At 42.2% G+C, this 115,343-nt stretch carries 99 protein-coding genes, 1 tRNA gene, 1 riboswitch and 1 other annotated feature; of the genes, 86 read left to right on the top strand and 14 right to left on the bottom strand.

Annotated features, from left to right (window positions below; genetic code table 11):
- The first annotated feature begins 361 nt into the window (after nucleotides 1-361).
- Genes polA through DFR58_RS11930 form a run of 4 tightly spaced genes read left to right on the top strand, consistent with a single transcriptional unit; the run spans nucleotide 362 to nucleotide 4,634 of the window.
- Nucleotides 362-3,085, top strand: a complete 2,724-nt coding sequence (polA, locus tag DFR58_RS11915) for a DNA polymerase I (RefSeq protein ID WP_479722741.1) — start codon at nucleotides 362-364, stop codon at nucleotides 3,083-3,085.
- On the top strand, nucleotides 3,072-3,701 hold the full coding sequence (gene coaE / locus DFR58_RS11920) for a dephospho-CoA kinase (protein WP_242987578.1): 630 nt from the start codon (nucleotides 3,072-3,074) through the stop codon (nucleotides 3,699-3,701). Before polA ends, coaE begins: the two co-directional genes overlap by 14 nt.
- An 11-nt stretch (nucleotides 3,702-3,712) precedes the next feature.
- Nucleotides 3,713-4,291 (top strand): lytic transglycosylase domain-containing protein, encoded by a 579-nt coding sequence (locus DFR58_RS11925; protein ID WP_242987580.1) that lies wholly within the window; start codon nucleotides 3,713-3,715, stop codon nucleotides 4,289-4,291.
- Between the two features lies 1 nt (nucleotide 4,292).
- Entirely contained in the window at nucleotides 4,293-4,634 is a 342-nt protein-coding gene (locus DFR58_RS11930; protein ID WP_114298081.1) for a hypothetical protein, read from the top strand.
- Between the two features lie 226 nt (nucleotides 4,635-4,860).
- Here the strand turns inward: DFR58_RS11930 and aroF are convergent, their stop codons facing one another.
- Nucleotides 4,861-5,874, bottom strand: a complete 1,014-nt coding sequence (aroF, locus tag DFR58_RS11935; protein WP_114298082.1) for a 3-deoxy-7-phosphoheptulonate synthase — start codon at nucleotides 5,872-5,874, stop codon at nucleotides 4,861-4,863.
- A gap of 68 nt (nucleotides 5,875-5,942) precedes the next feature.
- Nucleotides 5,943-6,207 (bottom strand) — a binding site (T-box leader).
- 169 nt (nucleotides 6,208-6,376) lie between these two features.
- On the opposite strand from aroF, the gene DFR58_RS22505 reads away from it, so the two are divergent.
- Both DFR58_RS22505 and DFR58_RS11940 read left to right on the top strand, forming a co-directional pair.
- Entirely contained in the window at nucleotides 6,377-6,508 is a 132-nt protein-coding gene (locus tag DFR58_RS22505; protein ID WP_278278810.1) for a hypothetical protein, read from the top strand.
- 6 nt (nucleotides 6,509-6,514) lie between these two features.
- Nucleotides 6,515-8,092, top strand: coding sequence for a recombinase family protein (locus DFR58_RS11940; protein ID WP_114298083.1), 1,578 nt, complete (start codon nucleotides 6,515-6,517; stop codon nucleotides 8,090-8,092).
- Between the two features lie 15 nt (nucleotides 8,093-8,107).
- Here DFR58_RS11940 and DFR58_RS11945 read toward each other — a convergent pair whose 3' ends face one another.
- Nucleotides 8,108-8,305, bottom strand: a complete 198-nt coding sequence (locus DFR58_RS11945) for a hypothetical protein (protein ID WP_114298084.1) — start codon at nucleotides 8,303-8,305, stop codon at nucleotides 8,108-8,110.
- A gap of 277 nt (nucleotides 8,306-8,582) precedes the next feature.
- On the opposite strand from DFR58_RS11945, the gene DFR58_RS11950 reads away from it, so the two are divergent.
- Nucleotides 8,583-9,776, top strand: coding sequence for a hypothetical protein (locus DFR58_RS11950; protein WP_114298085.1), 1,194 nt, complete (start codon nucleotides 8,583-8,585; stop codon nucleotides 9,774-9,776).
- Between the two features lie 447 nt (nucleotides 9,777-10,223).
- Nucleotides 10,224-11,231 (top strand): HD-GYP domain-containing protein, encoded by a 1,008-nt coding sequence (locus tag DFR58_RS11955; RefSeq protein WP_114298086.1) that lies wholly within the window; start codon nucleotides 10,224-10,226, stop codon nucleotides 11,229-11,231.
- Nucleotides 11,232-11,346: 115 nt separating this feature from the next.
- Here DFR58_RS11955 and DFR58_RS11960 read toward each other — a convergent pair whose 3' ends face one another.
- Entirely contained in the window at nucleotides 11,347-12,558 is a 1,212-nt protein-coding gene (locus tag DFR58_RS11960; RefSeq protein WP_114298205.1) for a cofactor-independent phosphoglycerate mutase, read from the bottom strand.
- A 242-nt stretch (nucleotides 12,559-12,800) separates the two neighbouring features.
- On the opposite strand from DFR58_RS11960, the gene DFR58_RS11965 reads away from it, so the two are divergent.
- From DFR58_RS11965 to DFR58_RS12015, 11 genes are all read left to right on the top strand, one after another.
- The gene (locus tag DFR58_RS11965; RefSeq protein WP_114298087.1) at nucleotides 12,801-13,253 is read left to right on the top strand and encodes a Fur family transcriptional regulator; all 453 of its coding nucleotides are present in this window, start codon (nucleotides 12,801-12,803) and stop codon (nucleotides 13,251-13,253) included.
- A 125-nt stretch (nucleotides 13,254-13,378) separates the two neighbouring features.
- Nucleotides 13,379-14,236: an amidohydrolase family protein gene (locus DFR58_RS11970; RefSeq protein ID WP_114298088.1), complete on the top strand. Its 858-nt coding sequence runs from the start codon at nucleotides 13,379-13,381 to the stop codon at nucleotides 14,234-14,236.
- Between the two features lie 401 nt (nucleotides 14,237-14,637).
- The gene (locus DFR58_RS11975; protein ID WP_114298089.1) at nucleotides 14,638-15,564 is read left to right on the top strand and encodes an L-lactate dehydrogenase; all 927 of its coding nucleotides are present in this window, start codon (nucleotides 14,638-14,640) and stop codon (nucleotides 15,562-15,564) included.
- A 205-nt stretch (nucleotides 15,565-15,769) separates the two neighbouring features.
- Nucleotides 15,770-16,567 carry a tRNA threonylcarbamoyladenosine dehydratase gene (locus DFR58_RS11980; RefSeq protein ID WP_114298090.1) on the top strand — a complete coding sequence of 266 codons (798 nt, stop codon included), beginning with the start codon at nucleotides 15,770-15,772 and terminating at the stop codon, nucleotides 16,565-16,567.
- Between the two features lie 12 nt (nucleotides 16,568-16,579).
- Nucleotides 16,580-17,248, top strand: a complete 669-nt coding sequence (locus DFR58_RS11985) for a CpaE/TadZ family protein (RefSeq protein ID WP_114298091.1) — start codon at nucleotides 16,580-16,582, stop codon at nucleotides 17,246-17,248.
- A 151-nt stretch (nucleotides 17,249-17,399) separates the two neighbouring features.
- Nucleotides 17,400-17,831: a PIN domain-containing protein gene (locus tag DFR58_RS11990; RefSeq protein ID WP_242987581.1), complete on the top strand. Its 432-nt coding sequence runs from the start codon at nucleotides 17,400-17,402 to the stop codon at nucleotides 17,829-17,831.
- A complete protein-coding gene (locus DFR58_RS11995) occupies nucleotides 17,824-18,030 on the top strand; it encodes a hypothetical protein (RefSeq protein WP_114298093.1) in 207 nt (68 codons plus the stop codon). The genes DFR58_RS11990 and DFR58_RS11995 overlap by 8 nt, the downstream gene beginning before the upstream one ends.
- 209 nt (nucleotides 18,031-18,239) lie before the next feature.
- On the top strand, nucleotides 18,240-18,446 hold the full coding sequence (locus tag DFR58_RS12000; protein ID WP_114298094.1) for a 4Fe-4S dicluster domain-containing protein: 207 nt from the start codon (nucleotides 18,240-18,242) through the stop codon (nucleotides 18,444-18,446).
- A gap of 47 nt (nucleotides 18,447-18,493) precedes the next feature.
- Nucleotides 18,494-19,558 (top strand): 3-methyl-2-oxobutanoate dehydrogenase subunit VorB, encoded by a 1,065-nt coding sequence (locus DFR58_RS12005; RefSeq protein WP_114298095.1) that lies wholly within the window; start codon nucleotides 18,494-18,496, stop codon nucleotides 19,556-19,558.
- Between the two features lie 27 nt (nucleotides 19,559-19,585).
- Nucleotides 19,586-20,332, top strand: a complete 747-nt coding sequence (locus DFR58_RS12010) for a thiamine pyrophosphate-dependent enzyme (protein WP_114298096.1) — start codon at nucleotides 19,586-19,588, stop codon at nucleotides 20,330-20,332.
- A 1-nt stretch (nucleotide 20,333) separates the two neighbouring features.
- On the top strand, nucleotides 20,334-20,870 hold the full coding sequence (locus DFR58_RS12015; protein WP_114298097.1) for a 2-oxoacid:acceptor oxidoreductase family protein: 537 nt from the start codon (nucleotides 20,334-20,336) through the stop codon (nucleotides 20,868-20,870).
- Between the two features lie 83 nt (nucleotides 20,871-20,953).
- Here the strand turns inward: DFR58_RS12015 and DFR58_RS12020 are convergent, their stop codons facing one another.
- Nucleotides 20,954-23,047 (bottom strand): glutamine synthetase III family protein, encoded by a 2,094-nt coding sequence (locus DFR58_RS12020; protein WP_114298098.1) that lies wholly within the window; start codon nucleotides 23,045-23,047, stop codon nucleotides 20,954-20,956.
- 281 nt (nucleotides 23,048-23,328) lie between these two features.
- The gene (locus DFR58_RS12025) at nucleotides 23,329-23,652 is read right to left on the bottom strand and encodes a YmaF family protein (protein ID WP_114298099.1); all 324 of its coding nucleotides are present in this window, start codon (nucleotides 23,650-23,652) and stop codon (nucleotides 23,329-23,331) included.
- 363 nt (nucleotides 23,653-24,015) lie between these two features.
- Here DFR58_RS12025 and DFR58_RS12030 point away from each other — a divergent pair, with 363 nt between their 5' ends.
- From DFR58_RS12030 to DFR58_RS12045, 4 genes are all read left to right on the top strand, one after another.
- Nucleotides 24,016-24,441 carry a MarR family winged helix-turn-helix transcriptional regulator gene (locus DFR58_RS12030; RefSeq protein ID WP_114298100.1) on the top strand — a complete coding sequence of 142 codons (426 nt, stop codon included), beginning with the start codon at nucleotides 24,016-24,018 and terminating at the stop codon, nucleotides 24,439-24,441.
- A 31-nt stretch (nucleotides 24,442-24,472) separates the two neighbouring features.
- On the top strand, nucleotides 24,473-25,705 hold the full coding sequence (locus DFR58_RS12035; RefSeq protein ID WP_114298101.1) for an efflux RND transporter periplasmic adaptor subunit: 1,233 nt from the start codon (nucleotides 24,473-24,475) through the stop codon (nucleotides 25,703-25,705).
- A 17-nt stretch (nucleotides 25,706-25,722) separates the two neighbouring features.
- Nucleotides 25,723-28,836 carry an efflux RND transporter permease subunit gene (locus DFR58_RS12040; RefSeq protein WP_114298102.1) on the top strand — a complete coding sequence of 1,038 codons (3,114 nt, stop codon included), beginning with the start codon at nucleotides 25,723-25,725 and terminating at the stop codon, nucleotides 28,834-28,836.
- A 162-nt stretch (nucleotides 28,837-28,998) separates the two neighbouring features.
- Complete coding sequence (locus DFR58_RS12045; RefSeq protein WP_114298103.1) at nucleotides 28,999-29,802, top strand: DUF4097 family beta strand repeat-containing protein; 804 nt, start codon at nucleotides 28,999-29,001, stop codon at nucleotides 29,800-29,802.
- Between the two features lie 16 nt (nucleotides 29,803-29,818).
- Here DFR58_RS12045 and DFR58_RS12050 read toward each other — a convergent pair whose 3' ends face one another.
- Nucleotides 29,819-31,078, bottom strand: coding sequence for an HD domain-containing phosphohydrolase (locus DFR58_RS12050; RefSeq protein WP_114298104.1), 1,260 nt, complete (start codon nucleotides 31,076-31,078; stop codon nucleotides 29,819-29,821).
- Nucleotides 31,079-31,218: 140 nt separating this feature from the next.
- Here DFR58_RS12050 and DFR58_RS12055 point away from each other — a divergent pair, with 140 nt between their 5' ends.
- Complete coding sequence (locus tag DFR58_RS12055; RefSeq protein WP_114298105.1) at nucleotides 31,219-31,623, top strand: hypothetical protein; 405 nt, start codon at nucleotides 31,219-31,221, stop codon at nucleotides 31,621-31,623.
- Between the two features lie 17 nt (nucleotides 31,624-31,640).
- Here the strand turns inward: DFR58_RS12055 and DFR58_RS12060 are convergent, their stop codons facing one another.
- Together DFR58_RS12060 and DFR58_RS12065 are read right to left on the bottom strand one after the other, a co-directional pair.
- Entirely contained in the window at nucleotides 31,641-31,967 is a 327-nt protein-coding gene (locus tag DFR58_RS12060; RefSeq protein ID WP_114298106.1) for a type II toxin-antitoxin system RelE/ParE family toxin, read from the bottom strand.
- Nucleotides 31,957-32,244, bottom strand: coding sequence for a type II toxin-antitoxin system Phd/YefM family antitoxin (locus tag DFR58_RS12065; RefSeq protein ID WP_114298107.1), 288 nt, complete (start codon nucleotides 32,242-32,244; stop codon nucleotides 31,957-31,959). Before DFR58_RS12065 ends, DFR58_RS12060 begins: the two co-directional genes overlap by 11 nt.
- Nucleotides 32,245-32,497: 253 nt before the next feature.
- Here DFR58_RS12065 and DFR58_RS12070 point away from each other — a divergent pair, with 253 nt between their 5' ends.
- From DFR58_RS12070 to DFR58_RS12090, 5 genes are read left to right on the top strand one after another with little or no spacing between them, the layout of a single operon-like run.
- Nucleotides 32,498-32,707 (top strand): helix-turn-helix domain-containing protein, encoded by a 210-nt coding sequence (locus tag DFR58_RS12070; RefSeq protein WP_114298108.1) that lies wholly within the window; start codon nucleotides 32,498-32,500, stop codon nucleotides 32,705-32,707.
- Between the two features lie 22 nt (nucleotides 32,708-32,729).
- Nucleotides 32,730-35,570, top strand: a complete 2,841-nt coding sequence (locus DFR58_RS12075) for an SNF2-related protein (protein WP_114298109.1) — start codon at nucleotides 32,730-32,732, stop codon at nucleotides 35,568-35,570.
- Between the two features lie 17 nt (nucleotides 35,571-35,587).
- Nucleotides 35,588-36,445 (top strand): DNA damage-inducible protein D, encoded by an 858-nt coding sequence (dinD, locus tag DFR58_RS12080; RefSeq protein ID WP_114298110.1) that lies wholly within the window; start codon nucleotides 35,588-35,590, stop codon nucleotides 36,443-36,445.
- Nucleotides 36,446-36,459: 14 nt separating this feature from the next.
- Nucleotides 36,460-38,055 (top strand): site-specific DNA-methyltransferase, encoded by a 1,596-nt coding sequence (locus DFR58_RS12085; RefSeq protein WP_207659224.1) that lies wholly within the window; start codon nucleotides 36,460-36,462, stop codon nucleotides 38,053-38,055.
- Nucleotides 38,042-40,807 carry a DEAD/DEAH box helicase gene (locus DFR58_RS12090; protein ID WP_170138140.1) on the top strand — a complete coding sequence of 922 codons (2,766 nt, stop codon included), beginning with the start codon at nucleotides 38,042-38,044 and terminating at the stop codon, nucleotides 40,805-40,807. Before DFR58_RS12085 ends, DFR58_RS12090 begins: the two co-directional genes overlap by 14 nt.
- 119 nt (nucleotides 40,808-40,926) lie before the next feature.
- Here DFR58_RS12090 and DFR58_RS12095 read toward each other — a convergent pair whose 3' ends face one another.
- The gene (locus DFR58_RS12095; protein ID WP_114298206.1) at nucleotides 40,927-42,027 is read right to left on the bottom strand and encodes a DUF3810 domain-containing protein; all 1,101 of its coding nucleotides are present in this window, start codon (nucleotides 42,025-42,027) and stop codon (nucleotides 40,927-40,929) included.
- A 163-nt stretch (nucleotides 42,028-42,190) separates the two neighbouring features.
- Between DFR58_RS12095 and DFR58_RS12100 the strand changes: the two genes are divergently transcribed.
- Nucleotides 42,191-42,562 (top strand): RDD family protein, encoded by a 372-nt coding sequence (locus DFR58_RS12100; protein ID WP_114298113.1) that lies wholly within the window; start codon nucleotides 42,191-42,193, stop codon nucleotides 42,560-42,562.
- A gap of 98 nt (nucleotides 42,563-42,660) precedes the next feature.
- Here DFR58_RS12100 and DFR58_RS12105 read toward each other — a convergent pair whose 3' ends face one another.
- Nucleotides 42,661-42,831, bottom strand: a complete 171-nt coding sequence (locus tag DFR58_RS12105) for a small, acid-soluble spore protein, alpha/beta type (RefSeq protein WP_114298114.1) — start codon at nucleotides 42,829-42,831, stop codon at nucleotides 42,661-42,663.
- Between the two features lie 472 nt (nucleotides 42,832-43,303).
- Here DFR58_RS12105 and DFR58_RS12110 point away from each other — a divergent pair, with 472 nt between their 5' ends.
- The 14 genes from DFR58_RS12110 to DFR58_RS12170 all read left to right on the top strand — a co-directional run bounded on the left by DFR58_RS12110 (nucleotide 43,304) and on the right by DFR58_RS12170 (nucleotide 66,301).
- Entirely contained in the window at nucleotides 43,304-49,282 is a 5,979-nt protein-coding gene (locus tag DFR58_RS12110) for an Ig-like domain-containing protein (protein WP_114298115.1), read from the top strand.
- Nucleotides 49,283-49,828: 546 nt separating this feature from the next.
- Complete coding sequence (locus tag DFR58_RS12115; RefSeq protein ID WP_114298116.1) at nucleotides 49,829-54,253, top strand: collagen binding domain-containing protein; 4,425 nt, start codon at nucleotides 49,829-49,831, stop codon at nucleotides 54,251-54,253.
- Nucleotides 54,254-54,338: 85 nt separating this feature from the next.
- Complete coding sequence (locus DFR58_RS12120; RefSeq protein ID WP_114298117.1) at nucleotides 54,339-55,082, top strand: class D sortase; 744 nt, start codon at nucleotides 54,339-54,341, stop codon at nucleotides 55,080-55,082.
- A gap of 79 nt (nucleotides 55,083-55,161) precedes the next feature.
- Nucleotides 55,162-55,247, top strand: a riboswitch (cyclic di-GMP riboswitch).
- 14 nt (nucleotides 55,248-55,261) lie between these two features.
- The gene (locus DFR58_RS12125) at nucleotides 55,262-56,059 is read left to right on the top strand and encodes a transglutaminase-like domain-containing protein (protein ID WP_242987584.1); all 798 of its coding nucleotides are present in this window, start codon (nucleotides 55,262-55,264) and stop codon (nucleotides 56,057-56,059) included.
- Between the two features lie 495 nt (nucleotides 56,060-56,554).
- Complete coding sequence (locus DFR58_RS12130; RefSeq protein ID WP_114298118.1) at nucleotides 56,555-56,692, top strand: CLI_3235 family bacteriocin precursor; 138 nt, start codon at nucleotides 56,555-56,557, stop codon at nucleotides 56,690-56,692.
- Nucleotides 56,693-56,830: 138 nt separating this feature from the next.
- Nucleotides 56,831-58,261 carry a Cys-rich peptide radical SAM maturase CcpM gene (gene ccpM / locus DFR58_RS12135; protein ID WP_114298119.1) on the top strand — a complete coding sequence of 477 codons (1,431 nt, stop codon included), beginning with the start codon at nucleotides 56,831-56,833 and terminating at the stop codon, nucleotides 58,259-58,261.
- Nucleotides 58,262-58,297: 36 nt separating this feature from the next.
- Nucleotides 58,298-59,419, top strand: a complete 1,122-nt coding sequence (locus DFR58_RS12140) for a TIGR04066 family peptide maturation system protein (protein WP_170138141.1) — start codon at nucleotides 58,298-58,300, stop codon at nucleotides 59,417-59,419.
- Between the two features lie 17 nt (nucleotides 59,420-59,436).
- Complete coding sequence (locus tag DFR58_RS12145; protein WP_114298121.1) at nucleotides 59,437-59,721, top strand: peptide maturation system acyl carrier-related protein; 285 nt, start codon at nucleotides 59,437-59,439, stop codon at nucleotides 59,719-59,721.
- Nucleotides 59,718-61,484, top strand: coding sequence for an ABC transporter ATP-binding protein (locus tag DFR58_RS12150; RefSeq protein ID WP_114298122.1), 1,767 nt, complete (start codon nucleotides 59,718-59,720; stop codon nucleotides 61,482-61,484). Before DFR58_RS12145 ends, DFR58_RS12150 begins: the two co-directional genes overlap by 4 nt.
- Before the next feature lie 123 nt (nucleotides 61,485-61,607).
- Complete coding sequence (locus DFR58_RS12155) at nucleotides 61,608-61,802, top strand: CLI_3235 family bacteriocin precursor (RefSeq protein WP_114298123.1); 195 nt, start codon at nucleotides 61,608-61,610, stop codon at nucleotides 61,800-61,802.
- 133 nt (nucleotides 61,803-61,935) lie between these two features.
- Nucleotides 61,936-63,411, top strand: coding sequence for a Cys-rich peptide radical SAM maturase CcpM (gene ccpM / locus DFR58_RS12160; protein ID WP_114298124.1), 1,476 nt, complete (start codon nucleotides 61,936-61,938; stop codon nucleotides 63,409-63,411).
- Complete coding sequence (locus DFR58_RS12165) at nucleotides 63,404-64,531, top strand: TIGR04066 family peptide maturation system protein (RefSeq protein WP_114298125.1); 1,128 nt, start codon at nucleotides 63,404-63,406, stop codon at nucleotides 64,529-64,531. Before ccpM (DFR58_RS12160) ends, DFR58_RS12165 begins: the two co-directional genes overlap by 8 nt.
- Before the next feature lie 16 nt (nucleotides 64,532-64,547).
- Nucleotides 64,548-64,682, top strand: a complete 135-nt coding sequence (locus DFR58_RS22510) for a hypothetical protein (RefSeq protein ID WP_278278811.1) — start codon at nucleotides 64,548-64,550, stop codon at nucleotides 64,680-64,682.
- Complete coding sequence (locus DFR58_RS12170; protein WP_114298126.1) at nucleotides 64,679-66,301, top strand: S8 family peptidase; 1,623 nt, start codon at nucleotides 64,679-64,681, stop codon at nucleotides 66,299-66,301. The genes DFR58_RS22510 and DFR58_RS12170 overlap by 4 nt, the downstream gene beginning before the upstream one ends.
- Nucleotides 66,302-66,628: 327 nt before the next feature.
- Here DFR58_RS12170 and DFR58_RS12175 read toward each other — a convergent pair.
- A tRNA-Lys gene (locus tag DFR58_RS12175) sits at nucleotides 66,629-66,704 on the bottom strand.
- Between the two features lie 201 nt (nucleotides 66,705-66,905).
- Here DFR58_RS12175 and DFR58_RS12180 point away from each other — a divergent pair.
- The 3 genes from DFR58_RS12180 (at nucleotide 66,906) to DFR58_RS12190 (ending at nucleotide 69,758) form a co-directional block, all read left to right on the top strand.
- On the top strand, nucleotides 66,906-67,808 hold the full coding sequence (locus tag DFR58_RS12180) for a DUF368 domain-containing protein (RefSeq protein ID WP_114298127.1): 903 nt from the start codon (nucleotides 66,906-66,908) through the stop codon (nucleotides 67,806-67,808).
- Nucleotides 67,809-67,942: 134 nt separating this feature from the next.
- Entirely contained in the window at nucleotides 67,943-69,115 is a 1,173-nt protein-coding gene (locus tag DFR58_RS12185) for a sensor histidine kinase (protein ID WP_114298128.1), read from the top strand.
- Nucleotides 69,108-69,758, top strand: coding sequence for a response regulator (locus DFR58_RS12190; protein WP_114298129.1), 651 nt, complete (start codon nucleotides 69,108-69,110; stop codon nucleotides 69,756-69,758). The genes DFR58_RS12185 and DFR58_RS12190 overlap by 8 nt, the downstream gene beginning before the upstream one ends.
- A 180-nt stretch (nucleotides 69,759-69,938) precedes the next feature.
- Here the strand turns inward: DFR58_RS12190 and DFR58_RS12195 are convergent, their stop codons facing one another.
- The 3 genes from DFR58_RS12195 to DFR58_RS12205 form a co-directional block, all read right to left on the bottom strand.
- Entirely contained in the window at nucleotides 69,939-71,801 is a 1,863-nt protein-coding gene (locus tag DFR58_RS12195; protein ID WP_114298130.1) for an LTA synthase family protein, read from the bottom strand.
- A 152-nt stretch (nucleotides 71,802-71,953) separates the two neighbouring features.
- Complete coding sequence (locus tag DFR58_RS12200; RefSeq protein ID WP_114298131.1) at nucleotides 71,954-72,700, bottom strand: type 1 glutamine amidotransferase; 747 nt, start codon at nucleotides 72,698-72,700, stop codon at nucleotides 71,954-71,956.
- 26 nt (nucleotides 72,701-72,726) lie between these two features.
- Entirely contained in the window at nucleotides 72,727-74,130 is a 1,404-nt protein-coding gene (locus DFR58_RS12205; RefSeq protein WP_114298132.1) for a MurT ligase domain-containing protein, read from the bottom strand.
- 483 nt (nucleotides 74,131-74,613) lie between these two features.
- On the opposite strand from DFR58_RS12205, the gene DFR58_RS12210 reads away from it, so the two are divergent.
- The 39 genes from DFR58_RS12210 (at nucleotide 74,614) to DFR58_RS12405 (ending at nucleotide 115,308) form a co-directional block, all read left to right on the top strand.
- Nucleotides 74,614-75,939, top strand: a complete 1,326-nt coding sequence (locus DFR58_RS12210) for a hypothetical protein (protein WP_147273173.1) — start codon at nucleotides 74,614-74,616, stop codon at nucleotides 75,937-75,939.
- A gap of 8 nt (nucleotides 75,940-75,947) precedes the next feature.
- Nucleotides 75,948-76,655: a hypothetical protein gene (locus DFR58_RS12215; protein ID WP_114298134.1), complete on the top strand. Its 708-nt coding sequence runs from the start codon at nucleotides 75,948-75,950 to the stop codon at nucleotides 76,653-76,655.
- Nucleotides 76,656-76,670: 15 nt separating this feature from the next.
- Nucleotides 76,671-77,990, top strand: a complete 1,320-nt coding sequence (locus DFR58_RS12220) for a type IV secretory system conjugative DNA transfer family protein (protein WP_114298135.1) — start codon at nucleotides 76,671-76,673, stop codon at nucleotides 77,988-77,990.
- 188 nt (nucleotides 77,991-78,178) lie between these two features.
- Nucleotides 78,179-79,513, top strand: a complete 1,335-nt coding sequence (locus DFR58_RS12225) for a hypothetical protein (RefSeq protein WP_114298136.1) — start codon at nucleotides 78,179-78,181, stop codon at nucleotides 79,511-79,513.
- A gap of 122 nt (nucleotides 79,514-79,635) precedes the next feature.
- Nucleotides 79,636-80,373: a vWA domain-containing protein gene (locus DFR58_RS12230; protein ID WP_114298137.1), complete on the top strand. Its 738-nt coding sequence runs from the start codon at nucleotides 79,636-79,638 to the stop codon at nucleotides 80,371-80,373.
- A gap of 272 nt (nucleotides 80,374-80,645) precedes the next feature.
- Complete coding sequence (locus DFR58_RS12235; protein ID WP_114298138.1) at nucleotides 80,646-81,503, top strand: PP2C family serine/threonine-protein phosphatase; 858 nt, start codon at nucleotides 80,646-80,648, stop codon at nucleotides 81,501-81,503.
- Nucleotides 81,497-82,855 carry a serine/threonine protein kinase gene (locus tag DFR58_RS12240; protein WP_114298139.1) on the top strand — a complete coding sequence of 453 codons (1,359 nt, stop codon included), beginning with the start codon at nucleotides 81,497-81,499 and terminating at the stop codon, nucleotides 82,853-82,855. Before DFR58_RS12235 ends, DFR58_RS12240 begins: the two co-directional genes overlap by 7 nt.
- A gap of 44 nt (nucleotides 82,856-82,899) precedes the next feature.
- Complete coding sequence (locus tag DFR58_RS12245; protein WP_114298140.1) at nucleotides 82,900-83,748, top strand: hypothetical protein; 849 nt, start codon at nucleotides 82,900-82,902, stop codon at nucleotides 83,746-83,748.
- A gap of 27 nt (nucleotides 83,749-83,775) precedes the next feature.
- The gene (murA, locus tag DFR58_RS12250; RefSeq protein ID WP_242987590.1) at nucleotides 83,776-84,747 is read left to right on the top strand and encodes a UDP-N-acetylglucosamine 1-carboxyvinyltransferase; all 972 of its coding nucleotides are present in this window, start codon (nucleotides 83,776-83,778) and stop codon (nucleotides 84,745-84,747) included.
- 2 nt (nucleotides 84,748-84,749) lie between these two features.
- On the top strand, nucleotides 84,750-85,601 hold the full coding sequence (locus DFR58_RS12255) for a cell division protein FtsQ/DivIB (protein WP_170138143.1): 852 nt from the start codon (nucleotides 84,750-84,752) through the stop codon (nucleotides 85,599-85,601).
- Nucleotides 85,602-85,644: 43 nt separating this feature from the next.
- Nucleotides 85,645-86,001 (top strand): small basic family protein, encoded by a 357-nt coding sequence (locus DFR58_RS12260; RefSeq protein ID WP_114298142.1) that lies wholly within the window; start codon nucleotides 85,645-85,647, stop codon nucleotides 85,999-86,001.
- A 57-nt stretch (nucleotides 86,002-86,058) separates the two neighbouring features.
- On the top strand, nucleotides 86,059-87,294 hold the full coding sequence (gene ftsA / locus DFR58_RS12265; protein ID WP_114298143.1) for a cell division protein FtsA: 1,236 nt from the start codon (nucleotides 86,059-86,061) through the stop codon (nucleotides 87,292-87,294).
- A gap of 175 nt (nucleotides 87,295-87,469) precedes the next feature.
- The gene (gene ftsZ / locus DFR58_RS12270; RefSeq protein ID WP_114298144.1) at nucleotides 87,470-88,564 is read left to right on the top strand and encodes a cell division protein FtsZ; all 1,095 of its coding nucleotides are present in this window, start codon (nucleotides 87,470-87,472) and stop codon (nucleotides 88,562-88,564) included.
- A gap of 317 nt (nucleotides 88,565-88,881) precedes the next feature.
- Nucleotides 88,882-89,787: a sigma-E processing peptidase SpoIIGA gene (gene spoIIGA, locus DFR58_RS12275; RefSeq protein ID WP_242987592.1), complete on the top strand. Its 906-nt coding sequence runs from the start codon at nucleotides 88,882-88,884 to the stop codon at nucleotides 89,785-89,787.
- Nucleotides 89,788-89,846: 59 nt separating this feature from the next.
- On the top strand, nucleotides 89,847-90,578 hold the full coding sequence (sigE, locus tag DFR58_RS12280; RefSeq protein ID WP_114298146.1) for an RNA polymerase sporulation sigma factor SigE: 732 nt from the start codon (nucleotides 89,847-89,849) through the stop codon (nucleotides 90,576-90,578).
- Nucleotides 90,579-90,772: 194 nt separating this feature from the next.
- On the top strand, nucleotides 90,773-91,546 hold the full coding sequence (gene sigG / locus DFR58_RS12285; protein WP_114298147.1) for an RNA polymerase sporulation sigma factor SigG: 774 nt from the start codon (nucleotides 90,773-90,775) through the stop codon (nucleotides 91,544-91,546).
- Between the two features lie 153 nt (nucleotides 91,547-91,699).
- Nucleotides 91,700-91,963 carry a YlmC/YmxH family sporulation protein gene (locus DFR58_RS12290; RefSeq protein ID WP_114298148.1) on the top strand — a complete coding sequence of 88 codons (264 nt, stop codon included), beginning with the start codon at nucleotides 91,700-91,702 and terminating at the stop codon, nucleotides 91,961-91,963.
- Between the two features lie 115 nt (nucleotides 91,964-92,078).
- Nucleotides 92,079-92,534: a transcriptional regulator NrdR gene (gene nrdR, locus DFR58_RS12295; RefSeq protein WP_114298149.1), complete on the top strand. Its 456-nt coding sequence runs from the start codon at nucleotides 92,079-92,081 to the stop codon at nucleotides 92,532-92,534.
- Between the two features lie 94 nt (nucleotides 92,535-92,628).
- Nucleotides 92,629-94,503 carry a motility associated factor glycosyltransferase family protein gene (locus DFR58_RS12300; RefSeq protein ID WP_114298150.1) on the top strand — a complete coding sequence of 625 codons (1,875 nt, stop codon included), beginning with the start codon at nucleotides 92,629-92,631 and terminating at the stop codon, nucleotides 94,501-94,503.
- Nucleotides 94,504-95,127: 624 nt separating this feature from the next.
- A complete protein-coding gene (locus DFR58_RS12305; protein WP_114298151.1) occupies nucleotides 95,128-95,316 on the top strand; it encodes a type II toxin-antitoxin system HicA family toxin in 189 nt (62 codons plus the stop codon).
- Between the two features lie 5 nt (nucleotides 95,317-95,321).
- Complete coding sequence (locus DFR58_RS12310; protein ID WP_242987595.1) at nucleotides 95,322-95,786, top strand: type II toxin-antitoxin system HicB family antitoxin; 465 nt, start codon at nucleotides 95,322-95,324, stop codon at nucleotides 95,784-95,786.
- A 120-nt stretch (nucleotides 95,787-95,906) separates the two neighbouring features.
- Nucleotides 95,907-97,442, top strand: coding sequence for a YifB family Mg chelatase-like AAA ATPase (locus DFR58_RS12315; protein WP_114298152.1), 1,536 nt, complete (start codon nucleotides 95,907-95,909; stop codon nucleotides 97,440-97,442).
- 37 nt (nucleotides 97,443-97,479) lie between these two features.
- Complete coding sequence (gene dprA, locus DFR58_RS12320) at nucleotides 97,480-98,592, top strand: DNA-processing protein DprA (protein WP_114298153.1); 1,113 nt, start codon at nucleotides 97,480-97,482, stop codon at nucleotides 98,590-98,592.
- Nucleotides 98,593-99,016: 424 nt separating this feature from the next.
- Entirely contained in the window at nucleotides 99,017-101,110 is a 2,094-nt protein-coding gene (topA, locus tag DFR58_RS12330; protein WP_114298155.1) for a type I DNA topoisomerase, read from the top strand.
- 17 nt (nucleotides 101,111-101,127) lie between these two features.
- Nucleotides 101,128-102,441 carry a methylenetetrahydrofolate--tRNA-(uracil(54)-C(5))-methyltransferase (FADH(2)-oxidizing) TrmFO gene (gene trmFO, locus DFR58_RS12335; RefSeq protein WP_114298156.1) on the top strand — a complete coding sequence of 438 codons (1,314 nt, stop codon included), beginning with the start codon at nucleotides 101,128-101,130 and terminating at the stop codon, nucleotides 102,439-102,441.
- A gap of 396 nt (nucleotides 102,442-102,837) precedes the next feature.
- Nucleotides 102,838-103,227, top strand: a complete 390-nt coding sequence (flgB, locus tag DFR58_RS12340) for a flagellar basal body rod protein FlgB (protein WP_114298157.1) — start codon at nucleotides 102,838-102,840, stop codon at nucleotides 103,225-103,227.
- Between the two features lie 3 nt (nucleotides 103,228-103,230).
- Nucleotides 103,231-103,674 carry a flagellar basal body rod protein FlgC gene (gene flgC / locus DFR58_RS12345; RefSeq protein WP_114298158.1) on the top strand — a complete coding sequence of 148 codons (444 nt, stop codon included), beginning with the start codon at nucleotides 103,231-103,233 and terminating at the stop codon, nucleotides 103,672-103,674.
- Between the two features lie 49 nt (nucleotides 103,675-103,723).
- Nucleotides 103,724-104,029, top strand: coding sequence for a flagellar hook-basal body complex protein FliE (gene fliE / locus DFR58_RS12350; RefSeq protein WP_114298159.1), 306 nt, complete (start codon nucleotides 103,724-103,726; stop codon nucleotides 104,027-104,029).
- 83 nt (nucleotides 104,030-104,112) lie between these two features.
- Nucleotides 104,113-105,699: a flagellar basal-body MS-ring/collar protein FliF gene (fliF, locus tag DFR58_RS12355; protein ID WP_114298160.1), complete on the top strand. Its 1,587-nt coding sequence runs from the start codon at nucleotides 104,113-104,115 to the stop codon at nucleotides 105,697-105,699.
- Nucleotides 105,700-105,742: 43 nt separating this feature from the next.
- Nucleotides 105,743-106,765: a flagellar motor switch protein FliG gene (gene fliG, locus DFR58_RS12360; protein ID WP_114298161.1), complete on the top strand. Its 1,023-nt coding sequence runs from the start codon at nucleotides 105,743-105,745 to the stop codon at nucleotides 106,763-106,765.
- Nucleotides 106,758-107,510: a FliH/SctL family protein gene (locus tag DFR58_RS12365; protein ID WP_114298162.1), complete on the top strand. Its 753-nt coding sequence runs from the start codon at nucleotides 106,758-106,760 to the stop codon at nucleotides 107,508-107,510. The genes fliG and DFR58_RS12365 overlap by 8 nt, the downstream gene beginning before the upstream one ends.
- On the top strand, nucleotides 107,503-108,819 hold the full coding sequence (fliI, locus tag DFR58_RS12370) for a flagellar protein export ATPase FliI (RefSeq protein ID WP_114298163.1): 1,317 nt from the start codon (nucleotides 107,503-107,505) through the stop codon (nucleotides 108,817-108,819). Before DFR58_RS12365 ends, fliI begins: the two co-directional genes overlap by 8 nt.
- Entirely contained in the window at nucleotides 108,812-109,282 is a 471-nt protein-coding gene (gene fliJ, locus DFR58_RS12375) for a flagellar export protein FliJ (protein ID WP_114298164.1), read from the top strand. Before fliI ends, fliJ begins: the two co-directional genes overlap by 8 nt.
- Nucleotides 109,266-110,090, top strand: coding sequence for a MotE family protein (locus DFR58_RS12380; RefSeq protein WP_114298165.1), 825 nt, complete (start codon nucleotides 109,266-109,268; stop codon nucleotides 110,088-110,090). Before fliJ ends, DFR58_RS12380 begins: the two co-directional genes overlap by 17 nt.
- 38 nt (nucleotides 110,091-110,128) lie before the next feature.
- A complete protein-coding gene (locus DFR58_RS12385; protein WP_114298166.1) occupies nucleotides 110,129-111,730 on the top strand; it encodes a flagellar hook-length control protein FliK in 1,602 nt (533 codons plus the stop codon).
- 44 nt (nucleotides 111,731-111,774) lie between these two features.
- Nucleotides 111,775-113,010 carry a flagellar hook capping FlgD N-terminal domain-containing protein gene (locus DFR58_RS12390; protein ID WP_114298167.1) on the top strand — a complete coding sequence of 412 codons (1,236 nt, stop codon included), beginning with the start codon at nucleotides 111,775-111,777 and terminating at the stop codon, nucleotides 113,008-113,010.
- A gap of 23 nt (nucleotides 113,011-113,033) precedes the next feature.
- The gene (locus DFR58_RS12395; RefSeq protein ID WP_114298168.1) at nucleotides 113,034-113,423 is read left to right on the top strand and encodes a TIGR02530 family flagellar biosynthesis protein; all 390 of its coding nucleotides are present in this window, start codon (nucleotides 113,034-113,036) and stop codon (nucleotides 113,421-113,423) included.
- Between the two features lie 190 nt (nucleotides 113,424-113,613).
- Nucleotides 113,614-114,924, top strand: a complete 1,311-nt coding sequence (locus DFR58_RS12400) for a flagellar hook protein FlgE (RefSeq protein ID WP_114298169.1) — start codon at nucleotides 113,614-113,616, stop codon at nucleotides 114,922-114,924.
- A 198-nt stretch (nucleotides 114,925-115,122) separates the two neighbouring features.
- Nucleotides 115,123-115,308: a flagellar FlbD family protein gene (locus DFR58_RS12405; RefSeq protein WP_114298170.1), complete on the top strand. Its 186-nt coding sequence runs from the start codon at nucleotides 115,123-115,125 to the stop codon at nucleotides 115,306-115,308.
- Nucleotides 115,309-115,343: the final 35 nt, after the last annotated feature.

A 115,343-nucleotide genomic window follows, 5' to 3' on the forward strand; every position in this document is an offset into this window, starting at 1 on the left:
TTATACACTAAAAATATTATTTTTTCAAGTGTTTTTGGAATAAAAAAAGCGCGTATTTGCGCCGATTTCCTGAGTTTTGTATGCTGGTTTCTCCTGAAAAATTATGGTGTTAAAGTCTAAAGACGGGCCTTGTAACTTCATTATCGTGATTTATATAATGTATCTCCTTTTTTTATTGGATATTCATGTCTATAAAGAAATACATGATTATAATGTATTTTTTTAATATGTTTTAAAAAATATGTATAACAAATAATTTATGCATCCAATATTTAAACAACCGTTTACGGTTGGTTTTTTTTTGTGTAAAATAAGGTTTAAGGCAAAGAATATTATATATAGAAAAAAATGCAGAGGTATGATGATGAACAATGAGAAGCTAATGATAATCGATGGGAACAGCATTATAAACAGAGCATTTTACGGGCTTCAGGGCAAGCAGCTTCTGTCCACCTCCGACGGGCTGTATACAAATGCTGTTTATGGGTTCATAAACATTTTATACAAGTACCTTGAGGAGGAAAATCCCGAATATTTATGCGTGGCATTTGATTTGAAGGCCCCCACCTTCAGGCATAAGGAGTTTGAAGGCTATAAGGCCAACAGGAAGGGAATGCCTCCCGAGCTGGCTATGCAAATGCCTGTGCTCAAGGATGTGCTCGATGCGATGAATATTGTAAGGCTGGAGATGGAAGGGTATGAGGCGGATGACATAATAGGCTCTGTTTCTGTATGTGCCGAGAGCGTGGGGATGCAGGTTGTAATTGTGACGGGGGACAGGGATTCGTTCCAGCTTGTGACCGATGCCACGCGCGTGAAGATGCCCACCACCAGAGCAGGAAAAACAGAGACGGATGAGTACGACAAAGCCAGAATACTTGAGAAATACGGGGTATCCCCGTCAGAGTTTATAGATGTTAAGGGGCTTATGGGGGACCCGTCCGATAACATACCCGGTGTTCCGGGAATAGGGGAGAAAACTGCTTTAGATCTCATACGAAGCTTCGGAAGCATTGAAAATATATATGAAAATATTGAAAAGGTGACTAAAAAGGGTATCAGAGAAAAGCTTGAAAAAAACAGGGATATGGCTGCTTTAAGCAAAAGGCTGGCTGCAATAGACTGTGCCATGCCTGAGATATGCAAGGTGGTTGATTTAAGGAGAAGAGACTTTGACAGAGAGAGGCTTTATGACTTGTTTAAAAGGCTGGAATTCAAAAAGCTCATAGAAAAGTTCGGTCTGGGCGAACAGCAGAGTGAGGCACTGCCTGTGGTTCAAAAAGAAATAGCTGTTATAGACGATCTTGACGGGTTAAAGCTCCTCAAAAATAAAATTATATCCTCGGATCACTGCGCTGTTGTATACCTGCTTGACAAGGAGGATGGCTTTAAAAAGAGCCTTGCGGGAGCGGCCTTTTGCTGGGCTGAGAATGAGAGTGCGTATGTAAGCTTAAAAAGCGGATATCAATTGACAGACGTGAAATATATTGAAGAGAGCGCCTTTCTGGATGAATTCAGGGATGTGCTTGAAGACCCGGGTATTAAGAAATACGGACATGAAATGAAGGACTTCATTTTGTACCTCAAAAGAAAAGGCATCCAGCTTAAGGGATTGGATTTTGATACCATGATAGCTGCATATGTAATTAATCCTTCAAAGGAAACGTACAGGATTTCAGAGCTGGCGCAGCAATACCTTGCAGTCAATATCGGGTCAATAGAGGAGCTTTCAGGCAAGGGAAAAGCCTTTGTATCCTTTTTCAATATGGAGCTGGGGAAAATATCCTCTGCGGCGGGGTTGTATGCGGAGGCTTTGTTTAAGCTTATAAAGCCTGTCGGAGAGGTGTTGGAGCAGAATGGGCAAAGGGAGCTTTACTATGATATAGAGCTTCCGCTCATTGAGGTTCTGGCAGATATGGAATACCGGGGCTTTAAAATAAACCCCGGCTATCTTAAGGAGTTTTCGGCGGAGCTTGAGGAAAAAATAAGCGCGCTGACGAAGGGCATATATGATATGGCCTCCGAGGAGTTTAATATAAATTCTCCAAAGCAGCTTGGAGTAATACTTTTTGAAAAACTGGGGCTTCCGGTAATCAAAAAGACAAAGACGGGCTATTCCACCGATGCCGAGGTGTTGGAGCAGTTGTCGGACAGGCATGAGATTATATCACTCATACTTGAGTACCGGCAGCTGGTAAAGCTTAAATCCACTTATGTGGAGGGGCTTCTGAATGTAATAAACCCAGAGACCGGAAAAATACACTCCAGCTTTAATCAGACGGTAACGGTAACGGGAAGGATCAGCAGCACTGAGCCCAATCTCCAGAATATACCGGTGAAGCTTGAAATGGGGAGAAAAATAAGAAAGGTTTTTGTGCCAAGCGACGAAAGCTTTGTGCTTTGCGATGCCGACTATTCTCAGATAGAGTTGAGGGTTCTGGCGCATATAACCGGCGATGAAAATATGATTTTGGCATTTGAGAACAATGAGGATATTCATGCAACCACTGCCTCACAGGTATTCGGAGTGGCTAAGGAGGAGGTTACCTCCTTAATGCGCGGCAGAGCCAAGGCCGTTAACTTTGGTATAGTTTATGGTATAGGAGACTTCAGTCTTTCAAAGGATCTGGGAATAACCAGAAAGGAGGCCAGAAGGTATATAGACGGATATCTGGAGAAGTACCCCGGAGTGAGGCAATATATGCATGATATAGTACAGCAGGGAAAGGAAGGCGGCTTTGTTGCCACACTGTTCGGCAGGAGGAGGTATTTGCCCGAGCTTAAGTCAAGTAATTTCAATATGAGGTCATTCGGAGAGCGTATAGCCATGAACACACCCATACAGGGCAGTGCGGCGGATATCATAAAGATAGCCATGGTAAAGGTGTACAATGAGCTTAAAAGCCGGGGCCTCAAATCAAGGCTTGTTTTGCAGGTGCATGATGAGCTGATTATTGAAGCGGACAGGAGTGAAATTGAGGAAGTGGAGGGCATTCTCAAGGAAAGCATGGAGGGGGCCGCAAGCCTGAAGGTGCCTCTTAGCGTAGAGGTAAAGACGGGGAGCACATGGTATGAAACAAAATAGCATTGCATATATGAATGATAAAAGAGGAATTTTAAGGATAATAGGTATAACGGGGGGTATAGGAAGCGGTAAAAGCAGCGTATCCGCCATACTTTCGAGCCTTGGTGCGAGAGTTGTTGACGCCGATCTGCTTGCAAGAGAGGCTGTCGGAAAGGGCAAGGGCACGCTTACGGAAATAGTTCAGGCATTCGGAACGGGAATACTGGACAGTGAAGGCGGGCTGGATAGGAAAAAGCTCGCGCAACTTGTGTTTGGAGATAAGGAAAGACTGAGTGATTTGAACCGCATAGTCCACAAGGCAGTTACCGAAAACATTATCGAAATAGTTACCGAGGCTGTAAATGGGGGTGAGGGAGGAATTCTGGTTTTAGATGTCCCTATCCCGGTTGAGCATGGGTTTATTGATGTGGCCGATGAGATATGGGCGGTAGTGGCAGACATGGACGCGAGGATAAAAAGAGTAATGGCAAGAAGCGGGATGTCATATCATGAAGTAATGGACAGAATAAACTCACAGATGAGCGATGAGGAATATATGAAAATAGCCGATAAGACGGTATACAATAACGGAAGCATTGAGGATTTGACACAAAAGGTTTTAAAACTATTGGATTAAAGGTGATATTTTTGAAAAAAAGTTGCTATATAAGTTTTAAATCAATAGCTTTTATCGCGGTTGTATTGGTAGCTGTAGCGTTTATTATAAATAATTCATCGGTGGTTTTGAAGCAGTTTTATCCGATAAAGTATAAGGAGCAGGTTTACAGGTATTCGGAGAAAAGCAATGTGGACCCGCACCTTATTTTTGCCATTATTAAAGCTGAGAGCGGGTTTGACCCGGACGCCGTATCCAGAAAGGGAGCCAGAGGCCTTATGCAGATTACCATAGAGACAGGCTGCTGGGCTGCGGATAAGCTCAAAATGAGCGAATTTAACGAAGACGACCTGTATGACCCCGATATAAATATACAAATAGGGTGCTGGTATGTTGCATGGCTTATGAAGCAGTTTAACAATGACACTGATCTGGTCATTGCAGCCTATAACGGAGGCAACGGCAATGTGAGCAAGTGGCTTAAAAACAAGGAGTTCAGCAAATCGGGGCAGACTCTTGAAAAGATTCCGTTTAAGGAGACCGACAGGTTTTTAAAAAAGGTAAAGAATAACTACTCAAACTACAAAAAACTTTATGAGAGGGGATCGTAAAATGGACGAAAGCATTGTATACGAAAGGGACCTTTTGTATCCTACCGATGGCGCGTTTGATCCGGGAAGTATTCATGTGGAGCTGCATAGTCCCAGAAAGAAGGGGATACCTGTGGTAATAGAGGGCAAGACCCCTCATTCACCTTTAAAGTATATCAAATGCATAATACAGATACTCCAGAGCGACATATTTGACAGAATAAATGTAAATGTCAAAACCGACACAACGATATACATAAGGATTAACAGCTTTATAAGGGATGAATGGCCCGACGGGACGCTTATTGAGGCGGCGTATTCGGGTGACGAAATACAATTCAACGTCACTGACAGCGTTAAATAAGTTATAAAACCAATAATGCATAGCAAAATAAAGCGGAACGCCAGACTGTGTGAAAACTATTTTGAGTGAAATTTCAAGCTATAATTCTTGCAAAAATGTAGCGGAGGAATCTTGGGGACGGATTCGTCCGCTTCCGCAGCGTAGCGAAGGACCGAAGGGAAAGCGGAGGAACCGTACCCCATGATGCCGCAGCGGTGGCGGGCTGCAGCTTTTCTCGCTCATTACATTATAAGCTGCGCCCTACGGCGCGGGCAACAGGCTCAAGCTCTTTCATAAGCTGGGCAAATTTTGAAGGGCGGAGGGACTGAGGGCCGTCGCACAGTGCGGCAGCCGGGTCGGAATGCACCTCTATAATCAGCCCGTCTGCTCCTGTGGCTACCGCACCCTTTGAAAGAGCAGGGACATATTTCCATGTTCCGGTGGCATGGCTTGGGTCTACTATTATGGGAAGGTGCGAGCTTTCCTTCACTACAGGTATTGCACTTAAGTCTATTGTATTTCTCGTGGCTGTCTCATATGTTCTTATTCCCCTTTCACATAATATTATGTTGGGGTTTCCGGCCGCCATTATATATTCCGATGCCATAAGCCATTCCTCTATGGTTGCGGACAGGCCTCTTTTCAGAAGCACAGGCTTTTTTGTCATACCCACCTCATGAAGAAGACGGAAGTTTTGCATATTCCTTGCGCCAATCTGTATTATGTCCACATATGATGCCACAAGCTCGACATCGCGGGTGTCTACCACCTCGGTCACAATTTTCATACCTGTCGCTTCCCGTCCCGCCGCCATTATTTTAAGTCCGTCCTCCTCAAGCCCCTGAAAGGCATAGGGAGATGTGCGGGGCTTAAACGCTCCTCCGCGAAGAATTTTGGCCCCTGCCTCCTTTACCTTTAACGCTGTCTCAATAAAAATCTCTTCATTCTCGATCGCACATGGCCCCGCGATGACAACTACCTCATCGCCTCCTATCTTGATATCTCCCACCTCTACTATGGTGGGAACATGCCGGAGTTCACGCCCCGCAAGCTTATAGGGCTTCATTATGGGCACAAGGCTCTCTACTCCCGGCATTGTCGATATGGAGTGAGTGTTTAAAAGGCGCTTATCTCCGATGGCTCCTATAACAGTTTTAACCTCGCCGAATATAGGATGAGTGCTGAACCCAAGCTCGCACAGCTTGTGCTCCACCTTGTCTATTTCCTCTTTTGTAGCAGAAGCTTTCATGACAATAATCATTAAAATAATCCCCCTTAATGTTTAATTTACGGACAAAATAAAAACTCTCCGCCCAAAACATGCTATTGTTTTGGGACGAAGAGTATAATCCACGCGGTACCACCCATATTGGCTTAAATAAATAAGCCCTCTTAAAAGTATGTACGGGAAAAATAAAATTCCGATACACCCCCTCTTTTAACGGCGAGGACTCCGGTTTAGCCTACTAAAAGCTTTCAGCCAACAGCTCTAAGGAGAACTTCAATTATCTTACCCCTGCCAGACTTTCACTGCCACCGGCTCGCTTTAAAGAATATTATGTGATAATTTACTTTTCCTTTTCATTGCATTTGGAAATTTAGTTTTTTTAATGATAACACGTGCAAAAATATATGTCAATATACTAAGTAAAAAATTTACGACACTTTACAATTATATAACTTAAATGGACATATTTTAAAGATGGGAGAAGGGGCATATATATTATACCGGGAAAATATTTGTTTTAGTAAGGGGGACAGCCATGCGCGGAAGACAGAAGAGCGGAGGAGATGTATTGATAATTAAAAAATATTCCGGCAGAATACGCAAGGATAGGCTGCTGTATAAGCTGATAAGGCTTCTTGCGGCAAACATAGATCCGGGAGGGGAATAGAAGGCTATGGACAATACATGCAATGGGATTAATAGAATAGGGGTGTATGTAAGGGAGAGCAGGGATGACAATGAGGAAAACTTTGAGACTATAGAGACTCAAAGGGATCTTCTCATGGATTATGTGAAAAAAAACGGCATGGGAATGCTGGTTAAGGTATACATAGATGACAATGTATCGGGCTCGGGCTTTGAAAGAAGGGGCATTGAACAGCTTAAGCAGGATGTGGCGGAACGAAATATTGATATGGTAATCATCAAAGACCTCTCAAGATTGGGTAGAAATAATGCCAAAACCCTTCTGTTTCTGGACTATCTGGAGGAAAACGGGGTGAGGGTGGTTACCTTTGACGGAAAGTATGACAGCTTGAGGGATAATGAGACTGTGGGGATTGAAACCTGGTACAACGAGAGGTATATAAGGGACATTTCCAGAAAGATACGCTCAAGCTTGAAGTTCAAAATACAGAAGGGTGAATATATCGGTCATGCGCCGTATGGCTATACCAAAAGCGGAGAAGAAAAAAACAGGCTTTGCGTGGACCGGGAGGCTGCTGGGGCAGTCAGGGACATATTTGCAATGTATTCACAAGGGTACGGCTATGCATATATTGCAAAGCAGCTTAGCGGTAAGGGAATACCTACACCGGCGTCGGGAGGGGGAAGGCGCTGCGGAACGGGCAAATGGAGCGCGGTTGCCGTCAAACGGATAATATGCAATCCCGTATATAAAGGAGTCACCGTGCAGGGAACCACAGAAAGGCTGAGCTTTAAGAGCAAAAAGACCAGAAGGCTTCCCCCTGAAAAATGGGTTGTAACTCCCGGAACCCATGAGGCAATAATAGACGCGGAAAAATTTGATGAGGTGCAGTCGGTAAGGAGCCTTAAAAACGCTTGCAGAGGATCTCATAAGGGAACTATTCACCTTTTGAGAGGAATGATATACTGCGGAAAATGCGGAAGCCCCATGCTTGCCAGAAAAAGAAAGGACAGGGGAATGGGATATATATGCAGCCGCTATGCAAAAGAGGGTAAAAGCTCGTGTACAAGCCATTATATAAATGAAGGTAAAATTTCTCGCATGCTGTGTGAGGAGCTGATAAATATGCTGACCTGTGCTACCGCAAAAGACTCTGCCTGCAAAATGCTTGAGGAGCTTCTTGGTGGAGGAATGGAGGAGATAGGCTCAGAGTTGTACAGAATGGAGGAGGCTCTGTCCACCAAAGGCCGACAGCAGGATTTATTGTATATGGATAAGCTGGAGGGGAAAATATCCGAGCAGTTGTTTTTGAGAATTAATTCAAATATTGAAAATAGAATTGCTTATTTGCAAAGCGAAATAAATACACTAAGGAATAAAAGCCAAAGAACCTTTGACTGCTTTGAGGCCATGAATAAAATAATACGGTCTGTGCGCGAAAACGGCATAAATAACGAGATAGTAAAGGCTATGGTAGAGAGAATTGACGTTTATGACATTGAGGATAAACTCCCGAGAGGCTCTGGCCCGGAACTTGAGCAGTTTCCACCATGCCTCCATAAAAGAGTTGTAGTCATTGAGCTTAAAGCCGAAGCAGGCTTTTAATAAAAGCTGTACTTTTTATTCCTCGATAAGATCGAGAGTAAAGCCGCAGTCCTCACATGTGTATACCACTGTCAGTCCGTGAAATTTGTTGTTGCTTATTTCCGCGTGAATCAGCCCCCCGCAGGAGCATTTTTTAGGATGATGGGAAAGGTAGTTAGCATAGCCTGTCTGATCTGAGTTTTCTGCACAAAGGTTAATGGTCATATCCGTCATGGTACATACCTCCTTCTGCAATATGGGTTGTGTATTAATTTTAATACATAACCCATAAAAATACAATAGGTTTACAATAAAAATTTGAAAACCGCGGGCGTTTCATTGATAAATTTCACTTGGTAAACATAATAAGGTTTATGTTTGACGCTGCGCCATTATAAGTAGTATAATAAAAATAATAAAAATCTTCCTAAGAAGTATATTTATTTAAAAAAATATGTATAATTAAGGAAGTGAATCAAAACATTACAAATAATATGGTTGGAGGATTACTATGAGGAAGTTTAGCAGAATCTTTGCAGTTTTAGCAGTAGCAGTATTTACATTATCCATGCTTGTAGGATGTTCGTCGGATGAAATTACAGTATTCGATGCTTTAAACAAAATGTCGGACATAAAGTCAATGGAAACAGATTCGGTAATTACCTTTAAGATGGATGTATCAGGCATCTCTGAGGAGGAAAAGGCTTTAAATGGAGGAATAGTTACTGCTTTGAATGGCTCAAAGCTGGATATAAGCCAAAAAATAATCCGAAATGATAAAAAAACCGTAGCAAAGCAGCAGGCTGGCATGAAAATGGATTTTATGGGTATGCAGATGAATATGGGCGTATGGGCTGATGTCAACCTTGCCGGTGACAAGCCTAAAATAAACCAGATAATAAGCATACCTCCCATATTGACAATGTCCATGCCGGAGCAGTTCAGAGGAAAGCAATACATGGTGATGGATTTTGAAAACATGCTCAGTGAGACTGATATGCCTTCGGATTACCTGAAGAAGTTAATGAATTTGGGCAGGGAGTTTGAGCCAAAGCTCACAATGATATTGAAAAATTACATATTGAATGTTAAGGATGCTCCCAAGCTTATAACTGCAAAGGGCAAGGGGGCAATAAACGATAAGGAAGTAAGCGTATATCAGCTTAAGCTCGACGATGCGGCGTTTAAGACGTTGCTTGGAACAACTGTAAATGACCTTTCCCAGAGAAAGGATGTTATGAGCTTTATAAATGAGCTTGCACATGCCGCTATAGAAACGGCAGCCTATGAGGATCTTGATGTTGACACCGCAAAGGCTGAGTTCGACGAATCCTTCGAGATGGTTCAAGATCAAATTCCCGTATTCCTTGAAGAATTCAACAGAGTGATGGAGGTCTTTAAGGACGTAAAAATAATAGGCGATAAGGGCGTTGTTGTTGATTATTTTATAGACAATAACGGGTATATAATAAAACAAAATTTAAGCATTAATATTGTAGTTGATGCCGCCGCGATTGAGAAGGCTATGAATGAGGTAACGGGAAATGATGCGGAGTCCTATGCTCAAGGCGTTTATAATCTGGAAATCGATGTTAAAAGCGACACCAAAAACATTAACAAGCCAGTAAATATAGAATTTCCCAAGGTTAATGCCGAGAACTCCTTTAATTACAGCGAGTTTATGAATAGCACAGCTGAATTTTAGCCTTTAGAAGCACAGAAATAAAAAAATGCCGGGTGCGGCAAAGCACCCGAGCATTTTTTTTTAACATTTGAAGCATATTGCACTTTTGCTTTGGAGCATATATAATTTTATATGTATTTTTAGGAAAGGTTAAAAAACACCGCTAGAAAAATAAAACTTGGCTGATGTTCATTTTTTAAGTTTTAACTGTAAAGAGAATGGTTTAAACGCTCTGATAATGCCGGACTTCATTGGCCGGCATTGCCAGAGCACCGTGCCTTGTTTATTAAACAAGCCTTATTGCAGAGAGCTTTTATAAACAACATGGTTTAGACAGCTCTTAATTAAAAATATTTCCGTTTTAAAGCATTTTTATACCTCTTTGGAAATGTTTTTATAGTTGAAAGCTAAAAATTAAAAACGAATTAATAAAAAGATCTTAATTCATACAGACCAAGGGGGCAATTTATGAGGCTTGTAGGGGCAAAATCCTTGACCGCAGGCGACGTGCTGGCAATGCCTGTTCTTACTTCAAGCGGAAAGACCATCTTAAATTCCGCAGTGGTGCTTACCGACGCATATATTGATAAGCTGAGGCAATTTAAGATATATAAGGTTTACATAGATGATGGAAGGTTTGATGATGTAGAATTAATGGAGAACCTTGATGCAAGAACAAAAAATAATGCAATGCAGGTAATAGAGGATACATATGAGCGTGTTCAGAAGTCAAAGGAAATAGACGAATATCTTATAAAGGACATTGCAAAAGAAATTATTGAGTATGTACGGGGGTGCAAGGACAAAGGAATAAGCCTTCTTGCCGCCGATGTGGTCGATAATTACATAACCCGGCATTCTCTTAATGTGGCGATTTTCACAGCATATCTGGGGAGCAGGATAAATTATAATTACAATATGCTTTGCGATTTGGTTACAGGCGCCTTGATTCATGATATGGGGAGAGAGAACATAAGTGAAGAAAGCCCCGAGCATGTCCAAAAGGGGTTTGACGCCATGAGGAGGTGCAGGGGCTTAAGCCTTCATTCAGCTATTGTTTGCTATGAGCACCACGAAAATTTCAACGGCACGGGATATCCGCGAAAGCTCAAGGGATCATCCATATCGGAGTTCAGCAGAATTATCAGAGTTGCCGATGTGTACGACAATGTACTGCATGGCTACCACAACAACAATGTTTCTGTAATGCCTCATCAGGCCTTTGAGTATGTGCTGGCGCTTTCGGATAAGATACTTGATCCTGAATTTGTACAGTTGTTTCGGGATACCATCGTGTTTTTCCCTAATGGATGCACCGTATTACTCAGCAATGGGCTTAAGGGGGTTGTAATAAGACAGAATCTCGGAAGCCCGCAAAGGCCGGTAGTGAGAATTTACAATGATTCAAGTGTAATAGGCGAGGTTGACCTTTTTAAAAGCCTTACCTTGTTTATAAAGGAAGTAATAGTGGTTTAGCGGCCTTGGCGGTGCATAACGCTCCACAAGCGCATTTAAAGAGAAAGTGCTATAACAAATACAAGCCGGACGTAGGCCCCCGCAGCCTGTGTCCGGCTTGCACTTGTTAAGCAATTTATCCCTTTATGAGCTTATCCATCAGAGTGTGGCCCTCTTCAATGAATATTCCGCTTTTTTTAGCCTCAAACTCGTCATAGCCCTCTATTATGGCAGACGGCTTTTTTAGGCTCTTTTGATAAAGAATAAACGGAACAGGCTCGGGAGTATGGGTTCTGAGAGACAACGGTGTAGGGTGGTCGGGCAGCACAAGTATTCTATAGTCATCGTACTTTTCCATCCCGTCCATCAAAGGCTTTACTACCTGCTCGTCAATCAATTCTATTGCCTTGACCTTGTTTTCTATTTCATACCTGTGCCCGCATTCATCGGGAGCCTCTATATGCACATATACGAAATCCCGGCCCGATTCCAGTTCCTTTAAGGCCGCATGTGCTTTGCCGGCAAAATTGGTATGTATATTTCCTGTCGCGCCCTCCACATCCACAGACTCAAGACCCGCGCACAGTCCTATGCCCTTTATCAGATCCACAGCGGAAATTACCGAGCCCTTAATGCCGTATTTTTCATGAAACTCAGGAATGGCTGGCTTTTTACCCTCACCCCACAGCCATATTGAGTTGGCTGGCCGAAGGCCCCTTTTAATTCTGTCTCTGTTTACGGCATGATCCTTTAAAAACGCGCTGCTTTCAACCATCATGTCGAGAAGAAGCCTTCCGTATTCTCCTTCTGGAAGGTAGCGGGTTATTTTTCTTTCAAGTATATCATGAGGAGGAGTAAGATTCAGGCCCTCGGGGCCGTTTGTCCAGATCATGCAGTGACGGTAGCTGATTCCCGGATAAAAGACAATGTCCTTTGTTTTAAGGTGATGATTAACAGCTTCAATTAATTGTGCCGATTCCTCGGTTGATATTTCATCTGAGCTGTAGTCAATCATTACCTTGTCAGAGTAGCTTGGTTCATCTGACAGTGTAACCAGATTGCACCTGAAAGCAACGTCACTTTCAGAAAGCTCAATTTGCATGCTTATGGCCTCCAAAGGGGAACGGCCTGTATAATATAATTTGGGGTTATATCCCATAACCGACAGGTTTGCGGCATCGCTTCCCGGAGGGATGCCATCGGGGATTGTCTTTACCATGCCCGTTTCGCCATGCTTTGCAAGAAAATCGATATTGGGCTTTTTTGCACACTGAAGAGGAGTTTTATTATTTAACTGAGGCATTGGGTAATCTGCCATTCCATCTCCCAGAACAACTACATATTTCATAAGCCTGCCCTTCTTTTCGTTTATATTTGGATAACACATATGTTTATTTCACCACCAAATATTATAGCAAAATTCGTAAGCTGTGCAAACATTAAAAATAATCATTGTTCCCATTTGTGCTATTTGGCAGACCCATAAGGATTTCTTAAAATAAATTGCAAATATGTACAGCGGGAGTTATAATATGCTTAACTATATAGAAACAATATCGCTGTGGGAAAGAATTTTTGGGAGTGATTTAAATGGCTGATAGAATGGAAGATTTCAGGAATCAACTTAAGGAAAAGGGTTATAAGCTCACAATGCAAAGGCAGGCTGTTCTGAATTCAATAATTGAACATGAGGGAGAGCACTTAAGCACTGAGGAAATATATGAGCTGGTTAAAAAAAATCATCCTGAGATAGGACTTGCCACAGTATATAGAACCTTGCTGCTGTTAGACAGAATGGAGCTTGTTTATAAGCTTGATTTAGATGACGGGTGCAGCAGGTATGAGCTCAATAAGGATAATGAGGACCACAGGCATCATCACCTTATATGCACCGAGTGCGGTTCGGTAGAGGAGGTGCAGGAGGATTTGCTTGAGTCCCTTGAGGAGCAGATTCTTCAAAAGAACGGCTTTATAATAAAGGATCACAGGGTGAAATTCTATGGGTGCTGCAAAAAGTGTATCGAGCTTCTGAGGAAGCCGTAATAGAAGCTAAAACAGCGTTTTGAAAAAAATTAAAGATTGGCTTGCACACATTGATATATAGTAGTATATTAATGTGTGCAAGGATTTTAGATTGCCTTAAGGCTGGTTTGTGGGGTAGACATAATATGATAAGCGGATATAAAATTGTAGATGGACATGTTCACACATATGCGACAGACAAGATTGCACACAGGATTATTCAGGCATTTAATGAAATTTACGACATTAAATTTGAAAATCCCGGTACGGGAAGTATAGAGGATGTTCGGAGTAACATGAATAAGGAGGGTATAGACTATACGGTAATGGCCAATTTTGCCCCTCCTAAGATTCTTCATAAAAATAATCTCTGGAGCCTTGAAGCATCAAAAAATAATAAGGGCTTGGTGCCTTTAGTAAGCTTTCATCCCGAAATGGAGGGAGCTTTAACGGAGCTTTTGGAAGACTATATTGAGAGAGGCGCAAGGGGTATAAAATTTCACCCTATGGCTCAGGGCTTTGAGCCGGGGCATAAGGGCATAGAGAGTATATATGATTTTTGCAATGAGACAGGCTTTCCAATAGTATTTCACTGCGGAAGGGTATCTAATGCCAGATTGAATGAATATTCGGATCTTGATATGATTTTGCCTCTTATAGAGAAATATAAGGAAATTCCTTTTGTCTTAACCCATATGGCTGATGGGGACAGGCAGGCTGTTGTGAGCTTGTCACGCAGCTACGATAATGTTTTTTTTGACACATCTATTGTAATAACGGGCTATCCTTCAATTATGGATGTTAATGAGCCAAGCTGGCTGGATGACCAAACTGTTATTGAAACGGTAAATGAAATAGGAGCACATAGAATGCTTTTTGGCTCCGATTATCCATGGGGAAGCCCGGGGCATGACATTAAAAGGTTTTTAAAAATGAATCTGAGCAGGCAGCAAAAGGAATTGATTTTGGGACTGAATTCCATAAAGCTTTTTAAGATTGAATGAATATCTTATATAAAGGCTTACGCTGTTTAACGTGCACAAAAAAAAAGTTTTTTTTTGTGCATACCTATATTGAAAATGAATAAAAAAAGTAATATACTAAAAAATAGTTCGGTTAAATCCTTGTCAGTTCTTCACAATGAGGTGGGGCTTGATTTACAGAAGCATCTTATTGTATCAGGGAGTTCATGCTTAATCCATAGGGAATGTCCTTAGGTGCGGCTTTTAATTGGAGGAGTTCTGTTAATAATATCTTCAGTAATTTAGAGGTATAATAATTTTATGGTTAATTGGGTGTTTGTATGACAAAAATTTAACAAAATACGCTATTACTATTAATCTTGGTTAATCTTAAAGGGAATTAACATATAACTAATTAATTTAGACAAAAGGGAGAGAAAGATATGGAATCGGCTAAATCAAAAGGAAAAGTTGTTATAATAGGCGCAGGATTTGTAGGAGCTACGGCAGCATTTTCGCTTACTATGAGTGGTATGGCATCTGAACTGGTGCTTGTTGATGTGTTTAAAGAAAAAGCAATGGGAGAGGCAATGGATTTAAATCACGGACTGTGCTTTATGGGGCAGATGTCAATATCCGATGGACATTACAGCTCGGTAAAGGATGCCGACATTATAATAATTACCGCAGGTGCGGCACGTAAGCCCGGCGAGACAAGGCTTGACCTTGCAAAGAAGAATGTTGGCATTATCAAGGACATGGTTCCTAAAATAATGGAGCATTACAATGGAGGGGTAATCCTTGTTGTCTCAAACCCTGTGGACATATTGACGTATATGGTTCAGAAATTATCAGGGCTTCCTGTGGGCAAGGTTATAGGCTCGGGGACTGTTTTAGACAGCGCCAGATTCCGCTATCAGATAAGCAAACATGCGGGAGTAGACGTAAAGAATGTTCACGGGTATATAGTGGGAGAGCATGGAGACAGCGAAGTTCCGGCATGGAGTGTAACCCACATAGCAGGAAAGAGAATGCAGGATGACACCTCACTGGATAAAGAGCTTATATTTCAGGAGGTTAGGGATGCGGGTGCCAACATAATCAAGTATAAGGGTGCTACTTATTACGGCATCGGTGTTTCCATTACAAGGATATGCGAAGCCATTCTTAAGGATCAGAATTCAATACTTACGGTAGGAAGTGTAATAGACGGGCACTACGGCATTAATGATGTGGCTTTGAGCGTACCCTCGATTGTAAATAAGGAAGGACTCGTAAGCCTGTATGACGTTAATTTCAGCGAGGAAGATCTGGTGGCGCTTAGAAAGTCGGCAGATAAAATAAAAGAGGTGCTCGAACAGGTTAAATAATTAACACTTTAATACTGCTTTAAAAAGCATTTAAAAAATAAACCCATGCTCTGCAAAACCCGATGTTTCCGGCTTAAGATATCTTTGCCCGGGAAAGAACGGCATTTGTACAGACCAAGGTTTATTTTTTTATATAATTGTAGTATATTAATACTTGAGACTTTTTGTAACAGCGATATATTATTATAAATACGGAGTGGAATTTATGCTGCATGAGTTTTCAAGAACAGAGATGATAATAGGGGCGGAGGCCTTAGACAGGCTTAGAAGAAGTAAAATTGCGGTATTTGGAATCGGAGGGGTGGGAAGCTTTGCAGTGGAAGGTCTGGCACGCTCGGGGATAGAAAAATTTGTGCTTATTGATGACGATTGCATATGTCTTACAAATATAAACAGGCAGCTTCATGCCACCAGAAAGACAGTAGGCAGGCCCAAGGTGGAAGTGATGAGGGAAAGAATAATTGACATCAACCCCAGAGCTGAGGTAATAACGCATCAGAAATTTTATCTTCCTGACACCGAGGACGAGCTTATACAGGAGGACCTTGACTATATTGTTGATGCGATAGATACCGTCACCGGCAAAATAGGTCTTGTTTTGGCGGCAAAGCAGCGGGACATTCCCATTATAAGCTGCCTTGGTACAGGCAACAAGCTTGACCCGACAAGGCTCGAAGTTTCGGATGTTTTTAAGACATCCGTATGCCCTCTTGCAAGGGTTATGAGAAAGGAGCTCAGGCAAAGGGCGGTATCCTCCTTAAAGGTTGTGTATTCAAAGGAGGAGCCCATAAAGCCTGTAGAAACAGAGACTTCAAGCTGCAGCAGCAAATGCATATGTCCTCCCGGCACCGCGAGAAAGTGCACTGTTCGGCACCAGATTCCCGGAAGCATTTCTTTTGTTCCTTCGGTTGCGGGGATGATTATAGCGGGTGAGGTAATTAAGGATATTATGAGGGGCGGCAATTCTATGCAGTATTCAAGTGATGCCGCCGGGAAGGGCTAAGGGATCAGTGTTATGTTCAACAAACGTATCGGAATATTTACAGGACATTTTGGAAGCGGTAAGACTGAGGTGGCTGTGAACTATGCTTTAAAGCTCGCGGAAAAGGGCTGTAAAACGGCTATAGTGGATTTTGATATAGTAAACCCGTATTTCAGAACTGCAGATGCAAGGGAGCGCCTTGAAAGCAGGGGAATATATGTGCTTGCACCGATGTATGCAAACACAAATGTCGATGTACCGGCACTGCCTGCCGAAATAAGCGCCATATTTGAAAAAAAGGAATACAGGGTTGTATTTGATGTGGGGGGAGATGACTTAGGAGCGAGAGTGCTTTCCAGATACAGGAATGAAATTGGGGAAGACGACTATGAAATGTTTTTTGTTATTAATATAAAAAGGCCCATGACAGACACAGTCCGCAAAATCTGCGATATGGCGGAAGAAATACAGTATTCTTCAAGGCTTAAAATCACCAGCCTTGTAAACAATACCAACCTGCTTGGAAAAACCACCTTTGAGCACATTGAGGAGGGGCATAGGATGATATCCGAGGTTTCGGAAAAAATGAATATACCTATAGGCTTTACAAGCTTGATAGGAAAAAGCGGGGAGGAATTGGAGATCCGGGCAGGAGCGGAGATACTGAGGATGGAAAAGCTTATAAAGCTGCCATGGGATTGAATACCAGCAAGAAGCATTAGAGCATTCATAAAAGTTATGTAATGTTAACTTTCCGTAGTAAGACCGGCTACTAAACGGATAAACAGATTGATATTTAACCGGGACTACCATATAATATTAAATATAGGGTGATGTGTTAATGAAGATTTATATGGACGTTTGCTGTTTCAACAGGCCATTCGACGACCAAACTCAGGATAAGATACGAATTGAGAGCGATGCCGTACTCGCTATTTTGTCAAAATGTATATCAGGAGAATGGCATTTGCTATCAAGTGAAGTGCTTGATATTGAAATTGAAAACACTCAAGACGAATGGAAAAAGAGTAAGGTCTATGAGCTTTATAACCTGGCAGAAGAAAAAATAATGTTAAATGATAAAATAATAAAGCGGGCATATGAAATTCAAAGCTTTGGTATTAAATCATTTGATAGCTTACATGTGGCTTCGGCTGAATATTCAAAAGCAGACATATTTCTGACCACTGATAAAAACTTGCTGCGTATGGCAGGACGGTTAAAATTGGATATCATAATAGTAAATCCATTGAATTGGTTTATGGAGGTGGATGAAAATGAGTAGTATGGCAAGAGATTTAGGTACTATACGCAAGATGGGCATTAAGGCTCTAACAGAAAAGCTTGGTCCTGTGGGTATGGTTGAATTTATACGGCAATTTGACTCTGGTTACGGCGATTATACCAAAGAACGCCATGAATGGCTTGATAACATAGACATTAAGACAATCGTAAAACAAGCTGAGGCGAAAAGGGACAGATAATACCTGACTTGCAAATAGAAAAAAAGAGTTTTATAATAAATTAGTGCCCTGTAATAAAAATTTATTCCCAGCATGCAGGGCATTAGTTGTGTGTTTAATAAGCTTTTACCTGTGTTTTATAGACTTAACACGCGGTAGCTTTGCGGTTTTACGGTTAAAGCCGGGAATTTTTAAGGACAACGATTAAAGACTATAAAGTGAGGGATATTATGGCAAGGGTAATATTTAATGAAGAGATGTGCAAGGGCTGCAAGCTCTGTACAACGGTATGTCCTAAAGGCATTGTTGTTATGAAAAACGACAAGCTCAACCTTAAGGGCTTTCATCCCGCCGGGGTCGAGGACATGGAAAAGTGCATAGGATGTGCATTTTGTGCGACTATTTGCCCTGATTGTGTAATTGAGGTTGAAAAGTAAAATAGTTTGGATTGATTCTTGCGTGAGCATTGTAAGGGGGATATATGATGGGAGAAAAATTATTAATGAAGGGGAACGAGGTAATTGCGGAGGCTGCTTTAAGGGCCGGCTGCAGGCACTATTTCGGATACCCTATAACGCCTCAGACTGAAATAGCACACTATATGGCAAAAAGGATGCCTCAGGTCAATGGCACTTTTGTTCAGGCTGAGAGTGAGGTTGCGGCCATAAATATGGTTTATGGAGCGGCGAGTGCAGGGGTGAGGGTATTGACATCTTCATCAAGCCCCGGTATAAGCTTAAAGCAGGAGGGGCTTTCATACATGGCAGGCGCGGAGCTTCCTGCTGTGGTAGTAAATATAGTGAGGTGCGGCCCGGGGCTTGGAGGAATACTTCCGGCACAGTGTGATTATTTTCAGACTGTGAAGGGAGGAGGACATGGAGACTACAAGATATATACTCTGGCTCCGTGCAGCGTACAGGAGCTTTATGAACTGACGGTAGATGCCTTCAACATTTCCGACAGATATAGAATTGTCACAATGATAATGGGTGACGGTATCTTGGGACAGATGATGGAAGCTGTTGAGTTCAGGGACGAGCATGAGGAAAAGGTCATTCCCTATGATAAAGACTGGGCCACAACAGGCACACAGATGAAGAGAGATAAAAATGTCGTTACTTCAATATATATAAATCCTGAGGTTTTGGAAAAGCATAATCAGAAGCTTCAGGCCAAATATGCAACGATAGCACAGGAGGAGACAAGAGTTGAGGTCTTTAACTGTGAGGAGGCTGATATTATAGTGACTGCCTTCGGCACCGTTGCAAGAATTGTTAAAAATGTTATAAAGCTGGCTGAAAAGGAGGGCATTAAGGTTGGGCTTATAAGGCCTATTACACTGTGGCCCTTTCCTGACGCTGCTTTCCGGCAGTATAGTGAGACTGCTAAAGCTTTCCTTTCTGTGGAGATGAATGCCGGGCAGATGGTGGAGGATGTAAGATTGGCTGTTAACGGTAAAAGGCCGGTTTACTTTTATGGCAGAATGGGAGGCATGGTGCCTGCTCAAAGTGAGATATTGAACAAAATAAAAGAGATACTTGCAAAGTGAGGATGTCTTTACGGAAGGGGAATTGAAATGGCTGTAGCTTTTAAAAAACCACACGCATTGGCGGATGCTTCAATGCACTATTGCCCGGGGTGTACGCATGGAATAGTACACAGGCTTATAGCCGAGGCCATAGATGAGCTTGGGATAGAGGGTAAGACGATAGGAATTTCTCCTGTCGGATGCACCTATAATAATTATGAATATTTTAATTGCGACATGGTCCAGGCGGCTCACGGGAGGGCTCCTGCCGTGGGTACGGGGGTTAAAAGGGCAAATCCCGATAATGTAGTTTTTACTTATCAGGGAGACGGAGATCTTGCTGCCATTGGTACTGCCGAGATAATACATGCTGCGGCAAGGGGAGAAAATATCACTACCATATTTGTAAACAACGCAATATATGGCATGACAGGAGGCCAGATGGCTCCTACCACCCTGCTTGATCAGGTCACAACCACCTCGCCTTATGGAAGAAAGCCCGATATAAACGGCTTCCCCATAAATGTCTGTAACATGATATCAACCCTTGAGGGAGCTGTTTTTATTGAAAGGGTTTCAATGCATGACATAAAGAATATAATGAATGCTAAAAAGGCTATTAAAAGAGCCTTTGAGGTTCAAATGGCAAAGAAGGGCTTCTCTATTGTAGAGGTTCTGTCCTCCTGCCCTACAAACTGGGGGATGTCCCCTGTAGAGGCTTTAAAGTGGATAAATGATAAAATGGTTCCTATATATCCGCTTGGAAATTTTAAGGGTAAGGATTTGGAGGTGTGACATGGGTATTCAACAGGATATTATCATAGCCGGATTCGGCGGACAGGGAATTCTGTCGGCGGGAAGGCTTTTGGCATACGCAGGGATGCTTGAGAACAAGAATGTATCATGGCTGCCGTCCTACGGCCCTGAGATGAGGGGCGGAACCGCAAACTGCAATGTCATCATTTCGGAGGAGCCGGTGGGCTCGCCCATTTTAAACAGCGCAACAACACTGGTGGTTATGAACGGACCTTCTCTGGACAAGTTTGAAGGAGTGGTGGAAAAGGGGGGCATTATAATTATAGACAGCTCCCTTGTTGACAGAAAGGTAAAAAGAAGTGATGTGGAGGCTTGTGAAATTCCTGCCACAATGATGGCATCGGATATGGGAAACCTCACATATGCAAATATAATTATGCTCGGCAAGCTTATTGCCAAAACGGCAATAATAGACAAGTCCAATTTTGAGAAGGCTCTTATCAAGGTTTTACCTCCTAAAAAGCATTATATGATTCCTGAAGAAATGAAAGCCTTAGAGCTGGGAATGAGCTATTAATAACAAAAAGAAACGGCGTTGATTCTACTAGAGAATCAGCGCCATTTCTTTTTGTTTTAAATATAATGTAAAATTAAAAATTCTTATACCTTAAACAGCATTTCACCATAAGTAGGCAATGGCCATATGTCTGCATCAACGATAGCTTCAAGCTTATCGGCCGCAGCCCTCAGCTCGCCCATTTTCTTGAACACATCAAAGGTGTAGAAATAAGCCTGGCTGTATGTGTCACCGTGAAGGTTTGAAGCCTTTTCAACCGAATCCTCAAGTATACCTATTTCCTTCTTTAAGGAAGAAGCAAGCGAGGAAGCCTCTGTAAGCAGCTCTGACTGTGCGCTTATGTCCGCTGCAATTCCGGTGGACTTAATGAAATTAATTGAGCCGGCAAGCTCTGAAGTAAACTTAATTGCTGCGGGAAGAATCTCACGCTTTGCCATTTCAAGAGTAGTAAGAGCCTCTATATTAATTGTCTTTATATAATGCTCAAGGGAAATTTCATACCTTGACTGCATTTCAACTCTGCTAAGTACGGAATGCTTCTCCATTACAGCAAGGTTTTTCTCACTAATCAATGCCTTTATTGACTCAACAGTAGTGCGGATGTTGGGAAGTCCCCTCTTTTCAGCTTCCTCAACCCATTCGTCGGAATAACCGTTGCCGTTGAATATAACCCTCTTATGGTCTTTAACAATTTCGGTAAGTATCGACTGAACTTCAGAATCAAAGTCACTTGCCTTTTCAAGCCTGCTGGCTATAATGCTGAGCACTTCGGCAACAATAGTATTGAGAGTAAAGTTAGCCGCTGCAATTGATGCTGATGAACCTACCATTCTGAACTCAAACTTATTTCCTGTAAACGCGAAAGGCGAAGTTCTGTTTCTGTCTGTAGAATCCTTAGGAAGAGCGGGAAGGGTGCTGACTCCTATTTTTAATTCTCCTCCCTGCTTGCTGCTGGTGGCACCGCCGTTTTCAATCTGCTCAAGTATGTCGGAAAGCTGTTCTCCCAAAAATATTGATATAATAGCCGGAGGCGCTTCGTTTGCACCAAGACGGTGATCGTTGCCGGGGTTTGCGGCAGCAACCCTGAGAAGGTCGGCATACTCGTCTACAGCCTTTACAACAGCGCACAGGAATACAAGGAACTGGGCATTGTCATGGGGAGTAGAACCGGGCTCCAATAAATTTTGACCTTCGTTGGTACCCATTGACCAGTTATTGTGCTTGCCGGAACCGTTTACGCCGGCAAAAGGCTTTTCATGGAGCAGGCATACAAGGCCGTGCCTTAAAGCAACCTTCTTCATTAACTCCATTGTAAGCTGGTTGTGGTCTGTGGCAATATTGGTAGTGGTGAATATCGGAGCCAGCTCATGCTGAGCGGGGGCAACCTCGTTATGCTTTGTTTTAGCCGATATGCCTAATTTCCACAGCTCTTCGTCAAGCTCCTTCATGAAGCAGGAAATTCTCTCCTTTATATTGCCGAAGTAATGATCCTCAAGCTCCTGACCCTTAGGAGGCTTTGCACCGAAAAGCGTTCTGCCTGTGTAAATAAGATCCTTGCGCTTGTCATACATTGACTTGTCAATTAAAAAATACTCCTGCTCGGGGCCAACAGTAGTGATAACATTTTTTGCGGAGGTGTTTCCGAATAATTTTAAAATACGCATTGCCTGCGACGATAAAGCTTCCATTGACTTTAAAAGAGGGGTTTTCTTATCCAGTGCCTCTCCTGTATAGGAACAAAAGGCTGTCGGGATGCAGAGCGTACCGTCCTTTATGAAAGCGGGAGAGGTGCAGTCCCAAGCGGTATAGCCTCTTGCTTCAAAGGTTGCTCTCAATCCGCCTGAAGGGAAGGATGAAGCGTCGGGCTCACCCTTTATGAGCTCCTTGCCGGAAAACTCCAAAATAACCTTACCGTCTGATGTCGGGCTTATAAAGGAGTCATGTTTTTCAGCGGTGATGCCTGTCATGGGCTGGAACCAGTGAGTGAAATGAGTGCAGCCCTTTTCTATAGCCCAATCCTTCATTGCGTTTGAAACTACCTCTGCAACTGCGGGATCAAGAGCAAGACCTTCATTGATAGTCTTCTTCAAAGCTTTATATGTTGACTTGGGAAGACGCTCTTTCATTACCGCGTCGTTAAAAACATTTGAACCGAAAAATTCACTTAAATTGCTCATTTTTATATCCCCTTTCTAAAATGAAAATAATTATTAATTAATTTATATTGCGGAAAAATAAAAAAAGCGCATCAAAATAAATTTGAAACGCCTTTGTCCGTCTAAAATTAAATAAGTTTAAAACGCCATTGTTTAAACATTTTTATTTTTCTCAATATATATACTAACGTTTTTTTATTAAAAATGCAAGTTTTAATTTTAAAAAATTCATAAAATTTATGCTTTTATGGATTTTATTATCTGCTTTAAATTAAAGAAGGAAAGCAGGCGGATAATATAATTTAAGTCATATATATCTCCTGTGGGCTGCCTCCACGCATACAGTCGGTGTCTTCATTTGTGCAGCCGCTGTAGCTGTGCCGGTGCATACAGCCTTGCTCAACAAACCCTTCTATTTTATGCACATGCCCGTTTTCTGTCTTTATAGGCAGCCCTGTAATTGCACAATAGTAATGAGTGTGGGAAGCATATGAACAAGTTCCTCTTAAATAGTGAAAATGTACTGCATTAAAGCCCAGCATACTTTCGGTGTAGCCGCACATTCTGTGCTTATGGCCGTTTTCGGTATTAGTCTCAAGCTTGTACATGTGCAAATGATAATGCATTTTAAAGCTCCTTTCCGTATACACTAAAAGAAATTTCATTTTTATTTTCTGAAAAATAAAATTTTTCAGACTAATGGGAAAAACCTCCGTATATACTGTGGGATGAAAATTTTGTCCGGCAAATATGTAAAGTCCGTATTGAGGTTATAAGTATAAATTGTGCAAAATAATATGTTTTATTAGAAAAATTTTTTTCATTTATGGAAAAATTAATATATAAGGTATTTGTTAATTATATTTAACACTTTATTGACGCTCACAAGCTAAAATGCTATTATTAAATAGTTCAAAACCATAACTATTCAATAACTGAACAGTTATAGTTTTGAAGTTTTATAAAAGCTTTAATATGGGGGCTTGGGAATGAATAGAGAAATTTTGGTTGAAAATTTAATAGAATTTCTTCCTATACTTTATAAGAAATTTTTTAAAGGGCTGGATGTGTGTGAAATTACAAAGCAGCAGTTCGAGCTACTGTATTGTGTAGGCCAGTGGGATGAAAAGCCTATGACATATTATTGCTCCAAAATGCTGGTGTCAAAGTCGAACCTTAGTATAATTGCCGACAGGCTTATAGAGGAAGGATTTTTGGAAAGAAATACTTTGCCCGAGGACCGGAGGGTAATACTTCTAAGACTTAGCGAAAAGGGAAGGGGGTTTTTATGTGATCAAACAAACAAGTTCAAGAAGGAAATAATTAATAAGCTTGAAAAATTTGATGAAAATGATATAAAAAGGCTGAATGAAATTATGCAGGAGGCAAGGGAAATAGTTACTAAATTGGATTAATTACTAAAACAAAACAGGGAGGTAAATATTCATGAAATTAAAGAAGGCCATTATATTAACGCTGGGAATATCGCTTCTTTTAAGCGGATGCAGCTCCGGCACGTCGGATGAGAATGCCGAGGAGGTAAAGCCTGTTGCTATAAGCGTATCAAAGGTGTTAAGAACGGATATACAGAGCATAAAGACGGTAATAGGAAAGGTGAAGCCTTCACAGGATATTAGTGTGGTTGCAAAGACACCGGGAAAGGTCAGCAAAATTTATGTGGAAGTGGGACAGGAGGTAAAAAAGGGAGATCCGCTGCTTACAATTGAGGATAAGGATATAAAGCTTCAGGTGGAACAGGCCAAGGCAGCCTTGAATGCAGCCAGTGCAAACCTTGACAGGACATCGGGGGGGTCTATGGAGCTTCAGCTTGCCCAGCTCAAATCTACTCTTGAGACTACCAGAATGGCAATGGATAATGCAAAAACCGCTTACGAAAATGTTCAGAAGCTATATGAAAATGGGGCTGCCTCCAAAAGGGAGCTTGATTCTGCCGAGACGGGATACAAGACTGCATTGGAGCAGTACAATACTGCAAAGAGTGCGGCTGAGCTCACAGAGGCTAAGATAAACAGCGAGAGCATAGAGACAGTCAAGGCTCAGGTAAAGCAGGCCGAGGTGGCATATGAAATAGCCAAAACCCAACTGGAAAATATAACGCTTACCGCGCCTATGGACGGAGTTATATCAAAAAGGATGGTTGACGCAGGGGAATTTGTATCGAACGCCGCTCCCGCCTTTACCCTTGTAAATGTATCGGATGCCGTTGTGGAAATAAATGTTACGGAAAACATGATAAACAAGATAAATGTAGGGGATAAATACAAGGTTGTGTTCAAGTCTCTGGACAACCAGGAGTATACGGGAGAGGTTATAAGCGTAAGCCCTGATGCAGACCCTGCGTCTAACACCTTCCTTATAAGATTGGCGATATCCGGCGAAGAAGGAAAAATAAAGGGAGGAATGCTTGCTACCGTAAGCCTTGTTGAAGAGTCAAAGAAGAATGTTATGGCTGTTGCTATAGATTGTGTTGTGGAGGATGGAGGTAAAAAGGCCATTTACCTTGTCGACGGGGAGCTTGCAGTAAAAAAGGATGTCGTTACAGGGCTTTCCGATGAAGAGCTTTTGGAGGTATCAGGGGATTTTAAGGAAGGCGATACAGTTATATTTAAAGGACAGGATTTTGTAAAAGACGGTACAAAGGTTACTGTTATTAATTGACGAATGGAGGTGATAGGGTGAATATTTCAGAGCTTTCTATAAAACGCCCGGTAACAATTATAATGTGTATGCTCATTGTAGTTGTTTTCGGAGCGGTATCCTTTATGAGAATTCCAATGGATTTGATGCCAAGCATGGATTTGCCCATGGCTATTGTTTCTACTACTTATTCAGGGGTAGGCCCTGAGGAGGTGGAAAATTTTGTTACAAAAAATGTTGAAAGCGCTATGGCTACCGTTAACAATATGAAAAGCATTCGGTCTCAGACATCTGAGGGAACATCTATTGTTATGGTTGAGTTTACTGACGGAACCGACATGAATTTTGCTACGCTGCAGATGAGGGAAAAGCTTGACCTGATAAAGAACTATCTGCCTGACGGCGTAGAAAATCCTATGGTGCTTAAGCTTGATCCAAACATGCTTCCTGTGGCGCAAGTGGGAGTATCCTCTGAAAAGGGAGACGCCGTCGAGCTTAAAGAATTTGTGGAGGATACCATAAAGGCAAGGATTGAAAGGCTTGAAGGGGTTGCGTCGGTACAGGTATCAGGAGGAGCGGAGAGAGAGATCAAGGTTGAAGTGGATCCGGCAAGGATGGCGGGCTATGGGGTGCCCTTCAGCCAGGTTATAAACATACTTCAGATGGAAAATATAAACCAGCCGGGAGGAAGTGTTGAATACGGGAGTAAGGAGCTTATTGTAAAAAGCAAGGGAGAGTTCAGCTCCGTAGAGGATATAAAAAATATACCTATAACCATGCCCGGAGGCAGGGTTATATATATAAGAGACCTTGCAAATGTGCAGGACTCTGTTAAGACCCAATCTACATACACAAGAATGAACGGCAAGGACAGCGTAGGAATATCGGTGCAGAAGCAAACAACTGCAAATACCGTTAAGGTTGTAAATCTGGTAAAACAGGAGATAAATAAGATTAAAAGTGAAAACCCCGGCATAAATATAAGCATTGTTTTCGATCAGGGAATGTATATTGAAAAGTCAATTGGAAGCGTTGCGTCAAATGCGCTTGTAGGGGCTGTTCTGGCAATTATTATACTGTTTATTTTTTTAAAGAATTTCAGAACCACTCTTATTATAGCTATAGCAATTCCCGTATCTATAATTTCAACCTTTATCCTTATGTTTTTATCCAATACCTCCCTTAACATTATTTCAATGGGAGGGCTTGCGCTTGGCGTGGGTATGATGGTTGACAGCTCTATAGTGGTGCTTGAAAACATTTTCAGGCACAGGCAAAGCGGTGAAACGGTAATTAACGCGGCAATAAAGGGCGCAAAGGAGGTGGGCGGGGCTATTATTGCTTCCACTCTTACCACGGTAGTTGTTTTTGTGCCCATTATATTCACAGAGGGAATGGCGGCAGAAATATTTAAAGAGATGGCGCTTACCGTTACGTTTTCTCTTCTGGCGTCTCTTGTAGTGGCGCTGACGGTTGTACCCATGTTAAGCTCTAAAATGCTTAAAATATCGAGCAACGATAAAGAGAAGAAGAGTATTTTAAATAAGATTTTTGACGGATGGGGAAGGCTGTTTGACAGGGTGGATGAGGTTTACAGGAAAATCCTCAAAACCGTTTTAAGGAGAAGAGCTGTAACGGCTTTAGTGGTTATTACTGTTTTTATTCTGAGCATTGCGGCTGTACCGCTGATAGGCATTGAGTTTATACCGGAAACCGATCAGGGGCAGTTTATTGTAAACATAAGCCTTGCGGAAGGCACCAATATTGAAAACACCAATGAGATAGCAAACAGGGTGGAGGAAATAATAGCCTCTGTTCCCGAGGTGGAAAAAATATTTGTATCTGTCGGCGGAAGCAGTGAGATGGGCATTTCCACATCCTCAGAGAGCAATATCGCTTCTATTGATACAACCTTGGTAGCGCTGAATCAGAGAAAAAGAAGCACTGCCAATATTGTTGAGGAGGTCAGAGAGCAGGTTAAAAACATACCCGGTGCAAATATTGAGGTGAGCAATATCAGTATGAGCATGGGAGGTATGGGAGGCAGCCCTATATCAATAGAAATATCGGGTTATGATCTGGACCAGCTTAAGGCAATATCTTGGGAAGTGGAGGAAAAGGTTAAAGGTGTTGAGGGTACAAGGGAAATACAATCCAGTGTATCAAAGGGCAGGCCGGAAGCACATATTTATGTGGACAGAGACAAGGCTTCACAATACGGAATAAATACCATGATGGTGGCATCCGCAGTGAGAAGCGCGTTAGAGGGCCAGGTTGCAACCAGATACAGGGTTGGCGGGGATGAAATAGATGTAAGGATACAGTTCCCGCAGAATGAGGCGAAGACCTTTGAGCAGCTTAAAAGCATTAATATTTCAGCTCCCAACGGAGCAAATCTGGCTCTTTCGGATGTAGTAAAAATTGAGCTTAAGGAAGGCCCGGTGAGCATAACCAGAAATAATCAGACAAGACTTGTTACCGTTACCTCCAATCTCTACGGAAGGGATGTGGGGAGCGCCACCAGCGAATTGATGGAGGCGGTTGGTGAAATTCCTCTTCCCGAAGGATATTCGCTGACTTTTGCGGGGCAAAACAAGCAAATTGAGGATTCCTTTACGAGCTTAGGTCTTGCACTGCTGCTTTCAATCGTTCTCATATATATGGTAATGGCGGCACAGTTTGAATCCTTATTGCAGCCCTTTATAATAATGTTTTCAGTGCCCATTGCATTTTCGGGAGCCGCCATAGGCCTTCTGCTTACGGGAAGAACATTTAATGTAGCGGCCTTCATCGGCATAATTATGCTGTCGGGTATTGTTGTAAACAATGCCATAATACTGATTGACTATATAAACCAGCTAAGGCGCGGAGGCCTTGGGAAGGATGAGGCGATAATAAAGGGAGGGCCAACCAGATTGAGGCCAATAATGATGACCACCCTTACAACCGTTTTGGGAATGATACCCCTTGCAATAGGTATAGGAGAGGGCTCTGAAATTCAGTCTCCTCTGGCGACGGTTATTGTATTCGGGCTTTCATTATCGACTCTGGTTACTCTTCTCATTGTTCCAGTTGTGTATTCTCTGCTTGACGACCTGCACAACAGGATAAGAGGAAGGAAGAGAAAAGGGGAAAGGCCTTCGATAGCCTGACCTCTCCCACAAGTGTCATTACATTATTTGATTTCTCTTGCAAAAAGCGGCCAAGTGCCGCTTTTTGGCATGTCTGGGGAAATAGTTGCGGAAAGGCCTGCCTAAATGCTATTATTTACCAATAGAAACATCCTCGGAAATTGTGTTGTGGGAGGAGATTGGATGGGAGTAAGGGCATTTGCAGCCATATTTTTAGCAGTAAGCCTTCTTCTGACAGGCTATTCCGGCTCAAAGCCGCAGACATATGCTAAAAAGCAGGCTTCTTCTTACAAGGAAGAGCTTATTGAGCTGACGGGAGTGCCGGAGCTGCATATTGAAATTGACTCGGGTCATTTAGAGGCTTATTCATGGGAGAAAAAGGCTGTTAAGCTTGAGATTACGAGAAGGCTTACATGTGATGAGGGTGATACTGCAAACGGGGACGCGTTTAAAAACTTTTACTCACAAGTAGAATGTGACGGTAACAATATATTTTTTAAAAGCAGTTGTGGCAGAAGGGGCAGGGGTACAGACGATGCAGAAATTAGCCTGCGGGCTTTTATACCCAGAAAGGTTTCAAAAATAAGCTGCAAAATTCAAAGAGGAAGCATTAAGTTTTTTGACGATTTAAAGTGTGATTTTACCGCTGAGCTGGGCGGTGTCAGCACAGAGATAAAATATTTTGAGGGGAATATGAATCTGGAAGCGGACTCAGGAAGCCTCAGGATCGAGAATGGAAGAATAAGAGGAGATTTAAGCGTAAGCGTAGACACGGGAAATATATATATAAAAGCCCGCATTGACGAAGGCGGTAGCAGCACCTTAAGTACCAAGGCGGGAAATATAGATGTCCGGCTTCCATCAGATTCAAAGGTGAGCTTTGAGAATGTGGGAACAGTTGAAGTAAATGAGTTTACTGTAAGCAGCTATGACACTAAGGTTAAGCTGGACAGCGGCATTGGCCGGATTTTTGCAACAAAGTATTAAAGGGCCGCCTTTTTTATCATTCATCCTTTAAAAAGGCATTGTATTCCACAAGTGCCTCTGCCTGAGACTGCAAGCGTACATAATTTACCGTGTCAAAATTATTTATAAGACTGTTGACAATATCAGCGTCTATTTGATTCTTTTTAGCCATGGAGTTCAAAACGCTGAGGGCTTGCTCTATTTCCATTCCTTTTCTGTAAGGCCGATCCTCTGTTATTGCGGTAAAAATATCGGCAACCCCTAAAATTCTTGACCCTATTGAGAGATCTTCTTCCTTCAGCCTAAAGGGGTAGCCCTCTCCGTTGAGATGCTCATGGTGAAATGAGCTCCATGTGTTTATAACCTCAAAGCCCTTCACCTTTTCAAGTATATGGTATAAATAATAGGTATGGCTTTTCATAATATTTATTTCAGCTTTAGTCAGCTTGCCGGGCTTTTCCAGTATTTCAGACGGGATTGCCAGCTTTCCAAGGTCATGCATGTACCCTGCTGCCTTAAAAAGCCGGCAGCTTTCATCGGGAATTTTGAATATTTTTCCTAACAATTCGGCTACTGCGGCAACTCCGCTTGAATGAGTGGAGGTGAATTTGCTTCTGAAGTCTATAATCCGCTTATAAATAACAGCAATGTCCATAAACTCATCAGAGTGCATCGACAGGTATCCCAAATCAAAATTTCTGAAAATTGTGTCGGGATTGAGTATGGTGTCCAGCCAGAAGGCTTCTTTTGAGGATACCGACAAAAATGCCTCAACGATCTGGGGACTGAATACAGCTCCGCTATGCTTTTTTATAATACTCTGAATGTCATCGGTCTGGTTGATAATGTTGGAATTTGTATCAATCAAGCAATCCACTCTGTCTGCAAGATGTATTATATGGCTGCCTATATGTATTTTCCCCATGTCACAGAATTCACATGCCCCATAATTCCATTTAAGGTGATGATGCCTTATAATGCGGGCTGCCTGCTTAAAGAGGGGAAAATCCTTTAAAAGCCGGTAGCCCATCTCAGCGTGTCTGGTTGCGTGCTGATCCTCAAACCTTAAGGTTTCAATCCTTTCATTTAGAGATAAGGCCCCTGAATCATGCAGGAGAGAAGCAATAATTATATCATTTTGAATATCCTTGGGAAGCCCCATTTCTCCGGCAATTTTTAATGAAATATATGTAACCCGCTTATGGTGCCCGGTAAGAATGGGACTTACCAGATCAATAAGGCTGGAAATAGAAATTATTATGTCCATCAGCGCGATTTTTGAATTTTGAATTTGCATAAAAAGTCTCCTTGCGGTAATTGTATTTTAAAAATATTCATTCATAGCGTACATTATAACATATCGGTTTATAAATAATATAAATTTAGCTTTAAGGGAATATTAAAAATATAAAGTTGGTTTAAGGAGAGGCTTAATTTATGAGACGGGTTTTTATTGGAATGGCTGTGATAAGCTTACTGCTGTCGGGATGCGGCTTACAGAGACAAACGAAGACACCTGGTGAGGAAGATTTTATAAAGCTCCAGCATGAGCAGGGAGCTTATGGGCGCGGACTGAACGTTATAAGCTCTATTAAAGATGTAAAAGCAGGTGAAAGGTCACAAATCACAGTACAGGGGGATGCTGGGGGAGTATATGAAATTATATCCACTTACAGGGTGGGAGAAAAATCATACACCGTGCGCAGCACTAAAATGGCGGACAGAGAGGGCAGGGTTTCATGGGACTGGATTGTAAGCCCCGATACATTGCCCGGCATATATCCCATAACTATTTCAGGGAATGGAGCCGAAATCCTCAGCTCTTACTCTGTTAAGGAATAAAAAGTTTCGATTTACAGCTACTTGTTTAAGCTGCTGCTGTCGTCGTTTTGCCGACAATCCTGTATATCATCCACAAACACTTGATTTTCAATAATTTGATAAACGATCCGATATCTTTTGCTTGACAATATATAGCGGTATTTGCCGACTGTAAGATATGGGCGATTATATGCGGGATAACGGAACGGATCGGTTTGGAGATTGCGGATGTTTTCAAGCAATTCATCCAAAAGCCTGTTTGCTGCATTAACGCTGACACGCGCTAAAAATTCAAAATGCTCATACATTCTGTCGTTTGCATCGGATGCAATAATCACCTGATATACCTTTTCGCTACTCTCCATGCTCTGCTCCTCTGGCGATTGCTTCCCTCATGTTTTTTTCGAACTCATCAACAGTATATCCTCCCGTTCCAAGCAAGCGGGAACGTTCTGTCGCAAGCAAATGCTCGGCTGCCAGCAAATTCTCCTCGCGCCGGTTGAAGGTTTCCATATCCATGATAACGGTATCGCCGACGCCATTTCTTGTTAAAAATACAGGTGTTTTCGTTTTGCGGCAAATATCAGCTATACTGTTGTAATTTTTCCGAAGCTCACTTGATGACTTAATTATTGTACTCAATTTTCTCACTCCCGATAGTCAAATTTATATCAATATTATACCCTTATGAGACTAAAATAGCAATGGCAGAATTGCTGATAATTGCTGATTCTCAGAGTTAACGGGATTCAAACTGGCTTTCGAAAAAGTAAAGTGAAATTAATACATCGATTAAGTAATTCCTACGTTCCCTTGTATACTTCTTGTTTTCTCGTGTTTTCATGTTATAATAGAGTTGTTTATTTGTGCTATTTAACCTGGCGAGGTGGACAAAATGGCGATAAGTTACAAAAAGCTCTGGAAACTCCTTATAGATAAGGATATGAAAAAGAAAGCTCTGCAAAAGCTTGCAGGTATCAGCTCTGCTTCAATAACGAAGCTCGGCAAAAATGAAAATGTAAATACTGAAATACTTGCGAAAATATGCAAGGCCTCGAATTGTGACATAGCCGATATTATGGAAATGAATGGTGAAGTAAAATGATAAATTGGAGATGGGGATATTTATGGATTCTTATACACCACATCAAATAAGATTCTTTGCAGAGCAGTTACTGTTAAAACGCCCGCAGTCAAGTATTGACGGGCTTGCTTCGACCATGTCCGGCGTTAAGGTTGACTTAAATCCCCATCAGGTAGATGCCGCATTGTTTGCTTTGAAATCCCCGCTTTCCAATGGCGCGCTTCTCGCAGATGAAGTCGGCCTTGGCAAAACCATTGAGGCAGGTCTTGTCCTTGCCCAGTGCTGGTCAGAGCGCAAACGGCGCATCCTGCTTATTGTTCCCGCCGCACTCCGAACTCAATGGCGGACAGAGCTTGACGAAAAGTTTTATATAAAATCAAGAATACTTGAGTCCACAAACTACAATAAAGCCAAAAAAGACGGAGAATATAACCCATTTGATATAAAAGATGAAGTCGTAATCTGTTCATACAATTTTGCATCGCTAAAAGAAATTGACGTCAAATCTATCGCTTGGGACTTGGTTATTATTGACGAGGCGCATCGACTCCGTAACGTTTACAAATCCAGCAATGTGACCGGAACGAGGCTGCGCCGTGCCCTATCCGGCAAGCGCAAATTATTACTGACGGCAACACCGCTCCAAAACAACCTTATGGAGCTTTTCGGTTTGGTAAGTATAATTGATGAGCATGTGTTCGGGGATGCCCGGACATATAGGGATATGTATGTCTCGGTAAATAATGAAGAAATGCGTAATCATGCATTGAAGCAACGATTGAAGCAGTTTTGCAAACGCACCCTGCGCAAACAGGTTACCGAATATGTTAATTACACAAACCGTATAGCCGTTTTACAGGAGTATACACCGACGGCAGACGAGGAAACTCTCTATAATTACGTTTCAGATTATCTGCGTTCAGATAGACTCTATGCCCTTCCCCAAGGGCAGAGAACGCTGATTACACTGGTGTTGCGCAAGTTGCTTGCATCATCATCCTTTGCGATCTCTGATACCTTAAATTCGCTGATAGAACGGCTTGAAGGGAAGCTAAAAGGCATTGAGAAAGAACTTTGTCTTGATGATTATGACACATACGAAGAATTGCTTGAAGAACAGGAAGATGCTGATGGTTCGGCATCGGATGATTTACTAAAAGATCGTGAAGGCATAAAAGCAGAATTAGATGAGCTTCGAAAATATTTCGACCTGTCAAGAAGCATTACATACAACGCCAAAGGGCAAAACTTACTCTCTGCACTGAAGCAAGGCTTCGAGAAAACCGAAAGCCTCGGCGGTAAACGCAAGGCAGTAATATTCACAGAATCCCGCAGAACCCAAGAGTACCTGTTGAATCTGCTTTCTGATAATGGGTACAGCGGTGAGATTGTTTTCCTCAATGGTTCAAATAACGATAAAATATCTAAAAAAATATATGCAGAATGGAAAGAACAGCATAAAAATGATGGAGCTATCTCCGGTTCTCGCCAGGCTGATATGAAAGCTGCCGTTGTTGAGGAGTTCAGAGACAGAGCCAGCGTCCTCATCGGTACAGAAGCAGCTGCCGAAGGTATTAACCTACAGTTTTGTAGTTTGATAGTGAATTATGACCTCCCTTGGAATCCACAACGAATAGAGCAACGCATTGGCCGCTGCCATCGGTACGGTCAGAAAAACGATGTTGTGGTTGTGAATTTCCTTAACCGTAAAAATGCAGCTGATGTTCGTGTATATGAACTGCTCGACCTGAAATTCCGCCTTTTCAGCGGCTTGTTCGGCTCCTCCGATGAAGTGCTTGGTTCAATCGAGGCAGGTGTCGATTTTGAAAAACGCATAGCATCAATTTATCAAAACTGTAAAAAGCAAGAACAGATACAAGCAGAGTTCGACCGCCTGCAAGAAGAACTCTCCGAACGTATCAACGAAAAAATGTCTGCTGCCCGGCAGTCAATCCTCGAAAACTTTGACGAAGAAGTAGCAGCCCGACTCAAAGGGTGTCAGGAAGATACTCTGATGGGTCTTGATAAATTCAGCCGCTGGCTGTGCAATTTCTTCATCATGCAGGGCGCTGAACGTGTAGAACCGCTAGACCAGTGGCGATTTGCTTATACAGACGATGGCGTTCGTATTACATATAACGTGCAGTGGAAAGACGCAGAACGTAAGGGTGATATATTTCTGCGCAAAGACGATCCGTTACTGCAAAAATGGCTGAATCATGCGCTTTCTGTCCCAGTGCCGGCTGTGAAGCTCCACTTTGACCACACAAATTCGCCGGATCATAAAATCAGCTTTCTGGAGAGTCACCCGAATTTAAAGGGAATATTCTCGCTGGACAAGCTGATATATACAGGCTTTGAAAATGAAGAACACCTTATATATTCTGTTATCACAGAAGATGATACCGAGATTGACGAAGATATGGTCAATCGCTTTATGGAATTGCCTGCCTCAATAATTGGCAAATGCGACCCTGAAACTGAGGAGTTGGTTAAAAAACGCAGTGCAGGAATTGCAGAACAACAAGCGAAAATCGAAGAGGAAAACAAAAAATACTTTCTGGAAGAATGTGCCAAGCTAGACGCCTATAGTGAAGATTTAAAAGAAGGTTTACAACGTGAGCTCAAGGAAATAGGCAAGGAAATTACGGAGAAAAAACGGATTTTCAAGAGCAGTACCGACCGACCGCTTGCAGAAATGCTGGATATGAAAGCCGAAGTGAATAAGCTTGAAGAACGGCGCAAAAAAATGCGGCGAGAACTCTATGAGCGCGAGGACGAGATTGACGCCGCGAATGAGCGTTTGCAGGATGAAATTCGCTCCAAGCTGTCTGGAACATCAAGAACAGAACACATTATGATGCTCTCTTTTGAGATTGTTTGAGGTATGGAGGGATAAAAATGTCGAACCTGAATGCCGAGGAATATAAAACTTTTGAAAGCATCAAGCATGATCGGGAAAACGGAACTGAGTTTTGGCATGCTCGTGAGCTTGCCGAAGTTTTGGAATATGTTCAGTGGAGAAATTTTCAAAAGGTAATTGACCGAGCAATTCTTGCCTGTAAAAACAGCGGATTTGAGGTCAACGACCATTTTGCTGAGGTCAGCAAAATGGTCGAGATAGGGAGTTTAACACAAAGAAAAGTAAAAGATTATGAGCTCACACGCTATGCGTGTTACTTAATTGTTCAAAATGGTGATCCGCGAAAGGAAATTATTGCGCTGGGTCAGACCTATTTTGCCATACAGACCCGCCGACAGGAAGTCCAGGACGCTTTTAATCAGCTCGATGAAAATAATAAGCGCCTGGTTGCACGCGGTAATATCAAGCAGTGGAATCAGCTTCTTGCGGAAGCTGCACATAATGCAGGAGTTATTACCGATGAAGAATTCGCCATTTTTCAGAATGCCGGATATATGGGGCTTTATGGCGGAATGACCGTTTCAGATATTCATGTGAAAAAAGGCTTGAAGAAAAAGGAAAAAATTCTTGATTACATGGGCAGCACCGAGCTGATTGCCAACCTGTTCAGGATTTCTCAGACAGAAGAGAAGCTAAAACGGGATGAGGTTACAACTGCTGCCGTTGCAAACAACACTCATTATGAGGTTGCTGAAAAGATTCGCAAAGCTATTATTGAAATGGGCGCCACTCTACCGGAGGACTTGCCTGTGCCGGATAAAAGTATTCAGACAATTGAGCGGGAAGAAATTCGCAGGCTCAGGAATTCAAAGAAAAAGTTGATGTTAGACGAATAAGGGGGATACATATCATGCAAAAACTTGAACTCACATGGATTGGTAAGGGCAGCGAACCTGCCGAGGAGCCGCGCATATTGTTGCATGACGCTTCGAAAGATTACGGTGATCCTGCCGCAGAGAATATGCTTATACATGGAGATAACCTGCTGGCATTGAAGGCTCTCGAACAGGAATTTGCCGGACAGGTGAAATGTATTTACATAGATCCTCCGTATAATACTGGGTCTGCGTTTGAACATTATGATGATAATCTTGAGCATTCAACGTGGCTGTCACTGATGAAGCCACGCATTAGCATATTGAAAAATTTACTGAGTGACAATGGAAGTATTTGGATCACGTTGGATGATACCGAAGTGCATTATCTAAAAGTGATGGCGGATGAAGTCTTTGGGCGGCGTAATTTTCTTGCCAATATCATCTGGGAAAAGTCAGATAGCCCTCGCATGGATGCAAAAATATTCTCTAGCAGACACGATCATATTCTTGTCTACGCAAAAAATGTGGACAGTGTATTGATAAACCGGCTTGTCAGCGAGGAAATCCCAGCTCACTATAATAAAACAGATGCCAGCGGACGACGTTACTATTTGAAGCCGTTGCGTTCAATGGGGAAAAATGATGCTCGCGAGGCCCGACCCAATCTGTATTATGGCATAACTACGCCCGATGGCAGTACAGTGTTCCCTATTAGGACAAATGGTTCAGATGGCAATTGGCGTTGGAGCAAAGACAAGGTGATCAACAGTCCCGACATGATAGAATGGATTGATGGCAAAAAAGGCTGGATGCCATACTATAAAATCTATGCCGATTCCTTATCCGGCACTCCGCCCGAAACCGTATGGCATCACAATGAAGTCGGTAGTAACAGGACATCAAAAATTGAAATCAAGCAGTTGTTTGGGGGAGATAAATCTTTTGACACGCCAAAACCAGAGCGGCTAATCCAACATGTTCTGCAAATTGCCACCAACCTTGATGACCTCGTCCTTGATAGCTTCCTCGGTTCTGGCACCACAGCTGCGGTTGCGCACAAAATAGGTAGACGCTATATTGGTATTGAGCTTGGCGATCACTGCTACACTCACTGTTTACCCCGCCTCAAAGCAGTGGTTGATGGCGAACAGGGTGGCATCTCCAAAACGGCGGAATGGAAAGGCGGCGGGGGCTTTAAGTTCTATGAGCTTGCTCCCACTCTAATTGTTAAGGACAAGTATGGCAACCCAGTCATCGATACCAATAAATATAATCCAGAGATGCTGGCGGCAGCAGTAGCAAAATTGAATGGATTTATCTATTCCCCTGATCCGGAGGTGTTCTGGAAGCAGGGCAAAAATGTTGAGAATAGCTTTATTTACATTACTACACAATATTTGACCGCAAAAGAACTCGACGACATTGCCCGCGACCTGCCCGATTATGAAAAGCTGCTTATATGCGCCCCGGCATTTGATACAGGGCTTGGGAAGCGCTATGACAATATAGATGTGAGGAAAATACCGCAATCGGTTCTGAACAAATGTGAATTCGGTAAGGACAATTATAACTTAAATATTGTCAACCCGCCGGAGATTGATGAGGAGGAATGGGATGATGCTGAATAGTAACGCTAAATTTATCAATAACCGCCTTGCCCTTCGCCCGCCTCAGAGGGATAGTTTAGAACGCTTTCAGCAGATTGTGGATATCCTATCACTCTCCAAAACGCCAGACTTGATTGAAGAACTACAAAAGATCCGCGAAGCGTTTCCGACGTTAACAAGCTTCGAACGGGACTTCCCGTCTGTTTGCTTCGCCATTGCCACCGGTATCGGTAAAACAAGGCTCATGGGAGCACTTATTGCTTATCTGCACTACCAAAAAGGCATAAAAAACTTTTTCGTGATGGCCCCTAATCTAACGATTTATAAAAAATTGAAGGCTGACCTGGGCGATCCCGCTTGTGAAAAATATGTGTTTCGAGGGCTGGACAGGTTTGTAAATCCGCCACGTATAATAGACGGAGACAATTACGAGGAATTCCGTTACTCACAAAAGATTGGTTACAGTAATATTATTATCAATATTTTTAATATATCTAAGTTGAATTCCGAAAGTAAGACGTCTAATGGTAAGCCTGCCCGTATCAAACGGCTCAATGAAGTATTAGGCGAGTCATATTTTCAATACTTGCAGTCCCTTCCGGATTTATGTATCTTTATGGACGAGAGTCACCATTACCATGCTGATCGTAGCTTTGACGTTATTAACGAATTGCGCCCTATATTGGGCGTGGAACTCACTGCGACGCCCCAGATTCAAAACGGCACACGCAAAATAGACTTTAAGAATGTGGTGTATGAATATTCGCTTGCCCATGCGCTGAATGACGGACTGTATGTCAAAGTGCCGGTGGTGGTAACCCGCAAGGATTTCAGGCCGGAGGAATATTCGCCGGAACAGCTTGACCATGAGAAATTAAACGATGGTATCCGCATCCATGAAGAAACCAAGAGCAAGTTGGATGTGTATGCCCGCACCTTCCGTAAGCCGTTGGTTAAGCCTTTTGTACTTGTTGTTGCCAAAGATACTGAACATTCCCGTCAGATTAGAGAATATCTGACCTCGACGGACTTCTTCCACGGATATTATAAGGACAAGGTTCTGGAAATTAACTCTGCCCAGCGTGGAGCGGAAAAAGATGAGAATATTGAGCTCCTTCTCTCTTTAGAACATCCTGTTAACCGCATCGAAATAGTTATTCATGTAAATATGCTTAAAGAAGGCTGGGACGTTACCAATCTCTATACAATTATCCCTTTGCGAGCATCTGCTTCAGAAACTCTTACTGAGCAAACCATTGGGCGAGGACTGCGTCTTCCATATGGACAACGAACAAGAGAAGATGAAGTGGACCGCCTGTCGATTGTAAGTCACGACCGATATGAAGCGATAGTCAAGCTTGCCAATGATCCAAATTCGCTTGTAAGAAGGGTTTACTATATCGACCCCGCTGATCCTCAAAATGATGAACAGCGGGAAACAGTAGAATTGACGTCCGTATACGATGAACTGACGAATGCGGAAAGTTTTACGGAGCAGCTCGTCCTTACCCTGAATGAAACTGCGTCTGAACATGTTGTCAGTAAGCCTACGGAGCAAGCGATGCAAGTGGCTCAATTTATCGCACGACTTGCGTCAAGGACAGTCATGGAACTCGGCAAGCAGGTCAAAACTTTTGATGCAACCACGGATGAGGAAACAAAGAAACTTGTACATACCAGCATCGTAGCTGAAACCATCCGTCAATTCCCCACGCTTGAATTGAAAAAAGAGGACTTGACTGCAGTTGTTGAAAAAGCGATTGAAACCTGCACCCAGGCACTGACCGAAAATATTATCCCCATTCCTCAAGCGGTGGTACAGCCTTTTACTGAGGTTAAGCATGGATTTTATGATTTTCAATTGGACACCAGCAATATGAAATGGCATCCTTCGGAGGATACTCTTATTGGGACGGAGTTACAGGAAGGCGGCGAAACTTTCGAGTTTAATGCAGATTTTGCGCTGTTTCCCAAAACCGATACTGTCGAAAATGAAATCGTGAGGCATATTATCGTCCACGATAACGTTGATTACAGCACTTCCTTCGAGCTTATTTATTCTCTTATAGCCGATGCCAGAAAGCACTTTTTGTCGTACTTAACTTCGGAGGAAACAGAGAAAGTCATGCGGGACCGCCAGCGTAGCTTGGCACAGATTATTTATGCTCAGATGAACGAACATTTCTACAAAGAGGAAACCGGGTATAGAGCTTCAAACATGCGCCCATTTACTCGGATCGAAACTGGATTCGGCGGAAAATTCAAATCGGATGACCTCTACGACTTGCGTGCAACCATGCCCGATTCAGAGGTGAAATCCAAGATATTTAAAGGATTTACTAAAGCATGCCATACCCTATATAAATTTGATAACAACACAGAGCGTAAATTCGCTATTGTGCTGGAAAACGATACAGGTGTTCTCAAGTGGATGAGGCCTTCGGCAAAGCAATTCAATATTTATTACGGACAAGGTGGAGTAAGTCGTTATGAGCCAGACTTTATTGTTGAAACGGCTGATACCATTTACATGGCCGAAACGAAAGCTGCTAATGAAGTGCAGAATGCGCTACAAAACAAGAATGGTGATGTTTGGGTGAAGTCAATCGCCGCGCAGGAATATTGTCGCGCAGTTACGGAATGGAATGCAAAAAATGGCGGAAAGCCTTGGGAATATGCGCTTATATCGCATGATGAAGTGCGGCTGCAATCCAGCTTCACTTACCTTGCCAAAAATAGAGTAGCGTCGGAACAATTAACTTTAGAGGTGTAATAATGCCGAACCGAAGGGATTCTTGGAATCAGAACTTCTCCCGCTGAGGTAAGATATGCGCTATTAGAAAGGAGCGACGAGGAAAGCTTCATATGGGAATGCGCCTAAAGCCACGCGTTTTATTTCAGCCCGTCCCTTCTGTATTGTGCAATGAGGAGGTCTACCATTCTGCCGTAGCTTTTAACCCCGTCCTTTTGCAGATTGGCCTTAAGGTATGTATCGTTGATTGAGTCTGCCGCCTCCTGTACAGGCCCCTCAAATTGCCTCCAATATTCATTTAAATAGCGCAAATCTCTTATAACCCCTTCGGAATAAAGCTCATAGAGACGGTTGAAGCTTTCTCTGTCATTTCTGAACAAGGCGTTCATTGAATTTATGGCGGCCAGAAGCGTTCCTGAATATTTGAAATCGGCATAGGGATTCATGGTGCAGGCCACATACGAAATATAATTTGCCTCATCCTCCCTTGCATAGCCGCGCTGGTGAGCCATTTCGTGACATGCGGTGCTTAAAATAAACGGGTGGGGGATATCGGTATTGACATTGGCTTCGGCAGTAAACGGGAAGTATACGCCTGTCAGTCCAGAATAGGACATGAGCGTTGAAAGCAAAATTCCTTTGGGAGGGCCATAGCTCCCGCCAAGCTGGGGATAAAGCACCGAGGCGTTGTCAAACCCTTTATGGGCGCGTCTGAATGCTTCCGCATACCCTTCAGGCAGATACATTACTCCCCGTGAGTTTTCGCTGACCTCATCCCGGAATGAGTTTGCCTTGACAATTAATGCCTCGCACACCTGTGCAAGCTCCGAAACTTCCGAGGGCCTGATATCAAGTCCGGCAGCCTCAGAAAATGGAAGCCTGTTGTAATTTAAGCCCCATGTGACAACAAACAGAAAATATGCTACCGACACGGCACTGAAAAGGTTCAGAAAAAAACGCATTATAATTTTTCTCCTATTTTCCTTTTGCCGTAGGGAATTAGAGACGGTATAAGCAATATACCCTATAAATATTGCTGCCAGAAGAATTAATATTAATTCTGCCACCGATACGGGTATTGCTCCTGTGACAATGCTTACGGCACTTATAAAGAATTTTGCCACGCCATTTGAATAAAAGTGTTCTACTAAACCGGGTATAAGTGATAAGGAATAAAACAATATTGCTCCCACAGGCAAAAGGAGAGCGATTACTATTCTTTTTGCATTTTTTCTAAGCATATCAATACCAGCCTTTTTATATTTAAGTATAAAACATATATATATTTCATAGTAATATTTCAGCAGCATTTTGTACAGGTCAAAAATTCTTTTGACAGTATATTATATATGCCACTATAATTATTATGTATTAAAGCAATTAATATATAGGGGGGATTTAATAATGTACTCAGGTTTTTGGAGGAGGTTTGTCGCCAGCTTGATTGATGCCCTTGTTGTAGGTGTAGCGGGATCTATATTGAGGGCAGCAGCGGGTGATACAGCAGGAGGGCTTTTAACAACTCTTGCGGGATGGCTCTATTTTTCAGTAATGGAAAGCTCTGAGAAGCAGGCTACTCTTGGCAAAATGGCATTGGGAATCAGGGTTGTTGATGTCGACGGAAACAGGGTATCCTTTGCAAGGGCAACGGGAAGGTATTTTTCAAAAATTATTTCAGCCATGATTTTACTGATAGGCTATATTATGGCGGCTTTTACTGCCAAAAAGCAGGCACTGCATGATATGATTGCAGGGACTCTTGTAGTGAAAGACTGAATTTAGGCAGTTAATTTTAATATTTTATAAAAACATGTGCCTGACAAGATATAAACCCTCTTATCAGGCACATGTTTTATTTTTTTCACAAAAGGTACCTAAGAATTGCTCTTAACATAAGCATCAAAAACCTTTTGAGTTATTCTTCCGCCGATTTTGCCTGCATCCGATGCTCTTAAATCTCCATTATAGCCCTGCTTAAGGTTAACACCCACTTCCTTGGCTATACCGTGCTTCATACTTTCAAAAACCTCTTTGCTTCTTGACATTATATCACCTCGCTTTATTTGTTGTTTTGAAGTGCTAATAATAATTTGGGCAATTTACTAAAGTTTATGCAGAATCAGGCCATGCAAATAATGGGAAGCCTGAACAAGATTAAAGGATTAAAGGATAGACAGGATTGAAAGATAGGCAGGATTAATAACAAAAGCACTCATCCTGTAAATCTTTTAATCCCGTAATCATGTTCAGACAGCTTGAAAATGCTTTAAAGTTTGCCGTAATTTTAATTTTGAGATTTTTAATTTATAGGTATAATCATCTTAAATTTCTTTAAAATTCCATATGGATAGTGTATAATAATGTAAATATATAGCGAAATGCCCCATAAATAAAATATTGAAGAACTTAAGAAATTTGTGCAGGATTTGCTGGAGAGAAGGTGGGAATCCATTTAGTAATGTCAGTGGCCTAAGGATTTATAAAAATACTAATTTTTCATGGAAAGGACATAAAAGTATGACTTTTTTAAAAAAAGGGGACAAAAAGGGACACCATAAATTATGGACGGCAATTTCCATATTCACACTGTTAACATTTTTCTTATCATCTGTTTTTTCGTTTAACACTGCTTTTGCACAGCAGTATTCAGAGCCGGAGGCTTTAAGCCCACATTCTCAGCAAAGCTACAAAATTATAGTAAAGCTTAATAATGAGACTGCGGCAGAGGCTGAAGCGCAGATCAGCCAGAAGAGCATGGCTCTGCAAAGAAGTAATTCTAAAAACACAGGTGATATTTTCAGCAGGTACAAGATAAAAAGCATGGAGCCTGTGTATAAGGGACTGGTAGGCTGGAAGAAAAAAACCGGAAAAACCGAAGCCCAATATTATAATAAAATCCAAAGGGATTTTACAAAAAGGTTTGCGCGGAGCAGAGACAATGCAAAGGCTGAGGGCGTTGAGCTGTCCAATACATATGTTGTTGAAGCGGATGTCGGCAGCCGTCAGGAATATGAAGAACTTCTGGAGCTTCTGAAAAAAGACCCCCGGTTTGAATATGCCGAAGAGAATATTGTAATGTCTATTGACATGACACCGAATGATCCGTATTTCTTAAGCAGAAGGTCATGGGGCCAGCCGTTTGACGATCTTTACGGAGTAAAGCTTGTTTCATGCCCTGAAGCGTGGGATACGGCGATGGGGGAGGGTGTAACGGTGGCTGTTGTCGATACGGGAATTGACAACACTCATCCCGATATTCTGGATAATATATGGACAAATACCGGGGAGATTCCCAACAATGGAATTGACGACGATAATAACGGATATATTGACGATATCTGGGGATGGAACTTTGTAAACGGCAGTAACAATCCGGAAGACGACCAGGGGCATGGAACTCACGTGTCGGGTACAATTGCCGCAAGCGGGAATAACGGAGTTGGTATCATAGGAGTGGCGCCGGGTGCAAGGGTCATGGCGGTAAAGAGCTTAAACAGTCAAGGGCTTGGAGATGCGCTGGATCTTGCCAGGGGCATTGTATATGCCGCTGAAAACGGAGCGGATATAATAAATTGCAGCTTTGGAGGTAGTGGCTATTCGCAGATACTTGAGGAGGCTGTCATTAAGGCAGTCGAGCTTGGCGCTGTTGTGGTCGTATCGGCAGGGAACAAAAACGATAACGCCGGTGAGTATTATCCTGCGGGCATAAAGGAGGCTATAACAGTTGCCGCTGTTGATAATATGGATCAAAGGGCGTATTTTTCCAATTGGGGAAGCTGCATAGACGTAGCGGCTCCGGGGGTGGACATACTGTCCTTGCGTGCTGCGCGAGCTGCACCGGGAGCTTCAATAGGCTCCGTGGTGGGGGATAAGTATGTAACACACAGCGGAACGAGTATGGCCGCGCCCCATGTAGCGGGCATAGCTGCGCTGATTCTGTCCAATAACAGGGAAATGTCGAATGCTCAGATTTCCTCGGCATTAAAAAGCTCTGCCGATGATATCATGTCCGAAGGCTTTGATTACTATTCAGGCTATGGGCGCGTGAATGCAGGAAAGGCGTTGCAGATAAACAGCTCTATTCAGGCGGAGATAGAAAGCCCCTCTCATGGAAGCTCTGTGAAAAGCAGCATAGAGGTAACGGGCAGCGCAAAGGGAAGCGGCTTCTCCGGCTACACGTTAGAGTGCGGAAAGATAATTGAATATGGGCAGGATCCTGCTTATTGGAGTATCATAGGGCAGGGAGATACCGAGGTGGACGGGGGGAAGCTTGGAGATCTCGATTTGTCAGGGCTTGCGGACGGCAGGTATGTGATAAGGCTGAGCGTTAGAGACAACAGCATTCCTCAAAAGAGGTTTGTCAACAGGGTAGAGATTGAGGTGGATCAGATAGGCTTTACCGCGCCTGAGGCCACTCCCGACCCAAGCTATGCCTCCGGGATTAGGCCGGGAAGGGTAATAGACATTCAGGGCTTTGCTGCCGGACAGACGTTCAGCAGCTACAGCATTGAATGGGGAGAGGGCTTAAATCCGACAGAATGGAATACTGAGGGAATTACACTGGAGGGCGGAGGCAGCCTTCCCGTATCCGGGGGAGCTTTAGGCAAGTGGGATTCGGGTGTATGCTCAGGAAAAGAAGGGTATTACCAGCTTAGGCTGCTTGTGGAAAATGACGGCTTTACCAATGAGGAAAGAACTATTGTGTACCTGCAGCCTGATTTAGCCTCCGATAACTGGCCTAAGAAAATAGATGTCCCGCTTGCAGAAAATTCGGGGGTTCTGCCATCGGACAGCTTTACGGGAAAGAACAGCCTTGTGGGGATTTATTCTTTGCAGCCCAAGCAAACGTTTTTTGCTAAACACTCTCACGATGGAACGCTTGAATATAAGCTGCCTTTTGTAAATGTCGCACACAGCCAGGTGGCGGTGGGGGACATTGACGACTTACCCGGAGAGGAAACGGTTTTTGTAAGGGATGATATGCTGTGCATTTTAAAGGGGGACAACTCATATACCGAATTTGCCCTGAACAGTGAATATGACTTTCGGAATAACCCTGTTATTCTTAAGGATCTGGATGGCGACTATGTGCCGGAAATTATGGTGCTGGGTGTAAACAGAAGCAATAGTAACAGAGCGTTATATGCGTATAGGCTGGATGGCTCTATTTTGGGCCCCAAATTTCCTCTTATAGCTTACGATGATTCCAGACGGTTTGATACTATGATGTACGTTAATTTTCTGGTGTTTGACATAAACAATGATGGTGAAAATGAAATTATAACGCAGCAGATGGATGACGGCTATATAACTACGCTGAATATTTACAGATGGGACGGCACGCCTCTTAACTGGCAGCAGCAGCAGCCCTCCTTTGCTAAAGCCCAATATGTACGGAATATGATAGGCGGGGATATTGACGGCGACGGTCTGGGAGAAATCGTAATATGGGCAGGAGGCCTGAATTACTTGGACATACAGTACATATATGTAATTAATTCCGACGGAAGCGTAAGGAGCGGCTGGCCGTATGCTGTCCCCGATTCGAAACTTGATATGGCGATTGCTGATATGGACAGGGACGGAACAGATGAAATTGTGTATTCACAACTGAATGAAATAAATGTGCTGCGGATTGACGGAACGCCAATGTCGAACGCTTGGCCCATATACAGGGAGCGGTATTACGGCAATTTTTCCATAGGTGATATTAATGGCGATGGTTATCCTGAAATAGTAGCATACCGCATATCGGAAAAAGAATATGTTTCATGGGATTCCGAAAGAAGGAAATATGTACATAATGAAGTGGTGGCCATTGACAGAAATGCACGGACAGCAGGTAGGTGGAGAGTTATTGGACCGGGAGGGGCAAGGCCCGATAAATCGTTAACCGGATCGTATTATTCAACGTCGAGCCCGGTATTGGGTGACTTTGACGGTGACGGCAGGGTGGATATTGCCGTCGCACAGGCATTATGGGATGAAAAGGATGTCATCACAGGCGGGGCTTTAGCGGTTATCGCAACAGGCGGTGACTATAGCGCGGATAACATGGACTGGCCAGTAAGGCTGCACAATACCCGGAACACATCGGTAAACATTGCGGAAGGGCCATTGCCGGATGTTACGGGAATTGCTTTGAATACTGCCTCGGCAAGTGTAACTGCGGGTAAGAAAATTAAGCTGGCAGCGTCTGTAACTCCGGCGGGAGCAAGCAAGAGCATAGTGTGGTCGGTGAGGGAAGAGAGTACTGGCGGTGTGGCTGAAGTGGCACAGGACGGCACAGTTACCGCAAGGCTCCCCGGTACTGCGGTAATAAGGGCGGCAAGCCGCTCTAACCTCAGCAAGTATGCCGAATGCGCGGTGACTGTTGCCGAGGCGCCGGAGGGAGTATTATTCGAGGAAGGCTTTGAAAGCTCAGGGGGAAGCCTTTTTGACGGATGGAGTGTTCAGCATGTCAGTGGCGACAGGGGGGTATGGAGCGTTGTCTCAAATGGAAACACACCTGTTGTAGATGCTCCAAGATCAGGGGCTAAGATGGCAAAGTTCAATTCATATGATGTTGCCGGAGCTGTTACCCGTTTATACAGAGATGAGGGCGTAAGCCTTGATGATGGGAGCCATTGCCTGAAATTCTGGATGTATCATGATATGATAACGAACCCGGGGAGCAGCATACAGGTTCAGGTGACTACAGACGGAGGTCGGAACTGGGTTAATGTCGGGAATGCTATTGACAGGTATGACGGCAGCAGCGGCTGGAAGGAGTATATACTGAGCCTTGATGAATATAGAGGCGCTTCGTGCCTGCAAATAGCATTTACCGCCACCGGCAATAGAAGCGGAAATATGTATCTGGATGATATATCGCTTATTAAAAGTGTGCCTGTATCCGACATTACATTGGACAGAAACTCTATGAGCCTGGCTATGTATAGGCAATCTCAATTAAACGCAGACATTCATCCCCACAATGTAACCGATAAAAATGTCATATGGGGGGTTCAGAGCGAGAGTGCAGACAGGGTGGTGGTGGTGTCTTCAACAGGCTCGGTTTTAGCACAGAACCGCGGCTGGGCTATAGTAAGAGCTACCAGCGTATGGGATCCGCGCAAGTATGCCGATTGTGTCATAACGGTAAATACCGAGCTTGTGCCTGTGACGGGGCTAAGTCTTAACACAGGTTCTGCCGATATCAGCGCAGGAGAAAGCGTGCAGCTTGAAGCTGTTGTATTGCCGCAAAACGCCACCAACAGAAATGTCAGATGGACGGTTGAGGGATCGGACAATGCCGCCACGGTATCAGCCACGGGACTTGTGACGGCAAAAGCGGAGGGGACGGCGGTAATAAGGGCTACCAGCACCTTTGACAGCAGCAAGTATGCCGAGTGTACGGTAACGGTAGGTTCGCAGGCGGTACCTGTAACGGGAGTGAGTCTGGATACGGAATCTTTAAGCATAGCAGAAGGCCAAAGCCAACTGCTTACGGCGCAGGTAATGCCTGAAAACGCCACCAACAGGGAAGTGGTGTGGACGGTGCAAAGCGAGAGCGCCGATGATGTAGCAACGGTGTCGGCTTCAGGGCTTGTGACAGCGATTAGCGCGGGAACGGCGGTAATAAGGGCCGCGAGTGCAGCGAATCCTTCCATATATGCCGAATGCACCTTAACAGTAAATATTCCCGTGATACCTGTAACGAGAGTGAGTCTGGATACGGAATCTTTAAGCATGGCAGAAGGCCAAAGCCGCCGGCTTACGGCGCAGGTAATGCCGGAAAACGCCACCAATAGGCAAGTGGTGTGGACGGTGCAAAGCGAGAGCGGGGATAATGTGGCGGCAGTATCGGAAACGGGGCTTGTGACGGCAATTGGCGCGGGAACGGCGGTAATAAGGGCTGCGAGTGCAGCGAACCCTTCCATATATGCCGAATGCACCGTAACGGTAACCCTTCCCGGTTCAGTAACAGCGATAACGCTTAACAAAACATCCCTCAGCATGTCCCGCTATAAGCTTGAGCAGCTTGTAGCAACAGTTGAACCTGAGAATGCGGCGAATAAGGCTGTTATATGGACGGTACAAAGTGAGAACGCCAGTAATGTGGTAATGGTTTTACAGACCGGATCAGTCAATTCATTAAACTATGGCACGGCTGTGGTAAGGGCAACCAGCGCCGCTGACCCATCCATATATGCCGAATGCACCGTAACGGTGAACCCGCCGGGAGATGCTATAACGGGGGTCAGCCTAAACAAAGCAGCGGTGACTTTAGAGGGCGGACAGAGCCAGCAGCTCGTTGCGGCGGTTGCACCTGCAAGCTCGGTGGTAAAGGGTATAACATGGAGGGTTATAAGCCAGAGCAGGGATAATGTGGCGGCAGTATCGGAAACGGGGCTTGTCACTGCGAATAATCCCGGTACGGCTGTAATAAGAGCGGTAAGCGTAGGCAACCCAGACAAGTACGCCGAATGCACCGTAACGGTAATCGGGCCGTAGAATATCCGGACGGCATTTTTTTTACTCACTTCCGGCTCCCCTCTTTTGAAAAGAGAGGGGCTGGGGGTGAGTTTTTTCTTTACCCCCAATAGAGGGACACTTTTGTTGAATAACCAATGTCATGCCCACTGACTATGTTAATTCTTGCATAATATTTAATTGCGCAACACATTTAGGTTGCATGTTGCTGGATTTGGCTGTATAATTATCGTGGTAATATTTAACTTATATTACATAAAGGTATCGCGGGACGCATAATTATGTTTGAAAATATGACAAATTATATAACGGATAGCTTAACGCTATAACAGCAATGCTCAAGAGCTGGGAAAAGAGCCGGCGAGCAAGATGAAATTGCATAAGCTCCTATTGTGTCATTAAGGCAAACAATACTAAGCGTTGCACTTATCGGTATCTATAAGGCACTGGAGGGAAAAGGATAAGGGGGTGAAGACCGGAAACAGATAAAGAAATTTTATTAATATCATAAGGTGATACACACCGAAGCATTAACAATAATTTGGCTACGCAAAGGGGGATGCATGAATGTTCAAAAAGACGAAAGCCAATAGAAGAATCAGCAGCTTTTTAATTGCCATGATGTTCACATCATTAATAAGCGGCATTTTTCCGGGATTACTTCAAACGGTGCAGGCAGCGGCACCTTTAGACTCGTCTCAGGCTGCGATTACCTCGATAAAGCTTCAAATCAACGGAGTGGATGTGGATGAAAATACAGCCTTGGATGAGCCTATTGACCAAGATACCGACGTGTCTCTATTCTACACATGGAAAATAGAGGATACAACAATTTTCAGCGAGGGAGACTACTTAGAGACGACGGTTCCGGCGGGTTTCAGAATAGCAAATGATGTCAGCGGAGATCTGGAACGTGTTGACGATACTCCTGTGGGAACATGGGAGCTGTCTAAGGATACGCGTCTATTGAGACTGACCTTCAACAACGATGCCGCAAATTTACTCAACGTAGAAGGTACTGTGACGTTGAATACACGCTTTGAATTGGAAACTGTTCCGCAAAACAACCCGGTAGTATTCAGATTTCCCATTTCAAACGGGGTGGAGAAGGTTATACAGATCAAATTCAGTCCCAATGGGGTATCAAGCCAGGTGGAAAAATCAGGAACCCCAAACAAAGGGGTAAATCCTGACCGCATAGAATGGATTGTAGACGTAAATAAAAATCTGAAAAATGTTTACGGTGCGGTGCTGCAAGATACGCTAGATGAGGGAATAAGCTTAGATACCGGTTCCATACAGATATATAGGCTGGATGTAGAGCTGGATGGAGGAGCTTATGTTGGAGACAGTATTGCTTTTAATCCTGGTGATTTAACTCTTAACGCGGACAGCTTTGAAATAAATCTGGGGGATATTACCGAAGCCCGGAGGATTATTTATGAAACTTTAATTACCGATACCTCAAAGTCTTCATTCACAAATACGGCCGATTTTGACGGTGCTTCATCGGAAGCGGGTGTGAATGTTACAAGGGGCTCCCTGCTGGAAAAAACATCGCAGACCGATAGGAGCTTCAACCCGACAGAAATTACATGGACGGTTTACGTAAATAAAGCGGAGGAAGCATTAGCCGATGCGGTAATAAACGATACTCTGCCGGAGGGTCTTGGTATATCTGAAGGTGATGTGAAGGTGTACGAGCTGACGCTTAATGATGACGGAAGTGTGAATACCGAAACAGAAAAGACGCTTGCTCCGGGAAGTATAAGCATTGTTGACAGGCTTCTTACTGTGTACTTAAATTCCATTGACAAGGCCTACAAAATAGAGTATGTCACACCTATTTTGGCCGATCCGTCCGATTTCCGATTCAGCAATCAGGTGGAGCTGTATGATAGCGGCATTATTCTCACTAATCCCGTAAGCAGTGAAATTTCCTATAAAAGAGGAGAGCTGCTTAAAAAGACAGGAACATCAAACATAGGGTACAGTGATAAAAGCATTGACTGGACTGTCGACGTTAATACCTGTGAGCAGGAAATAACAGGTGCTGTCGTAACCGATACCTTAGGAGCGGGACTGAGTCTGGACGAGACATCTATTAAAGTATACAGTCTTGTATTTAATGCCGATGGAAGTGTCAAGAACGAAACACAGGTGTTACCGCAGCCGACAGTAACATCGAGCCCTACAGGATTTACCGTTTCATTGGGAAACATAAGCGGTGCCTATAGAATAAGGTATAAGGCTGATATTACCGATGTCAACGCAAACGGCGGAACAGGCTTCAGCAACAATGCGGAATTGACAGGCACCGGTGAGGGAATAGGGCCGGGAGTTACGATAACAGATCCTCAGAACCCCTCTATACAGAATACGGCAATTAAAAGCAACGCTACCATTAACTATTCTGATAAGACCATGAATTGGAGTATAACCATCCGCCCCAGAAAGGAAGCGATGCAGTCTCTTATGATAACAGACACGTTTCCAAATGGTGGATTGGAGCTGAAAGACAGCAGCGTTGTGGTTAAAAAAGGAAGCATAGTATTAACTAAAGACACTGATTACACACTTGCCATGAATGGGCCCGACTGGAGGAGCGGATTTTTAATAAACTTCTTAACGGACGTAACAGGAGCCGACTATACAATAACCTATACAACAGCTTTTGACAGGGCATGGCATACCAAGCCGGGAGAACCGGAATACTATAGGAACAGGGCGGATATCCAATGGGAGGAGGCCACGGTGCCGGGGGTCACAAAGACCGCAACAGTTAATTCATATGGGAGGATTACTCCTGAAGCCGCCAGCAATGGAAGTAAATCGGGCGCGCTTCGCAGGACAGACAGGGCTATTGACTGGATTATTAATGCCAATTATTTATCCGAGCCTATTAATAGCCTGATTATAGACGATCCCATGCTTGGCAGCCAGGAGCTCGATACCGACTCACTGAAGGTTTATTCATATACCGTAAGTGCGAGTGGGTCCAAGGTAAAGGGATCGGAAGTTTTAACGGGCTATAATACCGAAAAAGCAGGGGATCATTTTAAGATTACCTTTGATGCGCCCATTAGCAGTCCATACATGGTTACATATACCACAAGGCTTGTGGGACAGTCCCAATCCCAATATACCAATACCGCAAGTGTGGGAAGCGAGTCATATACTGCGGCGGTACCCTTTGTCAATTCAGAGGTGTTTCTTAATAAAACAGCAATACAATCGGGGATGAAGGTTAATTGGAGCATTAATCTGAACAAAAGCCTGTCCGTTATTGAGAACGCCGTACTTAATGATACCTTGAGCGTAGGGCACGAATATGTGGAAAGCAGCTTCCGTGTATACAGAATTACAGGTCCAAATCCGGCAACAAACAGGGTCCTCTTAACAGAGGGTGCCGACTATGAACTGAAAATCAAGATCGCAGACCTTGTAACAGGAATCCAGTCGTTTACCCTTGGTTTTAAAGATATCATCAGCTCAGAATATGTGATTGAATATCAAACCGATATCACCTCTGACCAAAATGGCACAAGTCTCTCCAACAAAGTTGAGCTTAACGGTACGGGAGTTGTAATATCAAACGACACATCTTCAAAGACAATTGTGGCAGAAATTACAGCGGGATCAGGAACGGGAAGCGGGGTAAGAGGAAAACTGATAGTTAATAAGGTTGATGCCGACGATCTTACTGTTAAGCTTGCCGGAGCATTATTCCAGTTGATTAACGGCAAAGGGGATACAATCCGTGAGCTGGCAACCGATGCAAACGGTGAGATAATAATAGACAGGCTTAGCTACGGGAACTACATTTTGAAGGAAATAACACCTCCCACGGGGTATAAGCTGCCTTCAAGCAATGAAACCCCGGTGAAGATTGATGCGGCACAAAAGGCTGTTACTGTGAAAAATAACAGAATCAGGGGGCTGGTAATAGAAAAAACGGATGCCGACCACCCTCATATTAAGCTTGCGGGTGCCAAATTTGAAATCAGGAATTCAGGAGGTACTCTGGTAGGAACTGTTACGACAGGCAGTGACGGTAAAGCCGCCATCGACGGATTATCCTTTGGGGACTATACTTTAAAAGAGATAGAAGCTCCCGCAGGGTATCAGCTGCCTTCAAACAATGAAACCATCGTAAAGCTTGATACTGCACAAAAGACTGTTACAGTGCAAAATGACAGCCTGAGAAAGCTGGTAATAGAAAAAACGGATGCCGACAGCCCAGACGTGAAGCTTGCGGGTGCGGAATTTGAAATCAGGGATTCAGAAGGAAATCTGGCAGCAACGGCTACAACCGGCAGTGACGGAAAAGCAGCCGTTGAGGGATTAGCTTTCGGGAAATATACCATTAAAGAGACAAAGGCACCTGCCGGGTATGATTTAAATTCATCTCCAAAAACAGTTGAAATAACCAAGGATAGGCTGGAATTCGTGCTGACTATGGCAAATTCAAAGACATCTCCGGGCTGGACGCCGTCAAAGCCTAGTAAGGATCCTGAGAAGCCGCCTGAGAAAAAGCCGGATAAGGAGCCTGAAAAGCCTTCCGAAAAGCCGCCTGAAAAAGAGCCTGAAAAGCCTACTGAAAAGCCTACTGAAAAGGAGCCTGAAAAGCCATCGGTACAAGAAGAAACTACAACCAATACTCCTGTGAGCGGAGAAATTCCGGTACCCGATAATGAAGTACCTGTCATAGGGCAGCAGCCGGAGCATGGGACGGCGACAGTGGATGAAAGCGGGAAGTGGACGTATATACCTGATCCGGACTTTAAAGGCAAGGATAAGTTTATAATAATAATAATAGGGCCTGACGGGCAAGAGACAGAGCAGATTATAGAAATAGATGTAAATGAAATTCCCGAAGGAACACCAAATGTGCTTCCGAAAGCAGGAGAGCAGAGCAATATCGGCTTCTATATAAGCGGACTTCTGCTGATTGTGGCGGGGATATTTCTAAGAAGGAGAAAGACTGCATAGTGTTCAAAGCGGGGCGGGGAGAAATCTCTGCCCTGCTTTCTTTGATATAAAGTTTCACCGAGTTGCAATAAGGAGTATAATCAGAATGAAAAAAGTTCTATCGGTAATATTAATTTTAGCGGGCATAGGAGTTTTTCTCTATCCATATGGAGTGGAACGGTACCAGGATTACATGCGGTATAAGCTTCTCATGAGTCTGGAGCTGGAGGAGCAAACTGAGGACAGCTATGAATCTTGGGATTTGGGTGAAAAGACCCCTGTACATGAGGAATTGGGGCAAAGCATCAAACCAATAGAGCAAAATGCCGATGAGGAGGATTTGCGAAGGCGGCAGCTTGAAAAGGAGGAAGCTAATCGGAAAAAGAAAGAAGAGGAACGGAAGAAATGGAAGGAATATGTTGACTCTATTACAGAAGGAATACTGACAATAAACAAAATTGATTTGCGGCTTCCAATCATAACGGGGGCTTCCAAAGAGCATATGAATATTTCTGTTGCCGGTGTAGAGGGAACGGGGAAGCCTGGGGAGGCAGGAAACTACTGCATTGCGGGGCATAGAAGCCATGCCTACGGTAAAAATTTCAATCGTTTAGATGAATTGGAGCCGCAGGATATTATTGAGGTTAAGTGTGGAAAGCAGGTATACCGCTATATTGTTTTTGAAAAATTTGTAGTTATGCCTGAAGAGACGTGGGTGTTGTATAAAAAGATGGATTATGAAAAAGAAATTACGCTTATAACCTGTACCCCCATGTATAATCCCACGCATAGAATAATAGTAAAGGGACGGCTTGAAGAAGATGTGTCTGAATCTGGTGTAAAAAAATAGAAAATAGGCCAAAAGACATATGGAGAAAGAGTTGCTGATGAGGTATAATAAAATAACAAGTTATCAATAGAAGCTTTTCTTAAGATAAAGGCAAATCTGGCGAAAGCCAGTGGCGCAAAGCTATAGGGCCTTTTTATTAAAGTAAAATGGCAGCCAGCTACCAAAAGGGGGAGTTTTTTATGTGGAGAAAGTTTGTTATAAGCCTTTTTGCGGCAATATATTTAATGACGGCGGCATTCAACGTTTTTGCAAAGGATGATGTTATTTTTGATAAAAGCCATTTAAGTACAGGCATAATCAGGGTTAACTATAACGGGCAAAGCAGCTCAAAGCTCAAGTGCATGGTACAGAAGCAGTCTAACGCATATTATTACGATTTGGCGTCGGGAGACAGTTTTCCTCTTCAATTTGGAAATGGGGAATATACAATTGCCATACTTGAGAATGTTGAAGGGAAAAAATACAGGATAATTAAAAAGGATACAGTTAATCTTCAGCTTAAAAATCAAAATGATGTTTTTCTCACATCCATCAAGCTTATAAATTGGAATGAAAATGCCGATGCAGTTAAGAAGGCAAAGGAGCTCACAAGGGATTCAAAAACAGATATGGATAAGGTTATTGCCATTTATGAATATGTAACTCGGCAAATAGCTTATGACAATAAAAAGATAAGCTTGATAGGTCCTGATTACATGCCTGTTATTGATGAGGTTCTAAAAGACAGGAAAGGCATTTGCTATGATTATTGTTCCTTGTTTGCGGCTATGCTAAGGAGCGTAAGCGTTCCCACAAAGCTTATTATGGGGCATAAAAATGATATTGAAACGTATCATTCGTGGAACGGGGTTTACATAAAAGAGAAGGGAAAATGGCTTACGATAGATACGGCCTATGACTCCATATTACTGCAAAGAAATTTGCCCGTTTCAATGATAAAAGAGGACGGACAATACAAAGCAGATAAAGAGTACTGAGGCTCGGTATTATATTGTAAACATAATTTAAATAGGGGAAAGTAAAACGCAAGCTAAAGTATGGCTTGCGTTTTTTTGATGCTCTGAAAAGGATGCTGAAAAATAATACTATAATTTAAATTATTTCCCAATATATTACAACATATATTTGACAGCGATGAAATATTCTGATACCATATTTTATGGAATTATTGAATTATATTGCCATAATAAGATGTTACAATAAATAAAACCAGAAAAAGGTCGTAAATACATACATAATATGGATTGAAATACAAAATACACTGATTTAACGACATGGAGGTAATAATTTTGCCTTATCATAAATAGAAATTTTCAAGATCCAGATGTGGTTTAAGTGGTTTTCCAATTATATACCGCTTGTTTCTTTCAGTTACTTTAAGGCCATTAAGGTAATTGGGATTCAAATAAAAATACCACTATCGTGTAAAGCGCGCTGCATGAGAAAAGGTAAGAGGAAAGGAGGAAAATAATATGAAAAAGCTGGGTAAGAAATTACATACAACATATGAAACCATAGAAGCATTCGCTGAGTGTGTATGCGCATGTAATCTTTGCTCCATACTGATTAAAAACACTACAAGATTTAATAATAGAAATTTCAGAGATTAGCTTATATTTGATTCAAAAGCTATATTGGGAGGCTACATTGGTTAGGGCTTCCCAATATAACCTCATATCTTTTAATATTAAATATCCTATAACTGTACTGTTAATTGTTTAGGGACTAATTGTACAAGGAGAATTTGTATGCTTAAGAATAAACCTTTTATTCACCAGTTCAAGACACGTGATGGGTGCTATATATACGATGTAAATACAAATCGCATTTTGAGAGTTAGGAGATCCGTATATTATATGTTGCTTGAAGAGAACTGGTCTGCAGAAAGCCAAGAAGGTGAAGATGCCGCCACGATATTAAAAATGATGGAAGACGGGTTGCTATCTTCTAATAGAGTTCAGCAGGTTATACATGCTGAAAGTGAGTTGCTTCCATATATTTTAAATAGTGCTGTTCGCTCAATTACCCTTCAGGTTACCCGGCAATGTAATCTAAGATGCAACTATTGTGTGTATTCGGGAAGTTATTTAAATAGAAAGCACTCTAATCAGAATATGAGCTTTGACACAGCAAAAAAAGGTATTGATTTTTTAATCAGTCATTCCAATGACTCCAGAATAATAAATGTAGGCTTTTATGGGGGAGAGCCAATGCTGGAATTTGAATTAATAAAGAAATGCATATTATACGCTGAAGAAAAAGCAGAGGGTAAAAGCTTGTCTTTTAGTATTACTTCTAATGGAACTCTTTTAGATCACGCTTCTATAGAGTTTTTTGAGGAGCATGATGTAAGTTTGCTGATCAGCCTTGATGGACCTGTGGGGGTACATAACAGGAACAGAAGGTTTGCCGCTGACGGTGGGGGAACATTTAATAGAATCATGGAGGGCTTGGAGAAAATAAAGGCTGAATTCCCATCGTATTTTAAAAAAATAAGCTTTAATGCCGTATTGGATCCACAGAATGACTTTAGCTGTACTAATGAATTCTTTACAAGCTATGAAACTATTAAAGACTCTATGATAACTTCATCAGAAATCAACGGTGATTATTCAAAGGAAAAAATAAATATATCAGATGATTATGTTGTTAAACGTGAATATGAAATTTTTAAATTATTTTTATCTAAAGTAGGCCGATTGGATATAAAATATGTTTCAAAGCTTGTCACGCCATATTATGATCAAATATGGGCTATTATGCACGACAATCGTGTAATGACGGAAAGACTGGCTGATGATTTTCATCATAGCGGGCCATGTATCCCCGGTGCACACAAACTGTTCATGGATATAAATGGAAAATTTTACCCATGCGAAAGAGTAAGTGAAATTTCTGAAATGATGAAAATAGGAGACATAGAAAACGGGTTTGATATGAGTAAAATTTCGAAATTATTAAATATAGGCAGGCTGACCGAAGATAAATGTAAAGATTGCTGGGCTTTCAGATTTTGTACCTTATGTGCATCTTCAGCAGACGACATAAAGGGGTTATCTGCTGAAAATAAATTGTTACACTGTCCGAACGTAATAAAGACAAGTCAGGAGAGTATAAAAGATTACTGTACTCTCATGGAGTTTGGGTGCAATTTTGAGGATAACATGAATAATTATTAAGATATTAAAAATATGAAATACCAGGGGGGAGTAATAATGCCCAAAAGGGAAAGAGTAATGGTTTATCCTTTCGACGTTGAATTTGCACCAATTTTAAGGCATCAAGCCATGCTGGGTAACTACGATATTGTGTCATTGTCATCGCCAAACGGGTGGGGATTGTGCGGAAAAGATGCTGGAATTGCCGATTGTGGAGAGCCGATAGGTATAGATATCCATAGTGATTTCGATTTATTGCTGGATAATTGCGATACTGTTATTTTCAGCGAATCCCATATACCAGTAAATCCTGCAAAAATACTGTACCCAAAAATCAGCATGTCTATTGAGAAGCATAAGAATATTTTATGTACGGCGAATATTGATATTGAATTATATGACTCTATAGTTGAAAAATGCGATAAGCAAGGTGTTTATTTCAAGTATTACAATAACAGAAATTCATGTATATTGGATGAATGCGAAGATGAAGATATCTATAAAATCAATACTCCTATAATATTTGTTATTGGTATGGGAGAACGAACAAATAAATTTCAAATTCAACTTTCACTGCGTAAATATTTTATGCAAATGGGTTACAAAATTAGTCAAATCGGATCAAGAAGCTATTGCGAAATGCTTGGCTTTCATTCCATGCCTGCATTTATGTACAGTAATGCTATTAAAGATTATAAAAAAATCATCTTGTTCAATCATTATGTGAAAAGCATAGAGATGAGTGAGAAGCCAGATGCAATTATAATAGGAATACCAGGAGGCGTTATTCCATTTAATGATAAGTTTACTAATAGATTTGGAATGACGGCATTTCAAATTTCAATGGCAGTTAAACCTGATACTGCGGTTATGAGCGTTTTTTATGAAAAATATCAGGATAAATACTTCAAAGAGCTACATACAATGATAAAATACAGATTTGCCACGGAAATAGACTGCTATAGCTTGTCAAATGTCAAGTTTGATTGGGGCAATTCCAAACAAAATGGTATGATGTCATATGTTACCATTGATTCAAAAATGATAAATGAAAAAAAGAAAAGCTTTAGCTTTTTTAATTGTCCGGTTTTTAATATGCTCAATAGTGAGGATGCTGAACGAACAGGAGAATATTTAATGAATAGATTGCAAAATTATAGTGATGTGGAGTCTATATAAAGGAGGTTGTTGGATTTATGAAAGATACAGGGATAAGCGACAGGTTAAATAGCCTGTTTGTGAACAGGTTAAATATTAATTTTGATAATTATGAAGAAAGCATTTTAGATTCCCCCCTGCTTGGCAATGAAATAGGTCTTGCGGCAAGAGATTTAATCTATGTTTTTTTTGATATAGAAAAAGAATTTAATATACAAATACCACAGCATGATATAGCCTCAGGCGGGTTTAATACATTTAATAGTATATGTGAAGTAATATCTAAGCAAATAAAAATAAAATTATTGGAGCCTGTTAAATGAAGTTTAATAATGAGGATAAAAAAGTAATAAAGAGAATTTTATACTTGTTTAAACCATACATCAAAAAAGTGACTCTCATTTTGGTATGTATGTTAATATCAGCAGGAATAAGCATGATGATTCCGAGAATCAGTCAGCAGCTTATGGACAGGGGATTATTAGCCCATAATTATAAACTGCTCATTATTTTTACCCTTGCGGGATTGGCACTTCTTTTAATTGAGCAAGGCCTTGGTTTTATAGAAACAAAAAACCGGATATACCTTAATTCCATTATTCCATATACATTATCTAAAAATGCATTTAAACATACGCTTAGGATGAAAATGCAGTCTTTAAATGACACCAACACTGCAGAAATTATGAGTACCATAGGGATGGACGTAGGCAATATTGGCAGAATTTGTGACAGCAGCACATTTTATATACTATCAAGTATTTTTAAGATGGTAGGGGGATTTATCGGGCTATTACTCATAGACTGGAGATTAACCCTTATGGTAGTGGTAATTGTACCTTTCAGATACATACTTGTAAAATATATTGCTAAGAAGAGAAAACAGCTGTTTGAGGAATATTTGAAACTTAATAAGGATTTTGCTGCTTTCTATGGTGATACTGTATCCGGGGTCAAGGAAATAAAGCTTTGGGGTCTTGACAGGATAAAGATAGGCAAGTTCATAAAAGGCCAACGTGAGCTGATAAACATCAATATCAAAATGGGATTAATTGATAAGCTGAATGAGTTTTCCGAAACAGTATTATTCCAGGTAATAATGGACGTAATATACATTATGGGTGCATACCTTGTATTCCAAAACAGCCTTACAATAGGAGAGCTATTTGCTTTTATAACCTATAGTTCATATGTTACCGGGCCAATATCAGCCATACTGAATATTGGGTATAACTTTGTGAATATAATACCATCGGCAAAAAGATATTTTGATTATATGGACAGAGAAGGTGAGCCTTACGGCAGGAATAGGGGCACTGAAAGTTTCGCCGGCAAAGACAGTGAAGTGGTTATTACATATGAAGATGTGTCATTTTCATATACCAATGAAAAGCAGATATTGGACAAGGTTTCCTTTGAGATTAGGGAAGGAGAAAAGGTTGCCATAGTGGGTGCAAATGGTTCAGGCAAAAGCACCATTATCAACCTTTTATTAAGATTTTATCAGCCTACTTCAGGGAAAATACTGCTGAATGGAATTGATATAAATTCCATTGACCTTAGGGAATACAGAAGCATGATTTCTGTTGTGAGTCAGGATATGTATTTATTTAACGCCAGTATAAAAGAAAATATTACCCTCAATACAAAAACAAATGAATTGAACATACATAAAGCCGTAAAAGAATGTGGGATAGACAAATTTATTGAAAAGCTCCCAGAAAAGTATGAGACTGTGGTGGGTAAAAACGGTACCGGAGTATCGGGAGGAGAGAAACAAAAAATTGCTTTGGCGAGAGCTATTATCAGGGCTTCCAAAATTCTGGTGCTCGATGAAGCAACTGCAAATTATGATATGGAATCGGAGGCTGCGGTTAATAAATTCATAGGAAAAGAGCTTAGTCGAAAGACAGCAATTATTATCAGCCACAAGCCTGACATTTTAAAATATGTTAGCAAGGTTATTGTTCTGGAAAATGGCAGTATTGTTGATATCGGAAAGCATAATGATCTCTGTATGAGGAATGAACAATATAAAAAGATGATGGAGGCCCACGAAACTTTTAAGGATAATCAGGCTATTTAAGTCTAGTTTGTGTTTGATCCCTTCATTAAAACCTCGAGGGGCTGGGATTCAAATAAATAAAGCCATGTAATAGAAGAATTCGCGAACTTCTATAATGGTGAAGTTTGGGAAGGGGGTGAGATAATGAAGAAGCTTGGAAAAAACATAAAACCAACTAAAGAGACAGTTGAGGCCTATAGTTGTAGCTGTTCAGCTACGTGTTCCGGCTGCCCTTGTGCTTGTGGAGGCAATGGTACAGCATCATATTATGCAGGTAATGGTACCAGTAAGGCTATGGGTACAGACCTGGCTAGGGTTATTAATGCCTATAATAGTTAGGAAGTGGTGTCACGATATAACCAGAATAAACCAATATTCTGGTTATATCGTCTATTACTCTGCCTGTAATTATGTTATAACTAAGTGAAATTTTATTTGTGGTAAAACACATTAAAAATAAAGGAGTATCGTTATGAAGAAGGATAAGCCATTTATTCACCTTTTTAAGACTCCAGGGGGACATTATATATATGATGTTAATACAAACGCAATAATAAAGACGCAAAAATCAATCTATGACTTTTTGCAAGGCGGTCAAAGAAGCTGTGTTAACAATGAAGCATGCTTTGAGAGCAATGATAATAATGATACCATAAATGCAGTAAAAAAGATAAAAGAAAAGGGATTTTTATCATCAAAAAGAATTAAAGAGGTTTCTCATCCTGCTAACGATATACTGGAATACCATTTGGCTAATAAATTGAAAATGATTATTTTACAAGTTACACAACAATGTAATTTACGGTGCGAATATTGTGCTTATTCCGGCAATTATTTAAATAGAGGACATGCCAACCTTCGAATGAATCTCGAAACAGCCCAAAAAAGCATTGGTTTTTTGATAGATAACTCAAGAGATGTCGATAGGGTAAATATAGCTTTTTATGGTGGAGAGCCTCTTTTGGAATTTGAACTCATAAAAAATTGTATTCATTATGCAAAAGAAATTTCTGAAGGTAAAAAAGTTACATTTAGCCTTACTACGAATGGTACTGTGTTTACCAAAGAAATTATAGAGTTTTTTGAAATGCATGATGCAACCATCACCATCAGCCTTGATGGACCCAAAGAGATTAATGATAAGAACAGAAGGTTTGCAGTAAGTGGCTGCGGTACATTTGAAAGTATAAACAAAAATCTGGAGTTTTTTAAGGATGGTTATCCGGAGTACTTTAAAAAAGTGGTGTTTAATGTTGTTTTAGATAGAAATAACAATTTTAATTGTGTAAACGAATTTTTTACCACTTATGATATTATTAAGGATTCTATGATAAATGCAAGCGGCATATCAACGCATTACGCAAAGGTTGAAAGCAAGTCATCTGAGGAATATGATATTAATATAAAATATGAATTATTTAAGTTATACCTTAATAAAGTCAATAGACTTGATGAGAAATATGTGTCAAAATTGGTAACAAGCAACTATGAAATGTTGAGAATGAAAATTTTTAAAGAAAGAGAACGCACGGAGGAATTGTCCGAAAAAGCACACCATGGAGGTCCTTGTGTTCCCGGTGCACAAAGATTGTTTGTAGATGTAAACGGAAATTTTTATCCCTGTGAGAAAGTGTCCGAAAATTCTGAAGTGATGAGAATCGGACACATTGATACCGGATTCAATATTGAAAAAGTCCGTAATCTTCTGAACGTCGGAAGGATAACCAAAGAAAGCTGTCTGGATTGCTGGGCTTTCAGGTTTTGTACTTTATGTGCAGCAATGGCGGATGATACAAAAGGATTATCTCCCGCTGTAAAGCTTTCAAATTGTAATGCTGTCAGGGCATCACAAGAACAAAACTTTAAAGACTATTGTACGCTTAATGAATTCGGACACAACTTTGAAAATAATTACGGGTATATTTTGATGGGGGGATTTGATGAATAAGCAAAAAATAATTATATATCCATATGATGAACAGTTTAGTCCTGTCCTGAGGCATAAGGAGCTATTAAAGGAATATGAGGTCGTAGGGCTAGTATCCCCCCGCGGGTGGGGGCTAACGGGCAAGGACGCAGGGGAGGCTGACAACGGTTGTTATTTAGGCATCAATATCACCAGTGACTTTGACAGTAGTATAGACTTATGTGATGCTGTCCTGTTCAGTGAATCGCGAAGCGAATTGGAGTTTGAAAAAATTATAATGCCTAAGGTTATGAAAGCCGTAGAGAGCGGTAAGGATATAGTATTCACCCTCCCATTGCAAAATGATGCATATAATACAATTTCAAAAGAGTGTAAAGCCCGTAACGTAAATTTTAAGTATTACAATTACTCCGATATGGTGCAAGCTTTTCATGGAATTGAGGCTGAAAATGAGTTTCTATATGATATTGACACCCCTGTAATTTTTGTCATGGGAACTGGTGAAAGGGCAAATAAGTTTGAGATTCAGCTTGCGCTGAGAGAGAATATTCTGAAAATGGGATATAAAATAACCCAGGTGGGTACAAGAGGATACTGTGAGCTGTTAGGCTTTCACTCTTTTCCAAGGTTCATGTACAGTAATACAATATCTGAAACGAATAAGATCGTACTGTTTAATCGTTTTATTAAGAAGCTGGAAAAAGACGAGTGTCCCAATGTAATCATTATAGGAGTTCCTGGTGGAATTATGCCATTTAATAACATGTTGCCGAATAGATTTGGTATTCTCGCATATGAAATATCACAGGCTGTAACGCCTGATACGAGTATTTTTTGCTGTTATTACGCGGAATATTATCCGGAATATTTCAGCAGGACGGCCGAAGCTGTTAGATATAGGCTTGGCTGTAAAGTAGATTGCTACAACATGGGCAATATCATGTTTGATTGGAACGATTCAAAAAATAATGACAAGATGGTATATACTTCGCTTAATTCAAGGTTCATTGATGAAAAGTTGAGGGCCTATGAAAAGCTTGATACTCCGCTTTTTAATGTACTCAATAGAGAAGGTGCTGATGGTATCACAAATTGCTTGATTAATAAGCTTGTTGAATATGGAGAAACCGAGTGTGTCTAAGAGGAGAAAAATAAGTATGGATGAAAATATGGAAAGGTTGTTAATGATAATTAAGGAAAGATTTAATATGGATTTGTCTGATATTGTACATATGATTCATTGTGAATTAGATTCAAACAATGCATCTACCGGCCGTGTAAAGATATCATGATAGCGGTTGCAGTATTAGATGATGGTATAAATGAAGGGCTTTATAATATTGGTCATCTGAAATATACTATGGAAATTACACCTACACTTGAATTTGTAGAGAGGACTGGATATGACAGGTACTTACCCAGCCATGGCACTACCTGTGGAGCAATCATAAAAAAATATAGCCCTGATGCTGAAATAGTCAGCATAAAGGTACTGAATGATAAGGGGCGAGGGGTAAGGGACCAACTGGTAACGGCTTTGCTCTGGTGTGCGGACAATGATATAAAGCTTGTGAACTTAAGCCTTGGAACTACCGACTTTAGAGATTATGAAGAGGTGAGGAAGGCCGTGGATTATGCTGACCAAAAAGGCGTAATCATTGTAGCTGCCTGTAATAACAAAAACGTATACACCTATCCAGCGTCCTTGTCAAATGTTATAGGTGTAAAAGGTGACTCTGAAGAGCAGTTAAAAGAAGGCCAGTATAGGCATAATCCTTATCCGTTGGATGGAATTGAAATAACGTCCTGTTCATCTCATTTAATTGTGAAATATGATGGCACAGTGAAAACCACATCTTGTTGCAACAGCTTTGCGGCGCCTATGATAACTGCGATTGTGTACAATATTTTATTGAAAAATCCATCCTTATCCCTTGAAGAAGTCAAAAACAGGATTGAGGAAGGTGCAGTGAATATTTTGCCGCATACATACTCTTCAAATATATGCAAGGATATTAATTGGGTAGAAAATGCATTGCTGTTTGATATAAATTGTGCCAACAACTCGAAGATGCATATACCGTATAAATTCACAGTAAAAAAAACAGTCCCAATTGAATGTACAGATAAAGAAGGGGCAATAGAACAGGTTAATGAATACATAAAGAAAAGTAAGACTGTCTTGAGCAAAGTTGATACAATTGCAGTAATAATACATGATTCAAATACTACGGTTGACAATGTTGGACTATTTGAGCTGGTTAATACGATGGAGAGTATGGGTAAAAATTTGGTTTACCTCTATGAAAATTCACAGGATTGGAACATTTTCAAGGATATTTCCAGAAGAAGAATAAAAATATTCCATCCATCTGTATATGGAAGCCTCACAGGTGGCGAAACAGCATTTATTGAAGTGCCAATAATTGCTGTTTATGATTTTGATGGCAAGGAATTCCTAAATTGCATAAGCAAATTGCAGGAAGTTTTTCGTATAAATGACTATAATGCTATTGCGGTATCGGATTCATATTTAGGAATTGCAGCAGGAGTGGAATATATATGCTTGAATGAAGAAAAACATATTTCTTTAGAACATATTAACAGAGTATATAACCCAGACATAATTCTTTTAGGTATCAGCGGAACAGATAAGAAATATGATTATTTAAAAAGACTGGAAGAGAAATATGAGGTGGACATAAATGTGGTTATACTAAGTGAAAAAAGTAGCATCAGTGAGAATATTGCCAATTTGGATACGGAAGGTAAAATAATACTTATAACTTCAAGGGGCAGCCGTGAGAATACCGCATATAAAATAGTAGATAGTTCACAGGAATATTATATTGAGGTTTTATACAAATATATTATTGAGATGTTTTCGGAAGAAGAAAGCTTGATTACATGAATTCCAATTGACTCAACCGGGGAAGTTGGGGTTTGTGCAGTGACGTTGCGCCTTGACAAGCATGTTCCAAAAAAATTGAAGATAAAATTTCACTGTATACCTGTATAAACCTTACTTTTTAGCTGCTATGCTTTATGTAAAATATTTAGAAAATGCTTATTATATAGATAAATAGGCATGGGATAAGTAGGTATAGATGAGCGTTGTTGAGGAAGAAGTCTTTTCACAACCCTGTCACAACTTTTTCAGCAGTTTAAAGTATTTTAGAACATATATTGAAAGAAAAAAAGGAAACCGCTTATCATATAAAGATAAGCGGTTTCCTTTTGGTGCGCCATCAGGGATTCGAACCCGGGACACCCTGATTAAGAGTCAGGTGCTCTACCAACTGAGCTAATGGCGCATGTCTTCCGAACACTTTTATATTATAAGAGCAAAATCTTATCTTGTCAACAATAAAATAAATAAAAATAAGAAATTTTTTCTTTGGCTTTATATTATAATTTCTACATGAAAAATATATGATATAATATCACGAAGGTATCAGTGCTTCCTTATCTATAAAGGAGCACAAATGATAATGTAAGAAGGGGGAATAATACCGTTGCTTTTAAATAAAAATCAAAGGTCTGCGAAAAACAATATGAATATCGTCAAGGAATTCCTGAAGGGGATATTAATTGGCATTGCCAATATAATTCCAGGGGTCAGCGGCGGCACAATGGCGGTATCCATGGGAGTATATGATAAAATAATCAGGGCACTTACCGGGTTCCGTAAAAATATCAGGCAAAGCATTTTGACTCTGCTTCCTTATGGGGTGGGAGCGGCTATTGGCATAGCGCTCTTATCCTTTGTTGTAAAATATGCTTTAAGCGCTTATCCCCTGCAAACCAGCACATTATTCATCGGAATGATTATGGGTGGAGTACCGCTTCTGGCAAAGAGGATAAAAGGGGCCAAGCTCACTGCGGCAAATGTTGCGGTATTTGCAGTGTTCTTCCTTGTGGTTTCAGCAATGGCATTCCTTAACGGGAGTGAAGGCTCGGCTACCGACATAGCTGTCAATCCCGGTACAGTTGTTCTGTTGTTTTTTGTGGGGATAATTGCATCCGCCACTATGATAATACCCGGTGTAAGCGGCTCTCTCGTAATGATGATATTGGGCTTTTACGGAATAATAATAAGCAGCATAAGCAATTTTATTTCAGCCCTGCTTCATTTTGACATCCCTGCCCTAATCCATGGGACAGCGGTGCTATTGCCGTTCGGTATAGGAGTTTTGGCAGGCATAGGCCTGGTGGCAAAGCTGATTGAGCTATTATTTGCAAGGGCCCCTGTATTAACCTACTTTGCCATCTTCGGGCTGATTTTTGGCTCACCCGTCGCCATGATATATGAAGCGGGCATATCTTCGGTATCAATCTGGAGCGGATTAGCTGCCGCCATAGCCTTTTGCCTTGGCTTTGCCGTTTCATTCCTGCTTGGCAGCGATGACAATACATAGAACAAAATCTTTATCGCTACATACTATAGCAATTTGTTTTTCATTTTATATTGCAATTTCCTTTGAAAAATATGTGTGGTATAATATTACAAAGGTGCTGGGACATCCTTATAAATGTAAAGAGGAATCTGTAAATGAGTAAAAATAAAGTTGATGCAGTAAGGCTTGATAAAATACTAAAAAAAGCAATTGAAGCCATTACCCTTTCTAAAAATGAGATATATGACATAGCCGAAGGCGCGAAAAAGGAATGCAAAAGGCTCGAGGAAGAGCTTAATATGCTGAAGGTTAATGTAAAGGAGCTGATAGAAAGTGTAATATTTATAGAATCTGAATTAAAGGAAAGAAAGAGAAGGCTCCTTCTGGTGAGCAAAAATCATGAAAAGTATTCTCAGGAAGAACTAAAGCAGGCTTACGAAAAAGCCGATAATCTTCGTATAGAGTTAGCAGTAAAGCGTGAGCAGGAACAACACCTGATCAGGCGCAGAAACGACATTGAGATAAGAATAAAGGAATCAATTAGAACTGTGCAGAAGGCGGACAGCCTCATATCCCATGTTGGAGTGGCACTGGGCTGTCTGACAGGCGATTTGCAGCAATTGAGCGTTCAGCTTGACGATATGAACCAGAGGCAGCTTCTGGGGCTGAGGATAATACAAGCGCAGGAGGAGGAACGGCAGAGGGTTGCAAGGGACATGCATGACGGGCCGGCACAATCAATGTCAAATGTCGTGCTGAAGGCTGAGATATGCGAAAGACTGATCGACGTAGACATAATCAGGGCTAAAATTGAGCTTCAGAATTTGAAAAAGATTGTCAGAGATAGTCTCCACGATGTAAGGAAAATAATATATAATCTTAGGCCTATGTCTTTGGATGATTTGGGATTAGTCCCCACTCTTCAGAGATATATTGCCACATTTGGAGAGGATACGGGAATTGCCGCCTCATTAAAGACAATAGGTGTGTATGACGATATTAAGCCTGTAATATCGCTTACTGTCTTTAGGATTGTTCAGGAGGCATTAAGCAATATCCGAAAGCATTCTAAAGCACAGAATGTAGCTGTGAATTTGGAGTTTATGGATGAGGATTTAAAGCTTTATATATATGATGATGGGGATGGGTTTAATGTGGACGAGATAAAGATAAGAACAGAGGATGTAAATAGTGGTTTTGGCCTCTTGAGTATGAAAGAGAGAATAGATCTTTTAAGCGGTGAATTTAAAATAGCTTCAGAGATAGGTAAGGGTACAAGGCTGAACGTTTCTATACCCTTACTTCAGGAGGAGGTTCATAATGTCTAATATAAACGTATTGATAGCAGATGATCACTCAATGTTCAGACAGGGCTTGAAGCAAATACTTGAGCTGGAGGATGACATAAGCGTTATTGCTCAGGCCTGCAACGGTGATGAGGCTGTTAAATTCACAAGGGAGAAAAAGCCCGACGTAATACTTATGGATATTAACATGCCCGGAATAAACGGGCTGCAAGCAATTAAGGAAATAAAGCTTGAGAGGCTGCCTTCCAAAATAATTGTTCTTACTATACATGAGGATAGAGAATATCTTTTCAAAACCGTACAAATGGGAGCCGAGGGTTATGTCTTAAAGGATGCCGAGCCTTCGGTGCTTATAGAGGCAATAAGGAATGTATTTAACGGTCAGTCTTATATACAGGCAAATATGACGACGGAGCTTGTTAAGGAGTTTAACCGTGTAACGCTGCATGAAAAGGAAAAGGGCGAGGAAAATTTACTTACGGCAAGGGAAATAGAGGTGCTTGAATTGATTGCCGAGGGGATGATAAACAAGGAGATAGCAAAAGAGCTTTATATAAGTGAGAAGACGGTGAAAAATCATGTGTCCAACATATTTAAAAAGCTTAATGTCTCCGACAGGACTCAAGCAGCCATATACGCGTTTAAGCACAATATAAAAAGCTAGTGCTTTTTATAAAAAAATTTATATTTATATGTATATATAAAGTAAAATTTGCGAATAATTATTAATGCCTCACAAAATACATTTTGACCCCCTAAAAAAATGCTCCGGCGAAATTTGCCGGGGCATTTTAATTGTAAGCTTAAAGCATTAAAACCGTCTTAAATAAAGGGGTGGAGCTGCTTACTTAAAAGCATTCTTCTGTATGATTATATCGGAAATTTTGAGCTGATCCTGATACTGTTCCAGTTCATCATCATATCTGCCATGCTCTGCAGGCTGGCCCGTTTGGATATCGTAGATTGTCTCATCCTTACTCCAATAAATGTAGCGGTCGGTAATTACCGAGCTGTTTCTCAGCACAGCATATCCCTTATCGGTATTTAACAGATCCTTGCCCATAGCAAACGGTGCTTCGAAGCCCATCAAATTGGCTATGGTGGGAAGTATGTCAATCTGGCCAGAGACAGTGTTGTCGGTTTGTCCGTTTTTCAGGCCGGGATAGTGTATTATAAATGGAACCTTTTGCAGCTTTGCCCACTCAAAGCTGTTGTTTTTAACACCCATGAATTTCATCAGGTCATTTCCTCCCTCCAGTCTGGGTATCCCGTAATGATCTCCATATAGCAGCAAAAGAGTGTCGTCATACAGTCCCCGTGCCTTTAGCTGCTCTATCAATATGCCTATGCAGGCATCCGCATAATTCTGGCCCTTTATATAGTTTCCAAGAAATGTCCCCTCAAACTCTCCCACATCAAAGTCGTAATTTTCATAATCATCAAAGGGATAATGACAGGACAGCGTTACCAGAAAGCTGTAAAAGGGCTTGCTTGTGTCGGTTTTATCGAGGGCCTGTGTGAACATTCCGGCATCGCTTAAGCCCCAGCCCGTTTTTTCACCGGGCTCAAAATCATCCCTGCTGTAAAAGGCATCAAATCCTATAGCCCTATATGCCGTTGACCTGTTCCAGTAGCTGGGGTCGTATGCGTGATAGGATGCCGAGGTATAGCCCTGTGCTTTAAGAAGGTTGGGGAGTGAAAGATAGGTATTTGAAGGGTATCTGAAATACACGGCTCCTTCCTTCAACGGGTACAGTGAGGTATTGGCGAGAAACTCCGCATCGGAGGTTTTTCCTCCGGCAGCCTGAAAATAGAAGTTGTCAAAATAGAGGCTGTCCTTTATCAGACTGTTCAAGTTGGGGGTGATTTCTTTTCCCTCTATCGTCTTGTTAATCAAAAACTCCTGCAAAGCCTCACTCTGAACCATTATGATGCTTTTGCCCCTTGCAAAGCCGTTGAAATCAGTGCCCTGCGGTTCCCTGCTGCTGAAAAATTCGTCTATTGCAGCCCGTTCCTCTTGAGACACAGAGCGGCTTGTGAGGATGTTTTCCTTTATAAAGCTTTTGGTGTCCTCTGCATGGTAATAGAGTATGCCCAGACGGACAGCAATATAATTTTTATCAAAGGAGAAGATGTCTTTATGTGTGTTTGCATATACAACACCGAAGGACGCCACACCAATTAAAAAGAGGGCCATAAAGATTACCAGCCTTTTTAGCTTGTTAAAGCCTAAAAGCCTGTCCCTTTTTAATATTAATGCGCCTGCCAGCAAAAATGGAAGGTCTAAGACAAATATAATGTCCTTTTGCCTTATAAGATTTGTGATGCTGTCCCCAAGAGGCCCCACAAGGCCGATTTGCTGCAACACAGGTATTGTAATTGGGTTATTGTAATAGCGGAAGTATAAGGTGTCGGCGATAATTACCGTGGACAAAATAATGTTGACAATTAATAGTACCCATAGCCTCTTTTTATTGAACAGCAGAAAAATAAAGGACGCAATTATTAAAATAACTCCTATTGTAGATATAACCATTTTAACATTGAGCACATGTGAAAACGGCGGTATGTTTAATCTGGTGGTAAACTGAAAATAGAAGCATTTAAGTGTCAAGGCTGTTAAAAACGCCAGATAGAAAAGAAGCTCAATAAAGGTATAGCCTTTAGAAAGCATGGTTTTTTTAAAAACATCAATATTTGGTAACAATTGAAGCCCCCCGATTTTTAAATATTATATTCAAACTGGAATTATGCTGAATTATTTATGCAATATGATTTTTGAATTATTCTTATGTAATATTATATCAGAAATATTTAGCTTTCGATTATGCAAAATGAATTGTTAATATAAATTTTATACTATCCTGTTATTACACTTATCATACTGTTGTGCGCCAGAGTTTCCAATTCATCGTTCAGCGGCTGAAGGGACACGAAATCCTTATATTTTTCTTTCAGAGCTATTGTTATCAGATGATCCGACAATGCAGGGTTTTTAGGAAGAAGGCTTCCGTGGGAGTAAGAGCAAAAGGTGTTTTTGTATATGGCGCCTTCGCATGAATCCTCTCCATTATTGCCATAGCCCTTTATAACAGTGCCGAGGGGCTTTACCTCACGCCCTAAATATGTTCTGCCCGAATGATTTTCAAACCCTACTACCTGTCCCGAGCAAAGCTCCGATTTCAGAAATTCGCATTCGAATACAATATTTCCAATCATTCTTTTTTCACCTCCTATTGTCCAGAGATCTAAAGCACCTAGGAATTCGATTTCCTTCCCGTCCCATGTCTTATAATATTTCCCCAGAAGCTGGTACCCTCCGCATATGGTAAGCACAACCTTATTGTTTTGGATTGCATTTTTAATTTCAGTGCCTTTGTTTTTCAAAAGGTCATGCTGTATTATTTCCTGCTCATAATCCTGTCCGCCTCCCAAAAAGATAATATCATAATTCTCACAAGAGAAGCTGTCTCCAAGAGTTACACTATGTATATTGGCCCTAATTCCTCTCCATTGGCATCTTCTGGCAAGAGTAATTACATTTCCTCTGTCTCCGTAAATATTTAATAGATCGGGGTACATATGACATATGTTTATTTCATACATGTTTTAATTCTCCTTATTTAATATCTCTATTTCCAGAATTCCCTGAGGTTGAATTTTTGCTTTAGCACCCTTCTGATTCCCAGCATTGCGGTATAGGTGGGAAGGATATAAAGGCTGTGTCCTTCGGGTGTCCGTAAAAGGCCCTCCCTCAAAAGCTCCTCATAGTCGTGCAATATCTTAATTTTATCGGTGTATACTCCGGCATATTTCAGCCTTACCGCCATATCCTCAGCCCTTGTTCCAGAGGTATAGACATTGCACAGCCTGTCCTGAATGTCTTGCAATGCTTCAAAATCGACATCCCAAAGCCAGGAAACATCAGTACCGTCAGCCAGCCTGTCATTAATGAGGATTGCCAGAGAAATGCTTTGCTCCTCTGTCAGAAGATAGTTGATAACCTGATTAAACCCCGCAGGGTTTTTTACCAGAATAAGCTTTATTTGCTTTCCGTTTGATTTTATTGTCTCCATTCTGCCAAAGCCGCACTCAAAATTCTCCAAAGCCGTCGAAATGCTTTCGTGGGGTATTCCCATAAGGCTTCCAACTGCTATCGCGGAAAGAGAATTATATATGTTGTACAGCCCGGGAAGGTTGATTTTGGCGCAATACATGTTGTCCTGAGAGAAATCCGCGGCATTGTCCATTGTGTATTTAATGCTTGAATAGGAGCTGGTCAGCTTGTCTATGCCTGTACAGGTTATTTGTGTATCGGGCCTTTGGTAGCCGCAGCCGGGACAATGAAATCCCCCAAGGTGTCCATAGGTTCTGTAGGAGTATTCATATCTTGTTTTACAGTATATGCAGAAAGCGGCATCGGAATTTGAGGACTTATCGGAGTAATTGAAGGCATTGCTGTCCACCCCGTAATAAACGGCGGGACGGAGGCTGTCTTTTCCCAATGAAGCACAAAGGGAGTCATCTGCGTTAAGTATAAGCTTTACAAAGGGAGATTTATCTATGCCCGCCTTGACCTTCTTTAATGTGGAGTAGAGCTCGCCGTATCTGTCCAGCTGATCCCTGAAAAAATTGGTAATTACAAGTATATTTGGCTGAAGATGATCCGTCATTTTATTGAAGGCAGCTTCATCTATCTCTATCAGGGCGTTTTTGACATTGCTTTTACCCATAAGATCCACATTCTCTATAAACGTTGTAGTAATTCCGTCTACGAGATTTGCACCGGATTTATTGGTAATATGGGAAATATTATTCTCACTCAGCATCCGGCTTATTATGCGCGTGGCTGTGGTTTTTCCATTGGTACCGGTAACCATAATTGTATTAAAATCTTTGGTTATTTCCTTTATGACATCAGGATAAAGCTTTCTTGCAATTTCTCCCGGAAGGCTGGTGCCCCCCCATTTAACAAGCCTGCAGGCTTTGATTATAATTTTGGAAACAGCTATTGTAAAAATAAGTCTAATATTCATACACACTCCTGATTTCATAAGCATATGTGAGACAATTTGTACGAGGTTTAAATTACATTAGATTATAGCACATTGTGGATCGTTTATACATATATATTTTTTGATTTAACATTACAGATATATAGGATGCGATAAAGATTTTACAAACATAGAGGATATAATTGCTTACAGAAATTTTTAATAGCAACGAAAAGACGCCTTGCGGGGAAATGTCTCACGGGTCTGTCATCAGGCGCTTTTCTTAGATGTATTCCTTACGGGTCAAAAAAATTTCTTCCATCAAGTTATATCCTCCATATAAAATCTTTATCGCTACATATATAATTCGTTTAAAAATGTAAATACTTTATGACTTGTTTAAAAAAACAGAAAATGGTATAATTTTCTTAAAAATAAATGAAGCCTTAAAAAGCGTGCATAAAGCCATATTTTACTGTATAAGAAGTGTCAATGCCTGCGAAAGGGGTAAAAATAATAAACATAATGAGTAAAAAGCTGCAAAATCTTTTAACATCTGTTGGAATAACCGCGGGTCTTATTATATTATCAGTATATAATTGGAATTCCATATGCTTTTATTTTTTAATAGCAATGTGCATACTGCTGTGCATAAGGACTTCCTATCTTGGAAGCAGAGGCATGAGTGTACTGAATAATCTTCCGATTTTTGTGTTTTATTTTGGATTGGGACTGATAATAGTTTTTATGCCTGACATGCTTGCAAACAAAAATACCGATTTTTCTCAAGCAGTAGCTAAGGTAAGAAATATTAGCCCCGATGCCGCGAAACAATTCGGAATTACAGCCGCTTGCTGTATTCTTTTAAATGTCGTAGTGAAAATCATAGGAAAGAAAAAAATTACTGCTATAGCCAATACATTATGTATAACGGCATTTTTTTCGCTGCTGCTGCATTATGTGAGCTGGTATAGGAGTGCGTTCATTATACTTGCGGCTATAAGTATTGCGGCATGTGTGAGCATTGCCTTATGCCCGGACAGGTGCGGCTTGGGGAGGTTTGTTTACGGTGCATTTTTCAGCGGACTGCTGACGGTTTTTGTATTCGTGCTTGCGGGGGATTATCTGGTTGCGGCAGGTAATTATCTTCCCCATGCAGGAGGTAATATGACAACGACATTCTTTGGATCTGCTATTTCGGCGATAAGCGGCAATTTTTTAAATGGCTGGTGGAGCGTGGGAATTCTGGCGGCAATAGCTGCCGCTGCAATACCTGTGCTTTTACATATTGATGATGAAACGGTGAGCAATATAGTATGCAGTACAATTCTCTTTGCTTTTTTTTGCAGAGTACTGCTTTTTGCGGGATGGAGCTGGATTGTCTTTACTGTTTATGCAATAGCGCAAATAGTTGCCTGCTATTTAAGCATAGACGATTGCGATCATCCGTGGGAAAACCTCAGCATATTGCTTCAGGGAGCAATTGGTGCTGTATTACTGGGGATTTTAGTGCTTATAAGGAATTTCAATGCGTTTATTGAAAGCTGGTGGAGCCTCACTGCGGTTGGAGTTCTGCTGGCGGCCTTTCTTATAGCAGCAAAAATCCTTAATTACGGCGAAATTAAAAAGATATGCATAGATGTGGCTATTGTACTTTTATTTATGGACGTACTGAGACATCTTGAGTGGGACTGGCTGGCCTTTGGGGTGCTGGTTGTGATGGGATTGTGGTCTGTGGCTGTTAATATAAATTATGGCTTATTGGCTTCTAAAAAACTGGTATACTACGCGACGATGATTTTTATGTGTGTGCTTGCGGTAGCACCGGCGTGGGTGGGGATAGGAGGGTGACTTAGTCCATGACATATAACGAAAGCCTGAAATGCTTCCAGCAAAGCAGGTGGGAGAGCTTAAGCGTTGAGGAAAAGGCCGAGGCGATGCAGGCAATGGAAAATGAAATGGCTTTAAGATCCGGCAGGGAACCGTGCAAGGTACACATTAGCCGCGAATGGTGTGATGATGATAAGCTGGGGGTTTATGACTGTGAGAGCCGCACAATTCAAGTTAACGGGTGGCAGCTCGAGAATTTGTCCCTGCACGGAAACGAAGCGGACAGCCATTTAGAGACAATATTGCATGAGGGCAGACATGCCTATCAGTACGACGCAGTAACAGGCAAAATAGATCATCCCGACAAGCAAGAGGTCGAAGTGTGGACTGAAAATATGAAGGAAGAGAATTGTGTTCAGCCGGGGCCGGGCAATGAGGATGCATATAACAACCAGCCCATTGAAAGGGATGCAAATGATTTTGCACAGGAGACTATGCGGCAGGTAAAAGAGGAAATGAAGCAGGCAAACGGTGAAAGCTTGGATGAGGGCAGCGGTGGAGGCGACTTTAAAAGCCGGTGGAGCTGTTTTACGGAAAAATTGGGAGGGCTTTTAGGCGGCGGTGAGGACAATTCCCACAGCCGGGGGAACGGCGAGGAAGCGGCAGGCTCCGAGGCGCATTCCCAAGAGACGGATGGAGGACATGGTCAAGATGAGGGTCAAGGGATGGAAAGATAAAAAGGGGGCATTTAAATGAAGCCTGCCTTCAGTGTTTTGTACGGCAGCAGCGTGTCAAGAAACAATGCACCGGTGCTTTTAAGCAGCCCGGGAGTTACACTTAGGGGGCTTCACCAAGCGGGGAGGGTGTCGCTGACTGTTGACGATGCCATACTCAGCAAGCATATGCTTATGGTGGGAGGCACGGGAAGCGGAAAGACAAATTTGTTCTACCATTTTGTGTCACAGCTCAGGGAAAGAATGACGGATGAGGACGTAATGATTATTTTTGATACAAAAGGGGACTTTTACTCCAGGTTTTATAGGCAGGGCGACCTGCTGGTGGGAAACTCCTCCCAGTATAAGGGGGTTACGGGGTACTGGAATATTTTTAAGGAGATTGTTGCGGACGGCTGGGACGACAAAGAGATAACGCTCAATGCACAGGAGATAGCGCGGGCCCTTTTCCATGAACGGGCTCAGAAGACAAATCAGATATTTTTTCCTAAATCAGCTATGGATATTTTTGCCGCCGTTCTAATATGCTTCGTCAGAATGGCAAGGGAGGATCCGGCTTTTAAAAGGAACAGCCTCTATAACGACATACTGAAGTATTTTTTTGATACGTCGACAATTAAAGTCTACACAGACCTGCTCGGCAGATATGACGATCTCAAATCGGTGCTTACATATATAAAGGGAGGAGAAAACAGCGCACAGTCACAGGGGGTGCTTTCGGAGCTGTACTCTGTAGTAAGGGAAATTTTCATAGGAGTATTTGCGGGGAAGGGAGGGCTTTCAGCGAGGGATACGGTGAGAAGCAAGGGCAGAAGGGTAATGTTTGTTGAGTATGATTTAAGCATAGGTAGTATTCTCACCCCCGTTTACAGACTGCTTTTTGATCTGGCTCTCAAGGAGGCTCTCGGAAGGAATAAGACTCAGGGAAATGTATACCTGATTATTGATGAGTTTAAGCTGCTGCCGTATTTGCAGCACATTGACGACGGTGTTAATTTCGGGCGGAGTCTTGGAGTAAAAATAATTGCCGGACTGCAAAGCATAGAGCAATTGTATGAGATTTATGGAAGGGAAAAGGGAAGGAATATTGCGGCGGGCTTTTCATCAATATTTGCGTTCAGGGCAAACGATGCCGCGACAAGAGAGTTTGTAAGCAACCTGTTTGGTAAAAATATTCTGCTTGAGCAGTTTCAGATGACCGACAGAAGCATAAGGGAGGAAAAGAGGAGCGGTTATGTGGTGGAGGACTGGGATATGCTTGATTTAAGGCTTGGAGAGGCAATAGTGGGGCTGCCGTTTACTCCTCCTTTTAAAATGCTGTTTGATGAATATAAATAGTTGCGGGCAATAGCTGTATTATTAAAGACACTATATAAATTAGGCTTTTGCATATGGGATAACGGAGGATGTAAAATAATATCCTTCCGGAAATTATTTTACATCCTTTTTAGATAGTTTGCATCTTAATTTATATAGATTATGCACAGAGCCTTAAGCCAAGGGCTCTTGCAGGAAAGGGAATCACAATGTCCGATCCGGCGTCAGATTTGTTTGGAGGAATTATTAAGCTTATATTTGGAGTGGCATTACTTATCTTTAAAGGGATATGGTTTGTTTTGAGTTCGATCGCAGGCTTGTTTACACGGGGCTCGTTTTACAGGAGGATTAATAAAAATAACGCAGCAAGCAGGGGCGTGGCTGCCCTTTCCCCTGAGCAGGGGCGGCGGCTTGTTACGCAGGTGGCCTCTTCGGGAAATACAGTTATATCCGGCGGGAACAGGGATATGCGAAATAGAGCTGTTGTTCCGGCAATACTCGGCTTGCACTCGCAGGGAGTGCCTGTAATTGTAATACACGCATCCAATGCAATGCTTGAGAGGGAGATAATAAATACCTGTGAGGATAAATCCCGCATTTCGGTGATTAATGCACAAAACCCCGTGTTTGAACCGTTTGCCGGGCTTGATAACAAGCAAATAACCAGGCTTATAATGGATGCCGTTCCGCAGGAACGGGAGCTTGAGCCGGGGGCACGGCAATATCTGGATGCCATGTCCGAAATTTTAAGTGTGAAGGGAGTACGGCCCTTTTGCAATGCATATGTGAGATGTCCTCATGCGGAACTGTTTGAAAAAGCTGACAATCTCGTGTCGTCTGGGCTGATTGACGATAACGGCGGCAGGAGAATAAAGTCCATGCTGTCTATAGGACAGGATGAGGGCATAAAGCTTGAAGGCTATTTTTGCGATCTGGAAACCCATATAGCTCATATTCTGTGTAAAAAAGGAAATACGCCGGGCGCTCAAAATATATTAACGGCTGTCCGCGACGGAAGGCTGCTTATGCTTGACGTTAAATCCGTGGCAAATACTCTGGTTGTGGGGCTTATAGCGGCTCAGGCCATTCTGGCTCTTCAGGAGAGACTGGAATTTGTGCTTGTGGCGGACTCCATAGCTCTCAATGAAAGCCAAATGCTGATGAAGGCCCTAAAGAGCGGATGCAGGTATATAATAAGCACGGATGATTTGTATACGGCGACAGGCGCAAATGATGAAAGCTATTCGGCGCTGGTGGGGAATATATCCGGGCTTGTTTTGTACAGGCACACATTGGGAAGCTGTGCGAGATGGTCTGAATTTTTTGGGGAATACGACAAGCAGGAGCTGTCATATTCCGGCACAGAGGGCAAAAACGATATAGGAATGCTTGAAGCCTTTGGAAAGAGATCCACGAGTTCAACGATAAGCCTTTCGGTCAAAAGAGAAACTGTCATTAAGCCTGAGGATATCGGGGGGCTTGGGGATAATCAGGCATTTATTTACAGCTCGTCCGCCGGCAGCACGGGGATAGGGTATATTTAATTTAAGTAAATAAGGGGGAGAAAGGAAATCTGTTCCCCTCTTTTGAAAAGAGAGGGGCTAGGGGTGAGTTAATTACCTTTATTATATCTACTAAAAAAATAAATTTTTATGGAGGAATTGAGATGAGTAATATACCTGTTTTGGGGGAAGGTGTTACAGTAACAAAAAGAACGCTGAATGTTTTTTTTGTGCTTGATCATTCACAGTCCATGAGCGACGACGGGCGAATTGGAGCGCTTAATACCGCCATTCCGTCGACGGTGGAGGCATTGAAGGGAATTGAAGCTGCTAACCCTAATTTGAGGATAAAAATCAAGGTGATTAAATTTTCAGATACAGCAGATTTCCATGTAGGAGGGCGTGAGGGAGTGGATATTAATGCTTTTACATGGCATCCTCTGGAGGTCCAGGGGCGTACTGCGACAGCTCAGGCCATTAACCTGCTGTGCGAGGAGCTGGATTTAGAAAGAATGCCCAAGAGAGGATATGCCCCGGTGTGTGTGCTTGTTTCGGACGGGTATTGCACCGACCCGGAAAAGGACTATGACAGGGCAATTGACAGGCTTAACTCTCTGGGCTGGGGCAAAAAGGCGGCAAGAATAGTAATTACAATCGGAAATGACTATGACGATGCTTCGCTACGCAAGTTTGTAAACAGCCGGGGCAGCTATATTAACTGCCAGACACCTGAGCAGATTATTGAATATGTCAGAACGGCGACTACCGAGGCAACGGAACAAAGGGCTGACAGCACAGCAGGCGCACCCGACGGCAATACCTCTCAGGGCAGCGGAGACAGTGGGGGCGCAGCTCCAAATTCCGGATCCGGCACGGCAGACCCGGATGATGTATGGATGTAAAAGGATGCAATAAAGATTTTACAAACATGGAGGATATAATTGCTTACAGAAATTTTTAATAGCAACGAAAAGACGCCTTGCGGGGAAATGTCTCACGGGTATATCATCAGGCGCTTTTCTTAGATGTATTCCTTACGGGTCAAAAAAATTTCTTCCATCAAGTTATATCCTCCATGTAAAATCTTTATTGCTAAATATTAAATATATAGATAGTTTGCATCCTAATTTATATAAAATTGATTTTTTGCAGCAAAGCTGTATGGAGGATTAAAATGGAGGTTAATGAAAATAAAAGCTCGGGTGTTTTGGAGACTTCAGATTTTGCTGTATTTGCGACAAGGGTTACCGGGTTTTCCCATATCAAAGCGGGGAAGAATTGCCAGGACGCTTTTTTATGCACCTTGAAGGATATTGAGGGCAAGGAAGTGATAATAGCCTCCGTTGCGGACGGACATGGCAGCGTAAGGCACGACTTGAGCGAATATGGCTCGGGTCTCGCTGTGAAGGCTGCCAATGAGCTGCTGGAGGAAATGCTTGTGCAAAGCGGTGAGGATATACATGTGTTATATAAAAGCATTAATGCGGAATTCCCCAAAAACCTGCTTAAGAGATGGAAAGAAAATGTAATAAGGGATTTCTCCGAAAGATTCCCCGAACAGCCTTTGGATGACACGCCGCAGATTTTAAAAAGGTATGGTACAACCCTTCTTTTCTGCGTGGTTGTTGACGATATTGCTGTTTACGGGAGGCTTGGCGACGGAAATATTGTGATAATATCAGGAAATGATGTTCAGATGGGCTTAAAGGCAGATGATCTGCTTGGGACAGAAACCTACTCGTTATGTCAGCAGATGAGGTCATTAAGCCGATGGCAGATAAAGGTATGCTATAATTTTGACTTTGCGGTGCTGAGTACAGACGGCTTCATTGATTCTTTTAACGAGGATGAGGAGGCTTTTAATAATGCTGTGCTTAAGCTTAAGGAATATATTGTTCTGTACGGCCCTCAGGCCGCCTTAGACAGCCTGCCTGTCTTTTTGAGCAGATGCACAAACTACGGAAGCGGCGACGACATTACAGTTTCATGCATATATAAAAAAGTATTGACGGGGGGGGAGCAGCAATGCTGAAAGCGGGACAGGCTCTTAAGGGAAAAATATCGCGTGATAAAATAGAGGTATTGAAGGAATTGGGCTCGGGGGGACAGGGCACGGTATATCTGGTAAAATGTACAGACATGGGGAATAAGGCTCTGAAGTGGTATAATTCAAAGTCGGGGACTGCCGATCAGAAGCTGGCGATTGACAGGCTTATAAGCGGGGGCCCTCCGGACAAGGGAGAGAAATCCTCATTTGTCTGGCCTCTGGATCTTGTGGAGGAAGGTCCTGAATTCGGGTACATTATGGATGTTATTGACTTCAACAGGTATATCGCTATAGGCAAAATGCTGGGGGGCAGAAAAGAAAATATTCCGTCGTTAGAAGCAAAATGCCGTATCAGCTTAAAGCTTGTGAGCTCATTTGCCAAGCTGCATAACAGGGGATACTGCTACCGTGACATAAATGACAATAACTTCATGTTCAACCCTCTCACGGGAGATATAGTCATTTGCGATAACGATAACGTAGGCTTTGACGGAGCGTCCAAGTCCAATGTCATAGGAATGATTGACTATATGGCCCCTGAGATAATTGCAGAAAATAGCAATGTTAGGCCGTCAAAATATACCGACTATCATTCTCTGGCGGTGCTGCTGTTTAAGTTCTGGGTATGGGGACACCCGTTTGAGGGACTGAAGGAATACAATACAAGGTGCTGGGACAGGGCCGCTAAGGTGCAGGTTTTCGGCAAAAATCCAGTGTTTATTTTTCACCCCACCGACAGGTCCAATGAAGTACCACATGACCCGGAATACAATTATATAAGGCTTATGTGGGAGGCCTGTCCGCGTGAGCTTAGGGAGCTGTTTGGGCATGCGTTTGTTGAAGGAGTGCGGGATGTTGACAAAAGGGTTATAGAGCAAAAATGGATAAAGACCTTCAGGCTTTTACAGGATGCAATTACAAGCTGCCCACACGACGGGGCTGAGAATTTTTGGTATGATAACGGAAACGGAGGAGAGAATACCATTAGATGCTGGAACTGCGGGAAGACATATAATACCCCTGTGCGGCTTAGAATCAGAAATCGAAACAACAACATATTAATTTCTGCAATTATTGCAAGGCCCGGAGCAAGGCTGCTGGGCAGGCACTTGAGCATAAGCCCCGATCCCGCGGAAGGGGTGATGGCTGTGGGGGAAATAGTCCGGCATCCCACAGACCCTAATATGTGTGGGCTGAAAAACTTAAGCGGCGGCACATGGAATTTCATAAACAGCAAGGGCGTATCCAAGACGGTGCCTCCGATGGCGACGGTGCCTGCCTTTAATAATAACTCCATAGATTTTGGGGGCAATGTAACGGGAGTATTTGAAGCCTGAAGCGGTATCAGGCGCTATAAAAAATGTGTTTTGAGGTTGACATTATGAAGCATTTGTTAAAAGAAATTGTTGATGAGTATGGAAGAGACATATATTTAGAGGAAAAACGGTTAGAGGGCATTATTACCGATAAGAAGCGCGCTGTGAGTAAAAGGTTCAGAAATCAGATTGTGGGTATAATGCGTTCCAAATGCCTCAATGAAATTATCACGGCTCGGGAAATAGATGTCCAAAGAGTAAAGATAATATTTCAGGAGGTTGTAGAAACTACCGGGTATTCCGAGATAGATGTGGACGAGCTGTTCAGGTGCATATTTTATTCTGTGGGGCTATCCTACAGCTCGCCTTTAGAGATCAGGGAGCATGGCAGTAATTTTGCAGTGTCCAAAGGCGGGGAAGGGGTCAATGCCGGGGAAAAGCCGGCTGGTATAGCAACAGCGGCGATTCCAGCCGGCACAGTAAAAAAAAGTGATTCTACTGCAAATTCTGTAAATAGCAAACGCCTTATAAATACAAATTCGGGAGTGGCAGCAGCTTATCCGAAGTCTGCACAGACAGGCACAGCAGCCGTTAAGCGTGGCACCGGGTTTAAGTCCAAGGCTCCCCGAGGCACTACTGTTTTTGGGCAGCCGTGGTTCTACCTGATTTTCGTTTTACCTGGCGTGGCATTATATTTTGCGGCGGCGTTTTATGCGGGAATACTGGATAATACGGCAAGCATACTGATGTGCTTGGCTTCTGCCTCTATTTTTATATTAAGCGATGTAATAGTCAAGGATAAAACGGATTACACCAGAGAGCCTATATCTTATATTTTAGTCAATAGGCTGGAAAGGCATTTACTGCTGCTTGCTATAGCGGGAATTTCTATAATTTATATCAGATGCTTGTAATTTTATAATTGATACAATCTGCATGAAGTGATAGAATATAAAGCGGATGATGTTTTCAATACAGTAACATGCCCGGGAGGGTGCGAAATAGGCCCAAGGCCCATAGACCTGCATTTAAAGGCCCTCAGAAAGATGGGCGCCACAATACATGATGTACAGAGAGGCTTAATATACTGTGAGGTAGACAAACTAAAGGGCTGTGATATTCAGCTTGACTATCCCAGTGTGGGAGCCACGGAGAATATAATGCTCGCCGCTGTTTTTGCGGACGGAGACACATACATACGCAATGCTGCCAAGGAGCCGGAAATAATTGATTTGCAAAATTATCTGGCAGGCATGGGAGTTGATATTTCGGGTGCAGGCACAAGTGCGATAAGAATACGGGGCAAAGATTATAAGCTTAAAAATATTGAACATTCGGTTATTTCGGACAGAATCGTCGCAGGTACATATATGGTTGCCTCAGCCATAACAGGCGGGGATATGTACTTAAAAAATGTTATTCCCGAGCATATAGGATCGGTAATCGCAAACCTTAGAGACGCGGGATGCAGGATAAACGTTAAGAAAAACTCCATTCATATATCCGGGCCTGCAAGGCCAAAGGCTATAGATATAATAAGGACACTGCCTTATCCCGGATTTCCCACCGACATGCAGGCTCAAATGGTAAGCCTGTTTACAATAGCCAGAGGAACCAGTATTATTGTGGAAACGGTGTTTGAAAATCGATATAAGCATGTGGATGAATTGATAAGAATGGGAGCGGATGTAAAGCTCGAGGGAAGAATAGCGGTCATTAAGGGTGTTAAAAGGCTTGCCGGAGCAAGTGTGTACGCCAGAGACCTAAGGGGAGGGGCGGCACTGGTGCTGGCAGGGCTGGTTGCCGAGGGTGAAACGCTGATTGGCGGTACCAATTACATAGACAGGGGATATGAAAATCTGGAGGGAAAGCTGGCTCAAGTGGGGGCTTTAATCAGGAGGATAGAGGGATAAAATTGAACGGAGAATACCAAAGAGAGTACATAGACAGCGAGGCTCTGGCGCGGAAGAAAAAGAAAAGAAAGAGAAGGATTAAAAAAATACTTTTTTGGATAAAATCCATATTTATTATTGCTCTTTTTAGTACAACCATAGTATCTCTGGCACTGTCACCCCTGTTTAATATTAATTCAATAGAGGTAACGGGCACAGCGAGATACCAGCACTCCGATATAATTGGAACTGCAGGGCTTGTTACGGGAGTTAACGGCTTTAAGGCCATAGGAAGAAGCATACAGGATATTTTTACATTGAGCTATGGAAATGCCGAAGAAGCCATACTGAATAAGTATCCTTACATTAAAAGTGCTGAAGCGAGGTTTGCCGTGCCGGACAAGATAAAAATAACTCTCCGGGAAAGGGTGCCTATAGCGTTTATTTCCTGTCCGAAGGGCAATATTATAATTGATGATGCGCTGTATGTGCTTGAAATGACAGGGAAAAATCAGCCGGAAGGGCTTTTGATGATTAAGGGGCTTGAGTTTGAAGCCTTTGAAGTGGGACAGGCCTTAGACATTAAGAATAACTATAATTATGAGCAGGCGCTGCTGCTTTTAAACAAGATCCGTGAGTCGGACGAGCGCAATGAGTTTAAGCTCTACGGGCTTATAAGCGCTGTTGACGCATCTGACATGGCCAGGCTTACATTGCTTTGGGACGGCAGAATAAATGCAAATTTCGGGGAGCTTTTAGATTTGGATTTCAAAATCAATTTTTTCAGGCATATTGTTTCAAAAAGTCTGAAAAAGCAGGATAAGGGGTTTTTAGATCTTACGATTGAAAACCCAAGCTTTATACCAGGAAAATAATATAACGGCAAGGGAAATAAAACTATAAAAGCGGGAGGCAAATATGATACCGGTTCTTGGATTAATAGCAGGTATTTTAATAGGAATATTTATACCGTATAATATTTCATATCAATACTCCAATTATGTTGCGGTTGCCATACTTGCGGCACTGGACTCTGTTTTCGGGGGGATGGCCGCAACGCTTCAGGGCAAGTTCAACATCAAAGTGTTTTTATCCGGCTTTTTCGGCAATGCTTTATTGGCGGCAGGCCTGGCATACATAGGGGATCAGTTGGGTATACAGATTTATCTTGCGGCAATATTTGCTTTTGGAAACAGGCTTTTCTTGAATTTTGCCCTCATTAGAAGAATTGTGTTGAATAAATATTTTAAAAAAGATAATATAATAGAGAAGTAATTGCTGTGTTTTATAGGTTTTATTGGAATTCCATATATTCTCGGGGGGTTCGTGCATGTGAATGATATAATTGTTGGAATGGATATAGGCACTTCCAAGGTGTGTACTGTAATAGGCCAGTTGGGTAAGGACAACCAGATTGACATTCTTGGAAAAGGCATGGAATATTGCAGCGGGGTGAAAAAGGGCGTAATTGTTGATATAGAAGCTACTGCCGACTCCATTAGGGCTTCGGTGCATAAAGCGGAGCAAATGGCCAATATGAAGGTGGGCTCTGCTTATGTCAACATAATAGGGGCCCATGTGTCAATCACAAGCAACAGAAATTGCGTAGCTATTTCGGCGGAAAACAGGGAGATAACTCAAAAAGATGTTGAGAGAGTGTTGTATGGGGTAAAAAATGTAAATATTTCCGAAGACAGGGAAATTATAGACATTATTACAAAACAGTATATAATTGATGGGTATGATGAAATAATTGACCCTGTGGGAATGATGGGCGTAAAGCTGGAGGTTGATGCCCAGATTGTGGCAGGGAAAATCACGTCTGTTCAAAATATAGTAAAAAGCGTTGAGCGTACAGGTATAAAGGTTGACGGAATAGTGGTCGAAGCCCTTGCGACGGGACAGGCCGCGCTTGCATCCGACGAAAAGGATATGGGAGTAATACTGATTGATGTTGGAGCGGGAGTAACCGATATTTCAGTATATAAAAAGCAAAATCTTGTTTTTTATAATTCACTCCCCGTCGGAGGAGAGCATATAACCAACGATATTTCCATCGGGCTTAAAATACCGTACACAGACGCAGAAAAGATAAAAAAGGAATATAGACTGGCTCTTTCGTCGCTTATAAAAAACGATCAGGAGATAACGGTAAATGATCTGGACGGAAATAATAAAAAGAGTGTGAGAATATCCGAGGCTGTAGAAATTATTGAGGCCAGAGTATATGAAATAATTTCCTTATGTAAAAATTTAATCGACGGATCAGCGGCTAAAGGGGGGATAGGTGCGGGTGTTGTTTTAACGGGAGGAGGGATTTCGTACTCCGACGGCGTAAAAGAAATCGCGGAAGAGGTTTTTGAGTTGCCGGTAAGAATAGCTTCCTATAAATCGTTTGGAATAGGGCAGCCGGAATTTGCAACCGCGGCGGGCATTATAAAATATATTTCAAACAGGCATAAGGGAAGTAATTTCGGAAGTGACATAACTGTTCAAAAGAATAATCGACTGCCCAAGGAATCGGGTTTCTTGGGAAGAGTATCGGAGTTTATAAAAAAAATATTTTGAATTATCCATCCAAGACACAGGACAATCTATTGCCGGTATAAAACTTTTTCTGGCATAAATGGAAAAGATACAAATTACGTATACAACATAATATTTTTAGTTTATAATATATTTAAAAATAGGATAGTTTTAAATACGAATGATAAAAAAGTTATATATAAAGGGGGACTTAAGGTTGCTGGAGTTCGATATAGACATGGAGCAATTTGCGCAGATAAAGGTTATTGGAGTAGGGGGAGGCGGTAATAATGCCGTAAACAGAATGATAACGGCGGGCCTTCGCGGTGTTGAGTTTATAGCTGTAAATACCGACAAGCAGGCGTTGTTCCTGTCAAAAGCCAATACAAAGATACAGATAGGCGACAAGCTCACGAAGGGCCTTGGAGCCGGAGCTAATCCAGAAATCGGAGAAAAGGCGGCCAATGAGAGCCGTGATGAGATAGCGCAGTCAATAAAGGGCGCGGATATGGTTTTTGTAACCGCAGGAATGGGAGGAGGCACGGGTACGGGAGCGGCCCCTGTTGTTGCTCAGGTTGCAAAGGAGATGGGAATTTTGACGGTGGGCGTTGTTACCAAGCCGTTTATGTTTGAGGGAAGAAAGAGAATGCAGCACGCAGAGAGGGGTGCTGAAAATCTCAAGGCCGCGGTAGACACTCTGGTTACCATACCGAATGATAGGCTGCTTCAGGTTGCGGAAAAGAAAACGTCTATGGTTGACGCGTTTAAGATTGCGGATGACGTTTTAAGGCAGGGTGTTCAGGGAATATCGGATTTGATTGCCGTTCCGGGGCTTATAAACCTTGACTTTGCGGATGTAAGGACAATAATGCTGGACACCGGTATTGCCCATATGGGAATAGGCAGGGCTTCGGGGGACAGCAAGGCCGAGGAGGCAGCAAAGCAGGCGATACACAGTCCGCTTCTTGAAACCTCGATAGAGGGGGCAAGGGGTGTGCTTGTAAATATTACAGGGGGAGTGGATCTGGGATTGTTTGAGGCCAATACTGCGGTTGAAATGATTCAAAAGTCTGCCGATCCCGATGCCAACATTATTTTTGGAGCGTCGATAGATGAAAATTTAAAGGATGAGCTGTTAATAACGGTCATAGCCACAGGCTTTGACAAGGTACCTGTTATAAAGAAGCTTGAGAAGGCTGCTGAAAAGGCTTCAACGGTAAACCCCACAAGCAGGGACAGAGCCGCTGTCAGTCCAATGGGCGAGGACGAGCTTGATATACCTACGTTTTTAAGACGAAACAGGTTTAAATAGAGTTATATATTGAAAAACACCGGGGGCCTCTAGTGCTTCCCGGTGTTTTTTGTCATACGATTTTTCTTTTTCTACAAGTGCATTTGACAAAATAATGTATTTATGGAATATATAATGGTAGTACATTATCGATTGCGGAAGCTACAGGGAAGCTATCGGCAAGCATATTTATATTACTTTCATAAATTAAAATTCAGGGACATATATATATATGCCGGGGAATATAAATATAACGCGGAATATTATTTAAGCACTAAAAGAACAAAATTCCTTATGCAGCGTGATGTCCGCACACAATATAAAGATAAAGTGAGGTAATGCAGATGGAAATATATGTGGATATTCTTTTTCTGGAGAATATCATAATGAATTTTCTGATTCTGCTTGTGACTGCCAAGTTTTCCAAAAGCCCCGCTTCGAGCCTTCGCCTGCTTGCAGCATCACTTATAGGGGCTGTATATGTGGTGGTTTTGATACTGTTTCCCGGTATAAAGGCTTACTATACCACAACGGCAAAAATAGTGCTGTCCTTTTTAATAATTGCAGTGGCATTTTCACCTAAAAAGCTGTCTGCTTTCTTCAAAATCCTCTCTATTTTTTATGTATCCACCTTCATGTTTGCCGGGGCGGCTTTTGCCTTCCTATATGTCAATCAAAGCGGAGGTTTTGTAAAAAACGGTATTGTATATGTGTTCTGGCAGTCAAAATGGACGCTGCTTTTTCTGTCCATTATAACGCTTGGAATTGTATTAAGAGTATTCTGGGAGGTCATTCAATACAGGTTTATAAGAGATAAGCTCCTTGTGCCGGTAAAAATAGCGTTTGAAAGCAAGTTTATAGATATGGCGGCCTTGATTGATACCGGCAATTCACTCTATGATCCCTTAACCAACACTCCCGTTATGGTTGTGGAGTTTAAGGCCATAAAGGAAATACTTCCCGGAGACATAAAGAGTATTTTTGAGGATGCAAAGGAAAATGATTTGAATTGTGTTACAAGCATTGTTTCCAACTCATCATGGTCGCCCAGATTCAGGCTTATTCCCTTTACATCCTTAGGTAAGGAAAACGGAATGCTTATAGGCTTTAAGCCGGATTATATAGAGGTGGGTGAAAATGAAGAAAAGAAGGGAGTCAATGATGTGATTGTGGGAATATACAACAGGGCTCTGTCTAAAAATGAAAGGTATAAGGCCCTTCTTAACCCTGTATTGGCATCGTAAAATATGAAAAATAAGTTTAGTGCATTAATTTATGAAATAATTAAAAAGGGGATGGAGAAATGAGACTTATTAGCAGAATTAAGCTGACGCTTAGGGTGAATTATGTAAACTTACTGAGAAGGCTGGGACTTTATAAGGATTATCCCATACACTATATAGGCGGAAGTGAAGCATTGCCTCCCCCTTTAAGCAGCGACGAGGAAAGCTATTTGTTGAGAAAGCTTGAAAAACAGGACTATGGGGTTAAGTCCATTCTCATTGAGAGAAATTTAAGGCTTGTGGTATATATCGCACGGAAATTTGAAAATACGGGGGTTGGGGTGGAAGACTTGATTTCCATAGGCACCATAGGCCTAATTAAGGCAATTAATACCTTTAATCCATCTAAGAACATAAAGCTGGCTACATATGCCTCGAGATGCATAGAAAATGAAATACTGATGTATTTAAGAAGAAATAACAGAATAAAGACCGAGATATCTATTGACGAGCCGTTAAACATAGATTGGGATGGAAATGAGCTGCTTCTTTCCGACATTCTGGGCACTGAAAACGATCTCATTTACAGAAGCATAGAGGATGAGGTGGATAAGGAGCTTTTGGGTACGGCCATGAAAAAGCTGTCTATGCGCGAGAAAAAGATTATGGAGCTGAGATTCGGCCTCGCAAATGGAGTGGAAAGGACTCAAAAGGAGGTTGCGGATATGCTGGGAATATCTCAATCCTATATATCGAGACTGGAAAAAAGAATAATAGGAAGGCTTAAAAAGGAAATAAACAGGCTTGTGTAAGGGGGCTCTTTTGAAAATGGCTTAAATAGCTGAAAGCACGATGAAATAAGGTTTGTCAAGGTCTATATCAAAAAATTTTTGTGTGTTTTTTCAGTATAAAAACTACCTCTCTGGCAATAATGATATTGACGCTGAAAACGCAAGACAATGTTTTTAGTATCTTAGTTCGGGAAAAAATGCCGGGAGGTTTTTCTATGCTAATCAACAAGGTGGAGATTTGTGGAGTAAACACATCAAAATTGCCAGTTTTAACAAATGAACAAAAGAAGGTTCTCTTTGAAAGGATGCATAAGGGGGACGGCACGGCACGGGAAGAGTTTATAAAGGGCAACTTAAGGCTTGTATTAAGTGTGATTCAAAGATTTAATAATAGAGGAGAATATGTTGACGACCTTTTTCAGGTAGGGTGCATAGGGCTTATTAAAGCTATTGATAATTTTGACGTTACACAGAATGTAAAATTTTCCACCTATGCTGTGCCAATGATAATAGGTGAAATACGAAGGTATTTAAGGGACAACAATTCAATCCGTGTCAGCAGATCCTTAAGAGATATCGCATATAAGGCTTTGCAGGCAAAGGAGAGGTTGACAAGCAAAAACGCCAAGGAGCCGACTATTACCGATATAGCCGCGGAGCTGAGCCTTCCGAAGGAGGATGTGGTATTTGCGCTTGACGCCATACAGGACCCCATATCGTTATTTGAATCGGTATATCATGACGGAGGGGATGCAATATATGTAATGGATCAGGTGAGTGATGACAAGAACCACGATGAAAACTGGCTGGAGGGAATATCCTTAAAGGAGGCCATGAGAAGGCTGAACGAGCGGGAGAAGCTTATATTAAACCTCAGGTTTTTTCAGGGAAGGACACAGATGGAGGTTGCGGAGGAGATAGGAATATCTCAGGCACAGGTATCACGGCTTGAAAAAACCGCCCTGCTTCATATGAGAAAATATATATAAAAACACAAAATAATATTTATTTTGGTTCAAATGCCGTTAAATATAAAACACCTTTAGAGAGAAATGCTCATGGGTGTTTTTTCATATGGATACCGACATACGCATATACTTATATAAAGAAGTGCAGCAATATTTGTAAACGGTGGTGTTTTTATGTGCAGGTCATTGGAGCTTAAGCAGAAGGAAGTAATAAACATATCCGACGGAAGAAGGCTTGGATTTGTTTCGGATGTGATTATTAACCTTGAGGACGGAAGGCTGGACGCTATTGTTATACCGGGAGCGGGGAAGTTTTTCGGAATAATAGGCAAGGACAGCGAGATAGTTATAGTATGGGACAATATAAAGAAAATAGGAGAGGATATAATTCTTGTGGATATGGATGAAAGATTTATAAGAAAGTACTTCGATTATTGACAAAAAATATTAATTATATTGAATAATGCTATGATAAAATGTATTATATAAATTAAAATACTGTAAGAATACTGTAAAAGTTTCCCGACTTTAAGGGGAATTTTGGAGGAAGCATATGAAATGTCCCTACTGCGGCTTTTTGGAGGATAGAGTAATTGACTCAAGGCCCACTGATGAAAATTCGGCTATCAGAAGAAGAAGAGAATGCGCTAAATGCTTAAAAAGATTTACCACATATGAAAAGATAGAGAATCTTCCTCTGGTGGTTATAAAAAAGGACAAGACCCGTCAGACCTTTGACAGGGAAAAGCTTATCAACGGGCTGCTCAGGGCATGTGGCAAAAGGCCTATATCGGTAAATGATCTGGAAAAGCTTGTAGACAGCATTGAAAGCCAGGCGTACAATACCATGCGGAGAGAGATAACCTCCGAGGAGATAGGCGAAATGGTAATGGAGCGGCTTAAGGATATGGATGAGGTGGCATATGTGAGGTTTGCTTCGGTATACAGGCAGTTTAAGGATATAAATACGTTTATGGATGAACTCAGAAATCTTTTGAAGGACAAATAAAATATTAGCAGCTTTAAGCATAAGCCAGAGGTGGGAACGGCACCTCTTTTTTTGCAGGGTAAATTTTATAGTGTAACGGAAGAGGTATTTTCAAATGAATGTTTTCGAGAAGAATTTAAGCCTGATAAAAAGCTGTCAGCCGGATGTTTTTAATAAGCTGGACGCTTACATAAAGGGTGTATATGTGCCCTTAAACAATAATATCGAGCAAATTGCGCTTGCAAATCAGGATGATATTATAATAAATATGCTTGTGACATGCAATGGAGCCGGACATCTTATCTGCGATCACGAGGATCCCATAAGCCAGGCATATAATTGGATAGACAGGTATATAGACCCTTCCAGCAAGGCGGATATTGTATTCGGCTTAGGCTTCGGATACCATATAGAGGTTTTGCTTACAAGCTTTAAAAACAGAAGGGTTACGGTGATAGAGCCTGATATTGAGCTGTTTTATCAGATACTTAAGGTAAGAAACATGGAGCTTGTAATTACAAAAGCTGACATATTCGTGGATGAGCCGGTGGATGTGATATTGGGGAAATTAAATACGCTGCTGTGGGATGCCGACAAGGGAGGAATACAGTGCCAGCCGTTCGAGGTATACGGAGAGATGTTCCCCGGGCTGTGGGACGATTTAAGGGAAAGGTTTATAAAAGCTGCTCATAATTTCAATGTTGACATATCAACCATAAGGCTTTTCGGAGAATTATGGGTTCACAACAACATAAAAAATGCCGCAAGGCTTCATGAGGCTTCAAACGCATGGGGGCTTGCCGGGAATTTCAGAAACATACCCGGAATTCTTGTGTCGGCAGGGCCTTCTCTCTCTAAAAACGTTCATCTTCTGAACGAGCTGAAAAGCAAGGCTGTAATTATGGCGGCGGGAACAGCGGTGAATGTCCTTGAAAGGTATGGAGTAACGCCTCATTTTATGGTTGGAACAGACGGAACTGAGGGCGAGGCGGAGATTCATAAAAAGGTACGGTCGAGGGATATATATTTTATTTATTCAAATCAGGTTGCCACAGGCTCTGTTGAGAGCTACAGGGGGCCTAAATATTTTATGAATTTTCCTGTGGATGTTTACAGTGAAAGGTTTTTAAAATACGCGGGAGTACATTCCGAATTGTTTGCAAGCGGACCGTCGGTTGCCAACACCTGCTTTGACCTCCTCCTGAAAATGGGCTGCAACCCTATAATACTTGTAGGGCAGGATCTTGCGTTTACGGGAGGAATAAAATACGCGGGAGAGGAAGCACACGGACAGGCTCATGCTGATAGTTCGGACTATGAAAAAAAGGGATATACTCTCACAAAGGATATATATGGACAGGACATATACACTCGAGCGGATTTTATTTCCATGAAGAACTGGTTCGAAATGTATTTTGAGAAGGCAAAGGATATTGTCGATATTATAAATGCCACCGAAGGGGGACTGAATATCAACTTTGCAACAAACGATACGTTAGAGAGTACAATTCAAAAGGGAAGCTTCAGGGAGGCCAACATTGAAGGTAAAATAAGAGATATATACAAGTCAAACCTTTTTGGAGAGGAAGTAAAAGATAAGCTTAAAGCCTATAATGAAATTATATACCGCGAAATAGAAAGGCTCTGCCAGTGCTCAAAAAGGCAGAAAAAGCTTGCAGACCTTATAAAAAGGGAGGTTTATCATCCCACGAGAGACAAAAAGGCATTTAAAAGGACTGTAGACGAAATAAGCACTCTTGCCGATGCCGTAATTGAGTCACCTATATATGACTCTGTTTTGAAGAGAATAATTGAAATAGAGTTTTACTTAATTAAGGCAGAGCTGGAACGAGCATTAAAAGAGACATCAAATTATGGCTCTGTAAAGAATGCCTACATGAATGCAATAGAAAGACAGAACAGTATGTTAGAGCAAAAGCTGGTAAAGATAAAGGAGCTGCTAGAAGTAAAAGATGAGGATTGTCAATAAATAAAAGCAGGGCTCATAATGTTTTTGGCTGTTTCAATTTAAGGTGGTTTTACATGCCTGTAAGCAGCATTCATAATGAGCCTATAGGAACTTCAAAACCTTAACCCGGCGTTTTAAGGATTATTTTTATGAGCTTCTTTCACAGAAAGCCTGCAGGAAGTAATCAAACTGCCGCAGTCTTTATGCAAATTACAGAAACAGGAATTAAGATGTTGCAAACAAGTGAGCTCAAATGTCTGCTTTCTATAAAATCCATTTCGTAAAATTTCCTATGAAGCCCTAAAAATTTAAGTCCTCTGCCATTCCTCCTAATAAAAGCGTCCTGTTTTTAGGAGGCTTTACTGCCAGCCTTCAGGCATTTCCATAAAATCACTCTGTGTTTTATAATAACCCTGAATAATCATTAATGAGCCCTGCGAATATTATTATAATCAAAACGACAATTTTGATACCTGACAAATTTTTGCGCAGCGAATTACAAAAAATAAATTGCATATGGCTTTCCTAATTGAATACTTTAATTTTATCCCTATGCTATAGGATATGTGAATATTAAACTGATAAAAACAGCTTTTGACAGGCGCATGAATTAGGCGTATAATTTAAATTCAGGAGGGAGCAAAGATGACCGTCAGAGAGATATTAAAAATATTACATAATGATGGATGGATAGAAATTGAAGCAAGGACAAAAGGCTCTCATATACAACTGAAATATCCAACCAAGACTGGTAAGGTCACAGTACCAAATCACAAAGGGGATATTGCTCCCGGTACACTTAATAGTATTTATAGACAGGCAGGGTTAAAATAAAGTTGATGCCTGAATTTAAAGAAGGAGATATGATTATGCGTAAGCTTACCTATTTGGCAGTATTTGAGCCGGTGGAGACGACTGGATATAGCGTATACTTTCCGGATCTTCCCGGATGTGTGAGTTATGGAGAAGATTTTGAAAAAGCGCAGAAGCAGGCTGCTGATGCGCTTGGGCTGCATATATACGGTATGGAAAAAGACGGAGATAATATACCTGCTCCGTCTAAAATGCCGCAAGTAGATGCTGAGACAGCTTCTGGGTATATGGTGTGTCCTATTACTGTTTTCCCCGACATTGTAAGAAATGATCTTGATAATAGGGCAGTAAAAACAAACCTGACTATTCCTGCCTGGCTGAAGGAATTGGCAGAAGCTCAGGGAGTTAATTATTCAAAGCTCTTTCAAGCTGCCCTTATGGATTACCTTGGCCTGAATCAAGCCTGCACAGACGAACAGCGGCAAAAGTGACGATAACTATTACAAAAAATACAAAAAATAAATTGCAAAGAACCCATGCAGTCTGGTAGAATAATGTAGTATTATACTGTAATTGCTGTAATAATATCGCATTTTAAGGAGTATTTTATTATGCTTTCAAAAATTAAAAGCTGCGGGCTGCATGGCATCGAGGGATACATAATTGAGGTAGAAACGGATATAAGCAGCGGATTGCCGGGGTTTGATATTGTGGGTCTTGCGGATATTGCCGTAAAGGAATCAAAGGAGCGTGTAAGGGCCGCCATAAAAAACAGCGGCTTTCAGTTTCCTGTGAAGAGAATAACGGTGAATCTGGCTCCCGCAAATCTGAAAAAGGAGGGATCGGCCTTTGACCTGCCGATAGCCCTTGGAATATTAGCTGCCACGGGTCAGATTGAGAGTGATGCTTTAGATAAATACATGTTTATAGGAGAGCTGTCTCTAAACGGAGAAATAAAGCCCGTTAAGGGCATGCTTCCGATGGCGGTATGTGCCAGAGAGTCTGAAATTGAAAGCCTTGTGCTTCCGTGCGGCAATGCCGATGAAGCAGCGGTAGTGAAGGAGCTTGCCATTATGCCGGCAAAGGAGCTTTCCGAAATAATATACCACTTAAATGGCGACAGGCCGCTGGAGCGGCATACTGTTGATATCGACGGAATGTTTAGCGGAAAGCTTGACTACGAAATAGACTTTGCCGATGTAAAGGGACAGGCAAATGTTAAAAGGGCACTTGAGGTAGCAGCCTCAGGAGGGCATAATTGTCTTATGCTCGGTTCTCCCGGATGCGGCAAAACCATGATTGCAAAAAGACTTCCTACCATTTTGCCTGCCATGACGTTTGAAGAGGCCTTAGAGGTTACAAAAATTCACAGCATAGCAGGCACACTCCCGCCGAACACCTCACTGATAACCACCAGACCCTTCAGAAGCCCTCACCATACCATTTCTGCCATAAGCCTGATAGGGGGAGGAAGATACCCAAAGCCCGGAGAAATCAGCCTTTCACACTATGGAGTTTTATTTTTGGACGAGGTTCCCGAGTTTGGAAAGGATGCGCTTGAGGTCATGCGCCAGCCGCTGGAGGACGGAACGGTCACCATATCCAGAGTAAACGCCTGCCTCAGCTACCCTTCAAAAACTACCCTTATAGCGGCTGCCAACCCATGCAAGTGCGGAAACTTTTTGGATTCATCAAAAGAATGCACCTGTACCCCCAAGCAGATTCACCAGTATTTAGGAAAGCTCTCCGGGCCGCTTTTAGACAGAATAGACATACACATAGAGGTTGCTTCGGTTAAGTATAAGGATCTGGACAGCACAACCGCTGAAGAGAGGTCGTGTGTAATAAGGGAAAGAGTCAATAAAGCGAGACGGATTCAGCAGGACAGGTATAAAGGGATTAAAATATACTCAAATTCACAGCTTCAGCCGTCAATGATTGACAAATACTGCAGGCTTGACCCAAAAGGAAAGGAGCTTTTAAGAAATGCCTTCGACAGGCTGGGCTTAAGCGCCAGAGCCCATAACAGAATTCTTAAGGTTTCAAGAACAATTGCCGACATGGACGGAAGCGGGGATATAAAGCCTTCTCATTTGGCTGAGGCAATACAGTACAGGAGCCTTGACAGAAAATTCTGGAGGGAGTAGCGAATGAAAACAATAACCTTATCGGAGGATGTGCCTTATGTGCGGAAATATAAAGTATTGGATTTGGCTCAGCTCTATTCCTAATATAGGGCCAAGAAGGTGCTCGCAGATGCTTGAGCGCTTCGGAGGCCCGGAGGAGATATGGAATATGAGGGAAGCTGACTTAAAGGCTGCCCGCTTTTTGTCCGCATATACAGTAGAAAATCTTTTAAACCCAAAATACAGAAATGATGCCGAAAGATTAATGGATGCGATGTACAGGCACGGAATAAAAGCGATAGCTGTAAATAATCCGTCATATCCATATTATCTGAAAAATATATATAACCCTCCTATAGTTTTATATGTGAGGGGAAGGCTTAATAAGGATCAGAAGGCGGTGGCTGTTGTAGGCTCAAGGAGGGCATCTCCCTATGGCATGAAAATGGCCGAGGAGATAGCATATGAGCTGTCCCGGCTTGGAATTGCGGTAATAAGCGGTATGGCAAGAGGAATAGATACAATGGCTCATAGAGGCTGTCTAAAGGCGGGAGGAACAACTATAGCCGTTATGGGGTGCGGCCTTGACAGGGCATACCCGGCAGAAAACAGGGAACTGATGGAAAGTATTGCCGTATCCGGCGCGGCTGTATCGGAATATCCTCCGGGGATTCCTCCTCTTCCTCAGAATTTTCCTGCGAGAAACAGAATAATCAGCGGAATTTCTCAAGGGGTAGTGGTTATTGAGGCGGGAGGCCGCAGCGGATCACTCATTACCGCTGATTTTGCTTTAGAGCAGGGGAGGGAGGTTTTTGCGGTTCCGGGAAATGTTGACCGCGTAAACAGCACAGGCGCCAATAAGCTTATAAAAGACGGCGCAAAAATGGTAACCTGCGTTGAAGATATCTTGGAGGAGCTGGATATTAATAGAATGGCAAGTAAAATTGACAAGGCCGCAGCAGGTAATTTTATTTGTGATTCAAGATTTGACGGCCTTGAAGGAGATGAGAAGGAAATTGTGAGGTGCTTGGAGGGAAATGCACTTCATATTGACAGAATAAGCCTAAAAAGCGGGCTTGGAATTCAGGATGTAAACTCTCTGCTGCTTATGCTTGAGCTTAAGGGAATAATAGAGCAAGCTCCGGGAAGGATATACCGGCTCAGGATTTAATCACGCGGATGACATGTGCCGGGAAATATGGGCAGAGGGTATGGGGCATATTTGAAATAGGATTTTTGACAAAATAAGCTAAAAAAAACAGGAGGGGCATTTAACGCTGTGCGATGATGCCCCTCCTTATGTATTTACGGGCATAATAGATAAAAATAAGGGGGAAAATATATAGGCTAAAAGACTCAATATTGAGTAAATAAATTGTGTTTTACAATAAAAGATTGTGGACATTATAAAAAAATGTGTTAATATAATTATAGTTTTCCACCTTTTAAAATAATTATTTATATACCGGATTATTTCTATAAAAATGCAATTAAAGCTTCCGGAAAATATTTTTATTAAAAGGTGCGGCAAAATAGGGAATGAAAGCTTATTATATTGAATAAGCACTATAAAACAGTTTTTACGGAGGGACGAAATGGCAGAATATTTGGTAATTGTTGAATCTCCTGCAAAGGCAAAGACTATAGGCAAGTTTTTAGGGAAGGGCTACAAAATAGAAGCGTCAATGGGGCATATAAGGGATCTTCCAAAGAGCCAGATAGGTGTGGACGTAGATAAAAACTTCCAGCCTAAATATATAACCATACGCGGAAAAGGAGATTTGATAAGCAAGCTGAAAAAAGAAGCCAAAAATGCCCGTAAGATTTATCTTGCTACTGACCCTGACCGTGAAGGGGAAGCAATATCATGGCATTTGGCCAATATTTTAAATATAGATGAGAACGAGCAATGCAGAATAACCTTTAATGAGATAACAAAAAATGCGGTAAAGAGTGCCATAAAAGCTCCAAGGGAGATAGATATGGATCTGGTGGATGCACAGCAGGCCAGAAGAATACTTGACCGTATTGTGGGATATAAAATAAGCCCTCTGCTGTGGAGAAAGGTTAGAAAGGGCTTGAGCGCGGGAAGGGTCCAATCGGTGGCCACCAGGCTTATATGCGACCGCGAGGAAGAAATAGAAAGGTTTGTGCCCGACGAGTATTGGTCTATTACCGCAAAGCTTCTTAAGCAGAAAATGAGGTCAGGGGCATTTGACGCAAAGTTTTACGGTTCCGTCAGCGGCAAAATTGAACTGAAAAATGAAGAGCAGGTAAAGCAAATATTGGGTGAAATCGAAGGCAGCCGGTATATTGCAAAAAAGGTTAAAACCAGTGAAAAGAAGAGGTATCCTTCGCCTCCCTTTACAACCAGTACACTTCAGCAGGAAGCGGCAAGAAAATTAGGGTTTACCACTAAAAGAACCATGATGGTTGCGCAGCAGCTTTACGAGGGAGTAGAAATTAAGGGGCAGGGTGCCTTGGGACTTGTGACATATATACGTACGGATTCCTTAAGGATTTCATCTGAGGCCCAGACGGAGGCAAAGGATTTTATCAAGTCAAAGTACGGAGATAAGTATGCCCCCGAAGAGGTGCGGAACTATAAAAACAAGTCGGCTTCTCAGGACGCTCATGAGGCTATAAGACCCACTCATATAACAATGGATCCAGAATCTATAAAGGCATCTCTGTCAAACGAACAGTATAAAATTTATAAGCTTATATGGGAGAGGTTTATTGCAAGCCAGATGGCTTTTGCGGTATATGACACCCTGTCGGTGGACATCGAGGCCTCGGGCTATATTTTTAAGGCTAATGGCTCAAAGGTTAAGTTTGCCGGCTTTATGGTGCTGTATATTGAGGGAAGGGACGAGGAGAGCGAGGATGACGAGGTCAGTCTTCCTGAGATAAATGAGGGAGAGGAGTTCAACCTGAAAAAAATTGATTCCAAGCAGCACTTTACACAGCCGCCCCAGAGATATACCGAGGCAACGCTTGTAAAAACCCTTGAAGAGAAAGGGATAGGAAGACCAAGCACCTATGCCCCAACCATAACGACAATACTTGCAAGGGGCTATGTGGAGAAGGAAAAAAAGCTGCTTGTGCCCACCGAGCTGGGTAAAATTGTGACGGACATTATGAAGAACCATTTTAAGGATATCGTTGATATAGACTTTACGGCTCAAATGGAAAAACAGCTTGACGATGTGGAAGAGGGAGAAAAGAAATGGGTTCAGGTTATGGAGGACTTTTATACTCAGTTTGTTGATGTCCTCAAGGAAGCCGATGACCGCATAGGCCATGTTGAGATTCCCGACGAGGTTACCGATATTTTATGTGAGAAATGCGGAAGAAATATGGTTATAAAAAACGGGAGGTTCGGAAAGTTTTTAGCGTGTCCGGGATTCCCTGAGTGCAGAAATGCCAGACCCATACTGGAGGAGGCAGGTGTTACATGCCCCAAGTGTGGAGGGAAGGTTCTTATCAAAAAGTCCAAAAGGGGCAAAAGGTATCTTGGCTGCGAGAATAATCCTTCATGCGGGTTTATGACGTGGGATAAGCATACAAATGAAAGCTGCCCCAAGTGCGGAAACTTTCTTGTAAAAAAATCTTCGGGCAAAAAAGCCATATTAAAATGCAGCAGTGACCAATGCGATTACGTAAAAGAAGAAGCCTATAAAGGATAAAGCTTACGGAGGAGACAATGTCCGACTATATAAATGTAATAGGAGCGGGTCTGGCAGGCTGTGAAGCGGCCTGGCAGATAGCTAAAAGGGGAATAAAGGTAAGGCTGTTTGAGATGAAGCCTAAGTCATATACCCCCGCCCATCATATGGAAACCTTTGCAGAGCTGGTATGCAGCAACTCACTAAGGTCTGATCAGCTAGAGAATGCCGTCGGTCTTTTGAAAGAGGAGCTTCGCATGTTTGACTCTCTGATTATGAGGTGTGCCGACCTGACAAGAGTTCCCGCAGGAGGAGCGCTTGCAGTGGACCGGGAGGGATTTTCAAAAAAGGTAACCGAATATATACAAGGCTGTGAAAGCATTAAAGTTATTAACGAGGAGGTGTGCCGGATACCAGAGGACGCAATAACAATAATTGCAACAGGCCCTCTGACCTCCGATTGCCTGTGCAGTGAAATACAAAGCGTTACAGGACATGAGCATATGTATTTCTTTGATGCCGCCGCCCCTATAGTAACCTATGAGTCAATAGACATGTCAAAAGCATATAAGGCTGCAAGATACGGCAGAGGCAGTGAGGATTATATAAATTGCCCCATGAACAGGGAAGAATATAACCTGTTTTGGAACGAGCTTATAGAGGCAGGTGAGGCAGAAGTAAAGGGGTTTGAGAAGGACATGGTGTTTGAAGGCTGTATGCCCGTCGAAAGCATGGCAAAAAGGGGGCAGGATACACTGCGCTTTGGTCCTCTCAAGCCGGTAGGGCTAATAAACCCCGCTACAGGAAGAGAGGATTATGCTGTTGTGCAGCTAAGACAGGACAACAGCGCAGGGAGCTTATACAATATCGTAGGGTTTCAGACGCATTTAAAATGGCCCGAGCAGAAGAGGGTATTCAGCATGATCCCCGGCTTAGGCAACGCGGATTTTGTAAGGTACGGTGTTATGCATAAGAATACATATATAAACTCCCCTAAGCTTCTTGATGCCTCATATTCTGTCAGAGACAGGGAAGGGCTGTATTTTGCCGGACAAATTACAGGAGTTGAGGGCTATATTGAATCGGCTTCGTCAGGCTTTGTTGCGGGAATAAACGCCGCTATGATGTTTTTGGGAAAGCCCCCTGTGATTTTTGACACTACCACCGCAACAGGAGCTTTAAGCAGCTATATATCAGACCCCTCGATTAAAAAATTTCAGCCCATGAATATAAATTTTGGGCTTATGCAAGGCCTTAAAATAAGGATAAGGGATAAAAGAGAGAAAAATTCTCAAATAGCCAGGAGAGCCTTGGATGTAATAAGGACAGTCAGGGATAGTCTTTCAGAATAATTAATAAGCTCTTTTTTAAAAAATGCGGTCCTAAAATTGGACTATAAGGTTATAGTGCAATAGAACTATTTTGTTTTTTTAAGCATTCCATATATGTATTGATTTCAGTGTGCTTCAGAGCATGAGGCCAGGAGCCGCCCAAGAAATATATAGGCCTATGATAAATATTTCAGATATTCTATTATTGTGTTTTTATATATAATATGTTATTCTTATAATAATTTATGGTATATTATGTATTATGTATTCAAGCGTTCTATTATGAGGAAATTTAACTTAAATTAACATAATAAATTGGAAAGCTTGAAGGAAATTTAACTAATATGTCGAATATGATCTTGTGAGTAGAGATCTAAGCATTTAGCACTTGATTTTGATATGCGTAGGGGGGTAAAAATGCTTCAGGGAATGTTTAACGGATTGAAACTAAGAGAAAAGGCTTTGGAAACGGCATGGCTTAGAAATGACGTTATTGCTCAGAATATAGCGAATGTAGACACTCCGGGGTATAAAAAGAAGTCGGTGGCGTTTGAGGAACTGCTCAATAATGCCATGACCAATACATATCAACAGAATAAATATGGAACAGGTAAATATCCCAATGTGACCCCCACTGTTGTTGAGGATAACAGCAGCCTAAGCTACCGTCTTGACGGGAATAATGTAGACTTTGAAAGAGAGGCAGCGGCGATGTCTAAAAACGCCATTAAGTATTATGCCTTGTCCCAAAGCGTGGGAGGATATTTCAGCAAGCTTAAATCGGTTATAAACGGAGGGAGCAGATAGCATATGAGTTATTTTAGTGCTCTTGATATAGGAGCTTCCGCATTGACAGCCCAGAGACTCAGAATGGACGTTATATCCCAAAACATAGCAAATGCCAATACTACGAGATCCGAGGACGGGCTTCCATACAGAAGAAAGGAAGTGGTCTTTGAGGAAAGGACTCAAACACCTTCTTTTTCCAGTTTTCTTGAAAAAAGCTCAGGGCAGTATTCGACAGGCGGAGGAGTGAGGGCGGCGAAAATTGTTGAGGATTCCTCACCGTTTAAATCAGTCTATGATCCGGGCCATCCTGATGCCAATAATGAAGGGTATGTACAAATGCCTAATGTAAACGTAATAACAGAAATGGTGAATATGATTTCCGCAACAAGATCCTATGAGGCTGGAATAACCTCTATAAATACCACAAAGAGCATGGCAATGAAGGCGCTTGAGATAGGAAGGTAAGTGCTTTGGATTTCTATACTAATGATAATAATTTTTAGGGGGAATTTTTATGAATGTGGGAGGAATAAGCGGTGTTGGTGCGTTTTCGTCTGAAGCTCTCGAAATAAAAGCTTTTCGGGAGAATCAGCAAGACACGGTCAGCTTTGCGGATCATTTAAAGAATGCTTTAAACAGTGTCGACAATATGCAAAATTATTCCGAGGAAGCTGCGAATGCACTGGCGGCCGGAAAGGCTGACAATATTGATGAGGTGGTTGTTGCGGGGCAGAAGGCCGAGGTGGCGCTGCTGCTTACCATTCAAGTAAGGAATAAGATACTTGATGCGTACAATGAGATCATGAGGATGCAGATATAAAATTTATGTGTATGCTTTTAAAATACATTGTTTTGTGTTATTACTAAAGAGGAACCCTTAGAAGCAAGGTGGTGACTAATTACATGCCTGAAGTATTTTCAAAGCTGCAGCGGCGTGTAGCTGATTTTTGGAAGGAACTTGAGCAGTCTCAAAGAATTAGAGTATATATTATAGCGGCCATACTTATAGCTGCTGTGGTAATTGGTATTTTTATTGCGGCAAGGACTACCTATGTCCCTTTGTTCGTTGGCGGAATTCCTGAGCAAAAAGAATTAAGTGAGATAGCGGCGGTTCTGGAAGCGGGAAAGCTTAAATACAAGCTTGAAGACAACAATATTCTTATTGATTCAAGAAACAAAAACAAGGCACAGGCGTTATTGGTGGAGAAAGGATACCCTAAGTCACTGGATGCTATATTTGATGACGGGTACAGCAACAAGATACAATACAGCACGACTGAAAGCGACAAAAGGAAATTTGACAAGAATACTCAGGAAAGGCTTTTATCTGCCAAGCTAAAGATGTTTGATTACATAGAGGATGCCTCGGTTACATTGGCGTTGCCGAATCCTCCCGTTCTTCTGCTGTCCGATGAGCAGCAGTCTAAGCCTACCGCGTCGGTAATGATAAAGCCAAAGCAGGAACTTAGCAAGGAGCAGGTTCGCTCTGTGGTTATGTGGGTTGCAAAGAGCGTAGAAAAGCTTGAACCCGGCGATATTACCGTTGTGGATCATAATTTGAATGAGCTTACCGCCGATACCGCAGACAGTTCTGTAGCCAAGGCGAACGACCAGTACGAAATGACGGTAAAATGGGCAGCCGAGCTGGAGCGGAAGGTCAGAAGACTTTTTGACGGACAGTATACAAGCTTTGACAACATGGCTGTTGTAGCAAATCCTAAGCTTAATTTCAATAAGCAGACATCAAAATCAAAGGTGCTTACAAATCCTACAGAGGATGGGCCGGCTGTGACTAACAGGCAGACTCATACGGTAGATTTGCAAAACGGGAATGTCACCGGGGGCTCTCCCGGTATGGGAACCAATCCCGGCACTACTCAAACCCCTTCCTATCAAATAGAATCAAACGGGGAAAATTCAACCTATAAAGAAAAAAATGAAGTTATAAATAACGAATATAATGAGACATTAACGGAGCTTGAAAACTCTATAGGCGACATAGTACCTGAGCAGTCTACAATAGCGGTTAATGTAAAATACGGTATTAAGGCCACGGATGTGCCGGAGGAGGAAATTGAGAGTGTGAGGCGGCAGGTCAGCATGGCGACAAGTATACCTGTGGACAATATTTCTGTAAATAAATTCAGAATTGCCGCGCCTGAAGAGGTGCAAACCCAGTTGTCTGACACAATAAGGGAATTGTTTGATACATATGGAGTATTCGCGCTGATAATTTTACTGGCAATAGCGCTTATGATAGCCGCGCTGCCCAGAAGAAAGAAGGAGGAAAAGCTTGTGCAGCAGCCTTCTTTGAGTCCGGCTACAGCTCCGAGGTTTATTGTTCCCGAAAATCAGTTGGAGCCTATTCCCGAAATTGATCTTGAAGAAAGGTCGGAGGTTAAAAAGCAAATTGAAAAGTTTGTTAAGCAAAAGCCGGATGCCGTTGCACAATTGTTGAGAAACTGGCTTTCGGATGAATGGGAAGGTTAAAATAAAATTTTAATAATTGCTAATTTATACGGGGGTTGATAATGTGGCTCGTAGCACTTCTGTGAAGACAGATCGTTCTGGAAAGGAAAAGGCTGCTATGCTTCTTATATCTCTTGGGCCTGAAAAATCCGCCGAGATATTTAAGCATTTCAAGGAAGAGGAAATAGAGCAGTTGACATTGGAGATTGCAAACATAAGAACTGTGACTCCTGAAGAAAAAGAAAAGGTGCTTGAGGAATTTTATCAAATTTGTCTGGCACAGGAATATATAGCCGAGGGCGGAATAGGGTATGCAAAGGATATACTGGAAAAGGCGCTTGGAGCGCAAAAAGCGCTTGATGTAATAAATAAGCTTACAGTTTCACTACAGGTACGGCCATTTGATTTCATAAGAAAGACAGATCCATCTCAGCTTCTGAATTTTATACAAAATGAACATCCACAAACAATAGCGTTAATACTTGCATATTTGAGGGCGCAGCAGGCATCCACCGTGCTGTCGGCGCTTCCCCAGGATAAACAGGCAGATGTGGCAAGAAGAATAGCTACTATGGACAGAACTTCACCGGAGGTAATCAAAGAGGTGGAAAGAGTTCTTGAAAAGAAGCTTTCTTCATTGGTCACCGAGGATTATACCGCTGCCGGAGGGGTACAGTCTATTGTAGACATACTCAACAGTGTAGACAGGGGTACCGAGAAATATATCATGGAGACTTTGGAAATTGAGGACACCGATCTTGCGGAGGAAATAAAGAAGAGGATGTTTGTATTTGAGGACATCTTAACTCTTGACAACAGATCGATTCAGAGATTCTTAAGAGATGTTGAAAACCAGCAGCTTGCGGTTGCGCTTAAGGGCTCAACGGAAGAAGTGCAGAAGCTTATTTTCTCAAATATGTCCAAGCGCCTTTCTGAAATGATATCTGAGGACATGGAATTCTTAGGCCCTGTAAGACTTAAGGATGTTGAAGAGGCACAGCAGAAGATTGTAAATGTAATACGCAAGCTTGAGGACGCAGGGGAGATAGTTATATCCAGAGGCGGAGGAGATGAAATAGTTGTCTAGTAATATTTATAAAAATTATCAGATAAACTTAGGGATACCCTTTACCGTAAAGTCTGCTGTGAATTTTCATACAATTAACACGGTAAGCAAGAATGAGGACATTGAGGATAGCCGTGAGGAAATTCCCGAGGATATAATTAGCTCTGCAAAGGAAGAAGCTGAATTAATTATAAAGGAGGCCCATTATGAGGCCGAAAGGATTATTAAAGACGCGGAGGCACGTGCCAATGAAAGCAGTGCTGCCATAGAGGAGGAAGCAAGACAAAGGGGCTTATCCGAGGGAATGGAGCAGGCAAGAATGCAGTATGAGGCTCTGATTAACGAAGCGGGGGACATAAAGCAGAGCGCGAAAGTTGAATATAACAAGGTTCTTGAAGGTATGGAGGCCGATACAGTCGGTGTTATTATTGAAATAGCGCAGAGCGTTATAGGCAGGGAACTGGAATTGGATAATGAAAATATTCTGTATCTTGTCAGGCAGGCCTTTGAGAAATGCATAAATAAGGAGAAGCTGATTTTAAGGGTGAGCATGGACGATTATGACTATGTATCGGACAACAAGAATAAGCTGCTTTCAATGACAGCAGGAATAGGCGAATTGGAGATTAAAGGAGACCCTTCATTAAAAAGAGGAGCGTGCATGGTTGATACTCCTTTTGGAAGCGTAGACGCAGGTGCGGACACTAAAATGCGTAAAATTGAGGAGTGCTTCAGGCAGGCTTTAGGACGAGGGTATAATGATTAGTATTAATCTGGATAGATACAGGAAAATTTTAAGGAATTCCGATTTTATAGAGTATACCGGAAAGGTTACAAAGGTTGTGGGACTCACAATAGAGTCGTTAGGGCCTGAGGTTAATATAGGAGAGCTATGCCATTTACAGTCTGTAAGGAATAGGGGAGTTATAGATGCAGAGGTTGTGGGCTTTAAGGACAACAATGTTTTGCTTATGCCTTTAGGAGATATGGCTGGTATAGGGCCGGGAAGCACCGTAACAGCCACAGGGGGCAGCCTCAGGGTGGCTGTAGGGGGAGGTTTGATAGGAAGGGTTCTGGATGGCCTGGGAAATCCTATTGACGGAAAGGGAAACTTAGAGAGCGAGCAGTATTATCAGGTAAGCAACGCGCCTCCTCATCCTCTTACAAGAAAGAGGATAGCACAGCCGCTGCCCCTTGGAATAAAAGCCATAGACGGGCTGCTGACGGTGGGAAAGGGACAGAGGATAGGCATATTTGCCGGCAGCGGTGTCGGTAAAAGCACATTGATGGGAATGATCGCAAGGAACACCAGAGCCGACATCAATGTTATTGCACTTATAGGAGAGCGCGGAAGGGAAGTACGGGAATTTTTAGAAAAGGATTTAAAGGAAGAGGGACTTTCAAGATCTGTAGTGGTGGTTGCAACCTCCGACCAGCCTGCTCTGGTGAGATTAAAGGGAGCCTTGCTCGCCACTGCCATAGCCGAGTATTTCAGAGATCAGCAAAAGGATGTGCTTTTGCTGATGGACTCGCTTACAAGGTTTGCCATGGCGCAGAGAGAAATTGGTCTGGCTATAGGAGAACCTCCTGTATCAAGGGGGTACACGCCTTCTGTTTTTTCAGTAATGCCCAAGCTTCTTGAGCGTTCGGGCAATTCAGAGAAGGGATCGGTTACGGGGCTTTATACGGTACTGGTTGACGGAGATGACATGATGGAGCCTGTGACAGATACTGCAAGAGGTATTCTTGACGGGCATATAGTTCTTTCGAGGTCTTTGGCAAACAGAAACCATTACCCCGCCATAGATATTCTGGCAAGCATAAGCAGGGTAATGACGGACATTGTGACGCCGGAGCATAAGTTTGCGGCCAGTGAAATAAAAAAGGTTATGGCTGTATATAAGGATGCCGAGGATTTAATCAATATAGGAGCATATGTTAAGGGAAGTAATGATAAAATTGATTATGCCATTGATTTTATAGACAATATTACGGCTTTCCTCCAGCAGAGTACCGAAGAAAAATTTAACTTTGATACAATAATGGAGATGCTCGGGCAGGTGCTGAATGGCTAAATTTACTTTTGGATTGCAGTCGGTGCTGAATCTTAAAATTCAAATGGAGGACAGCCTGAAGAACGAGCTGGCCAAGGCCATAAGGAAGCTTGAAAGGGAACGGGAGCTCTTGAATAAAATAGAGTTTGAGAGAGAGCAGCTTATAGGGCAGATGTGCTGTGAGTCAAGCAAGGGTATTCGGGTTTCAAGCCTTAAGGAATATGGAGGATATATTTCCTTTCTGGTGCAAAAGGCTCAGATACAGAAAGAAAATATAAACTATGCCAGAGGTAATGTCGATAGATATAGAGATCAGCTTATAAAGGCGGTTCAGGAGAAAGAGATGCTCGAAAAGCTCAAGGAAAAGAAATATGAGGAGTATTCCGCAGAGCAGTTGAGGGAAGAGCAGAATACTAATGATGAGATAATAAGCTACAACTATAACAGGGTTATGGCAGGAGAGAAAAATGGCTACAAAAAATAATATCAGTGAAGGCCCCACCCCGCGTACGACGAATAACAACAAGAAAAAGCCAAATGGAGCACTGTTTGGGTTATTGGCATTTGCAATAGCGACACTCATAATGGCGGCGGTATTAGGAGGGGCTTTTTATGTTGTAATCCATAATAATATGGGCGGCCTTGCAGACAAATACAGAATGAATATAAAAAGCATACCTGTTCTTAAGCTGGCACTTCCGCAGCCGGTAAATCCCGAGGATGACAAGCAAATGACGGAGGACGAGGTAAGGGAGAAGTACAGGGAGCTTTTAAAGCTAAGGGATGATTTGAGGGCACAGCTTGAGGAAAAGCATAAGGCCATAGAACAGCTTGAGAAGGAAAGAACGGAGCATGAGGGGATTAAGGCTGAGAATGCCCGTATAAAAAGTGATGTGGAGGCACAGCAGAAACAGATTGATGATGACAGAAAGCAATTTGAGGAGGACAGCAAGGCTGTTAACGGATTGATTGCAAATGGTGATAAGCAGGGCTTTAAGGAGTATTTCGAGAAGGTGGATAAAGAGACTGCTGAAAGGGTATATGGTGAAATCGTAAAGGAAGAAAAGGCAAATGAGCAGATAAGGAGCTATGCAAAGCTTTATGAAAGCATGGATGCATCGTCGGCGGCAAAAATATTTGAAGAAATGGGAAGCTCTAAGAGTGACTTTGTGGTGGAAATTTTGAAAAATATGAAAAAGGAAGTGTCGGCCGAGGTTTTGTCGGCAATGAGCCCCTCTTATGCAGCGAAGCTTGCCGACAAGCTCAGAGCAGCGTATGTTACAATCAATTGATTTGTAATATAAAAGCATAGGTGAAAGGAGGTGAAATTATGATAAAACAGGACTATTCATTTGAACTTGCCGGGAGGCTTATGGGCATATCGCCGTCTTTTAATACTGGCGGCAGCGCATATGAAAGAAGTGCCGTGAGTACTTCGGCCTTTAACGAGGTTTTAAGTACTGCCTCAAGGAGTGGTATGGGCAGTCCGGCAGCAGTAAAAAAGGGCACTGAGATTGGTGCCGTCCGTGACAGTGCAGTGGAGCAAAGACGTACAATAAAGAGCTTTAGAGAAGCAAGGGAAGTAAATAAGCAACAGGAGCCGGCTTGCGTAAGTTTACCGTCGGATAAGGCTTGCAGAAGTAAGGGCGATATGGATGAAGCCGAAAGCAGCAAGTCTGATAAGGCATCCTCCACGCAGCAGGCTGATATGGCACTGGAGGGTCTTGCTCATATACTTGGCTTGCAGCCGTCGGAGCTTAAAGAGATACTGGAGAGCATTAATATTCAGCCGCAGGATCTTATTGACCAGAGCAAAGCAGCAATGATTTCCGACAGGCTTTCCGTGCTTGTGGGCCTTGACGTAAGTCAGTCACAGGCGCTCAGGCAGATTATTTCCGTTTTGGGAAATGCCTTGAGTGAAGCATATGCAGATCAAGATAGCGCAGGGTATACTTTTGAGCAGCAAGGCGGCTTAATCTCGAATGACAGCGGCAAGCTGTCTAAAAGCAGGCAGGCTGGCAGCGCAGATTCTCCGCAAATAGTTGTTGTTGAAGACAACAAGCCTGCCATTGATATTTTACAGGCAATGGCAAAGCTCAAGGTCAACCTTGAGGAACTTTCCCGCAAGCTTCAGAACAACCCGGCTGCTTTTGCGGCAGAAGTGTCTGAAGACATAAAGTCTATGGCAGCGGATAATTCCGTTTCCTTAAACGCAGAAGAAGCGGTCATGCAGGAGGATGAAAATTCCGATGTATACGGCATGAAGCAAATAAGCTCGCAAGAGAGTGAGGGAAAGAGCCTTCGTAAGGACGCGCGAGGGGATACCGGCACACGGGGCAATGGAGACGAAGTATCTCTGAATGCTTCCCCCGAGATGAATACACAGGTAGATAGTGAAAGCTCCTTGCAATTTGCAAGCATGGTTGAAAACCAGCCCTCACAGAGTGTAAAAGCATCTGAGGCAGTAAAGGAAGCAAGGCAGAGCAGTGTATCCCGCAATGACATTTTAGATCAGGTTGTAAATAAGGCCAGAGTGATCATTTCAGGTGAAAAATCAGAAATGATAATGGATCTAAAGCCGGATAGCTTAGGTAAGCTGTCACTTAAAATAGTCACTGAGCGCGGAATGGTTGTGGCAAAGTTTATTGCTGAAAGCCAGCAGGTGAAAGAGGCTATTGAGGCAAATATGCAGACCCTGAAGGATTCTCTTGAAAAGCAGGGCTTAAGTGTACAGGGCTTTAGCGTATCAGTCAGGCAGGATGCCCACAAGGGGTTTTACAGGGAGGACAGGTATAATGCAAAGAGCGGCGAAGCCGGTGCAAGGCTTGGCAGGGTAGATGGAATAACGGAGGATGAGGCTGCCCTTTTAGAAGGCATCAGCAGCGCAAATCCATATGCATGGGGAGACAGCAGCATTAATCTCACGGCATAAACCAGCTTGAATTAAATTAATAAAAGGACAGGAGGTGAGATAAAATGGCTGTTGATCAGATATCTGGTCAAAAGACTATAGAGCAAATTATACAGGATACCGCAAATAAGAGCGATAAGAGAAACACAGGGGAGCTTGGAAAAAGTGATTTTTTAAATCTTCTTGTAACTCAGCTCAGGTATCAGGACCCTTTAAATCCTGTGGAGGACAAGGAGTTTATAGCTCAAATGGCTCAATTTACATCTCTTGAGCAAATGCAGAATATGAATAGCACGCTCACACAGGCACAGGGCTTTTCTCTGATAGGCAAGACCGTTACGGCGACTGTGACCGATGAAACAACTAAAGCTATAAGTACTGTGGAAGGCAGCGTCACAGGAGTCAAAATGATTAGCGGGAAGGTGTATGTGGTTGTAAATGAAAGAGATGTTCCCATAGAGAATATAAGCAACGTAACTGACGCGGCAAACACATTAAAGCCTGATCTTTCGCAGTATGTCGGGCTTATAGGCTCTAAGGTCACAGGCTTTGTTTATGATTCCTCAACCGGTTCTCTGGTTCCTGTAAGCGGAATGGTTAAATCCTTGAAAATGGGAGCGTATGAGGATTACTTCGTAATGGACGGAGTGGAGGTGGATGTATCCAGGATAGTTACCGATACTCCATCTGCCGATCCCGATTTCAATAAGAATTATCTGAATGCAAACAAGGGCAAGGAGGTAACTCTTGAGGTCGTAGACAGAAGCAGCAATGCCAAGGTGAAGGTTAAAGGCATACTTAAGGATTATTCAATAGGTGACGACGGGAAGATTAAGGCAGTTCTCGATAAAGTAAATGTTCCTGTGGAAAGCATGACCGACGTAAGCGGTACTCGGCGTCCTTCAATATCTACATATACAAGCCTTATAGACCATCAGATAAAGGGCAGCATATATAACGGAAATATGACTAACTCAGTGAGTATAAGCGGAATTGTCAAGTCTGTTAAATCTGGATTATATGAGGACTATGCCATAGTAGATGGTATAAGAGCAGAGATTGTGGAATTAAACGGCCAAAGCTCTTCTTCCGATCAAAACGCTATTATAGACTATCTTAACCAGCATCAGGGAGAATCGGGCGAAATAGACGTTATAATAAGAGATTCCGTTAGCGGACAAAGGGTTGCTGTTAAAGGCACGCTTGCAAGCTATGAGAATGTGGACGGTAAGCTTATTGCGGTAATAAACCAGGTGAACCTTCCTGTGAATGACATTACCGATGTACTGCCAAAGAGCTGATATAAATAAGGGGAGGTGCTTATATGGTAGTTAACAACAAGTTTTTAAACGGCATTAACGGAATACCGAACGGTGCTCCGATTGCCTCTACCGTAAAGAGTCCCGGCCCGGCACACGGTGAGTTTGATAAAATACTTAAGGAAAAGGTAAATGAAACCTCCGGGCTGAAGTTTTCAAAACATGCCGAGTTAAGACTTCAGGCCAGAAACATAAATATATCCGGCGCGTTAAAAGACAAGCTCAGTGGTGCGGTAGATAAAGCTCAGGCTAAAGGGGTAAGGGATTCGCTTGTTATTGCGGATAACGTGGCTTTTGTGATAAACGTTAAAAGCAGAACGGTAATAACAGCTATAAGCAGTGATGAAATGAAGCAAAATGTCTTTACGAATATTGACGGAGCGGTTTTTGCTTGATTTTTAGAATGGGGTAGGGGTACTATCGCAGGATAGGTAAAAGGTCTCAAAATTTCAATGACGCTCAAGTGCCTTTGAAAATATCCCGATAATATATTCGGTAAAATTATGATTGCAGCCGGACCCTTTCGGGAGGCTGGCTATTCCGGAACGATTGAAGGAATAGAAAACGAAGGAGGTTGTTTTAACTATGATGAGGTCTATGTTTTCTGGTGTGTCGGGGCTCAGAACCCACCAGACCAGAATGGATGTTATTGGTAATAATATAGCCAATGTAAATACCGTTGCTTTTAAATCAGGAAGGGTAACCTTTCAGGAGGTTTTCAGCCAGACCGTCAAAGGAGCAACTGCTCCTAGCGACGAGACGGGAAGAGGCGGGCAGAACCCTATGCAGATAGGCTTGGGGGTTGGAGTCGGGTCTATTGATACTATAATGACGGGGGGGAGTCCTCAAAGGACGGATAACCTCACCGACGTAGCCGTTGACGGTGACGGCTTCTTTATAGTGCAGGGCGGCAGAAACGACACCTACAGGTTTACAAGGGCAGGGAATTTCGGACTTGATAAGCTTGGCAATCTGGTAACGGCAAGCGGTATGAATGTAATGGGCTGGCAGAATTATAAGGTTAACCCTGACGGCTCATATGAGTTCAATACTGAGGATGCTCTGGAGCCCATAAACATATATACTGGCAAAAGAATGATAGCCGCTAAGGCTACCTCAAATGCCGCATTTGAAGGCAATTTGAATGTAGGGCTTTCTGCTCTGGGTGCGGCTGCCGCAGCGTCAAACGTGCAGGTCACCGTTCCGTTGACGGTTTATGACAGCCTTGGCACGGCCCATAAGGTGGGAATACAGTTCTGGAAGCTCAGCTCGGTTGATACAGGTTCGGGAGTTAATACCTCATGGAGATGGTCTGTGGATACGGGGGCGCCTTCAATGGCCACCGCTTCGGGAGTTTTAATATTTAATGAAAGCGGAAGGGTGCTGGCTTCCTCGCTTACAGGCACAGATGTCACCTTTACCCCTGCCACAAGCTCGGGTACTACAAGCTTTGATGTTTCCTTAGATTTTAGGAATCTTACAATGTATGCCTCCGACAATTCAGTTCAGACATCCTATGTTGACGGATATACCACCGGAGAGCTGGTGACCTTCAATGTAGGCGGAGACGGCATACTGACGGGAGTATACAGCAACGGAAAGCAGCAGCCGCTGGCTATGCTGGCTCTGGCAAGCTTCAGTAACCCTGCGGGCTTGCAGAAGGTAGGGGAGAACATGTTCCTTCCCACCACAAACTCGGGAGATTTTGAAAAAGCGGTCAAGGCAGGCTCGGGAGGTACGGGAATGCTAAATCCGGGAAGTCTGGAGATGTCAAATGTCGACCTGTCCAGAGAGTTCACCGAGATGATAGTTACTCAAAGAGGATTTCAGGCAAACAGCAGAATCATTACTACATCCGATGAAATGCTTCAGGAGCTGGTTAACCTGAAAAGGTAGTGATTAATAATCTGGCCGTAGGCTGCCGACAAATCCTGAAGGAGGGGGCGGCCTACGGTAAAATTATATTTTTAGTATTCTTTGTCAAAAATGTGTGCCGTAAGCCTGCTATTTTTTAAATGAGCCATATATATACATAAATTCATAAAACTTAGGTTAAATCGAAATTTTCTATTGAGTTTTTGAGGTAAAAATATTATGATAAGATTGTCGAGGCTTAATGGAAGCAGTTTTATTTTAAACTGCGAGCTGATAGAGACGATAGAAGAGACACCTGATTCTGTTATAACTACTATAAATGGTAAAAAGCTTGTTGTGGCGGAAAGTGCCGAGGAAATCGTTCTTAAGGTTATAGAATATAAAAACAGGCTGAGCCTGAAATGATTTGTTTAAACTATACTCAAAAGATAAAAGGGGGC

This window comes from Anaerobacterium chartisolvens (assembly GCF_003337415.1).
Taxonomy (GTDB): domain Bacteria; phylum Bacillota; class Clostridia; order Acetivibrionales; family DSM-27016; genus Anaerobacterium; species Anaerobacterium chartisolvens.

What these genes read in the sequence shown, in the direction of transcription:
- polA (WP_479722741.1), top strand. Translation starts at nt 362, where the DNA reads ATGATGAACAATGAGAAGCTAATGATAATCGATGGGAACAGCATTATA.
- coaE (WP_242987578.1), top strand. Translation starts at nt 3,072, where the DNA reads ATGAAACAAAATAGCATTGCATATATGAATGATAAAAGAGGAATTTTA.
- DFR58_RS11930 (WP_114298081.1), top strand. Translation starts at nt 4,293, where the DNA reads ATGGACGAAAGCATTGTATACGAAAGGGACCTTTTGTATCCTACCGAT.
- aroF (WP_114298082.1), bottom strand. Translation starts at nt 5,874, where the DNA reads ATGATTATTGTCATGAAAGCTTCTGCTACAAAAGAGGAAATAGACAAG.
- DFR58_RS22505 (WP_278278810.1), top strand. Translation starts at nt 6,377, where the DNA reads ATGCGCGGAAGACAGAAGAGCGGAGGAGATGTATTGATAATTAAAAAA.
- DFR58_RS11940 (WP_114298083.1), top strand. Translation starts at nt 6,515, where the DNA reads ATGGACAATACATGCAATGGGATTAATAGAATAGGGGTGTATGTAAGG.
- DFR58_RS11945 (WP_114298084.1), bottom strand. Translation starts at nt 8,305, where the DNA reads ATGACGGATATGACCATTAACCTTTGTGCAGAAAACTCAGATCAGACA.
- DFR58_RS11950 (WP_114298085.1), top strand. Translation starts at nt 8,583, where the DNA reads ATGAGGAAGTTTAGCAGAATCTTTGCAGTTTTAGCAGTAGCAGTATTT.
- DFR58_RS11955 (WP_114298086.1), top strand. Translation starts at nt 10,224, where the DNA reads ATGAGGCTTGTAGGGGCAAAATCCTTGACCGCAGGCGACGTGCTGGCA.
- DFR58_RS11960 (WP_114298205.1), bottom strand. Translation starts at nt 12,558, where the DNA reads ATGAAATATGTAGTTGTTCTGGGAGATGGAATGGCAGATTACCCAATG.
- DFR58_RS11965 (WP_114298087.1), top strand. Translation starts at nt 12,801, where the DNA reads ATGGCTGATAGAATGGAAGATTTCAGGAATCAACTTAAGGAAAAGGGT.
- DFR58_RS11970 (WP_114298088.1), top strand. Translation starts at nt 13,379, where the DNA reads ATGATAAGCGGATATAAAATTGTAGATGGACATGTTCACACATATGCG.
- DFR58_RS11975 (WP_114298089.1), top strand. Translation starts at nt 14,638, where the DNA reads ATGGAATCGGCTAAATCAAAAGGAAAAGTTGTTATAATAGGCGCAGGA.
- DFR58_RS11980 (WP_114298090.1), top strand. Translation starts at nt 15,770, where the DNA reads ATGCTGCATGAGTTTTCAAGAACAGAGATGATAATAGGGGCGGAGGCC.
- DFR58_RS11985 (WP_114298091.1), top strand. Translation starts at nt 16,580, where the DNA reads ATGTTCAACAAACGTATCGGAATATTTACAGGACATTTTGGAAGCGGT.
- DFR58_RS11990 (WP_242987581.1), top strand. Translation starts at nt 17,400, where the DNA reads ATGGACGTTTGCTGTTTCAACAGGCCATTCGACGACCAAACTCAGGAT.
- DFR58_RS11995 (WP_114298093.1), top strand. Translation starts at nt 17,824, where the DNA reads ATGAGTAGTATGGCAAGAGATTTAGGTACTATACGCAAGATGGGCATT.
- DFR58_RS12000 (WP_114298094.1), top strand. Translation starts at nt 18,240, where the DNA reads ATGGCAAGGGTAATATTTAATGAAGAGATGTGCAAGGGCTGCAAGCTC.
- DFR58_RS12005 (WP_114298095.1), top strand. Translation starts at nt 18,494, where the DNA reads ATGGGAGAAAAATTATTAATGAAGGGGAACGAGGTAATTGCGGAGGCT.
- DFR58_RS12010 (WP_114298096.1), top strand. Translation starts at nt 19,586, where the DNA reads ATGGCTGTAGCTTTTAAAAAACCACACGCATTGGCGGATGCTTCAATG.
- DFR58_RS12015 (WP_114298097.1), top strand. Translation starts at nt 20,334, where the DNA reads ATGGGTATTCAACAGGATATTATCATAGCCGGATTCGGCGGACAGGGA.
- DFR58_RS12020 (WP_114298098.1), bottom strand. Translation starts at nt 23,047, where the DNA reads ATGAGCAATTTAAGTGAATTTTTCGGTTCAAATGTTTTTAACGACGCG.
- DFR58_RS12025 (WP_114298099.1), bottom strand. Translation starts at nt 23,652, where the DNA reads ATGCATTATCATTTGCACATGTACAAGCTTGAGACTAATACCGAAAAC.
- DFR58_RS12030 (WP_114298100.1), top strand. Translation starts at nt 24,016, where the DNA reads ATGAATAGAGAAATTTTGGTTGAAAATTTAATAGAATTTCTTCCTATA.
- DFR58_RS12035 (WP_114298101.1), top strand. Translation starts at nt 24,473, where the DNA reads ATGAAATTAAAGAAGGCCATTATATTAACGCTGGGAATATCGCTTCTT.
- DFR58_RS12045 (WP_114298103.1), top strand. Translation starts at nt 28,999, where the DNA reads ATGGGAGTAAGGGCATTTGCAGCCATATTTTTAGCAGTAAGCCTTCTT.
- DFR58_RS12050 (WP_114298104.1), bottom strand. Translation starts at nt 31,078, where the DNA reads ATGCAAATTCAAAATTCAAAAATCGCGCTGATGGACATAATAATTTCT.
- DFR58_RS12055 (WP_114298105.1), top strand. Translation starts at nt 31,219, where the DNA reads ATGAGACGGGTTTTTATTGGAATGGCTGTGATAAGCTTACTGCTGTCG.
- DFR58_RS12060 (WP_114298106.1), bottom strand. Translation starts at nt 31,967, where the DNA reads ATGGAGAGTAGCGAAAAGGTATATCAGGTGATTATTGCATCCGATGCA.
- DFR58_RS12070 (WP_114298108.1), top strand. Translation starts at nt 32,498, where the DNA reads ATGGCGATAAGTTACAAAAAGCTCTGGAAACTCCTTATAGATAAGGAT.
- DFR58_RS12075 (WP_114298109.1), top strand. Translation starts at nt 32,730, where the DNA reads ATGGATTCTTATACACCACATCAAATAAGATTCTTTGCAGAGCAGTTA.
- dinD (WP_114298110.1), top strand. Translation starts at nt 35,588, where the DNA reads ATGTCGAACCTGAATGCCGAGGAATATAAAACTTTTGAAAGCATCAAG.
- DFR58_RS12085 (WP_207659224.1), top strand. Translation starts at nt 36,460, where the DNA reads ATGCAAAAACTTGAACTCACATGGATTGGTAAGGGCAGCGAACCTGCC.
- DFR58_RS12090 (WP_170138140.1), top strand. Translation starts at nt 38,042, where the DNA reads ATGATGCTGAATAGTAACGCTAAATTTATCAATAACCGCCTTGCCCTT.
- DFR58_RS12095 (WP_114298206.1), bottom strand. Translation starts at nt 42,027, where the DNA reads ATGCTTAGAAAAAATGCAAAAAGAATAGTAATCGCTCTCCTTTTGCCT.
- DFR58_RS12100 (WP_114298113.1), top strand. Translation starts at nt 42,191, where the DNA reads ATGTACTCAGGTTTTTGGAGGAGGTTTGTCGCCAGCTTGATTGATGCC.
- DFR58_RS12105 (WP_114298114.1), bottom strand. Translation starts at nt 42,831, where the DNA reads ATGTCAAGAAGCAAAGAGGTTTTTGAAAGTATGAAGCACGGTATAGCC.
- DFR58_RS12110 (WP_114298115.1), top strand. Translation starts at nt 43,304, where the DNA reads ATGACTTTTTTAAAAAAAGGGGACAAAAAGGGACACCATAAATTATGG.
- DFR58_RS12115 (WP_114298116.1), top strand. Translation starts at nt 49,829, where the DNA reads ATGTTCAAAAAGACGAAAGCCAATAGAAGAATCAGCAGCTTTTTAATT.
- DFR58_RS12120 (WP_114298117.1), top strand. Translation starts at nt 54,339, where the DNA reads ATGAAAAAAGTTCTATCGGTAATATTAATTTTAGCGGGCATAGGAGTT.
- DFR58_RS12125 (WP_242987584.1), top strand. Translation starts at nt 55,262, where the DNA reads ATGTGGAGAAAGTTTGTTATAAGCCTTTTTGCGGCAATATATTTAATG.
- DFR58_RS12130 (WP_114298118.1), top strand. Translation starts at nt 56,555, where the DNA reads ATGAAAAAGCTGGGTAAGAAATTACATACAACATATGAAACCATAGAA.
- ccpM (WP_114298119.1), top strand. Translation starts at nt 56,831, where the DNA reads ATGCTTAAGAATAAACCTTTTATTCACCAGTTCAAGACACGTGATGGG.
- DFR58_RS12140 (WP_170138141.1), top strand. Translation starts at nt 58,298, where the DNA reads ATGCCCAAAAGGGAAAGAGTAATGGTTTATCCTTTCGACGTTGAATTT.
- DFR58_RS12145 (WP_114298121.1), top strand. Translation starts at nt 59,437, where the DNA reads ATGAAAGATACAGGGATAAGCGACAGGTTAAATAGCCTGTTTGTGAAC.
- DFR58_RS12150 (WP_114298122.1), top strand. Translation starts at nt 59,718, where the DNA reads ATGAAGTTTAATAATGAGGATAAAAAAGTAATAAAGAGAATTTTATAC.
- DFR58_RS12155 (WP_114298123.1), top strand. Translation starts at nt 61,608, where the DNA reads ATGAAGAAGCTTGGAAAAAACATAAAACCAACTAAAGAGACAGTTGAG.
- ccpM (WP_114298124.1), top strand. Translation starts at nt 61,936, where the DNA reads ATGAAGAAGGATAAGCCATTTATTCACCTTTTTAAGACTCCAGGGGGA.
- DFR58_RS12165 (WP_114298125.1), top strand. Translation starts at nt 63,404, where the DNA reads ATGAATAAGCAAAAAATAATTATATATCCATATGATGAACAGTTTAGT.
- DFR58_RS22510 (WP_278278811.1), top strand. Translation starts at nt 64,548, where the DNA reads ATGGATGAAAATATGGAAAGGTTGTTAATGATAATTAAGGAAAGATTT.
- DFR58_RS12170 (WP_114298126.1), top strand. Translation starts at nt 64,679, where the DNA reads ATGATAGCGGTTGCAGTATTAGATGATGGTATAAATGAAGGGCTTTAT.
- DFR58_RS12185 (WP_114298128.1), top strand. Translation starts at nt 67,943, where the DNA reads ATGAGTAAAAATAAAGTTGATGCAGTAAGGCTTGATAAAATACTAAAA.
- DFR58_RS12190 (WP_114298129.1), top strand. Translation starts at nt 69,108, where the DNA reads ATGTCTAATATAAACGTATTGATAGCAGATGATCACTCAATGTTCAGA.
- DFR58_RS12200 (WP_114298131.1), bottom strand. Translation starts at nt 72,700, where the DNA reads ATGTATGAAATAAACATATGTCATATGTACCCCGATCTATTAAATATT.
- DFR58_RS12205 (WP_114298132.1), bottom strand. Translation starts at nt 74,130, where the DNA reads ATGAATATTAGACTTATTTTTACAATAGCTGTTTCCAAAATTATAATC.
- DFR58_RS12210 (WP_147273173.1), top strand. Translation starts at nt 74,614, where the DNA reads ATGAGTAAAAAGCTGCAAAATCTTTTAACATCTGTTGGAATAACCGCG.
- DFR58_RS12215 (WP_114298134.1), top strand. Translation starts at nt 75,948, where the DNA reads ATGACATATAACGAAAGCCTGAAATGCTTCCAGCAAAGCAGGTGGGAG.
- DFR58_RS12220 (WP_114298135.1), top strand. Translation starts at nt 76,671, where the DNA reads ATGAAGCCTGCCTTCAGTGTTTTGTACGGCAGCAGCGTGTCAAGAAAC.
- DFR58_RS12225 (WP_114298136.1), top strand. Translation starts at nt 78,179, where the DNA reads ATGTCCGATCCGGCGTCAGATTTGTTTGGAGGAATTATTAAGCTTATA.
- DFR58_RS12230 (WP_114298137.1), top strand. Translation starts at nt 79,636, where the DNA reads ATGAGTAATATACCTGTTTTGGGGGAAGGTGTTACAGTAACAAAAAGA.
- DFR58_RS12235 (WP_114298138.1), top strand. Translation starts at nt 80,646, where the DNA reads ATGGAGGTTAATGAAAATAAAAGCTCGGGTGTTTTGGAGACTTCAGAT.
- DFR58_RS12240 (WP_114298139.1), top strand. Translation starts at nt 81,497, where the DNA reads ATGCTGAAAGCGGGACAGGCTCTTAAGGGAAAAATATCGCGTGATAAA.
- DFR58_RS12245 (WP_114298140.1), top strand. Translation starts at nt 82,900, where the DNA reads ATGAAGCATTTGTTAAAAGAAATTGTTGATGAGTATGGAAGAGACATA.
- DFR58_RS12260 (WP_114298142.1), top strand. Translation starts at nt 85,645, where the DNA reads ATGATACCGGTTCTTGGATTAATAGCAGGTATTTTAATAGGAATATTT.
- spoIIGA (WP_242987592.1), top strand. Translation starts at nt 88,882, where the DNA reads ATGCAGATGGAAATATATGTGGATATTCTTTTTCTGGAGAATATCATA.
- sigE (WP_114298146.1), top strand. Translation starts at nt 89,847, where the DNA reads ATGAGACTTATTAGCAGAATTAAGCTGACGCTTAGGGTGAATTATGTA.
- sigG (WP_114298147.1), top strand. Translation starts at nt 90,773, where the DNA reads ATGCTAATCAACAAGGTGGAGATTTGTGGAGTAAACACATCAAAATTG.
- DFR58_RS12290 (WP_114298148.1), top strand. Translation starts at nt 91,700, where the DNA reads ATGTGCAGGTCATTGGAGCTTAAGCAGAAGGAAGTAATAAACATATCC.
- nrdR (WP_114298149.1), top strand. Translation starts at nt 92,079, where the DNA reads ATGAAATGTCCCTACTGCGGCTTTTTGGAGGATAGAGTAATTGACTCA.
- DFR58_RS12300 (WP_114298150.1), top strand. Translation starts at nt 92,629, where the DNA reads ATGAATGTTTTCGAGAAGAATTTAAGCCTGATAAAAAGCTGTCAGCCG.
- DFR58_RS12305 (WP_114298151.1), top strand. Translation starts at nt 95,128, where the DNA reads ATGACCGTCAGAGAGATATTAAAAATATTACATAATGATGGATGGATA.
- DFR58_RS12310 (WP_242987595.1), top strand. Translation starts at nt 95,322, where the DNA reads ATGCCTGAATTTAAAGAAGGAGATATGATTATGCGTAAGCTTACCTAT.
- DFR58_RS12315 (WP_114298152.1), top strand. Translation starts at nt 95,907, where the DNA reads ATGCTTTCAAAAATTAAAAGCTGCGGGCTGCATGGCATCGAGGGATAC.
- dprA (WP_114298153.1), top strand. Translation starts at nt 97,480, where the DNA reads ATGTGCGGAAATATAAAGTATTGGATTTGGCTCAGCTCTATTCCTAAT.
- topA (WP_114298155.1), top strand. Translation starts at nt 99,017, where the DNA reads ATGGCAGAATATTTGGTAATTGTTGAATCTCCTGCAAAGGCAAAGACT.
- trmFO (WP_114298156.1), top strand. Translation starts at nt 101,128, where the DNA reads ATGTCCGACTATATAAATGTAATAGGAGCGGGTCTGGCAGGCTGTGAA.
- flgB (WP_114298157.1), top strand. Translation starts at nt 102,838, where the DNA reads ATGCTTCAGGGAATGTTTAACGGATTGAAACTAAGAGAAAAGGCTTTG.
- flgC (WP_114298158.1), top strand. Translation starts at nt 103,231, where the DNA reads ATGAGTTATTTTAGTGCTCTTGATATAGGAGCTTCCGCATTGACAGCC.
- fliE (WP_114298159.1), top strand. Translation starts at nt 103,724, where the DNA reads ATGAATGTGGGAGGAATAAGCGGTGTTGGTGCGTTTTCGTCTGAAGCT.
- fliF (WP_114298160.1), top strand. Translation starts at nt 104,113, where the DNA reads ATGCCTGAAGTATTTTCAAAGCTGCAGCGGCGTGTAGCTGATTTTTGG.
- fliI (WP_114298163.1), top strand. Translation starts at nt 107,503, where the DNA reads ATGATTAGTATTAATCTGGATAGATACAGGAAAATTTTAAGGAATTCC.
- fliJ (WP_114298164.1), top strand. Translation starts at nt 108,812, where the DNA reads ATGGCTAAATTTACTTTTGGATTGCAGTCGGTGCTGAATCTTAAAATT.
- DFR58_RS12380 (WP_114298165.1), top strand. Translation starts at nt 109,266, where the DNA reads ATGGCTACAAAAAATAATATCAGTGAAGGCCCCACCCCGCGTACGACG.
- DFR58_RS12385 (WP_114298166.1), top strand. Translation starts at nt 110,129, where the DNA reads ATGATAAAACAGGACTATTCATTTGAACTTGCCGGGAGGCTTATGGGC.
- DFR58_RS12390 (WP_114298167.1), top strand. Translation starts at nt 111,775, where the DNA reads ATGGCTGTTGATCAGATATCTGGTCAAAAGACTATAGAGCAAATTATA.
- DFR58_RS12395 (WP_114298168.1), top strand. Translation starts at nt 113,034, where the DNA reads ATGGTAGTTAACAACAAGTTTTTAAACGGCATTAACGGAATACCGAAC.
- DFR58_RS12400 (WP_114298169.1), top strand. Translation starts at nt 113,614, where the DNA reads ATGATGAGGTCTATGTTTTCTGGTGTGTCGGGGCTCAGAACCCACCAG.
- DFR58_RS12405 (WP_114298170.1), top strand. Translation starts at nt 115,123, where the DNA reads ATGATAAGATTGTCGAGGCTTAATGGAAGCAGTTTTATTTTAAACTGC.